43 protein-coding genes are annotated in these 106,199 nt (G+C 70.8%); 26 read left to right on the top strand and 17 right to left on the bottom strand.

Annotation, left to right across the window (positions count from 1 at the left end; genetic code table 11):
* The first annotated feature begins 72 nt into the window (after window positions 1-72).
* Window positions 73-1,266: an aminotransferase class I/II-fold pyridoxal phosphate-dependent enzyme gene (locus HG543_RS01945; RefSeq protein ID WP_169342908.1), complete on the top strand. Its 1,194-nt coding sequence runs from the start codon at window positions 73-75 to the stop codon at window positions 1,264-1,266.
* A 135-nt stretch (window positions 1,267-1,401) separates the two neighbouring features.
* Here the strand turns inward: HG543_RS01945 and HG543_RS01940 are convergent, their stop codons facing one another.
* The 4 genes from HG543_RS01940 to HG543_RS01925 all read right to left on the bottom strand — a co-directional run bounded on the left by HG543_RS01940 (window position 1,402) and on the right by HG543_RS01925 (window position 9,994).
* Window positions 1,402-4,869, bottom strand: coding sequence for a methylmalonyl-CoA mutase family protein (locus HG543_RS01940; protein ID WP_169342907.1), 3,468 nt, complete (start codon window positions 4,867-4,869; stop codon window positions 1,402-1,404).
* 75 nt (window positions 4,870-4,944) lie between these two features.
* Window positions 4,945-5,928: a methylmalonyl Co-A mutase-associated GTPase MeaB gene (meaB, locus tag HG543_RS01935; protein WP_169342906.1), complete on the bottom strand. Its 984-nt coding sequence runs from the start codon at window positions 5,926-5,928 to the stop codon at window positions 4,945-4,947.
* Window positions 5,925-8,111, bottom strand: a complete 2,187-nt coding sequence (gene scpA / locus HG543_RS01930; RefSeq protein ID WP_169342905.1) for a methylmalonyl-CoA mutase — start codon at window positions 8,109-8,111, stop codon at window positions 5,925-5,927. Before scpA ends, meaB begins: the two co-directional genes overlap by 4 nt.
* Window positions 8,111-9,994 carry a methylmalonyl-CoA mutase family protein gene (locus HG543_RS01925; protein ID WP_169342904.1) on the bottom strand — a complete coding sequence of 628 codons (1,884 nt, stop codon included), beginning with the start codon at window positions 9,992-9,994 and terminating at the stop codon, window positions 8,111-8,113. The genes scpA and HG543_RS01925 overlap by 1 nt, the downstream gene beginning before the upstream one ends.
* Before the next feature lie 83 nt (window positions 9,995-10,077).
* Here HG543_RS01925 and HG543_RS01920 point away from each other — a divergent pair, with 83 nt between their 5' ends.
* The 3 genes from HG543_RS01920 (at window position 10,078) to HG543_RS01910 (ending at window position 12,266) form a co-directional block, all read left to right on the top strand.
* Complete coding sequence (locus HG543_RS01920) at window positions 10,078-10,806, top strand: methyltransferase domain-containing protein (protein WP_169342903.1); 729 nt, start codon at window positions 10,078-10,080, stop codon at window positions 10,804-10,806.
* A gap of 8 nt (window positions 10,807-10,814) precedes the next feature.
* Window positions 10,815-11,789 carry a hydroxymethylglutaryl-CoA lyase gene (locus tag HG543_RS01915; RefSeq protein ID WP_169342902.1) on the top strand — a complete coding sequence of 325 codons (975 nt, stop codon included), beginning with the start codon at window positions 10,815-10,817 and terminating at the stop codon, window positions 11,787-11,789.
* A 237-nt stretch (window positions 11,790-12,026) separates the two neighbouring features.
* On the top strand, window positions 12,027-12,266 hold the full coding sequence (locus HG543_RS01910) for a hypothetical protein (RefSeq protein WP_246356687.1): 240 nt from the start codon (window positions 12,027-12,029) through the stop codon (window positions 12,264-12,266).
* 42 nt (window positions 12,267-12,308) lie between these two features.
* Here HG543_RS01910 and HG543_RS01905 read toward each other — a convergent pair whose 3' ends face one another.
* A complete protein-coding gene (locus HG543_RS01905; RefSeq protein WP_169342900.1) occupies window positions 12,309-14,240 on the bottom strand; it encodes a TIM44-like domain-containing protein in 1,932 nt (643 codons plus the stop codon).
* 103 nt (window positions 14,241-14,343) lie between these two features.
* Here HG543_RS01905 and HG543_RS01900 point away from each other — a divergent pair, with 103 nt between their 5' ends.
* Window positions 14,344-15,120, top strand: a complete 777-nt coding sequence (locus HG543_RS01900; RefSeq protein WP_169342899.1) for an enoyl-CoA hydratase-related protein — start codon at window positions 14,344-14,346, stop codon at window positions 15,118-15,120.
* An 85-nt stretch (window positions 15,121-15,205) separates the two neighbouring features.
* Here the strand turns inward: HG543_RS01900 and HG543_RS01895 are convergent, their stop codons facing one another.
* The gene (locus HG543_RS01895; protein WP_169342898.1) at window positions 15,206-15,565 is read right to left on the bottom strand and encodes a YtxH domain-containing protein; all 360 of its coding nucleotides are present in this window, start codon (window positions 15,563-15,565) and stop codon (window positions 15,206-15,208) included.
* Between the two features lie 210 nt (window positions 15,566-15,775).
* Here HG543_RS01895 and HG543_RS01890 point away from each other — a divergent pair, with 210 nt between their 5' ends.
* From HG543_RS01890 to HG543_RS01825, 14 genes are all read left to right on the top strand, one after another.
* The gene (locus tag HG543_RS01890; protein WP_169342897.1) at window positions 15,776-17,305 is read left to right on the top strand and encodes an acyl-CoA carboxylase subunit beta; all 1,530 of its coding nucleotides are present in this window, start codon (window positions 15,776-15,778) and stop codon (window positions 17,303-17,305) included.
* A gap of 69 nt (window positions 17,306-17,374) precedes the next feature.
* Complete coding sequence (locus tag HG543_RS01885; RefSeq protein WP_169342896.1) at window positions 17,375-18,520, top strand: acyl-CoA dehydrogenase family protein; 1,146 nt, start codon at window positions 17,375-17,377, stop codon at window positions 18,518-18,520.
* Entirely contained in the window at window positions 18,520-19,383 is an 864-nt protein-coding gene (locus HG543_RS01880) for a hypothetical protein (RefSeq protein ID WP_171817802.1), read from the top strand. The genes HG543_RS01885 and HG543_RS01880 overlap by 1 nt, the downstream gene beginning before the upstream one ends.
* Window positions 19,384-20,175 carry a ribonuclease III gene (gene rnc / locus HG543_RS01875; RefSeq protein ID WP_171817801.1) on the top strand — a complete coding sequence of 264 codons (792 nt, stop codon included), beginning with the start codon at window positions 19,384-19,386 and terminating at the stop codon, window positions 20,173-20,175.
* Between the two features lie 44 nt (window positions 20,176-20,219).
* Entirely contained in the window at window positions 20,220-20,954 is a 735-nt protein-coding gene (locus tag HG543_RS01870; RefSeq protein ID WP_169342894.1) for a peptidylprolyl isomerase, read from the top strand.
* 80 nt (window positions 20,955-21,034) lie between these two features.
* Window positions 21,035-21,580 (top strand): peptidylprolyl isomerase, encoded by a 546-nt coding sequence (locus HG543_RS01865; RefSeq protein WP_371876491.1) that lies wholly within the window; start codon window positions 21,035-21,037, stop codon window positions 21,578-21,580.
* A 120-nt stretch (window positions 21,581-21,700) separates the two neighbouring features.
* The gene (era, locus tag HG543_RS01860; RefSeq protein ID WP_169342892.1) at window positions 21,701-22,645 is read left to right on the top strand and encodes a GTPase Era; all 945 of its coding nucleotides are present in this window, start codon (window positions 21,701-21,703) and stop codon (window positions 22,643-22,645) included.
* 1 nt (window position 22,646) lies between these two features.
* Window positions 22,647-24,026, top strand: a complete 1,380-nt coding sequence (gene der, locus HG543_RS01855; RefSeq protein ID WP_169342891.1) for a ribosome biogenesis GTPase Der — start codon at window positions 22,647-22,649, stop codon at window positions 24,024-24,026.
* Window positions 24,027-24,129: 103 nt separating this feature from the next.
* Window positions 24,130-24,936 carry a tetratricopeptide repeat protein gene (locus tag HG543_RS01850; protein WP_169342890.1) on the top strand — a complete coding sequence of 269 codons (807 nt, stop codon included), beginning with the start codon at window positions 24,130-24,132 and terminating at the stop codon, window positions 24,934-24,936.
* A gap of 25 nt (window positions 24,937-24,961) precedes the next feature.
* Window positions 24,962-26,110 carry an outer membrane protein assembly factor BamB family protein gene (locus HG543_RS01845; protein ID WP_500690499.1) on the top strand — a complete coding sequence of 383 codons (1,149 nt, stop codon included), beginning with the start codon at window positions 24,962-24,964 and terminating at the stop codon, window positions 26,108-26,110.
* A complete protein-coding gene (locus HG543_RS01840; RefSeq protein WP_169342888.1) occupies window positions 26,107-26,535 on the top strand; it encodes an NUDIX domain-containing protein in 429 nt (142 codons plus the stop codon). Before HG543_RS01845 ends, HG543_RS01840 begins: the two co-directional genes overlap by 4 nt.
* Window positions 26,535-27,416: a ribonuclease H-like domain-containing protein gene (locus HG543_RS01835; RefSeq protein ID WP_169342887.1), complete on the top strand. Its 882-nt coding sequence runs from the start codon at window positions 26,535-26,537 to the stop codon at window positions 27,414-27,416. Before HG543_RS01840 ends, HG543_RS01835 begins: the two co-directional genes overlap by 1 nt.
* Before the next feature lie 11 nt (window positions 27,417-27,427).
* Window positions 27,428-27,961 (top strand): tetratricopeptide repeat protein, encoded by a 534-nt coding sequence (locus HG543_RS01830; RefSeq protein ID WP_169342886.1) that lies wholly within the window; start codon window positions 27,428-27,430, stop codon window positions 27,959-27,961.
* 210 nt (window positions 27,962-28,171) lie between these two features.
* Window positions 28,172-28,912 (top strand): DUF3014 domain-containing protein, encoded by a 741-nt coding sequence (locus HG543_RS01825; RefSeq protein WP_343073247.1) that lies wholly within the window; start codon window positions 28,172-28,174, stop codon window positions 28,910-28,912.
* Between the two features lie 603 nt (window positions 28,913-29,515).
* On the opposite strand, the gene HG543_RS01820 is transcribed toward HG543_RS01825, so the two are convergent.
* Complete coding sequence (locus tag HG543_RS01820) at window positions 29,516-30,142, bottom strand: hypothetical protein (protein WP_439332596.1); 627 nt, start codon at window positions 30,140-30,142, stop codon at window positions 29,516-29,518.
* Window positions 30,143-30,527: 385 nt separating this feature from the next.
* Here HG543_RS01820 and HG543_RS01815 point away from each other — a divergent pair, with 385 nt between their 5' ends.
* A complete protein-coding gene (locus tag HG543_RS01815; protein WP_169342884.1) occupies window positions 30,528-31,340 on the top strand; it encodes a sulfotransferase domain-containing protein in 813 nt (270 codons plus the stop codon).
* Between the two features lie 162 nt (window positions 31,341-31,502).
* Window positions 31,503-45,377 carry a non-ribosomal peptide synthetase gene (locus HG543_RS01810; protein ID WP_169342883.1) on the top strand — a complete coding sequence of 4,625 codons (13,875 nt, stop codon included), beginning with the start codon at window positions 31,503-31,505 and terminating at the stop codon, window positions 45,375-45,377.
* Between the two features lie 49 nt (window positions 45,378-45,426).
* Here the strand turns inward: HG543_RS01810 and HG543_RS01805 are convergent, their stop codons facing one another.
* Window positions 45,427-46,302, bottom strand: a complete 876-nt coding sequence (locus HG543_RS01805; protein WP_169342882.1) for a sulfotransferase domain-containing protein — start codon at window positions 46,300-46,302, stop codon at window positions 45,427-45,429.
* Between the two features lie 445 nt (window positions 46,303-46,747).
* Here HG543_RS01805 and HG543_RS01800 point away from each other — a divergent pair, with 445 nt between their 5' ends.
* Window positions 46,748-48,844 carry a S46 family peptidase gene (locus tag HG543_RS01800; protein ID WP_169342881.1) on the top strand — a complete coding sequence of 699 codons (2,097 nt, stop codon included), beginning with the start codon at window positions 46,748-46,750 and terminating at the stop codon, window positions 48,842-48,844.
* A 114-nt stretch (window positions 48,845-48,958) separates the two neighbouring features.
* Here the strand turns inward: HG543_RS01800 and guaA are convergent, their stop codons facing one another.
* A complete protein-coding gene (guaA, locus tag HG543_RS01795) occupies window positions 48,959-50,512 on the bottom strand; it encodes a glutamine-hydrolyzing GMP synthase (protein WP_169342880.1) in 1,554 nt (517 codons plus the stop codon).
* A gap of 103 nt (window positions 50,513-50,615) precedes the next feature.
* Here guaA and HG543_RS01790 point away from each other — a divergent pair, with 103 nt between their 5' ends.
* Entirely contained in the window at window positions 50,616-51,242 is a 627-nt protein-coding gene (locus tag HG543_RS01790; protein WP_246356686.1) for a hypothetical protein, read from the top strand.
* A gap of 189 nt (window positions 51,243-51,431) precedes the next feature.
* Here HG543_RS01790 and guaB read toward each other — a convergent pair whose 3' ends face one another.
* Window positions 51,432-52,889 carry an IMP dehydrogenase gene (gene guaB, locus HG543_RS01785; RefSeq protein WP_169342878.1) on the bottom strand — a complete coding sequence of 486 codons (1,458 nt, stop codon included), beginning with the start codon at window positions 52,887-52,889 and terminating at the stop codon, window positions 51,432-51,434.
* A gap of 174 nt (window positions 52,890-53,063) precedes the next feature.
* On the opposite strand from guaB, the gene HG543_RS01780 reads away from it, so the two are divergent.
* A complete protein-coding gene (locus HG543_RS01780) occupies window positions 53,064-55,415 on the top strand; it encodes a TIGR02266 family protein (protein WP_169342877.1) in 2,352 nt (783 codons plus the stop codon).
* 151 nt (window positions 55,416-55,566) lie between these two features.
* Window positions 55,567-98,967, top strand: a complete 43,401-nt coding sequence (locus tag HG543_RS01775; RefSeq protein ID WP_169342868.1) for a non-ribosomal peptide synthase/polyketide synthase — start codon at window positions 55,567-55,569, stop codon at window positions 98,965-98,967.
* Window positions 98,968-99,172: 205 nt separating this feature from the next.
* On the opposite strand, the gene HG543_RS01770 is transcribed toward HG543_RS01775, so the two are convergent.
* Window positions 99,173-100,810 carry an SGNH/GDSL hydrolase family protein gene (locus HG543_RS01770; protein ID WP_169342876.1) on the bottom strand — a complete coding sequence of 546 codons (1,638 nt, stop codon included), beginning with the start codon at window positions 100,808-100,810 and terminating at the stop codon, window positions 99,173-99,175.
* Window positions 100,811-101,075: 265 nt separating this feature from the next.
* Here HG543_RS01770 and HG543_RS01765 point away from each other — a divergent pair, with 265 nt between their 5' ends.
* Entirely contained in the window at window positions 101,076-101,393 is a 318-nt protein-coding gene (locus HG543_RS01765; RefSeq protein ID WP_169342875.1) for a hypothetical protein, read from the top strand.
* Window positions 101,394-101,424: 31 nt separating this feature from the next.
* Here the strand turns inward: HG543_RS01765 and HG543_RS01760 are convergent, their stop codons facing one another.
* The 6 genes from HG543_RS01760 to HG543_RS01735 form a co-directional block, all read right to left on the bottom strand.
* On the bottom strand, window positions 101,425-102,408 hold the full coding sequence (locus HG543_RS01760; RefSeq protein ID WP_169342874.1) for a hypothetical protein: 984 nt from the start codon (window positions 102,406-102,408) through the stop codon (window positions 101,425-101,427).
* 19 nt (window positions 102,409-102,427) lie between these two features.
* On the bottom strand, window positions 102,428-103,867 hold the full coding sequence (locus HG543_RS01755; RefSeq protein WP_169342873.1) for a hypothetical protein: 1,440 nt from the start codon (window positions 103,865-103,867) through the stop codon (window positions 102,428-102,430).
* A complete protein-coding gene (locus tag HG543_RS01750; RefSeq protein WP_169342872.1) occupies window positions 103,867-104,208 on the bottom strand; it encodes a hypothetical protein in 342 nt (113 codons plus the stop codon). Before HG543_RS01750 ends, HG543_RS01755 begins: the two co-directional genes overlap by 1 nt.
* Entirely contained in the window at window positions 104,201-104,596 is a 396-nt protein-coding gene (locus HG543_RS01745) for a hypothetical protein (protein ID WP_169342871.1), read from the bottom strand. The genes HG543_RS01750 and HG543_RS01745 overlap by 8 nt, the downstream gene beginning before the upstream one ends.
* An 88-nt stretch (window positions 104,597-104,684) precedes the next feature.
* Window positions 104,685-105,446, bottom strand: a complete 762-nt coding sequence (locus tag HG543_RS01740) for a hypothetical protein (protein WP_169342870.1) — start codon at window positions 105,444-105,446, stop codon at window positions 104,685-104,687.
* A 56-nt stretch (window positions 105,447-105,502) separates the two neighbouring features.
* On the bottom strand, window positions 105,503-106,135 hold the full coding sequence (locus HG543_RS01735) for a glutathione S-transferase family protein (RefSeq protein ID WP_169342869.1): 633 nt from the start codon (window positions 106,133-106,135) through the stop codon (window positions 105,503-105,505).
* Between the last annotated feature and the right edge of the window lie 64 nt (window positions 106,136-106,199).

Below are 106,199 nucleotides of genomic sequence, written 5' to 3'. Positions count from 1 at the left end.
AACGTCTCGTGGGCTCGGCGATGTGTATAAGAGCCAGCCCCCACCGGGCCCGGCCATGAGGAGCGTTCCGCCATGTCCAGGCCCGTGTTCGCGCAGCGAGTCTCCCGGTTCGGCACCACCGTCTTCTCCGAGTTCAGCGCGCTCGCCGCGAAGCACGGCGCCGTGAATCTGGGGCAGGGGTTCCCGGACTTCGACGGGCCGGACGCCGTCAAGGAGGCCGCCCAGCGCGCCATCCGCGATGGGGTGAACCAGTACGCCATGGGCATGGGCGCCAAGGACTTGCGCCTCGCCATCGCCGAGCACTCGCAGCGCTTCTACGGCCAGCAGGTGGACCCGGACTCCATGGTGACCGTCACGAGCGGCGCCACCGAGGCCATCTTCGACGTGCTGCTGGGGCTGGTGGACCCGGGTGACGAAGTCGTCGCGTTCGAGCCGTTCTACGACTCGTACGACGCCAACATCACCTTCATCGGCGCCACCGCGCGCTACGTGCCGCTGCGGCCGCCGGACGCGACGCATGCCGAGTGGTGGTTCGACCGGGACGAGGTGCGCGCCGCCTTCGGCCCGCGCACGCGGCTGCTCATCCTCAACTCGCCGCACAACCCCACGGGCAAGGTGTTCACCCGCGAGGAGCTGGAGTTCCTCGGCGGCCTGTGCGCCGAGTTCGACGTGAAGGTGCTGTCCGACGAGGTGTACGAGCACATCGTCTTCGCGCCGGCGCGTCACCTGCGGCCGGCCACGCTGCCCGGGCTGGCGGAGCGCACCGTCACGGTGAGCAGCGGCGGGAAGACGTTCAGCCTCACGGGGTGGAAGGTGGGGTGGATCATCGCGCCGCCTCCGCTACGGGACGCGGTGCAGCGGGCGCACCAGTTCGTGACGTTCGCCACGGCGTCGCCGCTGCAGGCGGCCATGGCGGCGGCGCTGCGGCTGCCGGACGCGTACTACGCGGAGCTGGCGGCGATGTACGCGGCGAAGCGGGAGCGGCTGCTGGGCGGGCTGCGGGACGCGGGGCTGACGGCCTTCGCGCCGCAGGGGAGCTACTTCATCCTCGCGGACATCGCGAAGTACGGCTTCCCGGATGACATCGCCTTCTGCCGGCACCTCGTGTCCGAGGTGGGCGTGGCCGCCATTCCGCCGAGCGTCTTCTACGGCCCCGAGCACCGCCACCTGGGCCAGAAGCTCGCGCGCTTCGCCTTCTGCAAGACGGACGCGGTGCTGGACGAGGCGGTGCGGCGCCTGCGCGCGAAGCTGGCACCGAGCCGCTGAGCGCTCGCGGAGGGCGCCTGCGCGACGCGGTGCTGGGAGAAGCGGCACCGCGCCGCTGAGTGTCCTTCGCGACGCGATACCGCGGGCGCGGAGGGCGCCTGCATTTCGCGCAGGCGCCGCTGACCTCAACCTTCGCTACATGTTGCGCCGGTACTGCCCGCCCACCTCGTACAGCGCGCGGGAGAGCTGGCCCAGCGTGCACACCTTGCACGCCTCCATCAGCGCGGCGAACACGTTGCCGTTGTCCAGCGCCGCGCGGCGCACCGCCTCCAGGGCCTTGGGTGCCGTCGCCTCGTTGCGCTTCCAGAAGGCGTCACGCGAGGTGATGGCGTAGTCTTTCTCCTCCTTCGTCGCGCGGATGACCTCGGGCGGAATCGTGGTGGGCGAGCCCTTCGGGTCCAGGAACGTGTTGACGCCGATGATGGGCAGCGTCCCATCGTGCTTCAGCGTCTCGTAGTACAGCGACTCCTCCTGGATCTTCGAGCGCTGGTACATGCGCTCCATCGCGCCCAGCACGCCGCCGCGCTCGGAGATGGCGCGGAACTCGGTGAGCACCGCCGCCTCCACCAGGTCGGTCAGCTCCTCGACGATGAACGAGCCCTGGTTGGGGTTCTCGTTCTTCGACAGCCCGAACTCCTTGTTGATGATGAGCTGGATGGCCAGCGCGCGCCGCACGCTCTCCTCGGTGGGCGTGGTGATGGCCTCGTCGTAGGCGTTGGTGTGCAACGAGTTGCAGTTGTCATTGAGCGCCAGCAACGCCTGCAGCGTGGTGCGGATGTCGTTGAAGGCGATCTCCTGCGCGTGCAGGGAACGGCCGGACGTCTGGATGTGGTACTTCAGCTTCTGCGAGCGGTCATTGCCGCCGTACTTGTCCCGGATGGCCTTGGCCCAGATGCGGCGCGCCACGCGGCCCATCACCGTGTACTCGGGGTCCATGCCGTTCGAGAAGAAGAACGACAGGTTGGGCGCGAAGTCGTCGATGTGCATCCCGCGCGACAGGTAGTACTCGACGAAGGTGAAGCCGTTGGCCAGCGTGAAGGCCAGCTGGGAGATGGGGTTCGCCCCGGCCTCCGCGATGTGGTACCCGGAGATGGACACCGAGTAGAAGTTCCGCACCTTCTGGTCGATGAAGTACTGCTGGATGTCGCCCATCATCCGCAGCGCGAACTCGGTGGAGAAGATGCAGGTGTTCTGCGCCTGGTCCTCCTTGAGGATGTCCGCCTGCACGGTGCCGCGCACCTGCTGGAGCGTCTTCGCGCGGATCTTCTCGTACACCTCGCGCGGCAGCACCTCGTCACCGGACACGCCCAGCAGCAGCAGGCCGAGGCCGTCGTTGCCCTGGGGCAGGTCGCCCTGGTAGCGCGGGCGGGGCACGCCGCGCTCGCGGTAGAGCGCGTCGATCTTCTTCTCCACCGCCTCCACCTGGCCGTTCTCGCGGATCCACTTCTCGCACTGCTGATCCACGGCGGCGTTGAGGAAGAAGCCCAGCAGCATGGGCGCCGGGCCGTTGATGGTCATCGACACGGACGTGGACGGGTCCGCCAGGTCGAAGCCCGAGTAGAGCTTCTTCGCGTCGTCCACGTTGGCGATGGACACGCCCGAGTTGCCCACCTTGCCGTAGATGTCCGGCCGGTGGTCCGGGTCCTCGCCGTACAGCGTCACCGAGTCGAACGCGGTGGACAGGCGCTTGGCGGGCAGGCCGCGCGACACGTAGTGGAAGCGCTTGTTGGTGCGCTCCGGGCCGCCCTCGCCGGCGAACATGCGGGCGGGGTCCTCCCCCTCGCGCTTGAGCGGGAAGACGCCCGCGGTGAAGGGGAAGGCGCCCGGCGCGTTCTCGCGCAGGAGCCACGTGAGGATGTCACCCCAGTCCTCGTAGCGGGGCAGGGCGATCTTGGGGATGCGCAGGTGCGAGAGGGACTCGGTGTAGAGGTCCAGCTCGATGACCTTGTCGCGCACCTGGAACTGGTACTTGGACGCGGCGTAGCGGCGCTTCGTCGCCGGCCACTCCTCCAGCAGGCGGCGGCAGTCCGGGTGCAGGCGCGACTCCAGGTCCTGGTACAGCGCCACCAGCTCGCCGAGGTACGCGGGCTCGCCCTCCACGCGCTCCGTCACCTTCACCACGTCGGCGGTGTCCTTCGGCTCGACGACCTCCAGGCGCTTCTTGCCCACGTTGGCGCGCAGGGCCTGGATGGTGCCGTGCAGCTGGTACATGCGCCGGGCGATGGCGGCCTGGGCGCGCACGAAGGCGTCGTAGCCCTCGCACGTCTCGACAATCTCCGCGAGGTAGCGCGTGCGCTCCGGCGGGATGATCCACTTCTTCTCGCTCATGCCCGGGGTGAGGTCGAAGTGGGACTGGAGCGGCGCCTCGGTCTTCTTCACCACCGCGTCGAGGATGGCGCGGTAGAGGTGGTTCATCCCCGGGTCGTTGAACTGCGACGCGATGGTGCCGTACACGGGCACCGCGTCATCCGCGAGGGTGAAGGCGTTGTGGTTGCGCTTCCACTGCTTGCGCACGTCGCGCAGCGCGTCCAGCGAGCCGCGCTTGTCGAACTTGTTGATGGCGATGACGTCCGCGAAGTCGAGCATGTCGATCTTCTCGAGCTGCGTCGCCGCGCCGTACTCGGCCGTCATCACGTAGAGCGACACGTCCGAGTGCTCGGTGATTTCCGTGTCCGACTGGCCGATGCCGGACGTCTCCACGATGATGAGGTCGAAGCCCGCCGCCTTGCAGACCTCGATGGAGTGGGCCACGTGCCGCGACAGGGCCAGGTTGCTCTGCCGCGTGGCCATCGAGCGCATGTACACGCGCGGGTTGTCGATGGCGTTCATGCGGATGCGGTCGCCGAGGAGCGCGCCGCCGGACTTGCGCTTGGACGGGTCCACGGAGAGCACCGCGAGCGTCTTGTCCGGGAAGTCCGCGAGGAAGCGGCGCACCAGCTCGTCCACGAGGCTGGACTTGCCGGCGCCGCCGGTGCCGGTGATGCCGAGCACGGGCACCCGGGGGGCGTCCACGCGGGCCTGCGCCAGCGCGGTGCGCAGGGCCTCGCCCGCGTCCGCGAAGTTCTCCGCGATGGTGATGAGCGAGGCGAGGCGCTCGGGCTCTCGGGGCAGGGGGTTGGCGAGCAGCGGCTGGAACTCCGGCTCGCGCTTCTCGAAGTCACACTGGGAGATGAGGTCGTCGATCATCCCCTGCAGGCCCATGGCCCGTCCGTCGTCGGGCGAGTAGATGCGCGCGACGCCGTACTTGTGCAGTTCCTCGATTTCCGAGGGGAGGATGGTGCCGCCGCCGCCGCCGAACACCTTGATGTTCGCGCCGCGCTCGCGCAGCAGGTCGATCATGTACTTGAAGAACTCGACGTGTCCGCCCTGGTAGGAGGTGATCGCGATACCCTGGGCGTCCTCCTGGATGGCGCAGTCGACGATCTCCGCCACCGAGCGGTTGTGGCCCAGGTGGATGATCTCCGCGCCGGAGGCCTGCATCAGGCGGCGCATCACGTTGATGGCCGCGTCATGGCCGTCGAAGAGGCTGGCGGCGGTGACGATGCGGACGTGGTGACGAGGCTTGTAGGGTTGGGGAGGAGTGGTGGGCTGAGCGTGTCGCACGCGCGAACACTAGGAGTGTGGAGCGGGCCCGGCAAGGGATTGAGACAGGCCGTGCCCGCACTTCAACTCGGGCTGTCAGGCAGGCGTCTGGGGTAGGAAGGCGCCCAGCACCCGCAGTGCGGCGGAGGTGGGCGTCGCGCGTCCTTCGCGTACGTCCCGCTCCAACGTGGGCACGAGGGAGGCCACCTCGGGGTGCGCCCGCAGGGCCGCTCGGAGCCCGTCATGCACCATGGCCCACATCCATCCCACCTGCTGCTCCGTGCGGCGGCGCGCCAATTCGCCCGACGCGGCGCGGCGTGCCACCTGGGTCTCCACGGCGTCCCACAGCGTGTCGATGCCCTGGCCTTCCAGCGCGCTGCACGTCGTGATGACCGGCTCCGCGCCCGGCCGCATGAGGTGCAGGGCGGCGCGGTACTCGGCGCGGGCGCGCTCGGCGCGCGGGGCGTTGTCGCCGTCCGCCTTGTTGATGGCGATGAGGTCGGCCACTTCGAGGATGCCGCGCTTGATGCCCTGCAGCTCATCGCCCGCGCCCGCGAGCATCAGCACCACGTAGAAGTCCACCATCTCCTGGACCACCGTCTCCGACTGGCCCACGCCCACCGTCTCCACCAGCACCACGTCGAAGCCCGCGGCCTCGCACAGGAGCAGCGTTTCGCGCGTCTTGCGCGCCACACCGCCCAGCGTGCCGCTGGAGGGGCTGGGGCGGATGTACGCGTTGTCCGCGCGGGACAGCCGCGCCATGCGCGTCTTGTCGCCGAGGATGCTGCCGCCGGAGACGGAGGAGGACGGGTCGATGGCGAGCACCGCCACCCGCTTCCCCGCGCCCACCAGGTGCATTCCGAGCGCGTCGATGAAGGTGCTCTTGCCCACGCCCGGCACGCCGCTGATGCCCACGCGCCGGCTGTTGCCCGTGTGGGGCAGCAGGCGCGTGAGCACCTCCTGCGCGAGCGCCGCATGGCGCGGGTGCTCGCTCTCCACCAGGGTGATGGCGCGAGCGAGCACCGTGCGGTCACCGGCGCGGACGCCCTCGACATAGGCATCCGCGGACAGCGGCTTCACGCCTCCTCCTGCATGGCGGAGAGCTTGTCCAGCAGCTCCACGGCGGCCTTCGAGATGACGGTGCCCGGGCCGAAGATGGCGGCGGCGCCCGCGGCCCGGAGGGCATCGTAGTCCTGGGGCGGGATGACGCCGCCCACCACGACCATGATGTCCTCGCGGCCCAGCTTCTGGAGGGCCTGCTTCAGCTCTGGCACCAGCGTGAGGTGGCCGGCGGCGAGCGAGCTGGCGCCCACGATGTGCACGTCGTTCTCCACCGCCTGACGCGCGGACTCCTCGGGCGTCTGGAAGAGGGGACCGATGTCCACGTCGAAGCCCAGGTCCGCGAACGCGGTGGCGATGACCTTCTGGCCACGGTCATGGCCGTCCTGGCCCATCTTCGCGATGAGGATGCGCGGCCGGCGGCCGAAGCGCGCGAGGAAGGCATCCGCCTTCGCCCGGGCATCGGCGACGCCGCCAGCGGAACCGGCTTCGGCGGAGTACACCCCGGAGATGCTTCGCACGGTGGCCTCGTAACGCCCGAAGACCTTCTCGAGCGCGTCGCTGATTTCTCCCACGGTGGCCTTGGCGCGCGCCGCGTCGATGGCGAGCGCCAGCAGGTTGCCCTCCTTGCGGCTGGCGGCCTCGGTGAGCGCGTCCAAGCGGCGGCGGACCTCGGCGGCGTCGCGCTCGGCGCGCAGCTCGCGCAGGCGGGCAATCTGCGCCTCGCGCACCGCGGTGTTGTCCACCTTGAGGATGTCGATGCGGTCCTCGCGCTCGGGCGGGTACTTGTTCACGCCGATGATGGCCTGACGCCCGGAGTCGATGCGCGCCTGGGTGCGCGCGGCGGCCTCCTCGATGCGCAGCTTGGGCAGGCCGGCTTCAATCGCCTTCGTCATGCCGCCCAGCGCTTCCACTTCCTGGATGTGGGCCCAGGCACGGTGCGCCAGCTCGTGGGTGAGGCGCTCCACGTAGTAGCTGCCGCCCCACGGGTCGATGACGCGCGTGGTGCCGCTCTCCATCTGGAGGTAGAGCTGCGTGTTGCGGGCGATGCGCGCGCTGAAGTCGGTGGGCAGGGCAATCGCCTCGTCCAGCGAGTTGGTGTGGAGGCTCTGCGTGTGGCCCTGGGTGGCGGCCATGGCCTCCACGCAGGTGCGCACGACGTTGTTGAAGACGTCCTGCGCGGTGAGGCTCCAGCCGGATGTCTGGCAGTGGGTGCGCAGCGCGAGGCTCTTGTCGCTCTTGGGCGAGAAGCCCTTGATGAGGTGGGCCCACAGGAGGCGGGCCGCGCGCAGCTTGGCCACCTCCATGAAGAAGTTCATCCCGATGGCCCAGAAGAACGACAGGCGAGGCGCGAACGCATCGACGCTCAGGCCGGCCGCGAGCCCCGTGCGCACGTACTCCACGCCGTCCGCGAGCGTGTAGCCCAGCTCCAGGTCCTGCGACGCGCCGGCCTCCTGCATGTGGTAGCCGCTGATGCTGATGCTGTTGAAGCGCGGCATCTTCTCCGCCGTGAAGCGGAAGATGTCGCCGATGATGCGCATCGAGGGGGCGGGCGGATAGATGTACGTGTTGCGGACCATGAACTCCTTGAGGATGTCGTTCTGGATGGTCCCGCTGAGCTGCTCGGGGCGAACGCCCTGTTCCTCGGCCGCGACGACGTAGAGCGCGAGCACCGGAAGGACGGCGCCGTTCATCGTCATGGACACACTCATCTGGTCGAGCGGAATCCGGTCGAACAGGATGCGCATGTCCTTGATGGAGTCGATGGCCACGCCCGCCATGCCCACGTCGCCCGCGACGCGCGGGTGGTCGCTGTCGTAGCCGCGGTGCGTGGCGAGGTCGAAGGCGATGGACAGCCCCTTCTGACCGGCCGCGAGGTTGCGGCGGTAGAAGGCATTGGACGCCTCGGCCGTGGAGAAGCCCGCGTACTGGCGCACCGTCCACGGCTGCTGCACGTACATGGTGGAGTAGGGGCCACGCACGAAGGGAGGCAGGCCGGGCAGCGAGCCCAGGTGCGCCACGCCGTCGAGGTCCTCGGGCGTGTAGAGCGGCTTGACGGGGATGCCCTCGGGCGTGTCCCAGCGCTCGGCGGCGCGGGTGGACTCGCTGGCGCGGCGCCGCTGGGCATCACGCACTTCGGGGGAGGGCTGCGTCTCAGGGGCGTCGAAGGCGACGCGGGAGAAGTCCGGGACGGTGGGGCGCATCAGGCCACTCCGAGCTGCTGGTGCAGGGTCTTCAGGAGCTGGACCAGGTCCGCTCCCGCGTAGATGAACAGGTCCACGCCGGCCGCGCGGAAGGCGGCCTCGTGGTCACCGGGACGGCCCGCCACTGCGACGAAGCGCGCGCCCCGGGCCTTGAGTGCCTGGGTGAGCGCGGGCACCTGCTCCGGGTACATCGCGTCCGGACCGGAGATGACGGCGACGGGCGAGCCCGTCTTCGCGAAGGACTCGGCCACCTGGGCCGCGTCCTTGAGGTCGCGGTGCTCGTCGGCCTCGATGCCGCCCACGGACAGCGCGTTGACGATCCACGTGGAGCGCGTGGTGTGCTCGGCCACCGTGCCCAGGCTCACCATGAAGGCGCGCGGGCGAACGCCGAGCGTGGCGAGATGCCGGTCGCTCGCGTCGCGCAGGGACTCGAAGGCTTCCGCCAGGCGGACGGGGCGCAGCGGCAGGGAGCCGCCCTCGGTGGTGGACACCGGAGTGGGGTGGGGCTCGCGCCGGACGGGGGCCTCGCCCAGGTGGGGGAACTCGCTGACGCCGACGATGGGCAGGCGCCGGGTGCGCACGGCCTTGTCGCGCGCGGCGACGGACTCGGCGATGGCGCGGGCCACGTCACCCTGCGTGAGCGCCTTCGACATGCCGCCGAGGGACTCGATGCGCTGCAGCTCCGCCCAGGCCGCTCGGGCCACCTCGGTGGTGAGCTCTTCGAGGTAGTAGCTGCCGCCCGCGGGGTCCGCGACGCGGTTGAGGCTGGACTCGTCGCGCAGGATGAGCTGCGTGTTGCGCGCGAGCCTGCGGCCCTGCTCGTCCGGCGTGCCCAGCGGCTCGTCGAAGGGGGTGGTGCTGACGCTGTCCGCGCCCGCGACGACGGCGGCGAAGGACTCCGACGTCGCGCGCAGGATGTTCACCCACGGGTCGTGCTTCGTCTTCGTGGCGCTCGCGGTGCGGGCGTGCAGCGTCATGGCCTGCGCCTCGGGCGAGCCACCCGAGGCCGCGACGACCTTGGCCCACAGCAGCCGCGCCGCGCGCAGGCGGGCAATCTCCGGGAAGAAGTGCGCGCCCACGGACAGCGCGAACTGCACCGAGCGCGCCGCGTCGTTGGGGGACACGCCCGCGCGCTCCAGTTCACGCAGGTACTCCACGCCCGTGGCGATGGCCCACGCCAGCTCCTGCACGGGCGTGGCGCCCGCGTCCGCCCAGGCGCGCGACGACACCAGCAGCGCGCGCAGGCCCGGTGCCTCCTTCAGCAGCGACGTCACGAGCGGCGCGGCCTCGCGCAGCGTCGCGGCGACATCCGCCTTCGTCGCGCCCGAGCGCGCCAGCGCGCCGATGGGGTCGATGCCGAGGCTGCCCTTGAGCGCCGCGCGCTGGATGCCCAGGCCATCCGCGACCTGGAGCAGGAGCGACGCGGGAGCGAGCACGTCACGCGCCGGCTCGAGGTGCACGGGCGTGCGCTCCAGCGGGACATGCGCGAGCAGTCGCTTCAACGTGGCCGCGTCCTTCACGTCGACGCCGTACGGAGCGTCCAGGAGCAGCCAGACGCCCATGGCGCCGCGCTCCAGGTCGGTGCGCAGGCTCTCGGCGGTGGAGTCCACGTCGGGGCCGGCGTATTCCTGGCACACCGTCCATCCGCCCTCGGTGTGCCCCAGGGGCTGGGTGCCTCGCACGTAGGGCGCCACTCCCGGGGGCTCCACGGGGGAGGGGACGTCCTCGGAGGTATAGAGGGGCTTGAGGGACAGGCCGCCTTCCAGCGGCGACTGGAGCGACGAGAAGGGCTTGCCCTTCAGGTCCTTCTCCACGAGCTTGCGCCACGCGTCCAGCGACGGAGGCGGGAACTCGGCGGCGATGGGGAGAGGCTCTCGCGACATGCCCCTCCCATAGGCGCAATGCCTGCCGGGGGCAATGACTTCATGGGCTTGCACGGAGGCGGTGTGTCCGTACCCTCCCACCCGTGTCCTTCTTCGGCGAACTCTATCTGCGCAGCACGCTGCCCTTCCTCTCCGAGGCCGTGACGGAGAAGGAGGCCGAGTACCTCGCGCGCGCCTTCGCGGACGTGCCCGGCCCGGAGCCCATCATCGACCTCGGATGTGGGCACGGACGCCATGCCTCACGACTCAATGCGTCAGGTCCGCTGGCCGGGCGCATCATCGGACTGGAGTTGGACGCGCTGTCGTTGGCGATGCGGCGGCCGGGCTTCCCGGCGGTGCAGGGCGACTTGAAGGCACTGCCGTTTCGCCCCGAGTCACTCGCGGGGGCATACGCCTGGTACTCGACACTCTTCGCCTTCACGGACGCCGAGCACGTGCACATCCTCCGCGAGGTGGCGAGGGTGCTGCGGCCGGGAGGGCGGTTGGTGTTCCAGACGGTGCCGTACGAGCGATTGGCGGAATCGCCCGGCGCGTCATTCCGACAGACGTTGCCGGACGGAAGCGTGCTGGAGGAGCAAAGCCGCTTCGACGCCGTTACAGGCAGGGACATGGGCCAGCGAACGCTGTCCCTACCGACTGGTCGGCGGCTCACCGCGTCGTATTCCATTCGCTACTACCCGCTTGCGGAACTGCAACGACTGTTGGAAAGCACGGGCTTCTCAACGGAGTGGGTGCATGGTGGGCTGGCTGGTGAGCCGCCCGCGCCGCATGCGGCCGACCTGATTATCGCGGCACAGCGCCGACGAGGCTGAGGCGTCCAGTGGATACGAAAGAAAATCCCAGAGCGCGTCCAGGCTGGCTGGGCCAGCTCCCGAAGCGGGTGGATGTGTATGAAGTCGGCCCGCGGGATGGCTTGCAGAACGAGCTGCGCACCCTGCCGACGCGGGACAAGGCACGGTTGATCGACGCGCTGGTCGCCGCGGGCGAGAAGCGCATCGAGGTGACGTCCTTCGTCTCTCCGAAGTGGATTCCGCAGCTCGCGGACGCGGAGGAGCTGCTGCGCCTGGTGGGCCGGCGGGAGGGCGTGGTGTTCTCCGCGCTGGTGCCCAACCTGAAGGGCCTGCAGCGGGCGCGCGAGGCGGGGCTGGAGGAGGCGGCGGTCTTCATCTCCGCGTCCGAGGCGCACTCGAAGAAGAACATCAACAAGAGCATCGCCGAGGCACTGGCGGGAGCGCGCGAGGTGACGGTGGCGGCCCTGCATGCTGGCATGCGCGTGCGCGGCTACCTGTCCACGGTGTGGGGCTGCCCGTACGAGGGCGAGGTGCCGGTGGCGCGGGTGGTGGACATCTGCCGCCAGCTCGTGGACGCGGGCATCTACCAGCTCAGCCTGGGGGACACGATTGGCGTGGGGACTCCGCGCCAGACGGAGGAGATCCTCGAGGCGCTGCTGAAGCACATCCCGGTGGAGAAGCTGGCGCTGCACATGCACGACACGCGCGGCACGGCGTTGGCGAACGCGCTGGTGGGATTGTCCGCGGGAGTGACGACGCTGGACGCGAGCATCGGCGGACTGGGCGGGTGTCCCTACGCGCCGGGCGCGGCGGGCAACCTGGCCACGGAGGATGCCGTGTTCATGCTGCACGGCATGGGCGTGGAGACGGGCATCAACCTCGACAAGCTGGTGGAGGCCGGGGAGATTGCCCAGGAGCTGATCGGCCGGAAGCTGGCCGGCAAGTACCTGCAGGCCGCGCTCGGTGAGCGGGAGAAGAAGGCTTCGCGCAGCGCGCGGACGTGACGCGGGGTTGAACAGGTTCGAGGCGGTTGGACGGGCGGCACTGGAGACACTCCGGGCCGCCCGTTGCGTTGACGCGAGTGTCTGGCCCGCCGCGTGCTTTGGGCCCGGCTCACCATGTCGGGACCGCATGACCTCTTCCTCGTTCGCTACCTCCTGCTGGTCGGGAACAAGGCCTCGCATACGGCGGCCAGACGGGAGTTACATTCGGTGCTGGGTCAGCAACGAACGGAGGAAGTCATGCGTGGCTGGGGCGAGGAACTCATCGAGCAGGGACGCCAGCAAGGGCTTGCGCAGGGGGTGAGTCGCGGGCGTGCCGAGGACATCCTGCGGATACTCGCCAAGAGGAGGGTGTACGTGCATGAGGAGGCCCGGCAGCGCATCCTCAACTGCACCGACGTGGACACTCTCGACCTCTGGTTCGACCGGTCCTTGAGCGCCACCAGCCTCTCCGCGGTGTTCGACGACCTGTCTCAGTAGCCCCAATGGCCGGGGAATGCCCCCGGCCCCTTCGAACCCCAGCTACTGCCGCGAAATCATCGCGTCCAGCCGCTCCCGCAGGCCGAGGTGCTCGGCGGCGGACTCCAGCATGCGCCGCTCCTTCCGGTCGATGCGGCCATCCACCATCGCCATCTCCACGATGTTGCGGAGGAAGAGCTCGGCCTCGGGAGTCCCGCGCGGTACCAGCCGCTCGAAGAGCTGCGGCCCGGCACCCAGCGCCATCTCCACGTTGGCCCACTCCACGCCCCAGCGCTCCGAGCACAGCTTGAGCAGCTTGCGCTCGGCGCCGCTGACCTCTCCGTCCGCGGCGGCGATGGCGGCCATCATGTAGAGCAGCCGCTGGCGCTCCTGCACGTCCATCACCGCATCGGTGGCGGGAGCGGCGGCCTTCTCCACCGCCACGGCCTCGCGAAGCACGTTGGCCTGGTGCCGCTGGTCCTGCGACACGCCCCACGCCTCGTAGGGGAGGGCGGACACGAGAACCCAGTCCCGCTCACCACTCGCCAGCTGCGTGCCGCAGAAGTCACAGGTGCTCGCCGCGCTGTCCGTGAGCGGCGCGTTGCACTGCGGACACCGGTCCGTGGACATGCCGTTGGCCGTGTTCGTCTGCGCCCCATGCCGGCGCGTCAGCGTGAAGACGAAGCGCTGCGGCACCGTGGGCAGCTGCGGCGGCCGCTCGTTGGCGGGCCCCACGCCCATCCGCGCGCTCCAGCGGATCTCCACGTGCGCCAGGTCATGGCCCGCCGGGTCCACCTCGAAGCAGTGCGCGTCCACCGAGCCCACGGCGCACTCCAGGAACACGCGCCTGCGGCCCCTGCCGCGCAGCTCCTCCACCTCGGCGCCCAGCCGCTGCAGCGCCACCGGGCTGGCCACCTTGGTCAGGGGCTTCATGTCCCCACGGCTCTGCGCGTCGATCCACCGCCAGAACAGCAGCGAGGCGCGGTCCTCCAGGATCTCCAGGTTGAGCGCGGGGTCCGCCTGACGCGCCTGCGCCAGTCCGCCCACCGGCCTGTGGCCGTGCTCGTGCTCCACGCCCTGCGTGATCTCCGACAGTGTCCAGTCGTAGTTGCCGGAGTTCACCACCGCGCCGCAGTACTCGCAGCGGTTGGCCGCGCCGCCCGCGTACGGAGCACCGCAGTTGGGGCACTTGCCCTGGTACAGGTCCGCGCCCACGCGCGTCTGCGCGCCCGGCTTGCGCACGAAGGTCCATACCTCCGTGAAGGACTCCTGCGGCGCCTTGCGAGCCGCCTCCGTGGCCTGCGCGTCACTGAACGACGCGGGCACGTCGGTGTCGCGCATCCGCGCCTGGATGCGGACGTGGATGCTGTCGAACCACTGACTCTGCTCCAGCCCGATGAGCTGGACGTCGAGCACCTCGAAGTCGGTGATGGCGTCGCGCACGCCCTGCGCCGCGAGGAGCTGCAACTGCACGTTGAACCGCTGCCACGTGGCGTCGGACAGGAAGGGCCGCACCGGCGTCATGTCTCGCTGGAACCACGCCTTCTGCAGCTCCAGGAAGAGCCAGCGCGTCTTGTCCAATACCGGTGGGAGCTCGAACGCAGAGTCCTTGAGCTTCAGCGCATTCACCCAGCCGCTCACGTCCTGCTGGGAGACGCGGGTGCGCCGGTCCGCCTCGCGCTGCTCCAGGGCGCGGCGCGTGGTGGCGTCCGGGTGCAGGTTGCGCCGGTAGAGCCAGTACGCCACCCCGCCGATGAGAATCAGCGGAATCATCACCTTCGGGTAGCGGATGACGAGGAAGAGAATCTCGTTGATGAACCAGGCGGGGAGGCCACCGCCGCCGTCTCTGTCATCGGACGAGGGGCGGGTGTAGTGCTCGCCTCCGCCTCCTCGCGCCAGGGCCTCCAGGGGAGCGGCCAGGGCCAGCAGGACGAGGGCGGTGGGCAGCCAGGGAGCCCACCCGAGAAGTCGAACGTGCGCGGTACGCCAGGACATGAGTCCAATCGTAACCGTTTCCGTCTTGCCAGACCGGGCTTCCCGCCGCACTCTGCCGCGTCCCAGGGCGGCCCGCCGGACGGGCCCGGGGAGGGGAGTGCACATGCCGGAATTCAAGGTCGACGCACGGGGTGCCATCGAAATCTGGACCATCGACGGCGAGGGCCGCCGCAACGCCATCAGTCGCGCCATGCTCAAGGAACTGGGCGAAATGGTCGCGCGCGTGTCCTCGGGCCGCCAGGTGCGCGCCGTCATCCTCACCGGCGCGGGCGACAAGGCCTTCTGCGCGGGCGCGGACCTGAAGGAGCGCTCCGGCATGGCCGAGGACGAGGTCCGCGCCTTCCTCGACGGCCTGCGCCGCACCTTTCGCGCCATCGAGAAGAGCGACTGCATCTTCATCGCCGCCATCAACGGCGCGGCCTTCGGCGGCGGCACGGAGCTGGCGCTGTCGTGCGACTTGCGCGTCGCGGCCCCGGCGGCGGAGCTTGGCCTCACCGAGGTGAAGCTGGGCATCATCCCTGGCGGCGGAGGGACGCAGCGGCTGGCGCGCCTCATCGGCCCGGGCCGGGCCAAGGACCTCATCCTCACCGCCCGCCGCATCAACGCGGCCGAGGCCTTCAGCGTGGGACTGGTCAACCGGCTGGCGCCCGAGGGGCACCTGCTGGAGGTGGCCTACAGCCTCGCCGAGTCGGTGGTGGAGAACGCCCCCATCGCCGTGGCCACCGCCAAGCACGCCATCGACGAGGGCACCGGCCTGGAGCTGGACGACGCGCTCGCGCTGGAGCTGCGCAAGTACGAGGAGGTCCTCAAGACGGAGGACCGGCTCGAGGGCCTGCGCGCCTTCGCCGAGAAGCGGCCGCCCGTCTACAAGGGCCGGTAGGTCTCAAATGCCAGGGGCGGTGGCCCGATGACCCGGGCCCCGCCCCCGCGCACTCACGTCAGGTGTGTCGAAAAGACCCCGCGCCTCAGGCGCTGGCGGTCTTCTCGCTGCCCATGTTGACGTTCTGCTTGTTCATGTAGCCCATCGCCTTGTCCTTGACGGTGGTGCGCAGCTCGGTGCCCGTCTTCGGGGCCAGGAGCAGCGCGGCCACGCCACCGGCGGCCACGCCGATGAGGAAGGCGCCCAGGCCACCCGCACCCGTGCGGGCGGGCTTGTAGGTGGTGAGCCCCACCAGACGCAGCACGTCATCCGGGTCGAAGTCGTCCCAGGTGTCCTTCGCCGCGCGGGGAAGGTCATTGATGAGCTTCTGGGCCACCAACTTCCGGACGAGGTCGCTCTTGGCCAACCCCTTCGCCATCCACTTGGTCTTCTTCGCTGCGAACATGCGTCCCTCCCAGGGCCAGATGATTGTCGGAGGCGTTTCTTTGCTCGCGTGGTCGCCCCCGTGAGGCTCCAAGGTAGGCAGGGAAGCCCTCAGCGGCACCCCCCGCGCCCCCTCGTTCACACGGTGCGTCGTAAGCTGGACGTCACGACGCAACGCACCCTCGGCGAGAAGGCAGCCAGCCGAGGACCTTTCTGCTATGTGGCCCGGGCCATGTCCCAAGACTCGAAGCTGCTGGAGAAGATCGCGCAGGTGGAGAAGGGCGGCGCGGAGAAGTACCACGCCAAGAACAAGGAGTCGGGCAAGCTGTTCGCCCGTGAGCGCATCCGCCTGCTGGTGGATGAGGGCTCCTTCGTCGAGGACGCCAAGCTCGCCAACAACCTGGACCCCGAGCTGCCCTCGGACGGCGTCATCATCGGCCTGGGCAAGGTGGCCGGTCGCACCGTGGCCATCATGGCCAACGACTCCACGGTGAAGGCCGGCAGCTGGGGCGCCCGCACGGTGGAGAAGATCCTCCGCATCCAGGAGACCGCCCGCTCGCTCCGCTGCCCGCTCTTCTACCTGGTGGACTCCGCCGGAGCCCGCATCACCGACCAGGTGGAGATGTTCCCCGGTCGCCGGGGCGCCGGCCGCATCTTCTACAACGAAGTGCACATGTCCGGCTTCGTGCCCCAGGTGTGTCTGCTCTTCGGGCCCTCCGCCGCCGGTGGCGCGTACATCCCCGCCTTCTGTGACCTGGTCATCATGGTGGACGGCAACGCCTCCATGTACCTGGGCAGCCCCCGCATGGCCGAGATGGTCATTGGCGAGAAGGTGACGCTCGAGGAGATGGGCGGCGCGAAGATGCACTGCTCCATCTCCGGCGTCGGCGACGTGCTGGTGAAGACGGAGGAGGAGGCCATCGCCGCGGCGAAGAAGTACATCGGCTACTTCCCGGAGAACTTCAGCCAGCGGCCTCCCGAGGCGCCCGCGCTCGCGCCCAAGGGCAGCGGCAAGCGCGTGGACGAAATCGTCCCCGCCGACCAGAACAAGCCCTTCGACATGCATGCCCTCATCAAGGAGCTCATCGACGAGGACAGCTGGTTCGAGGTGAAGAAGCTCTTCGCCCAGGAGCTCATCACCGGTCTGGCGCGCATCAACGGCATGCCCGTGGGCATCGTCGCCAACCAGCCCAAGTACAAGGGCGGCGTGCTGTTCGTGGACAGCGCGGACAAGGCGGCGCGCTTCATCTGGCTGTGTGACGCATTCAACATCCCGCTGCTCTACCTGGCGGACGTGCCGGGCTTCATGATCGGCACCAAGGTGGAGCGGGCCGGCATCATCCGCGCCGGCGCGAAGATGATCTCCGCCGTGTCCGAGGCCAGCGTCCCGAAGATCTGCGTGGTGGTCCGCAAGGCCTACGGCGCCGGCCTCTACGCCATGAGCGGCCCCGGCTTCGCCCCGGACGCCACCCTGGCCCTGCCGGGCGCGATGATCGCCGTCATGGGTCCCGAGGCGGCCGTGAATGCCGTCTACTACAACAAGATCCAGGACCTGCCGGAGGCCGAGCGGCCGGCCTACGTCCAGAAGCTGCGCGACGAGTACAAGGCCGACGTGGACATCTACAAGCTGGCCAGCGAGCTCGTCATCGACGAGATCATCCCGGGTGACAGCCTGCGTCAGGAGCTGGCCCAGCGTTACAAGCTGTACTCCCAGCGCCACGCGCCCCGTGCCGAGAAGAAGCACGGTGTCTATCCCGTCTGAGTAGGAAAACTTCCTCCCTTCGCGAGCCCCGGCCTGCGCCGGGGCGCTTTGCTATAGATCCTGCCGACCATGGATTTCGAACTTCCTGAAAGCCACCGCGCCCTCCAGTCCTCCCTCCGAGACTTCTGCGAAAGCCGGGTGAAGCCGTACGCCCGGGAGTGGGACAAGGAGGAGAAGTTCCCGCTGGAGGTGGTGAGGGAGCTGGGGCAGCTGGGTGTGATGGGCATGTTGGTCGCCGAGGAGTACGGGGGCGCCGCCATGGACTCACTCGCAGTGGCGGTCGCCGTGGAGGAGATCGCCCGCTATGACGGCTCGCTCGCGCTGACGGTGGCCAGCCACAACGGCCTGGGCACCAGCCACCTGCGCGTGTTCGGCACGGACGCCCAGCGCAAGAAGTACCTGCCCAAGCTGGCCACCGGCGAGTACCTCGGCGCCTGGGGCCTCACCGAGCCGGGCTCCGGCTCGGACGCCTCCGGCATGAAGACCACGGCCGTGCGCCACGGCAACAACTGGGTGCTCAACGGCGCCAAGATGTTCATCACCCAGGGCACCGTCGGCGACGTCTTCGTCGTGCTGGCGGTGACGTCCCCCGAGAAGCGGCAGAAGGGCATCACCGCCTTCCTGCTGGAGAAGGGGATGCCGGGCTTCAGCCAGCGCGCCATCCACGGCAAGCTGGGCATGCGCTCGTCGGACACGGCCGAGCTGGTGATGGAGAACGTGGAGGTCCCCGACTCCAACCGCGTCGGTGAGGTGGACCACGGCTTCATCGACACGATGAAGATCCTCGACAAGGGCCGCATCACCATCGGCGCGCTGGCGGTGGGCCTGGGCCGCGGCGCCCTGGAGGAGTCCATCCGCTACTCGCGCGAGCGCACCGCGTTCGGCCAGCCCATCAGCGAGTTCCAGGGCCTGCGCTGGATGATGGCGGACATGAAGACGGAGATGGACGCGGCCCGGCTGCTGGTGCACCGCGCGGCGCGGCTGGCGGACGAGGGCAAGCCGTACTCGAAGGAGGCCTCCATGGCGAAGCTCTTCGCCTCCGAGGCGGCCATGCGCGCCTGCAACAAGGCGGTGCAGATCCACGGCGGCTACGGCTACACCCGCGAGTTCCCCGTCGAGCGCTACCTGCGCGACGCCAAGCTCTGTGAGATTGGAGAGGGCACGAGCGAGATCCAGCGCACCATCATCGCCCGCGAGATCTTCAAAGGGGCGTGATGGACACCGCCAGGCTGGAGGGACTCGGGCTGCAGGTGAGGGAGGACGCGGCTGGCACCGAAGCGGTGCTGGACCTGGAGGCGTCTCCCCTGGTGAATCCCGTCACCCGGGCCTTCATCCCCGAGGTGACCTTCCAGGTGATGGGGGACCGCCTCATCCCCATCGCCCCCGCGGCGGTGGTGGGGCTGGCCCCCATCCTGGTGGGCGCGCTCAGTGACGCCTCGGACATCGAGGCGCTGCTGTCGGACGCGTTCAACGAGCACATCTTCCACGTGCAGCGGCGGTCGGCCGAGCTGCAGGTCCTCGGCCTGACTCCCCGCGTGGACGAGCAGACGCTGGAGCTGACCACCGAGGTGGTGGACGGCGAGCTGGCCGTCACGCTCGTGGCGGACCGGCTGGGCAACTTCCGGGTGGCCCGCGTGCAGCGGGGCGGCGAGGAGCTGCCCACTGGTGGCGGGCACACGCTGGAGCTGTCCGAGTTCCGCGAGCGGGCGGCCCTGACGGGCTACCTGGCGGCGCTGTTCGGTGAGCCGGCCGCCCGGCCGCAGCCCTCGCCCGTCGGGGCGGGGTTGGTGCGCTTCGCGGACATCGTGGAGAAGTTCGGGGCGGAGGCCCTGGTGCCTCCCCGCAGCGCCCTGGAGTTGCTGGCGCAGCTCCAGGTAGAGGGCAAGCCGTATCGCTTCGCCGCCGCGAGGGTCGCGGGGCGCACGTTCCGGGGGCTGCTGGCGGGGCCCCGGGGAAAGGTGTGGGCGGGGCGGTTCGAGCTGGATGAATTTCCCGGCATCGTCCGGATGGTGGCGGACCTGCTGAAGGTTGCCCCCGAGGCCGTGAGGCTCGTGGGTCCGGACGCGCCACAGGAGTGAATGGGTTTGGAGAAACTCACCCTCGCCGAGCGTGTGCAGCTCCTCGAGTCTCGCCTGGGAGTCACCATCTCCCGCCAGGACCTGGCGATTGAGGCGCTCACCCACAAGACGTACGTCAACGAGAACCCGGACCTGCGCCTCAAGGACAACCAGCGCCTGGAGTTCTTCGGCGACTCGGTGGTGAACCTGGCCGTCGCGGACCGGCTGTGGCGCCGCTTCCCGGACGTGCCCGAGGGCTTCCTCACCAAGGTCCGCGCCCGCCTCGTCCACGAGGAGGGGCTTGCCCTGGTGGCCCGGCGCATCCCGCTGGGGGACCTGCTGCTGCTGGGCCGCGGCGAGGACAAGTACAAGGGGCGCGAGAAGAACTCGCTCCTGGCGGACGCGCTGGAGGCCGTCTTCGGCGCGGTGTACCTCAGCTCGGGCATGGAGCCGGTGCTCCAGCTGGTGGACCGCTTCTTCGTGGAGCTCATCGACGAGGCGGCCTCCAGCCTCGACAAGGACTACAAGACGGCCCTGGGCCAGCTCGTCCACGAGCGGCTGAAGATGCCGCCGCGCTACCGGGTGGTGTCGGAGTCCGGCCCGGAGCACTCCAAGATCTTCGAGGTGGAGGTCATCATCGGCGAGGAGGCCTTCGCGCGCGCCACCGGCCGCAGCAAGAAGGAGGCGGAGCAGGCCGCGGCCCGGATGACGCTGGACATGCTCCCGCAGCGGCTCGGCCAGGGCGCCGCGTCTGCTCCGGCGTCCGACACACCCGCCACGGCGGAAACGTCCCGGGACGACACCTCGGCGTGAAACCCCTTGGAGGGCGGAGGGGTGGCGCATAAGGTGCCCGCCTCATGCGACACTCCACCCTCCGAATGACGTTCGCGCTGGTGGCCTGCCTCCTGGCGGGCACCGCCTCCGCCGCCTCTTCCGGCAAGTGGACCCAGAAGGTCGAGGCCGGCAAGGACCTCTACGCCACCTTCAAGACGAGCGAGGGCGACATCGTCGTCCGCCTCTTCCCCAAGGAGGCCCCCAAGACGGTGGCCAACTTCGTGGGGCTGGCCACGGGCGAGAAGGAGTGGACGGACCCCACCTCGGGGAAGAAGTCGAAGAAGCCGCTGTACGCCGGCACCGTCTTCCACCGCGTGATTCCGAACTTCATGATTCAGGGCGGCGACCCCACCGGCACCGGCATGGGCGACCCGGGCTACCGCTTCGAGGACGAGTTCCAGAGCGGCCGCACCTTCGACAAGCCGGGCCTGCTGGCCATGGCCAACGCCGGGCCCAACACCAACGGCAGCCAGTTCTTCATCACCACGTCCACGCCGGCGCACCTCACCGGCCGGCACACCATCTTCGGTGAGGTCGTGAAGGGCTATGAGGTCGTGGAGAAGATTTCCAACCTGCCCACCGACAACCGGGACCGGCCGCGCACCGCCGTGGTCATCAACCAGGTGGTGCTGAGCGACAAGGCTCCGGCGGGTGTCGCGGCCGCGGGCGCGAAGCCGGGCGACAAGGGCAAGGCCCCGGCGGCCCCGGCCCCCAAGAAGGACACGGGCGCCAAGGCCCCGGCCGCGCCGAAGCAGTGAGCCCCGCGAGGGTGGGGCAGAGGACCTGACACGGGCCCGTCCCTCCGGCGGGCCCCCACAGACGGGAGGGCAGCATGGGAATGATGGACGAGGTTCAGGCGGGCAAGGACCTGTATGCCACCTTCGACACCACGCAGGGCACCATCGTGGTGCGCCTGTTCTCGAAGGATGCGCCGAAGACGGTGTCGAGCTTCGTCGGTCTGGCCACCGGCGAGCTGGAGTTCACGGACCCCTCGACGGGCCAGAAGACGAAGCGGCCGTACTACGACGGCATCATCTTCCACCGCGTGATTCCGGGCTTCATGATTCAGGGCGGTGACCCGACGGGCTCCGGCCGCGGTGGCCCGGGCTTCAACGTGCCGGACGAGTACCAGAGCGGCCGCACCTTCGACAAAGTGGGCCTGCTGGCCACGGCGAACATCGGCCGCCCCAACACCAACGGCAGCCAGTTCTTCATCACCACGTCCAAGCCGACGTACCTCAACAACAAGCACACCATCTTCGGCGAGGTGGTGACGGGCTATGACGTGGTGGAGAAGATCGCCGGCGTGGCCCGCGACGCCAGCGACCGGCCGCGCCAGGACGTGCGCATCAACAAGCTGACCATCTCGACGACCCAGCCGTAGCCCGTTCGCCCGCCGCCCGGCCATGCGAAATGGCGGGGTGGCGGGTTGTTAAACGGCGTTTCCAGACGTTCTTCCTACGGGGCTCCTACTTTCAGGGGCTCCCAGACCACCTCCGAAGCAATGGCCTCCCCCAAGACACACCGCAGCGGCTTCGCCGCGCTCATCGGGCGCCCCAACGTGGGCAAGAGCACGCTGCTCAATGCGCTGACAGGCGAGAAGATCGCCATCGTCTCGCCCAAGCCGCAGACCACCCGCAACCGCATCCTCGGCGTCGTCACCCGCCCGGAGGGGCAGGTGGCGTTCATCGACACGCCGGGCATCCACCAGGCCAAGGGCGAGCTCAACCGCTACATGGTCGAGGTCGCCCTCCATGCCGCCGAAGAGGTGGACCTGGTCCTCTTCCTCATCGAGCCGCCCTCGGGCGAGAAGCTCGAGGTGAGCCCGGGCAACCGCACCATCCTCGAGCGGCTGCAGAGGATCGGCAAGCCGACCTTCCTCGTCATCAACAAGATCGACACCCTGCCGAAGGCGGCGCTGCTGCCGCTCATCGACCTGTACCGCAAGGAGTTCCCCTTCGCGGAGGTGGTCCCCATCTCCGCGCGGGAGAAGGACGGGGTGGAGCGGCTGTTCCACGCGGTGCTCGGGCACATGCCGGAAGGGGAGAACGTCTTCGACGAGGACATGCTCACCGACCAGCAGGAGCGCGCGCTGGTGGCCGAGTACATCCGCGAGCAGGTGCTGCGCCACTGCCGCCAGGAAATCCCCTATTCCACCGCGGTGCTGGTGGACATCTTCGACGAGTCCGAGCGGGAGCCCCGGCCGGGCACGCCGCCGAACCAGCTGGGCGGACTCATCCGCATCGCGGCATCCATCTACGTGGAGCGCGACAGCCAGAAGGCCATCATCATTGGCAAGCAGGGGCAGATGCTGAAGACCATTGGCACGGACGCGCGCAAGTCCGTGCAACGCCTCCTGGGCGCGCACGTGTACCTGGACCTCCGGGTGCGCGTGGAGCCTCGCTGGAGCGAGCGCCCCGAAGGCCTCAAGAAGCTGGGATACGACTGAGATGAAGCCCCTGGTTGCCATTGTCGGACGCCCCAACGTGGGCAAGAGCACGCTGTTCAACCGCCTCGTCGGCAAGCGCCTCGCGCTGGTCGAGGACATGCCCGGCGTCACGCGGGACCGCCACTACGCGGACGCGCAGTGGGAGGGCCGCACCTTCACGTTCATCGACACCGGCGGCTTCGTCCCCGGTGAGAAGGACACGCTGCTGCAGCAGGTGCGCGAGCAGGCGCAGCTGGCCGTGGAGGAGTGCGACGTCATCATCTTCGTCGTCGACGGGCGCGAGGGCATCACCCCCGCGGACGACGCGGTGGCGACCTACCTGCGCAAGAGCGGCAAGCCGGTGGTGGTGGCCGCCAACAAGCTCGACAACACGTCCGGGCAGATGCAGGCCCTGGCCGCCGAGTTCTACAAGATGGGCCTGGGCGAGGTGCAGCCCCTGTCCGCCGAGCACGGCCTGGGCGTGCCGGGCCTCTTCGACGAGGTGGTGGCGAAGCTGCCGCCCCGGGAAGAGGACGAGGGCGCCGAGGCGCCTCCGGACGACGGCGTCATCCGCGTGGCCATCATCGGCCGGCCCAACGTGGGCAAGAGCACCCTGGTCAACGCCATCCTCAAGGAGAAGCGGGTGGTGGCCAGCGAGATTGCCGGCACCACGAGAGACCCGGTGGACTCGCCGCTGACGTACAAGGACCACAAGCTCATCCTCACGGACACCGCGGGCATCCGGCGCAAGAAGACCATTGCCCACCGCGTAGAGAAGTTCTCCGTGGTGGCGGCGCTGAAGGTGATGGAGCGCAGCGACGTGGCCGTGCTGCTGATGGACGCCACGGAGCCGGCGGTGGACCAGGACGCCAAGCTGGCGGGGCTCGCGGAGGAGCGCGGCCGGGCCCTGGTCATCGTCGTCAACAAGTGGGACCTGATTGGGGCGGACCAGCGCCGGCAGGAGACGTACCGCGAGTCCCTGAAGTACGCGCTGAAGTTCGTGGGCTACGCGCCCATCCTCTTCACGTCCGCGCTGACGGGCTCCAAGGTGGAGAAGGTGGTGGACGTGGCGGTGGAGCTGGCCCAGCAGTTCCGCTTCCGGGCGCCCACCCCCCAGCTCAACCGGCTGCTGGAGCACATGGTGGACAACCACCCGGCCCCCATCGTCCGGGGCAAGCCCCTGCGCCTGTACTACATCTCCCAGGTGGCGGCGGCGCCCCCCACCTTCACGCTCATGTGCAACCATCCGGAAGAAGTCCCGGACATGTACAAGCGGTACATCACCAACCAGATCCGCAAGACGTTCGACCTGCGAGTCCCCATCCGCCTCCACTTCCGGGAGCGCCCCGGCAAGGCGAAGCGGGAGGCGCGAAAGAAACCGCACCTCCAGGGGAAGCGCTGAAGCGTCCGTGCGTTGACACTCGCGGCGCGCGCTCCGTACAGTGCGCCGCTCTTTTCCCCTTTGTCGGGGTACAGCACCGCAGCGACGAGAGAGGTTGCCAGACGTGGCCGGAACCACCAAGACCGAGAAGATTCGCCAGCAGGAGCTCCGCGCTCCGGACAGCTTCCAGAAGGTCGGCGCTGAAGCGGGAGACTGGCTGGCCCAGCGGCAGAAGCTCATCGGCATCGGCGCCGCCGTGCTGCTCGTCGGCGGCCTGGGCGTGGGCATCGCCAACGAGGTGTCCAAGCGCAATGAGGAGACGGCCTCCCAGGCGCTGGGCCAGGCACTCGCCGTCCTGGAACGGCCGGTGGAGGGCGTGGAGCCCGCGCAGCCCGGTGACACCGAGCCCCCCTTCAAGACGCTGCAGGAGCGGGACGAGGCGCTGGTGAAGGCGCTCACCGACTTCCTCAAGGAGCACGGCGGCACCCGCTCGGCGACGACGGCGGCGCTGTCCCTGGGCAAGGCGCAGTTCCGGCTGGGCAACTACCCGGCCGCCCAGGAGGCCTTCTCGGCCTTCCTGAAGGACGCGCCCCAGAACGAGCCGCTGCGCGCCGGTGCGCTGGAGGGCCAGGGCTACTCGCTCGAGGCCGAGAAGAAGTACGACGACGCCATCAAGTCCTTCGAGCAGATGGACTCGGCCGGCGGCGGCGAGTACCTGGCCGGCATGGGCGCCTACCACAAGGGCCGCATGCTCATCCTCCAGAACAAGAAGGAGGAGGCGGCGCAGGTGCTGTCGAAGATCTCCGCCGACCACCCGAACACCGCGGCGGCGCGGCAGGCCAGCGAGCGGCTGGCGGTGCTCGCCTCCGAGGGCGTGAAGGTTCCGGCCCCGGCGCAGCCCGCGGCGGCCACCGGCCAGGACGCGGGGTAGTCACCACACCATGAAGAAGGGCCTCGTGAGCTGGAAGCGTTGGCTGGTGGGTGCCGCGGCGGTGGGGCTTCTGGGCGGCTGCGGCAGGACGCAGTACTACACGAACCCGGAGATTCCCCGGGGCCCCTCGCACCCGCCGGTGGACTACTTCTCGGTGGACTGGTGGGCGCCCCTGGCTCCGCCCCAGACGCTGGAGTACGCGCCGCGCGAGGTGGCGTCTCCGGCGTACGACCCGGACAACAAGCACGTCATCGCGCTCACGCGGGACGGCTACGTCCGCGCCGTGGGACCGGATGGCAAGGTGAAGTGGTCCTTCCGCACGGCCATCCGCTTCAACGCGGGTGCCCGGGTGAGCGAGGGCATCGTCTACGTGCCCGGCGGTGACGGCGTGCTGTACGCGCTGGACTCGGCCACGGGTGAGGTGAAGTGGAAGTACACGGCCGGCGAGTCGCTGGCGACGGTGCCCGTGCTGGCCAATGGCCTGGTGCTGGTGGCCTCGGAGAGTGACACGCTCTTCGCGGTGAAGGCCGCGGACGGCGTCTGGGCCTGGCAGTACCGGAGGGACCCGCCGGCGGGCTTCACCGTCCGGGGTGCCTCCACGCCGCTGGTGCACGAGGACTCGGCCTACGTCGGCTTCTCCGACGGCTTCGTCGTGGCGCTGAGCCTGGCGGATGGCAGCGCCACCTGGGAGAAGTCGCTGTCCGGCTCCGGCTCCGAGTTCCTGGACGTGGACACGCAGCCCGTCATCGACGACGCCGGGCGGCTGTACGTGGCCTCGTACAAGAGCGGCATCTTCGCCCTCGAGGCGGAGAGCGGCGACATGGTGTGGAACACCACCGTGGGCGGCGTAACGGCGCTGGTGTCCCGGGGGCAGCTGCTCTTCGCCACCGGTGATGGCCGGGTGGACGCCTACCTGAGCGACAGCGGGCGGCTCCTCTGGTCGCTCCCCCTGGGGGAACGGGCGGCCTTCGCTCCCGTGTTCGCCCAGGGAATGCTGCTCGTGCCCATCCAGCGCTCGCTGCTGTTCCTGGACCCGAAGACGGGCAAGTCGCGGGTGGCGTGGAACCCGGGCGACGGCATCAGCGCCACGCCTTTCGTGCGGGGCTCGCAGGTGTTCGTGCTGAGCAACAACGGCTACCTGTACGCCCTGGACGTGAACGGGATTCGCGGGTGACGGTGGCGGCGACCAGGACCGTCCGCGTCGTCGCGGCGCTGATTCCGAAGCCCGAGGACGGCCGCCGGTTCCTGGTGCAGCAGCGGCTCCCCGGTGGCAGCCGGGCCCTGCTGTGGGAGTTCCCCGGCGGCAAGGTGGAGAAGGGCGAGACCGACGAGGCCGCCCTGGCCCGCGAGTGCCGCGAGGAGCTGGACGTGGAGCTCGCCGTGGGCCGGCGGCTGTGGGAAGGCCGGCACACGTACCCGGACCTCACGGTGGAGCTGGTGCTGTACCTGGCCCGGCTGGTGTCCGGTGAGCCCAGGCCCCTGGGTGCCCATGCGCTGGCGTTCCACACGCCGGCGGAGATGCAGGCCCTGCCGTTCTGCGAGGCGGACATCCCGCTGCTGAACGACCTGGTGGCGGGAAGGCTGGGCTCGCTCGATTGATGCTGCAGCGCACGTTCCAGCACATCCCCGGCGTGGGCCCCTGGCGTGAGAAGGACCTGTGGTCCCGGGGCTTCAAGACGTGGGACGACTTCCCGGCGGCCGGTACCGGGGTGGCCATCAGCAAGAAGACGGACGACATCGCCCGTGAGCGCATCGCCCAGGCGCGGGACGCGCTGGCGCGGAAGGATTTGCGCAAGCTGGCGGAGCTGCTGCCGCCGCGCGAGCACTGGCGGCTGTACCCCGAGTTCCAGAACGACGCCGTCTACTTCGACATCGAGACGGACGGGAGGGACGCGCAGGCGCCCACGGTGGTGAGCCTGTTCGACTCGACGGGGCTGCACGTCTTCATCCAGGGCCGGAACATGGACGCGCTGCCGGAGGCGATGGCGGAGCGGCGGCTGTGGGTGACGTTCAACGGCTCGTGCTTCGACGTGCCGGTGCTGCGCGACTACTTCGGGCCGGCGCGCTTCCCGGTGCCGGACGCGCACATTGATTTGCGCTTCGTGACGCGGCGGCTGGGGATTGGCGGCGGGCTGAAGGAGATTGAAGCGAAGATTGGCGCCGAGCGGCCGCAGCACCTGAAGGGCGTCAACGGGTACGACGCGGTGCTGCTGTGGCGCGCGTACCAGCGCCGCGGGGACGTGGAGGCGCTGCGGTTCCTCGTGGAGTACAACCTCTACGACTCCTTCCAGCTCCGGACGCTGATGGACGTCTCGTACAATCGGGGCGCGGACGACCTGAACCAGGACGTCCCCCGGCTGCCCGTGTTCGAGCGCGGGGACGTGCTGTACGACGTGAGCCGCATCATCCTGGAGCTGGGCCCCACCGAGCGCGACCTGCAGACGCTCGCGAGGGTACGGGCCATGGAGCAGGACGGGTAGGGGACTTGGTGATGACACCCGATACGGAGTGGGAGCGGCGTATCTCCGAGCTGTGGCGCGGCTTCGACACCTACGCTCCCGCCGAGTTCATCGAGAAGGTCCGGGCCCTGGCCTCCGAGCTTCCGGCGGGTCATCCGATTGGGCTGTTCGAGCTGGCCTCGGCCCATGACTCCATCGGGCAGGAGCCGCAGGCGGCGCCGTTGTACCGGCAGGCGCTCGCCGCCGGGTTGCCGGGTGAGCGACGCCGCCAGGCCGTGATTCAATTGGCCAGCACGCTGCGCAACCTGGGCGCGGTCGAGGAGAGCGTGGCGCTGCTGACCGCCGAACGGGCGGCCGGGTCCGACGCACTCGATGACGCGGTGGCCGCGTTCCTCGCGTTGGCGCTCGTCGACTCCGGGCGGGAACGGGAGGCCGTGGCGCTCGCGCTCACCGCGCTGTCCCGTCATCTGCCGATGTACAACCGGTCGCTCGCGAACTACGCCCGGGCGCTCACCGCGCGGGGGCGGACGGGCTCCGGCCCCTCCGGCGGCGGCTCCGGCGGGTGACAGCGGCCGGTGGCCGGCCGCCCGGGCGGACGCGAGTTCCCGACGTTGAACATCCGTGAGGCGGAATCGACAGGGGCCCCATGGAATGCGCCGAGGGTCCGTTTGTAGCTTGGGGCGTTCACGACGGAGGAACGCATGAGCGACCCGATGCACCCGACGCCCGCAGGTGTCCCGCCAACGCCGTCTTCGCCATCCCCGGGTGGCAATCGCGTGAAGACGCTGGTCGTGGTCCTCGGCCTCGCGGGAGTGGCCGTGATTGCCTCGTACTTCGGCCTTCGGCGGCACGAGGAGCGCCCGCCCGAGGTCGCCGCCACGCCCGTGGTGGACGCGGGAGTGGCCGCGGCGCCGCCGGAAGAGTCGCTGCCGGAGAGTGATGGCCGGGTACGGGATGCGATGGGCCGGCTGTCGACCGAGCCCGAGTTCGCGAAGTGGCTGCAGGAGAAGGACCTGGTCCGGCGCTTCACCGCGGCGGTGAACAACGTCGCGGAGGGCGCCAGCCCGCGCATGGTCCTCGGATTCCTGGCTCCGGCCGGAGGCTTCGAGGTCGCCGGGGCCCAGGGAAAGACGACCATCGAGCCGCGGAGCTACGCGCGGTACGACACGGTGGCGCGGGTGTTCGGGTCGCTGGATGCCCAGGCGGCGGGCAGCGTGTACCGGGAGCTGAAGTCACTCATCGACCAGGCGCACCGTGAGCTTGCTCCGCCGGGTCAGGCGTTCGATGGAACCTTCAGCCGGGCCATCCAGCACCTGCTGACCGTTCCCATTCCAGAGGGGCCGGTGGAGGTCCAGCCCCAGGGGGCGCTGTACGTCTATGCCTCGCCGGAGTTGGAGGGCCTGAGCGCCGCGCAGAAGCACCTGCTGCGCATGGGTCCGCAGAACATGCGCATCATCCAGGGGAAGCTCCGGGAGCTGCAGAGCTCCCTGGGGCTGCCGCCCGTGGCGGAGCGCTGAAGGCGGCGGTCGAGCCGGTAGCCGTGAGCCCCGGAGCGTACCGGGGCTGCCGTCAGTGAGGGGCTCCGACGACGTCTCAGGCTCTGTCGTCGGGCCGAGGCTCCGATGCTCCAGTGCGCGCCAGGGCTGCTGCCCGTGGCGGAGCGCCGGAGACGACGTGGTGGTTGTCGTCGAGTCGGACGCCGGGAGCAATGGAGCCTGATGGGGTTGCTGCCCGCGGCGGAGCGCGGAAGAAGACGGCGACGGGGCTGTCATCGAGCCGGGAATCTGGCGGCGGTGGAGCCTGCCGGGGGCGGCTGCCTGAGGTCGAGCACCGCAGACGCTTCCGAGGACGTGGGTCGACAATCTCTGAAAGGGCGCCCAGAAACATTCTTTTTGCCCAGAAGGGCGCCAAGAACATTCTTTTTCCTCTCGACAAACGGCCCGAACATTCTTCGGCATCAAAAGAATGTTCCTGGACGCAAAAGAACATTCTTTCGCGGGCGCGAATATTTCCTCGGCTTCACGAACATTCCTGGAGGCAGGTAGCCGTTGTCGTTTGGGTCGCCCAGCGGGCGCCGATGCCCGGCATCGGCCCGCGAAGGTGCCGCGGCGCTCCTGGGGCTACTTCTTGCGCTTCTTGGCGGGTGGCGGAGGAGCCGGTTTTTCCTTCTCACCGGCGATCTGGAACGTCGTCCGGAGCTCCTCGACCTCGCGGCCCAGCGAATCCGTGAAGGCCGAGCCGGTCTGGGCATCGACGACCAGGGTGTACTCGAAGCCGGTCTTCAGGGGTTGAGGCAGGTTGATGCGGTAGACGAGCCCGGAATCGGATTCCTCGACGTCGTCGTCGGAGACCATGGCGCGCTCGGCCTCGTCGAAGAGCCGGACCCGGTAGTTCCGGAGCCCGATGGAGCTGCGGAGCTCGAGCACGGACGTGGCCTCGATGGCGGGCTTTTCATCGGGGGCGAGGGAGATCTCGGCCAGGCCGGCATCGGGGGCCTGGTAGCTGAGCGAGAACCGGGCCGGCGGAGGCGTCGTGGGAGCCTGGGCGGTGGTACCGGGCGCGCCGGCATCGGTCGTGGCCGCCGGCTTGTCGGGGCAGCCGGTCAGGACGAGGGCTCCAAAGCAGGCGACCGCGGCGAATCCGAAGCGAACGAAGCGCATGGGGCGACCACGGTATGCGCCGGAAGGGATGCCGGAAAGCACGGACTGCCATGCAGGCAGCCGAGCCTCCGGCGAAGTGCCCAGCATGGAACGCGAGCAGTCGCCAGCGGTCGCCAACGCGGTTCCAGCATCAGGAGTCCGAGCACCGGAGCCGGGGACCGGGGACGGTCGCCAACGGGCCCGGAGGCCGGCCGGGAATGGCCCCGGAAACGGGCCTGGAGCAGCCCAGAACGCCCCGGGTCTCCCTCTATGGGAACGTCCGATAACATGCGTTATGTAAACTAAGCGGGAACGAAACCTGGGGGGGCGATTTCGAGGTCTCCAGGTCCGGCTTCCACGGCGGTTCCCCCGCCGCTTCCGCGTCCCTGTCCGCCGGGAACCCAGGCCCTTTTTCCCCCGACATTCCGGTAAGACTGGATGCATGGACTGGTTCTCGAGATTTCTCGTCAGAAGCCTCGCCCTGCCGGTGGGCATGGCTGATCGCTTTTCCAAGTGGGGCCGCAAGATGCTGGACCCTCTTCACTGGCGCATGGAGTTCCGGCCCCGGCCTGGGGACATCTTCATCGCGACGTACCCGAAGTCCGGGACGACCTGGGTGCAGATGATCCTCGTGCAGCTGCTCAACGAGGGACGCGGCGAGTTCGACCACATCCTCCAGGTGTCGCCCTATCTGGAGGAACTCCTCATGCGAAACCGCATCCGCCATCTGGAGAGCCTGCCGTCGCCGCGGCTCATGAAGACGCACATGCTCTATGAGCATCTGCGGCCGGCGAAGGACTCGCGCATCATCCTGGTGACGCGCGACGTCCGCGACTCCATCATCTCGTTCTACTACCACAACGAGATGGCATCGCGGTTCCGCCTGGACTTCAACGCCTTCGTGGAGCGCGCGCTGCGGTCTCGCGACAACAACTGGTTCACGTACATGCGCTCGTGGCTGCCGCACCGCCATGACGACAACGTGTTGTGGGTTCGCTACGAAGATCTGCGCGAGAACCTGGAGGCCCAGGTGCGCCGCATCGCCGCCTTCTGTGGCATTCCCCTTCAGGAAGAGCGCATGGGCGACATCCTCCACAAGTGCAGCTTCGCGTACATGAAGGAGCGCGAGACGAAGTTCGACTTCCGCCTGTCCATGTATGAGCCCCTCGAGGGCAGCTTCATCCGCAAGGGAGGCTCCGGCGGCAGCGAGCGCCAGCGCATCCGCGAGGAGCACGCCGCCGAGCTGGCGCGGCAGCTGGAGCAGCTCCGCGCCGAGCTGCGCCTGGAGGACTCGGAACGCATCTAGAGTGCGCCAGCAGCTTGGGCGAGTTCGCCCAGCAGCAGAATCTGGCAGCAACAGTCGCTCCAGTAGGATAGTCTCACTGAGAATTATTCATGGAGGTGGACGCGGCTGGAACGCGTCGCCTCCAGGCCTGAGCCCCGCGGCTCCAGTGAACTTTCATCCAACATGGCACTGACCCCTGAGCAGAAGCGCGCACGGCTTGCAGAGCTGCTGCGCGAGAAGGCCCGTTCCACCCGCCGCGCCCCCGCCTCCTTCGCGCAGGAACGCATGTGGCTCCAGGAGAAGCTGGAGCCCGGGAGCTCCGCCTTCAACATCCCCATCGCCGTGCGCCTGTCCGGCCAGCTGGAGGTGGAAGTGCTTCGCCGGGCCCTCCAGGAGCTGGTGCGGCGCCACGAGCCGCTGCGCACCACCTTCGTCGAGCAGGACGGGCAGCTCTTCCAGCACATCTCCCCCTCCCTGGACGTGGCGCTGGACAGGGTGGAGGTCCAGGCCGGGGGCCAGGAGGAGGCGTGGCGCAGGCTGCATGCCGACGCGCAGCGTCCCTTCGCGCTGGACAAGGGCCCGCTGCTGCGGGCGGCGCTGTACCACTGGGCCGCCAGCGAGCACCTGCTGCTGCTCAACCTGCACCACGTCGTCTCCGACGCGTGGACGCTGGGCGTGCTGGTGAAGGAGCTGGGCACGCTCTATCCGGCCTTCGCCGCGGGTCGGGCCTCACCGCTGCCGCCGCTGCCCATGCAGTACTCCGACTTCGCCGCCTGGCAGCGCGATTACCTCCGAGGGCAGGTGCTGGACGCGCAGCTGTCGTACTGGCGCCAGCGGCTGGACCCGGATGCCCTGCTGGAGCTGCCCGCCGACAAGCCTCGTCCCGCGGTGCCCACCCGCCGCGGCGCACGCCAGACGCGCCTGCTTCCCCCTCGGCTGCTCCACTCCCTCCAGGCCCTGGCCCGCCAGGAGGGCCGAACCCTCTTCTCCCTCCTGCTGGCCGCATATCAGCTGCTGCTCTCCCGCTACTGCGGCCAGGACGACGTGGTGGTCGGCACGCCTGTCGCCGGCCGCAACCGCGCCGAGCTCGAGGGCCTCGTCGGCCTCTTCGTCAACACCCTCGCGCTTCGCGTCGACCTGACCGGCGACCCCACCTTCCTGGAGCTGATGGGGCGTGTCCATGACTCGGCCCTGGGCGCCTTCGCCCACCAGGACCTGCCCTTCGAGAAGCTGGTGGAGGCGCTCCAGCCGGAACGCCGGCTGGACATCTCCCCGCTCTTCCAGGTGACCTTCACCCTGCAGAACGCGCCGCTGCCCCCGCTCGAGGTACCCGGCCTGGTGCTGGAGGCACAGCCGGTGGATACCGGCACCAGCCAGCTCGACCTGTCCCTGCTGGCCACCGAGCTGCCCCAGGGGCTGCGTGTCGCCGTCGTCTACCGCACGGACCTCTTCGAGGACGCCACCGCCTCGCGGCTGCTGGGGCACTACCACCAACTGCTGGAGGCCATTGCCGCCGCTCCCGGACGGAGGGTGTCCCAGCTGTCGCTCCTGGATGCGACCGAGCGTGGACAGGTGCTGGGGGAGTGGAGTGGCCAGCCCGCGCCCTTCCCCGACGGAGCCCACATCCACGAGCTGTTCGCGGAGCAGGCCCGGCGCACCCCGGACGCGCTGGCGCTCCTGCACGGGGACGAGTCCCTCGACTACGCCGAGCTGGACTCCCGCGCCAACCAGCTCGCCCACCTGCTGCGGGCGCGTGGGGTCCAGGCGGAGGTGCGCGTCGCGCTCTGCCTGGAGCGCTCGATGGACCTGGTGGTGGCCGTGCTCGCCACCCTCAAGGCCGGCGGTGCCTTCGTCCCCATGGACCCGGCGTACCCATCCGAGCGCCTGGACTTCATGCTCGAGGACTGTTCCGCGTTCGTGCTGCTCACCACCTCCGAGCTGGACGTGCCGGTGCCCGTCGGCACCATGAAGGTGGAGCTGGACACGGTGGAGCCGTACCTGTCCCGCCAGCCCACGACCGCACCGGCCCCGCGAGTCTCTGCCGACAACGTCGCCTACATCATCTACACCTCGGGCAGCACCGGTCAGCCCAAGGGCGTCATGGTGACGCACCGGGGTGTGCCCAACCTGGTTCAGGCGCAGGGCCAGGCCATGGAGCTGCGGCCCGGCACGCGGGTGCTGCAGTTCGCCTCGCCTGGCTTCGACGCCGCCGTCTCCGAGGTCTTCGTCACCCTGCTGTCCGGCGCCACGCTGTGCCTGGCCTCCTCGCGGGAGGAGCTGCTGCCGGGGCCCGGCCTGGTGCAGTGGCTCCAGCGGCAGCGCATCGACGTGGCCACCCTGCCCCCTTCCGCCCTGGGCGTGCTGCCCGCGGAAGGGCTGGAGGGGCTGCGCACGCTGCTGTCGGCCGGCGAGGCCTGCCCGCCCGAGGTCGTGGCCCGCTGGGCACCGGGCCGGCGCTTCCTCAACGCGTACGGGCCCACCGAGGCCACCGTGTGCGCCACCATGGCGCCCTGCGTGCCCGAAGGGCGCAAGCCGCCCATCGGCACCCCGTTGCCCAACGTGCGCGTCTACGTGCTGGACGCGCACCTGCAGCCGGTGCCCGTGGGTGTGCCCGGAGAGCTCTTCCTGGGCGGAGTCGGCCTGGCGCGCGGCTACCTGGAGCGGCCCGCCCTCACCGCCGAGCGCTTCATTCCCGATGGCTTCAGCGGCGTGCCCGGTGCACGGCTGTACCGCACCGGCGACAGGGTGCGCTGGCGGGAAGACGGCGCGCTGGAGTACCTGGGCCGCACCGACTTCCAGGTGAAGCTGCGCGGCTTCCGCATCGAGCTGGGCGAAGTCGAGTCCACCCTGCGCGCCCACCCGGACGTGCGCGAGGCCGTGGCGCTGGTGCGCGAGGACGGCGCCGGCGGCCCGAAGCTCGTGGCCTACGTGGTGCCCGGTGAAGGCGCCGCCCCCGAGGAGCTGGACACCCGCGCCCTGCGCACCTTCCTCTCCGACAGGCTGCCCGAGTACATGGTGCCCTCGGCCCTGGTGGCGCTGTCCGTCCTGCCGCTGACTCCCCATGGGAAGCTGGACAGGAAGGCCCTGCCTTCCGCGGACCCGGCGGCCGGCAAGGCCACCGAGTACCTCGCTCCGAGCACGCCCACCGAGACGCTGCTGGCCGACATCTGGGCCCAGGTGCTGGGCGTGTCCCGCGTGGGCGTGGAGGACAACTTCTTCGAGCTGGGCGGCCACTCGCTGCTGGCCACCCAGGTCGCCGCCCGCATCCAGGCCTTCTTCGGCGTCGAGCTCCCGCTGCGCGAGCTGTTCGCGGCGCCGACCGTGGCGCGGCTCGCCACGCGGCTGGAGGCCCTGACCGGGGCAGTGGTCGACTCGGCGGGGCAGCTCCCCGCGCCGACCCCGGTACCCCGCACCGGCGCACTGCCGCTGTCCTACGCCCAGCAGCGCCTGTGGTTCATCGACCAGCTCGAGCCCGGCAGCCCCGCCTTCAACATGCTGGGCCACATGGCGCTGTCCGGCCAGCTTCACGTCGAGCCACTGCGACGCAGCCTGGAAGCCCTCGTGCACCGCCACGAGGCCCTGCGCACGGTCTTCCGTGAGGGCGCGGACGGCCCCACGCAGGTCATCTCCGCGCCCGGCCCCCTGACGCTGCCCCTCATCGACCTGAGCTCCCTGCCCGCCGAGCAGCGCCACGCCGAGGCCCGGCGCCTCGCCTCCGAGGAGTCCCTGCGGCCCTTCGTTCTCGCCACCGGGCCCCTGGTGCGCATGACGCTCCTGAAGCTGGAAGAGCAGGAGCACGTGCTTCTGCTCACCATGCACCACATCATCTCCGACGGCTGGTCCATCAGCGTCCTGGTGCGGGAGCTGGGCACCCTCTACGCCTCCTTCGTCGAAGGCAGCCTCGCGTTCCTGCCTCCGCTGTCCCTCCAGTACGCCGACTACGCCGCCTGGCAGCGCGGGTGGCTGGACGAAGCGGAGCTGGAGAAGCAGCTCGCCTGGTGGCGCCAGCAGCTCGACGGCGCGCCGCAGGACCTGGAGCTGCCTGTCGACAGGCCGCGCGCGTACACCGCCATGCCTCGGGGGGGGCTGACCGCCTTCTGCCTGCCGCGCGAGCTGTCCGACGCCCTCGAGGACTTCTGCGTCCGCGAGGGCATCACCCCCTTCATGTTCCTGCTGGCGGCCTTCCAGGTGCTGCTGTCCCGCTACTCGGGCCAGGAGGACATCTGCGTCGGCACCCCCGTGGCCGGCCGCAACCAGGCCGAGCTGGAGAAGCTGGTCGGCTTCTTCCTCAACACCCTGGTGCTGCGCACCCGTCTGGACGGCGCCCCCACCGTGCGACAGCTGCTCGGCCGCGTGCGCGACACCGCCCTGGGCGCCTTCGCCCACCAGCACATCCCCTTCGAGCAGCTCCAGCCCCTGCGTGATTTGCGTCAGGCCCCGCTGTTCCGGGCCATGTTCATCCTCCAGAACTACCCCCAGTCGGAGCTGCGCCTGCCGGGGCTGACGCTCCGCCCGATGCGCCGCGAGGGCCATGTCGCCAAGACGGACCTGCTGCTGGAGCTGACCCGCACCCAGGAAGGCTTCCAGGGCTGGCTGGACTACAGCGCCGACCTCTTCGACGCCTCCACCGTCGAGCGCATGGCAGGCCACCTGCGCACGCTGGTGGAAGCCATGCTGGTCGCTCCCGAGGGTCGCGTCTCCTCCTTGTCCCTGCTGGCTTCCGACGAGCGGCACCAGCTGCTGGTGGACTGGAATGCCACTCGCGCGGACTTCCCGGACGCGTGCGTCCATTCGCTCTTCGAGGCCCGGACCCGCGAGACGCCGGACGCGCTGGCCGCCAGCTTCGAGGGGCGGCACCTCACGTACGCGCAGCTGGACGCGCGCGCCAACCAGCTCGCTCACGCCCTGCGCCGCCGGGGCGTGGGGCCCGAGGTGCGCGTGGCCCTGTGCGTGGAGCGCTCGCTGGACGTCGTGGTGGGCCTGCTCGGCATCCTCAAGGCCGGCGGCGCCTGGGTGCCGGTGGATCCGCTGCTGCCGCGCGAGCGACTGGCCTTCCTGCTGGAGGACAGCGGCGCGGCGGTGCTGGTGACGCAGGCCGCGCTGCTGGAGCGCTACCCGGAAGGCCACCGTGCCCGTGCGCTCTGCCTCGACTCCGAGCGGGACGCGCTGTCGCGCGAGAGCACCGAGGCGCCCGTTACGGGCGTGGCCCCGTACCACCTGGCCTACCTGCTCTACACCTCCGGCAGCACCGGCCTGCCCAAGGGCACGGCGGTGGAACACCGGAGCGTCGCCAACCTCGTCACCCACGAGGCGGCGGCCTACGGCATCGGCCCGGGCAGCCGCGTGCTCCAGTTCGCCAACCTGGCCTTCGATTTGTCGGTGGAAGAGGTCTTCACCACGCTGTGCTCCGGGGCCGCGCTGGTGCTGGCGCCCCTGGAGAAGCTCATGCCGGGCGCGCCACTCCAGAAGCTGCTGCGGGAGGAGGCGCTCACCGTCATCAGCCTCACTCCGGCGGCCCTCGCGGCCACGTCCGCCGATGGGCTGATGGGGATTCGCACCGTCATCTCCGGCGGCGAGTCACTGCCCTCGGAGGTGGTGGCGCGCTGGGCCCCGGGCCGGCGCTTGCTCAACACCTACGGCCCCACGGAGGCCACGGTGGTGGCCACCCTGACCGAAGTGGTGGCGGATGGGCGGGTGCCTTCCATCGGCCGGCCACTGGCCAACGTGCGCGTCTACGTGCTGGACGCACGCGGAGAGCCGGTGCCCATGGGCGTCAAGGGAGAGCTGTACCTGGGCGGCGTGGGCGTGGCGCGCGGCTACCCCGGGCGCCCGGCCCTCACCGCCGAGCGCTTCGTGCCGGACCCTTTCTCCGGCGAGGCGGGCGCGCGGTTGTACCGCACCGGCGACGTGGTGCGCTGGCGCGAGGACGGCACGCTGGACTTCGTCGGCCGCGCGGACGCGCAGGTGAAGGTGCGCGGCTTCCGGATTGAGTTGGGCGAAGTCGAAGCGGCGCTGGCCCGGCTGCCGGGCGTGCGCGAGGCGGTGGTGGTGGCGCGCGAGGACGGGCCCGGCGGCAAGCGGCTGGTGGGCTACGTGGTGCCACGCGAGGGCGTCCAGACGGATGGCGCCGTGCTGCGCGCGGCACTCAAGGAGGCGTTGCCCGAGTACATGGTGCCCTCGGCCGTGGTGGTGCTGCCGGCGTTGCCGCTCACCCCCAACGGTAAGGTGGACCGCCGGGCGCTGCCGGCGCCGGACTTCGACGGTGAGGCCCGCGAGCACGTCGCGCCCCGCACGCCCACCGAGGTGCGCCTCGCGGAGCTGTGGGGCCAGCTGCTCGGCGTCCAGCGAGTGGGCGCCAGCGACAGCTTCTTCGACCTGGGCGGTCACTCCCTGCTGGCCACCCAGGCCGTCAGCCGCGTCCGCCAGGCCTTCGGCGTGGAGCTGCCCCTGCGCGCGCTGTTCGAGTCCCCCACCGTCGAGGGCGTGGCACGCCTGATTGACGCCGCCCTCGCGGGCCAGGGGGCGCCGGCCACCGCCAGGCCTCGGGACACCCACGCGCCGCCGCTGCCCATCACCCCGCTGGAGGAAGCCGCCGCGCGCGAGCCAGCGCGGCCCGCCGTCCCCGAGGAGCGCCAGCAGGTCCTCCGCGCGTGGAATGACACCGCCCGCGCCTACGACGCCGCCTGCATCCACCAGCAATTCGAGGCCCAGGTGATCCGCACGCCGGACGCCACCGCCCTCAGCTTCGGTGACACGCACCTCACCTACCGCCAGCTCCACCAGCGCGTGCTGAGCCTGTCCCTGCGCCTCCAGGCTCTCGGCGTGCGCCCGGATGCACCCGTCGGCCTGTGCCTCCAGCGCTCGCCCGACATGGTCGCCGCCATGCTCGCCGTCCTCCATGCAGGCGGCGCCTACCTCCCGCTCGACCCTGACTACCCCGCGGAGCGTCTGGTGTGGATGCTCCAGGACTCCGGCGCCTCCGTCCTGCTCACCTCGCGCCACCTGCTGGGGACCCTCCCCACCGAGCGCGTTCAGGTGCTGCTGCTCGAGGAGGCCGTGGAAGGCGAGGCCGCTCCTTGCGCGGGGGCCTCGAAAGCGGAGCACCTCGCCTACGTCATCTACACCTCGGGAAGCACCGGGCGTCCCAAGGGCGTCATGGTGCCCCACCGCACCGCCGCCAACTTCTTCGGCGCCATGGACTCGCTGCTGGGCCCCTCGTCGCCCGGCACGTGGCTGGCCGTCACCAGCATCTCCTTCGACATCTCCGTGCTGGAGCTGCTGTGGACGCTGGCCCGTGGCTACCACGTGGTGCTGCATGACGAGCGGGCCGCCGCGCGCCAGGGCACCGCGCTGACGCTGCCCGAGGTGCTGCGCCGCCACGAGGTGACGCACCTGCAGTGCACGCCCGCCTTCGTCCGCGGCCTGGTGCTGGCCCCCGAGTCCGTCTCCGCCCTCGGAGCCCTGCGCCACCTGCTCGTCGGCGGAGAAGCCCTGCCAGGGCCCCTGGCCACCGAGGTGCGCGAGGCCCTGCCCTCCACCACCCTCACCAACATGTACGGCCCGACGGAGACCACCGTCTGGTCGTCCACCCACACCGTCTCCGCCGCCGATGCTGGCGCCGCCACCATCTCCATCGGCGCGCCCATCGCCAACACCCGCCTCTACGTGCTGGATGCCCACGGGCAGCCGGTGCCCGTGGGTGTCCCCGGCGAGCTGTTCATCGCCGGTGACGGCGTGGTGCGCGGCTACCTCGGCCGGCCGGAGCTCACCGCCGAGCGCTTCGTCCCCGACGCCTTCTCCGGAGTGCCCGGCGGCCGCATGTACCGCACGGGCGACCTGGCGCGCTGGCGTCATGACGGCACGCTGGACTTCCTGGGCCGCACCGACTTCCAGGTGAAGGTGCGCGGCTTCCGCATCGAGCTGGGCGAAGTCGAGGCCGTCCTCTCACGTCACCCGTCCGTCCGCCAGGCGGTGGCCAGCGTGCACCGCGACGCCTCCGGTGATGGGCGGCTGGTGGCCTACGTGGTGCCCGCCTCCGCGGCGGCCGGTGGCACCCCGCTGGACACCGCCGCCCTGCGTGACTTCCTCCGAGGGCACCTGCCCGAGCACATGGTGCCCTCCCTCTTCATGGCGCTGGAGTCCTTCCCCCTGACGCCCAACGGCAAGGTGGACAGGAAGGCCCTGCCGGCCCCGGAGGCCAGCACCTCTTCCGAGTACGTCGCTCCAAGGACTCCCACCGAGCAGACCCTCGCCGGGCTCTGGGCCTCGGTGCTCCACGTGCCTCGCGTGGGGGTGAGGGACAGCTTCTTCGAGCTGGGAGGCCACTCGCTGAGCGCCATGCAGGTGCTCACGCATGTGCGTCAGCACTTCCAGGTGGACCTCGCGCCGGCCGACTTCTTCGCCGACGCCACGCTGGAGGCCTTCGCTCGGCGCGTCGAGGCGCTGGCGGCGGAGCACCCCGCGCGGGTCCGCCCACCGCTGCGTCCGCGGCCGGAGGGTGTCGCCACGCCGCTCTCCTTCGCGCAGCAGCGCCTGTGGTTCTTCGCGAAGCTGGACCCGGACGGCGCCACCTATCACCTCCCCGCCGCGGTGCGCTTGCATGGCCCACTCGACGTCCCCGCGCTCACGCGCGCCCTGCGTGACGTGCTCCAGCGTCACGAGTCGCTGCGCACCACCTTCCAGGAGCGGGAGCACACCCCCGTCCAGGTGATTGTCCCGGAGGCCGCGCTGCCCGCGGGCTGGGTGGACCTGAGCGACCTGCCCGAGGCGGAGCGCGAGGCCACGCTCGCGCGCTTCGCCGAGCACGTGGCCTGGACACCATTCGACCTGGAGGCGGGCCCGCTCTGGCGCGCCCTCGTCGTACGCCTGTCCGCACGGGAGCACGCGTTGCTCGTCACCCTGCACCACGCCATCTCCGACGGCTGGTCCTCGAGCGTGCTCCTCCAGGAGCTGGCGACGCTGTACACGGCCCACGCCACCGGCCAGCCCGCGCTCCTCGCGCCGCTGCCAGTGCAGCCCGCCGACCACGCCCTGTGGCAGCGAGACTGGCTGCGCGACGAGGTGCTGGAGGCGCAGCTGGGCTGGTGGCGCCAGCAGCTCCAGGGCGCGCCCCGGGCGCTGGAGCTGCCCACGGACAGGCCCCGCCCCGCCGTGCAGACCTTCCGCGGCGCCGCGCACGCCTTCCAGTTCCCGCCCGCGCTGTCGGGCGCACTCCACGGGCTCTGTCGGCGGGAGGGCGTCACGCCCGCCATGGTGGTGCTCGCCGCCTTCCAGGCGCTGCTGTCGCTCTACTCCGGTCAGGAGGACATCAGCGTGGGCATGCCCACCGCCGGCCGCACCCACGTGGAGCTGGAGGGGCTCATCGGCTTCTTCGTCAACACGCTGGTGCTGCGCACCCGGCTGGACGGCAACCCCAGCTTCCGCGCGCTGCTCTCGCGCGTGCGCGACGTGGCGCTCGGTGCCTACGCCCACCAGGACGTCCCCTTCGACAAGGTGGTGGAGGCGCTGCGGCCCGAGCGTGTCGCGGGCCGCACGCCCCTGTTCCAGGTGATGCTCGCCTTCCAGAACGTCCCCATGCCCCAGGTGATGGGGCCCGGGCTGCGGATGGAGACCGTGCCCCTCGCCAGCCACTCGGCGAAGTTCGACCTCACCCTGGTCATCTCCGACCGGGGACAGGGGCTGCGGGGCCAGCTCGAGTACAGCACCGACCTGTTCGACGCCTCGACGGCGGCGAGGATGGTGGACCACCTGCGCGTGCTGCTGGAGGCGGCGCTCGCGGCCCCGGAGCGGCCCCTGTCCGCCCTGTCCTTCCTGACGGCGGGGGAGCGGCACCTGCTGTCGCGCGCCTGGCGCGAGCCGTCCGCCGCAACAGTGGGAGACGCCTGCCTGCACCGGCTCTTCCAGGCCCAGGCCCGTCTCACGCCGGACGCGGTGGCCGCGGAGCTGGACGGCCAGACGCTCACCTGGGGCGAGCTGTACCAGCGCGCCCGCCAGGTGCACCGCTCGCTGCTCGCGCGGGGGCTGGTGGAGCTGCCCGAGCCGCCACCGCTGGTGCCGGTGCCACGCACGGACGCCCTGCCCCTGTCCTTCGCCCAGCAGCGGCTGTGGTTCCTTGCCCAGCTGACGCCCGGCAGCTCCACCTACAACATCCCCACCGCCGTGCGGCTGGAGGGTGAGCTGCACGTCGAGGCCCTCCAGCGCGGCCTCACCGAGCTGGTGCGCCGCCACGAGTCGCTGCGCACCACCTTCCACGAGCAGCAGGGCCAGCCCGTCCAGTGCATCGCGCCTCCGGCGGAGCTGCCACTGCCGGTGGTGGACCTGAGCGGCCTGGGCGAGAACGCCCCCGAGGAGGCCCGGCGCCTCTTGGCCCGGGAGGGCCTCCACGGCTTCGACCTGGCCACCGGCCCACTGCTGCGCGCGGTGCTGCTGAAGCTCGCCCCGACCGAGCACGTGCTGGTGCTGTGCATGCACCACATCGTCTCCGACGGCTGGTCCATGGGCGTGCTGGTGCGCGAGGTCGCCGCGCTCTATGCCGCCTTCACCCAGGGCCAGCCCTCGCCCCTGCCCGAGCTGCCGGTGCAGTACGCCGACTATGCCGTCTGGCAGCGTTCCTGGCTGCACGGCGACAGCCTCGAGCAGCAGCTCTCCTGGTGGCGCCAGCACCTGGAGGGCGCGCCGCCCGCGTTGGAGCTGCCCACCGACTTTCCCCGCCCCGCCGTGCGGTCCTCCGCGGGTGCCATCCTCCACTTCCACCTGCCCGCGCAGCTGAGCCAGTCGCTCCAGTCACTCGCCCACCAGCACGGCGCCACCCTCTTCATGGGCCTGCTGGCCTCCACCTACGCGCTGCTGGCGCGCTACTGCGGCCAGGACGACATCACCCTCGGCTCCTCCATCGCCGGCCGCCGCTTCGCCCAGCTGGAGGGCCTCATCGGCTGCTTCATCAACACGCTGGCCCTCCGCGCGCGCCTGCACGACGACCCCACCTTCTCCCAGCTGCTGGCCCGGGTGCGGGAGACGACGCTGGGCGCCTACGCCCACCAGGACGTTCCCTTCGAGAAGCTGGTGGAGGAGCTGCAGCCCCAGCGCGACCTGAGCCGCTCGCCGTTCTTCCAGGTCATGCTCATCCTCCAGAACGCGCCCCGGCCGGCCGCCCCGGAGCACCCGGAGCCGCTGTCCATGCAGCCCGTGGAGACGGAGGCCGTGGGCTCCAAGTTCGACCTCACCTTCTCCTTCACCCACTCCTCCGAGGGGCTGGCGGGCTCGGTCACCTACAGCACGGCGCTCTTCCGTGAAGATACCGTGCGCCGTCTCGTCACCCACCTGTGCACGCTGCTGCACGGCGCGGTGGCACGCCCCGAGGCGCGCCTGTCCGAGCTGCCACTGCTGGACGACGCCGAGCGCCACCAGCTGCTGCGCGAGGAGCGTGGCGCCCGGGTGGACCTCCCGCCCGAGTCCTGTCTCCTCTCCCTCATCGAGGCACAAGCCGCGCTTCACCCGGCCCGGCCCGCCGTTGCCTGCGAGGGCCAGGTGCTCACCTACGCGGAGCTGGAGGCCCGCGCCAACCAGCTGGCCTGGCACCTGCGCTCGCTGGGTGTGGGCCCCGAGACATGCGTGGCCCTGTGCCTGGAGCGTTCCGTGGACACGGTGGTGGCGCTGCTCGGTGTCTGGAAGGCCGGCGGCGCCTACGTGCCGCTGGAGCCGTCGCAGCCCGCCGCGCGCCTGCGCACGCTCGTGGAAGAGGTGTCCGCGCCCGTGGTGGTGACGCTCTCGACGAGCGCGTCCTCCTTCACCTCCTCCGAGGCCCACCTCGTGCTGCTGGATACGGACGCCGGGCCGCTGGCGAGCCAGCGCACCGATGCGCCGCCGCGCGTGCTGTCCGGGGAGAACGTGGCCTACGTCCTCTTCACCTCGGGCAGCACCGGCCGGCCCAAGGGCGTGGCGGTGCCCCATGCGCAGCTCGCCCGCTACGTCCAGGCCGCCACCGAGCGCCTGGGGCTGACGGAGTGCGCCAGCTTCGCCCTGGTCTCCACCTTCGTGGCCGACCTGGGCAACACCGTGCTCTTCCCCGCGCTGTGCACGGGAGGCCTGCTGCACGTGATGCCGCGGGAGCTGGCCGCCAACCCGGCGGGCGTGGCCGCGTACTTCCAGCGTCACGCGGTGGATTGCGTGAAGATCGTCCCCTCGCACCTCGCGGCGCTCATGACGGCGCCCGAGCCCCGCCACGTCCTGCCTCGCAAGAAGCTGGTGCTCGGCGGCGAGTCCTCTTCCTGGGCCCTGCTGGAGCGGGTGCGCGCGCTGGCTCCCGACTGCGAGGTCTTCAACCACTACGGCCCCACCGAGACGACGGTGGGTGTGCTCGCCGGCCGGGTGGAGGTGCCCGCCTCGGCCTCCACTCCCGCCACCGTGCCCCTGGGCCGGCCCCTGGGCCACTCGCGGCTGTACGTGCTGGACGCGTGGCTGCAGCCCGTCCCCGTGGGCGTGCCCGGCGAGCTCTATATCGCCGGGCCCCAGGTGACGCGCGGCTACCTGGGCCGCCCGGAGCTGACGGCGGAGCGCTACCTGCCGGACCTCCACAGCCCCACTCCGGGCGCGCGCATGTACCGCAGTGGCGACAGGGTGCGCTGGCTGGCCGACGGGCGCGTGGAGTTCCTCGGCCGCGCCGACTTCCAGGTGAAGGTACGTGGCTTCCGCGTGGAGCCGGGCGAAATCTCCACCGTGCTGCGCGAGCACCCCGCCGTGCGCGAGGCGCTGGTGGTGGCCCGCGAGGACGTCCCCGGCGACACGCGTCTGGTGGCCTACGTCGTCCCGTTTTCCGGGCCGCTGGCCGTCGAGCCCCTGCGGACCTTCCTCCACGAGCGACTGCCGGCCCACATGGTGCCCTCCGCCTTCGTCACCTTGGAGGCCCTGCCGCTGACGCCCAACGGCAAGGTGGACAGGAAGGCGCTCCCCGCCCCGGATGTCTCGGAAGCCCGCGCGGAGTACGTCGCCCCACGCACCCCGCTGGAGGCGCGGCTCGCGGGGGTGTTCGCCGAGGTGCTGGGCCTGGAGCGTGTCGGGGTGGAGGACGACTTCTTCGCCCTGGGCGGCCACTCCCTGCTCGCCGTGCGCCTCCTGGCCCTCGTCCGCGAGCGCACCGGCCTGGCGCTGCCCCTGTCCGCGCTCTTCCAGGGCTCCACCGTCGAGCGGCTCGCCCGCCTCGCGTCACCGTCCCCGGAGCCCCGCCAGCGCACGCCCAACCTGATGCGACTCGACGGTGGCAGCTCCCGGCGCCGCCCCCTGTTCCTCGTCCACGGCGGCGGCGGGGCCCTGCTCAGCCATTCCGAGCTCGCTCGCAACCTCGGGGACGAGCGGCCCATCCAGGGCATCTTCGCCCCCGGCCTGAATGGCGGTGAGCTGCCTCCCGCCTCCATGGAGGCCCTGGCCCGCCTCTACGTGGAGCAGGTGCGCGAGGTGCAGCCCCACGGTCCCTACCAGCTGGCGGGCTGGTCCCTGGGCGGAGTGGTGGCGTACGAGATGGCGCGGCAGCTCGAGGCCCTGGGCGAGCGGGTGGGACTGCTGGCCCTCATCGACAGCTACGCGCCCGTGGGACAGGTCCAACCAGCGCCAGCGCCGCTGGAGCGGGTGGCCGTCTTCGCCTGGATGGTGGGACTGCCGCTGCAGGACCTCCCGCCGCTGGAGCCCGAGCAGCTGAACGGACTGGAAGGCGCGGAGCTGATGCTGCGGGTGATGGAAGGCCTGCGGGACCTGCCCGCCACCGAGGCCCTGGAGCCCTCCCACGTCAGCCAGCTCTTCGCCGTCCACGAGCGGCTCACCGCGGCGCAGCGTGGCTACGTGCCCGCGAGCCCCTTCATGGGCACGGCCGAGCTCCTCATGGCGGCCACGCCCCCCGACTTCCCTCGGGCCGAGGATGAAGGCTGGTCGGCCTGGGTCTCCGGTGGCGTCAGGGTGAGCGAGGTGCCGGGTGACCACGTCACCCTGATGCAGCCGCCGCACGTCGCCACCCTGGCGGAGAAGCTCAACGGGCTCCTGCGTGCACTGGAGGAGCCTGGGGACTCCTGACTCCACCTCCCCGCGAGCCAGGGGCGCGCTCCCATGCGCCCCTGGCGTCTCACACCTCCGTCTCGCCCATGCCAAGCTTCTTGCGCAGACGCGCCATCTTCTCGCTCAGCGCGGACTGGACCTCGGGCGTCAGCGCCTTGCGGCCATCACCCGCCACGCCCTTGCGGATGAAGCCCTCCCGGGGGGCGCTCTCCTGGAACACGCGGATCCGCACGTCGAAGCGGTCATGGTGCTGCTTCATGTAGGCGAAGCTGCACTTCTCCAGGATGGCGCCCATGCGGTCCTCCTCGATGGGGACCTCCAGGAAGCGGGCCACCTTCCGGATGCCGCCCTCCAGGTCGGAGATCAGGTCCTCGTAGCGGATGTGGAGGACGTTGGCGTCATTGCGGTGCGGCCACCAGGACTCCAGGTGCGAGAACCACTGTCCCACGATGGAGGACCCGCGTAGGAAGCGCACGTCGAGGTCGTCCCAGTAGCCCTCCTGCAGGCCGCAGTGGTGATGGAGCGACACCAGCGAGTCCGCCGCGTTGCGGGTGACGTAGATGACGCGGCTGTCCGGCGGCGGGGACAACATCCAGTAGGGCAGATGTGTCTTCAGGACGCGTGGGGAGGGAAGCGCGTCCAGCACGGACCGCGCGAAGGGCTTGATCGCGAGGAGCTCCACGTAGGGCGCCACCTGGTAGATGTGCGAGAACTCGCCCCGGCCGCCCGTGAGGATTTGATGGACGATCTGCTGCATCCACGTCGTGCCCGTCTTCGGCGCGGTGGCCACGTAGATGTCCCCGGGCCTCGGCGCGAGCAGCACGTAGCGCGTCCGGAACCACTGCAGCACCTTGACCAGCACGTCCGCGGGCATGGCCATGAGGCTCAAGGCCGTGATGAAGAAACCCAGCACCCCGTGAAGGGCGCGCTTCTGAAGCGTCATGCCGTGTCCACTCCGCGTCACGTGACGATGCGCCCCCTGCACACGGAGGGCTGCTCGGCCTTGATGGCCAGGTGCGGCAGTATCCCAGGATGGGCGAACGCCCGCGCCTTCTTCGGCTCGGGCACGCCCACCGCCCTGGCCCTCCGCGACGCACCGCGCCAGCCCCCCTGCCCGCCCTGGAATGTCCTCTCCGGGCCCCCTTTCCGGCCAACCTGTCGCGACATTTTCCGCCGGGGTCCGTTCCCTGTCTCCGCCCCGGAATTCGGGCTGGATCCCCGGCAATTACCGAGGAGACCCGCCGTGGCGGGTGATCGCCGCGGCGAGGAATCGGCGGGCCGCTCGCATGTTGTGGGCGCCGGGAATTATTCCCGGCTTTTTACCGGCTTGACCCAGGCAGGGGGTTCCCGCAGAAGGCGGCATCCCTGGGCCTGGAAAGGACCTGTTCATGAAGCGCTTGTTCCTGATTGCAACCTTGCTCGGCGCGGCGCCCGCGCTGGCCGACGAGGGGATGTGGACCTACAACAACTTCCCCTCCGCCAAGGTGAAGGAGAAGTACGGCTTCGAGCCGACCCAGCAGTGGCTGGACAAGGTGCGGCTGTCCTCGGCGCGCCTGGCGGGCGGTTGCTCGGCGAGCTTCGTGTCCCCCGAGGGCCTGGTGATGACCAACCACCACTGCGCCCGCGGCTGCATCCAGCAGCTGTCCACGGCGAAGAAGGACTACATCGCCAACGGCTTCTACGCGAAGGCCCAGGCCGAGGAGACGAAGTGCCCGGCCATGGAGATCAACCAGCTGGAGAGCATCACCGACGTCACCGCCGAGCTGAACAAGGCGACCCAGGGCCTGTCGGGCAAGCAGTACGCGGACACGCTCAAGGCGAAGATGTCCGAGCTGGAGCAGTCCTGCTCCGCCGGCAACGCCAAGGTGCGCTGTGACGTCGTCACCCTGTACCAGGGCGGCCAGTACAACCTGTACAAGTACCGCCGCTTCCAGGACGTGCGCCTGGTGATGGCCCCCGAGCACGCCATCGCCTTCTTCGGCGGCGACCCGGACAACTTCGAGTTCCCCCGCTACGACCTGGACGTGACGTTCCTGCGCGTCTACGAGGACGGCAAGCCGGCGGACACCTCGAAGAACTACTTCAAGTGGTCCGAGAAGGGCGCCAAGGAGGGTGAGCTCACCTTCATCTCCGGCCACCCCGGCCGCACCTCGCGCGGACTGACCATCGCGGAGCTGGAGTTCCACCGCGACGTGCAGCTGCCCAAGACGCTCATGCAGCTGTCCGAGCTGCGCGGCATGATCGCCGAGTTCCAGAAGCGCGGCCCCGAGCAGAAGCGCATCTCCAACAACCTCCTGTTCGGCGTGGAGAACAGCCTCAAGGCCTCCAAGGGTCGTCACGAGGCGCTGCTGGACAAGAAGTTCTTCGCGCAGAAGGTCGCCGCCGAGCAGGAGCTGCGCAAGAAGGTCGAGTCCAACCCGGAGATGAAGAAGAAGTACGGCGCGGCCTGGGATGAGATCGCCAAGGCCCAGGAGCAGTACCGGAACTTCCGCACCGAGCACCTGTTCAAGGAGCAGGGCCTGAACGGGGCCTCCGACCTCTTCTACATCGCCCGCACGCTGGTGCGCGGCGCCGAGGAGCTCCAGAAGGAGAACGGGCAGCGGCTGCGCGAGTTCAGCCAGGCCGGCATCCCCAACCTCGAGGCCCGCCTGTTCAGCCCCGCCCCCATCTACCCGGAGCTGGAGACGGCCCGCCTGGCCTTCACCCTCAGCAAGATGCGTGAGGAGCTCGGCGCGGACCACCCGTTCGTGAAGAAGGTCCTCGGCAAGGAGTCCCCGGAGAAGCTGGCCGCCCGCGTCGTCAAGGGCTCCAAGCTGGCGGACGTGAAGGTGCGTCAGGCCCTCTACAAGGGTGGCCAGGCCGCCGTGGACGCTTCCAAGGACCCGATGATCGAGCTGGCGAAGCTCGTGGATCCGGACGCCCGCGCCGTCCGCAAGCAGTTCGAGGAGAACGTCGAGGCCGTCATCCGCAAGAACAGCGAGCTCATCGCCAAGGCGAAGTTCGAGGTCTACGGCACCAACCAGTACCCGGACGCGACCTTCAGCCTGCGCCTGTCCTACGGCTCGGTGAAGGGCTACACGGAGGACGGCAAGCAGGTGGCCCCCATCACCCAGATGGCCAACACCTTCGACCGCCACACGGGTGAGGATCCGTTCGCCCTGCCCCAGTCCTGGCTGAAGTCCCAGAACGTCCTCACCGGCTCCACGCCGATGAACTTCGTCTCCACCAACGACATCATCGGCGGCAACTCCGGCTCGCCCGTCATCAACAAGGACGGTGAGATCGTCGGCCTCGTGTTCGACGGCAACATCCAGTCGCTCGGCGGCGAGTACGGCTTCGACGAGAGCGTGAACCGCGCCGTGTCCGTCCATAGCGAGGCCATCATCGAGTCGCTGAAGAAGATCTACGGCGCCACCCGCGTGCTCGAGGAGCTGCGCCCCGGCAGCACCAAGGTGCCGCCCGTGAAGGCCAACCCGGCGGGGTAGTCGCCTCCGCTGGAAAGGGAGCCCTCCCGACGGAGGGCCCCTGAAGCACGAAGAGGCTGCCCGGTTTCGCTCCGGGCAGCCTCTTTGCTTTCTACGTCACCCTGCCCTACCGCTTCACTCCCACTCGATGGTCGCGGGCGGCTTGGAGGAGATGTCGTAGACGACGCGGTTGATGCCGCGCACCTCGTTGGTGATGCGGCTGGAGATGCGCTCCAGCAAGGGAAACGGCAGGCGGGCCCAATCCGCCGTCATGCCGTCCACGCTGGTGACGGCGCGCAGCACGCAGGTGGACTCGTAGGTGCGCTCGTCGCCCATGACGCCCACGCTCTGCACGGGCAGCAGCACGGCGAAGGCCTGCCAGACCTCCTTGTAGAGGCCGGCGGCGCGAATCTCCTCCTGGACGATGGCGTCCGCGCGGCGCACCAGCTCCAGGCGGGCCTCCGTCACCTCGCCGAGCACGCGGATGGCGAGGCCGGGGCCGGGGAACGGCTGCCGGGACACCATCTCCTCCGGCAGGCCCAGCTCGCGGCCCAGCGCGCGGACCTCGTCCTTGAACAGCTCGCGCAGCGGCTCCACCAGCTTGAGCTTCATCGTCTCCGGCAGGCCGCCCACGTTGTGGTGGCTCTTGATGGTGACGGACGGGCCCTTGTACGAGACGGACTCGATGACGTCCGGGTAGAGCGTGCCCTGCGCGAGGAACTCCGCGTCCTGCACGTCGCGCGAGGCCTCCTCGAACACGGCGATGAACTCGCGGCCGATGATCTTCCGCTTCTTCTCCGGGTCCGTGACGCCGGCGAGCTTCTCCAGGAAGCGCGCCCGCGCGTCCACCGTCCGCAGCGGCACGTGGAAGCGGTCCACGAAGAGCGCCTCCACCTGGGCGCGCTCACCCTGCCGCAGCACGCCGTTGTCCACGAAGATGCACTGCAGGCGCGGGCCGATGGCCCGGTGCAGCAGCAGCGCCGCCACGGAGCTGTCCACGCCGCCCGACAGCGCGCAGATGACCCGGCCGTGCTCACCCACCTGGCGGCGGATGGTGGCCACCGCCTCGTCGATGAAGCCCTTCATCGTCCACGAGCCGCTCACCTTGCAGTCGTCGAAGAGGAAGGCGCGCAGCATCGCCTTGCCCTGCGCGGTGTGGACCACCTCCGGGTGGAACTGGAGGCCGTAGAAGGGCTTGCTCTCATGCGCGGCCGCCGCGAAGGGCGAGTTGCCGCTGCGGCCAATGGCCTTGAAGCCGGGCGGGAGGACGTCCACCCGGTCGCCGTGGCTCATCCACACCTGGAGGCGGTCGCCCGGGTTGAACTCGGCGAAGGGGCCGCGGCGCTCCAGCACCTCCACCTCGGCGTTGCCGAACTCGCGGTGCGCGCTCCGGTCGATGCGGCCACCGAGCAGCTTCGAGAGGAGCTGCAGGCCGTAGCAGATGCCCAGCACCGGCACGCCCGCCTCGAAGACGAACGGGTCGCACCGGGGCGAGTCCGGCGCCTCCACGGAGGCCGGGCCTCCGGAGAGGATGATGCCACGCGGGGCGAAGCGGCGGATGTCCTCCGCCGGGAGGTCCGGACGGTGGATTTCGCAATACACGCCCAGCTCGCGCACACGGCGGGCGATGAGCTGGGTGTACTGACTCCCGAAATCGAGGATCAGGATCTTCTCGGCGTGCAGGTCCACCGGGGGTCTCCAAAAGGGGGGGCGGCGTTGACGGCTGGGGGCCCTTATCGCTACAAACTTCCGGAAATCAACGCCCAAGTACCCTCAATTGTTCGAGGTATGGATGCTCCGCCGCCTGTCCGCCCCCACTGCCGCGACCCTGCTCCTGTTGTGCACCCCTGGCTGCGTAAAGGAGATCTCCTCGGATGAGCGGCTGGACCGGGAGACCCAGAACCTGTCGGTGAAGGACACGCCGGGGGCCGCGGAGCTCCAGAAGCTCAATTGCGACGACACCACCGACGCGCTCGGCAAGGCGCGCAACGTGAACCGGCCGGAGACGGACCGGCTCGTGGACTACATCGAGCTGTACTCCTCGCTCCGCAAGCGCACCGCCACCTTCGAGGAGGCGATGAACCGCAACCCGGACCTGAGCTACCGCGAGGGCAGCCAGCAGATCGTCAACGCCAAGGACACCTGCGTCCAGCAGACCGCCGACGTGCGCGTGGAGTTCGAGACCTACATCCGCGAGCTGGTGGAGGTGCCCACCGTCCAGGAAATCAAGGGCGGCAACACCGTCACCATCGCCCGGCTCGACTTCAACACCCTGCGCCAGGCCATCGAAACGCTGGAGCCGGATGACAAGGAGGCGCTCCTCAACCGCGTCGCCAACGCGGAGAAGAAGGTGGCGCCCGCTTCCGCGCCCGCCTCCGAGGAACCGGCCACCTCCGGCAAGAAGCGCGGCAGCCGGTAGTCCCCTGCTCGCTTCGAGGCCGTGACTTCGAAGGGCCCTCGCCGGAGATGGCGTGGGCCCTTTTTCATGCCGCCGGACTCGGAGCCGCGGCGGGCGCCCACCAGGACGCCCTGTCCGGGGCCGCTGGCTTCGGGCCAGCCCCCGCGAGGAGGGCCCGGCGACGCGGGCCTCGCTCGGGAGAGACGGCCGCTACTCCACGCGGTAGTTCGGCGCCTCCTCGGTGATGATGACGTCGTGCACGTGGCTCTCCTTGAGCCCGGCCGACGTGATCCGCACGAAGGTGGCCTTGTGACGGAGCTCGTCGATGGTGCGGCAGCCCACGTAGCCCATGCCGCTGCGGATGCCGCCGAGCATCTGGTGCACGTTCATGGCGAGCGTGCCCTTGTAGGGGACGCGGCCCTCGATGCCCTCGGGCACCAGCTTCACGGCGTCCACTTCCGACTGGAAGTAGCGGTCCTTGGCGCCCTGCTTCATGGCGCCCAGGCTGCCCATGCCGCGGTAGCTCTTGTAGCTGCGGCCCTGGTACAGGATGACGTCGCCGGGGGCCTCCTCGGTGCCCGCGAAGAGCGAGCCGATCATCACCGTGCTGGCACCCGCGGCGAGCGCCTTGACGATGTCGCCCGAGTACTTGATGCCGCCGTCGGAGATGATGGGGATGCCGGCCTTCTCCGCCTCGCGGACACAGTCGTCCACCGCGGTGATTTGAGGCACGCCCACGCCGGCCACCACGCGCGTGGTGCAGATGGAGCCGGGGCCGATGCCCACCTTCACCGCGTCCACGCCCGCCTCAATGAGCGCGCGCGTCGCCTCGGCGGTGGCCACGTTGCCGGCGATGAGGTCGAAGCCGCGGAAGTTCTTCCGCGTGTCACGCACGCCGTCCACCACGCCGCGCGAGTGGCCGTGCGCCGTGTCCACCACGATGACGTCCACGCCCGCGCGGATGAGCGCGTCGATGCGGGCCTCGCGGTCCGCGGACACGCCCACGGCGGCGGCGCACAGCAGGCGGCCCTTGGCGTCCTTCGCCGCGTTCGGGTGCGTCTTGCGCTTCTCGATGTCCTTGATGGTGATGAGGCCCTTGAGCTCGAACGCGTCGTTGACGATGAGGAGCTTCTCGATGCGGTGCTCGTGGAGCAGCTTCTGGGCCTCGTCCTGGCTGATGCCCTCGCGGCCGGTGACGAGCTTGCGCGTCATCACCGCCTCCACCTTCTGGGTGAAGTTGGTCTCGAAGCGCACGTCGCGGCTGGTGACGATGCCGACGAGGCGCCGCCCCTTCACCACGGGGATGCCGGACACGCCGTGCTGCCGCATCAGCTCCAGCACCCGACCCAACGGAGCGTCCGGGTCGATGGTGACGGGGTCCACCACCATTCCGCTCTCGAACTTCTTGACCTTGAGCACCTCGAGCGCCTGCTGCTCGGGCGTCATGTTCTTGTGGATGACGCCAATCCCACCTTCCTGGGCCATGGCGATGGCGGTACGGGCTTCCGTTACCGTGTCCATGGCGGCGGACAGCAGGGGGATGTTCAGGCGGATGTTACGGGTGAGCCGGGTCGTCAGGTCGACGTCCTTGGGGACGACCGAGCTCTCGGCCGGCAACAGCAGGACATCGTCAAAGGTGAGGGCGAGCCGGATATCGGGGTTCAGCATGAGCGGCGCTCCCGGGGCATGAATTACCCGCCGGGCACCAGCGCCTGCGGGTGCGGTTCCATACGAGGTACGCTGCCAGTGCGCAACGGAGAAGGGGTGTCTTTTTGACGCCCGTTCCCTCGGACTTCGGGCGATAATCCCGATGTCTCTACCCTCTCGTCTCGGGAACCGGCTTTGACGGAATCGAATCAGGCTGCGGTCGGGCTGGTCGTGAAGCTGCCCTTCGCGACGCCCGAGGAGTTCCTGGCGAAATACGGGGGCAACATCACCCGCGGCGGCATCTACCTGCGCGCCCGCGCGGTGAAGCCTCCTGGAACGGCTGTCACCCTGGACCTCCGGCTGGCGGGCGGCGAGCGGATCATCTACGCCTCCGCCGTCGTCCACTTCGTCACCGGACAGGGCGGCCAGGGCGTCGTGGGCATGGGCCTGCGCTTCCTGAACGTGGATCCGCAGACCCGGCGCTTCCTCGACTCCGCCGTCGTCACCCTGCCTCACGCCCAGTCGGACACCCCGCCGGTCCCCAACGGGGTGGGCCCGGCTGACTACACCGTCCCACCCACGGCGCCTCCGGTGGCGACCGTCTCCCCTGCCCCGGCGGCGGGCGCTCCGGCGGGCGGAGCCCCGGCCGCTGGGACTCCGGGCCGGGCTCCCGCGCAGGCGGCCCCCGCGGCGCCGGCCGGTCCGGTGATGATGACGGACGAGGCGCTGGGACTGACGACGGAGGAGCCCAAGCGCACGGGCCCCGTCATCGGCATCGACCTGGGGACGACGAACTCCTGCGCGGCGCTCGTGCGCAACGGGCGGCCCGGGGTGCTGCCCAGCCGCGAGGGCCACAACACCGTGCCCTCCATCATCGCCGTCAACACGCGCGGCAAGCTGGTGGTGGGCCACCCCGCCAAGGGGCAGATGCTCACCAACCCCCGGCAGACGGTGTACGGCGCCAAGCGGCTGGTGGGGCGGCCCTACGCGTCGCCCGTGGTGGAGCACATCAAGGACCGCTTCCACTACGAAATCATCCCCGGCGCCAACGGGGACGCGGGCGTGAAGCTGGGAGACCGCGTCTACACGCTGCAGCAGATCTCCGCGCTCATCCTGCGCGAGGTGCGCGAGGTGGCGCAGAACCAGCTCGGCCATCTGGTGTCCCGCGCGGTCGTCACCGTCCCCGCCTACTACAACGACAACCAGCGCCAGGCGGTGCGCGAGGCCGGGAAGCTGGCCGGCCTGTACGTGGAGCGCATCCTCAACGAGCCCACGGCGGCGGCGCTGGCGTACGGCTACGGCCGCAAGCTGAACCAGCGCGTGCTGGTGTACGACCTGGGCGGCGGCACGTTCGACGCGTCCGTGCTGGAGCTGAGCGACAACGTCTACGAGGTCATCTCCACCGGCGGTGACACGTTCCTCGGCGGTCTCGACTTCGACAACGCCATCGTCGCGTACCTCCTGGAGGAGTTCCAGAAGAAGACGGGCCGGCCCTTCCAGGGCGACCGCGTGGCCATGCAGCGCATCAACGACGCGGCGGAGCGCGCCAAGTGCGCGCTGTCCGAGCGCTCGGAGATGCGGGTGCACGTGGCCTTCGTGACGATGATCGACGACAAGCCGTACGACCTCGACGTCACGCTCACGCGCCAGAAGCTCATCGAGCTGACCGAGGGGCTCGTCGACCGCACCGTCCGCGTCTGTGAAGAGGTGCTGAAGACGAAGGGCCTGGGCCCCAAGGACGTGGACGAGGTCATCCTCGTCGGTGGCCAGAGCCGCTTCCCGCTGGTGCACGAGAAGATCACCCGGTTCTTCGGCAAGCCGCCCAGCAAGGGCGTCCACCCGGACGAGGCGGTGGCCCTGGGCGCGGCGCTCCTGGCGCACAGCCTGGGCCAGCTCGAGGGCGTGGTGCTCATCGACGTGCTGCCCATGGCCATTGGCGTGGGGCTGCCCGGTGGGCGCTTCAAGCCGGTGCTGGAGCGCAACCTCTCGCTGCCCTCCACCAAGAGCTACACCGTGGCCACGCACCGGGATGACCAGACGGAGCTGGAGCTGACGGTGTTGCAGGGCGACTCCGACAAGGCGGCGGACAACGAATTCCTCGGGACCATCAAGCTCACCGGCCTGCCCAGGAAGCCGCGCGGCGGCGTGCAGGTGGCCATCACCTTCGAGGTGAACAACGAGTCGCTCCTCAAGGTGACGGCGCGTGAGACGTCCACCGGACGCGAAGTGACGAGCACCTTCAACACGCGTGCGACTCCGGAGGTCGTGAAGGCGAAGTTGTCGCAGCTCGAAGCAGAAGGCGCGCACGCGCCAGCGGCTCACGCGGGGGCTGTGGCCACCGGCCCCGCGGCTCCGGTAAGGGCGCCCGCCACGAACGGAGCTCCATCCACCGCGACGAACGCACCCGCAGCGGCGCCGAAGCACACGCCCGCACGCGGGACCACCCAGGCACCACCGCCCGTACACCCTGTTCCCGCCGTTGCAGCAACGGCCCCGAAACAAAAGGGTTTCATGGGCTGGCTCAAAGGCTTGTTCGGAAGGGCCTAGGCCGCTCGCCTGCTAGCGAAACGGATTGCTCCGCTCTGAGCGCAAATCCAGAGCAGGGGTAACTCTGCGCCAGATATGTCCAGTCTTTAAACGTCGGCAGGGCCTGATATAGGCCGCCGCGTCTTTCAACTGGACCGACGAGCGCAGCTTCATGCGAGCCCACAACTTCCGAACCCTCAACGACGTCCTGTTCCACCGCGCCTCTGGAGCCAAGGCAGACGAACGGCAGTACACGTTCCTCGGCGATTCCGAAGGCGAGGAAGTGGCTTTCAGCGCTCGCGAGCTGCACGAGCGCGCGCAACGCATCGCGGCCGCGCTCCAGGCGCGAGGGGCGGTGGGGCAGCGCGTGCTGCTGCTGTACCCGCCGGGGTTGGACTACGTCGCGGGCTTCTTCGGCTGCCTCTACGCGGGAGCCATCGCGGTGCCCGCGTATCCGCCGGACCCGGTGCGGCTGGAGCGCACCCTGCCCCGCCTGCGCGCCATCATCCAGGACGCCGAGGCGACGGTGGTGCTCACCACGTCGGGCATCCTCTCGCTGGCGGACTTCGTCTTCGAGCAGGCGCCGGACTTCCGCGCGCTGCAGTGGCTGGCCACGGACGAGCTGCCCGCGGGCGGCGAGCGTGACTGGCGCGAGCCGGACGTGGGCCCGGACTCGCTGGCCTTCCTCCAGTACACCTCCGGCTCCACGGGCACGCCCAAGGGGGTGATGCTCAGCCACACCAACCTGCTGCACAACCTGGGGCTCATCGCCGGCGCGTTCCAGGTGCGCGACGACAGCGTGGGCGTCATCTGGCTGCCGCCGTACCACGACATGGGCCTCATCGGCGGCATCCTCCAGCCGCTGTACGCGGGCTTCCATGTGGCGCTGATGTCGCCCATGTCCTTCCTCCAGCGCCCCATGCGCTGGCTGGAGGCCGTGTCCCGCTTCAAGGGCACCGTCAGCGGCGGCCCCAACTTCGCGTACGAGCTGTGCGCGCGCCGGGCCACGCCCGAGGAAATCCAGTCGCTGGACCTGAGCGCGTGGGAGCTGGCCTTCACCGGCGCGGAGCCCATCCGCGCCGCCACGCTGGACCGCTTCGCGGAGGTGTTCGCGCCCGCGGGCTTCCGCCGCGAGGCCTTCTACCCGTGCTACGGGCTGGCCGAGGGCACCCTCATCGTCACCGGCGAGGAGAAGGGCCGCTTGCCGCGCGTGCACCTGCTGGATGACGCCGCGCTGTCGAAGGGCCGCGGCGTGCGCGCGGAGGCCGGCGCCGAGGGCGCGCGGACGCATGTCGGCTGCGGCGCGACGCTCCAGGAGCAGCGCCTGCTGGTGGTGAACCCCGAGTCGCGCGTGCCGTGCGAGCCCGGCCAGGTGGGCGAAATCTGGGTGTCCGGGCAGAGCGTCGCGAAGGGCTACTGGCGCAAGCCGGAGCAGAGCGCGGAGACGTTCCAGGCCGTCCCCGTGGGCGCGGAGGACGGGCCGAAGTACCTGCGCACGGGTGACCTGGGCCTGCTGCTGGAGGACGGGCAGCTCATCGTCACCGGCCGGCGCAAGGACCTCATCATCCTGCGCGGCCGCAACCTGTACCCGCAGGACGTGGAGGCCGTGGTGGAGCGCGCGCACAAGCGCGTGCGGCCCGGCAACGTGGCGGCGTTCTCCGTGGAGACGCCGGCGGGCGAGGCGCTCGCGGTGGTGGCGGAGGTGGGCCGCGAGCTGGCCGAGGCCGCGGATCCGGCGGCCCTGGAGGCCGTGGCGGACACCCTGCGGCAGGCCATCGCGCGCGAGCTGGAGGTGCAGCCCCACACCCTCGCGCTGCTGCCCCCGGGCGCCGTGCCCAAGACGTCGAGCGGGAAGATTCAGCGCTACGCCTGCCGCGCCGGACTCGCCTCGGGTGAGCTGCCCGTGCTGTGGCGCACCGATGCGACGGCCCCGGTGTCACAGCCGGCCGCGCCCGCGCCTATCCAGGCCATGCCGGAACCCTCGGCCGCGACGGAGGAGCTCCTCCAGGCCCTGCGCGAAGAGGTGGTGGCCGTGCTCGGCCCGGACGCCGCGCGCCAGGACGCGGACGCGCCGCTCACCCGGCTGGGCATGGACTCGCTCGGCGCCGCGGACCTCCAGGGACGCATCGAGAAGCGGCTCGGCGTGCGCGTCTCCGCCGCCGCGCTGCTGCAGGACCTGAGCCTGAAGGGGCTCGCGGAGTCGATTGCCCGCTCCGGCGGCGCCGGGGCTCCCGCGCTGCCTCCGCTGCGCCGCAGGCAGGACATGGCCGCGGCGATTCCCGCGTCCTTCGCCCAGCAGCGGCTGTGGTTCATCCAGCAGCTCGAGCCGACCTCCACCGCGTACCACATCCCCCTGGCGCTCTCGCTGAAGGGGGCGCTGGACGTGTCCGCGCTGGAGCGCGCCCTGGCGGAGCTGGTGCGGCGCCACGAGGTGCTGCGCACCACCTTCTCGTCGCACCACGGCGAGCTGCGGCAGCACGTCCAGGCCCCGGCCCCCGTGCCCCTGTCGCGCGTGGATGTGACGGGCACCTCGCCCGAGGCGCGCCAGTCCGTGCTGGACGCGCAGGCCGCGCTGGACGGCAAGACGCCCATGGACATGGGTACCGGCCCGCTGCTGCGCTGCACGCTGCTGCGCTTCGCGCCGGATGACCACGTGCTCGTCGTGTCCGTGCACCACCTCGTCGCGGACGGCTGGTCCGTGGGCCTCATGGTGCGCGAGCTGGCCACGCTGCATGCGGCCTTCGCGGAAGGGCGCCCCTCTCCCCTGCCGGAGCCGGAGCTCCAGTACGCGGACTTCTCCGCGTGGCAGCGCGCGCACCTCACCCCCAAGGCCCTGGGCAAGGAGCTGACGTGGTGGAAGCAGGCGCTCGCGGACGCGCCGTCGCTGCTGGCGCTGCCCACCGACCGGCCCCGGCCGCCCCGGCTGTCCTTCCACGGTGCCCGCCGCTCGCGCCTGCTGCCCGCGTCGCTGATGACGAAGCTGCACGCGCTCGGCCGCCGCGAGGGCGCCACGCCGTTCATGACCGTCGTGGCCGCGCTGTCCACCGTGCTTCACCGCTGGAGCGGACAGGCGGACTTCGTGCTCGGCTCGGCCATCTCCGGCCGCGACATTCCGGGCATCCAGACGCTGGTGGGTGATTGCAGCAACTTCGTCCCGCTGCGCGTGCGCGTGCCGGCCGAGGCCACGGTGACGGGCCTGCTCTCCGCGGTGAAGGCGAGCACGCTGGGCGCGCTGACGCACGGCCATGTGCCGTTCGACCACGTGCTCGCGACCGTGGCGCCCGGCTCGCAGCGGCGCGAGCTGTACAACGTCGTCTTCGTCCTCGACGACTACGACATCCCGCACGGGATGCCCGCGGGCGGCGGGGTGACGGTCGACGTGTCGCTGCTCGACAACCGCACCACCGAGCTGGACCTGACGTTCGAGGCGAAGCACGGCCCGGACGGCCTGCTCATCGGCTGCAAGTACGCCTCGGACCTCTTCGACGCGGAGACCATTGACCGGCTGCTGGGCCACCTGGAGGTGGTCATCGGCGGCATGGTGGAGGCCCCGACGCAGCGGCTCGCGGAGCTGCCGCTGATGCCCGAAGCCGAGCGCCAGCACGTCCTCCACGCGTGGAACCCGCGCATGGACGCCTCGCGCGACGGCACCCTGGTGGAGCGCTTCGAGGCGCAGGTGGACCGCTCGCCGGACGCCATCGCCGTCACCTATGAGGGACGGCACCTGACGTACCGGGAGCTGGACGGGCGCGCCAACAAGCTGGCGCACGTGCTGCTGCGCCATGGCGTGGGCCCGGACGTGCTCGTGGGCGTGTGCCTGGAGCGCAGCCTGGACCTCGTCGTCACCCTGCTGGGCATCCTCAAGGCCGGTGGCGCGTACCTGCCCATCGACCCGTCGTACCCGCGCGAGCAGCTCGCCTTCATGCTGGAGGACGCCCAGGCCCCCGTCCTGGTGACGCAGTCCTCGCTCGGTGACCGCGTGCCCGAGTCCGGCGCCGCCGCCGTGGTGCGCGTGGACGAGGTCTTCGCCTCGGCCGACAACGTCACCGCCCCGAGGCCGCCCCGGTGCAACGCGCCGACGGACCTCGCGTACGTCATCTACACGTCCGGCTCCACCGGCCGCCCCAAGGGCTGCATGGTGCAGCACGACAACGTGGTGCGCCTCTTCACCGCGACGGACCACTGGTTCCACTTCGGCCCGCGGGATGTCTGGACGCTGTTCCACTCGTACGCGTTCGACTTCTCCGTCTGGGAGCTGTGGGGCGCGCTGCTCTACGGCGGCCGGCTGGTGGTGGTGCCGTACTGGGTGAGCCGCTCGCCGGAGTCGTTCCACAAGCTGCTGGCCGACGAGGCCGTCACCGTCCTCAACCAGACGCCCACCGCGTTCCGCCAGCTCATCCACGCCGAGCAGCAGGCCGTGGCCCGCGGCAACGCGCCCGAGCTGGCGCTGCGCTACGTCATCTTCGGCGGCGAGGCGCTGGACCTGGCCGCCCTGCGCCCGTGGTTCGAGCGCCATGGCGACGAGCGCCCGACGCTCGTCAACATGTACGGCATCACCGAGACGACGGTCCACGTCACGTACCGCCCGGTGCGGATGGCGGACCTGGACCGGCCGTGGTCCAGCGTCATCGGCTGCCCCATCCCGGACCTGCAGATCTACCTGCTCGACTCCGCCGGCCAGCCCGTACCGGTGGGCGTGCCCGGTGAGATTCACGTCGGTGGTTACGGCGTGGCGCGCGGCTACCTGCGCCGCCCGGACCTGACGTCCGCCCGCTTCGTGGAGGACCGCTTCGGGCCGGTGCCGGGCCGCAAGCTGTACCGCGCCGGAGACCTGGCGCGGCGCCTGCCGAATGGAGATTTGGAGTACCTGGGCCGCATCGACAACCAGGTGAAGATCCGCGGCTTCCGCATCGAGCTGGGGGAGATTGAATCCACGCTCACCACGCACCCGTCCGTGCGCGAGGCGGTGGTGATGGCGCGCGAGGACTCGCCCGGCGACAAGCGGCTCGCGGCGTACCTCGTGCTGGGCGACCTGAAGGACTCGGGTCCGGTGGATCAGCTGTCCCAGTGGAAGGCCGTCTACGACGAGACCTACACGGAGGGCGAGCGCAGCGAGGACCCGACGTTCGACATCTCCGGATGGAATGACAGCTACACCGGGGGCGCGCTGCCCACCGCGCAGATGCGCGAGTGGGTAGACACCACCGTGCGGCAGATTCTGGCGCTGAAGCCCCGGCGCATCCTGGAGCTGGGGTGCGGCACGGGCCTCCTCCTGTACCGGCTGGCCCCGCGCTGCGAGGCGTACTGGGCGCTCGACTTCGCGAAGCCGGCGCTGGACCGCATCGAGCGCCAGCGTGAGCGGATGGGTGACGCGCTCGCCTCCGTGAAGCTGCTGCACCGGCCGGTGGACGACCTGTCCGGCATCGAGCCGGGCTCGTTCGACACCGTCATCTGCAACTCGGTGCTCCAGTACTTCCCGAGCGCGGACTACCTGTTCCAGGTGATTCGCGGCGCGGTGAAGATGGTGCGCCCCGGCGGCCGCATCTTCCTGGGCGACGTGCGCAACCTGGCGCTGCTGAACGCCTTCCGCGCGTCCATCCGCCTGCACCGCGCGCCGGGCAACCTGTCCTCCGCGCAGCTGCTGTACCGCGTGCAGCGCGACGTGCTGGCCGAGGAAGAGCTGGTCGTCTCGCCCACGTTCTACACCTCGCTGGTGGAGCACGTGCCCGGCATCACCCGGGTGGAGGTGCTGCCCAAGCACGGCCGCTACGACAACGAGCTGACCCGCTTCCGCTACGAGGTCATCCTCCACGTGGGGAACGCGGAGGGCGCGCCGAAGCCCGTCCAGCCCGAGTGGGTGGACGGCAGCGCGTTCACCCTGGAGACGCTGCGCGAACGGCTGGAGTCGAAGCCCGAGATGCTGGCCGTGCGGCGGCTGCCGAACGCGCGCGTGCTGGACGACGCGCGCCTCGTCGAGCTGCTCACCGGCACGGGCCGGCCGCCCACGGTGGTCGCCCTGCGCGAGGTGCTGCGCGACTGGCCGGGTTCCCGCGGCGTGGAGCCGGAGGACCTGTACGCGCTCGGTGGAGCCCTGGGCTACGAGACGCGCGTGAGCTGGGCGTCCGCGTACGCGGATGGCTCGGTGGACGTGGTCTTCACGCGTCCTGGCGAGGGCGCGGCCATCGACATGCTGCCGGAGGCCCGCGAGTCGATGCCGTTGGATCGGCTGGCGAATGACCCGCTGCGAGGCGCCCGGAGCGCTCGCGAGGTGTCGCGCATCCGTCAGGCGCTGATGGAGAAGCTGCCGCCGCACATGGTGCCGTCGGCCTTCGTGGTGCTGCCCTCGCTGCCGCTGACGCCCAGCGGGAAGGTGGCCCGGAGCGCGCTGCCCGCGCCCGAGGCGGACCGCATCGTCATCGAGGACGAGTACGTCGCGCCGCGCACGCCCGCCGAGGAGACGGTGGCCCGCATCTTCGCGGAGGTGCTCGGCCAGAACCGCGTGGGCGCGAATGACGACTTCTTCGCCCTGGGCGGACACTCACTGCTGGCCACGCAGGTCGTGACGCGGCTTCGCACGCAGTTCAAGGCGGAGCTGTCCCTGCGCGCCCTCTTCGAGTCCCCCACCGTGGCGCTCCTCGCCGAGCGCATCCAGGGGGCGTCGACTCCGGCCGCCGTCGCGGGCCCGCCGCTGGAGCGGCTGCCTCGCGGGGACGAGTCCTCGCTGGAGCTGTCCTTCGCGCAGCAGCGGCTGTGGTTCCTGGAGCAGCTCCAGCCGGGACAGCTCGCGTACAACATCCCCGTGGCCCTGCGGCTGACGGGGCCCCTGGACGTGGGCGTGCTGAGCCGCACCTTCGCGGAGGTGGTCCGCCGCCACGAGGCGCTGCGCACCACCTTCGTGTCCCGCGACGGCCGGCCCGTACAGCGCATCCAGCCGGCTCCGGCGGAGTGGCTGCTGCCCGTGGAGGACCTGAGCGCGCTGGAGATGTCCGCGCGTGAGGCCGCCGTGCAGCGGCGCTTCACCGAGGAGGCCCACCGCGTCTTCGACCTGGAGCACGGCCCCCTGCTTCGCACCGTGCTGCTGCGCACGGCCGCGGACGGGTACGTGCTGGTGCTGTGCATGCACCACATCGTCTCGGACGGCTGGTCCATGGGCGTGCTGGTGCGCGAGGTGGCCGCCGTCTACGAGGCCCTGGCCCAGGGCCGTGAGGCCACCCTGCCCGCCCTGCCGGTGCAATACGCGGACTACGCGGTGTGGCAGCGCCGCGCGCTGGAAAGCGAGGCGCTGACGGCGCAGGTCGAATGGTGGCGCTCGCGGCTCCAGGGGGCTCCCGCGCTGGAGCTGCCCACGGACTCGCCGCGCCCGGCGGCGCGCGGCCAGCACGGCGCCACGCACTACTTCACCCTGTCCCCGGCGCTGCGGTCGTCCCTGGAGAAGGTGGCGCAGGCCCAGGGCGCCACGCTGTTCATGGTGCTGATGGCCGGGTGGCAGGCGCTGCTGTCCCGGTACTCGGGGCAGAAGGACTTCTGCGTGGGCACCCCCGTGGCCCACCGCTCGCGTCCGGAGCTGGAAGGGCTCATCGGCGTCTTCGTCAACACGCTGGCCCTGCGCTCGCGGATGGACGGGGACCCGACCTTCACCACGCTGGTGGACCGCGTGCGTGAGGAGGCGCTCGGCGCCTTCGCGCACCAGGACGTGCCCTTCGACCGGCTGGTGGAGGCGCTCGGCGGTGAGCGCGACCTGTCCCGCACGCCGGTGTTCCAGGCCGCCTTCACGCTGCAGAACGCGCCCATGCAGCCGCCCTCGCTGCCGGGCGTGCGCGTGGAGCTCCTCCCGAGCGCCACGGCGACGGCGAAGTTCGACATCACCCTGACGCTCACGGAGCGCGACGGGGGGATGGACGGCCAGCTCGAATACAGCCTGGACCTGTTCACCGAGGACACCGTCCGCCGCATGGCGGAGCACCTCCAGCGCCTGTTCCAGGGCGCAGCGGAGAACGCGGCATGCCGGCTCAGCGAGCTGCCGCTGATGAGCGAGGCCGAGCGCAATCAGGTCCTCGTCACCTGGAACGACACTCGCGCCGACTACCCCGTCGACGCCACCATCGCCTCGCTGTTCACCGCGCAGGCGAGCCGTTCGCCTCAGTCCGTGGCGGTGGAGTTCGACGGGCGCACGCTCACGTATGCGGAGCTGGAGTCGCGCTCGAACCAGCTCGCGCACCACCTGCGCTCGATGGGCCTGGGCGCCGAGTCCCGCATCGGTGTCTTCCTCAACCGCGGCCTCGATCTGCCCGTCGCCCTGCTGGGTATCCTGAAGGCGGGTGGCTGCTACGTGCCGCTCGACCCGTCCTACCCCGCCCAGCGTCTGGCCTTCATGGTGCAGGACTCTGGCGTCGCCGCCGTCCTCACCCAGGAGGCCCTGGAGGACGAGCTGCCCGGCGGTGTCCAGCTCTTCGTCTCCCTCGACTCCGAGTGGGACCAGATTGCTCGTCAGCCGACGCACGCCGTGGAGGCGCGCGTCAGCCCGGAGAGCCTCGCGTACGTCACGTACACCTCCGGCTCCACGGGTACGCCCAAGGGCGTCGCCATTCCCCACCGGGGCGTGGTGCGTCTGCTCATCGGTTCGAGCTTCGTCCAGCTCGGACCCGATGAGGTCGTCCTCCAGCTCGCTCCCCTCGCCTTCGACGCCTCCACGCTCGAAATCTGGGGCGCACTGCTGCACGGCGGACGGCTGGTCCTCTTCCCTCAGTCCACTCCGGACCTCGCGGAGCTGGGTCAGGCGCTCACCCGCCACCAGATCTCCGTCCTGTGGCTGACCGCCGCCCTCTTCGACCAGATGCAGCAGCATCAGCCCGAGGCCCTGGCCCGGGTGCCGCGCCTGCTCGCGGGCGGCGACGTGCTGCCGGTGCCGCGCGTGCGCGAGCGTCTGACGCAGGGTCGCAGCCTCATCAACGGCTACGGCCCCACCGAGAGCACCACCTTCACCGCCACCCACCGGCTGTCTCCGGGTGACGAGCTGAAGGACTCGGTCTCCATCGGTCGGCCCATCAGCAACACCCAGGTGTACGTGCTGGACGAGACGCTGCGTCCGGTGCCGGTGGGCGTGCCGGGTGAGCTGTTCATCGGCGGCGACGGTCTGGCCCGTGGCTACCTCGGCCGCCCGGAGCTGACGGCCGAGCGCTTCGTGCCCAACCCGTTCGCCTCCACTCCGGGGGCCCGCCTGTACCGCTCCGGCGACCGCGTGCGCTGGCTGGCGGATGGCACGCTCCAGTTCCTGGGCCGCGTGGACTTCCAGGTGAAGGTGCGTGGCTTCCGCATCGAACTCGGTGAGGTCGAGGCCGCCGTGCGCCTGCACCCCGCCGTGGCCGAAGCCGTGGCGGTGGTTCGCGAGGACGTGCCCGGCGACAAGCGGCTGGTGGCCTACGTGACGCCCGCGGACGTGGACTCCACGGAGCTGCGCACGTTCCTCAAGCAGCGACTGCCCGAGTACATGGTGCCCACCGCGTTCGTCGCGCTGGACACCCTGCCCCTGTCGCCCAACGGCAAGGTGGACCGCAAGGCCCTGCCGGCGCCGGACTTCTCGTCCTCCAGCACCGTGGAGGTGGGCGAGCTGACCCCGCTCCAGCAGCAGCTCGTGGCGCTGTTCCGCGAGGTGCTCAACGTGGAGCGCGTCGGTCCCCACGACGACTTCTTCGAGCTGGGCGGCCACTCGCTGCTGGCCACGCAGCTCGTCACCCGCGTGCGCGCGCAGTTCAAGGTGGAGCTGTCCCTGCGCGCCGTCTTCGAGGCGCCCACCGTCGTCCTGCTCGCGGAGCACCTGGAGGCACTCCTCCCGAACGCGCCGCGCACGAACCTGCCGCCGCTGGTGCCCGTGTCCCGCGAGGGCGCGCTGCCGCTGTCCTTCTCGCAGCAGCGCCTCTGGTTCCTGGAGCAGCTCCAGCCGGGCCAGGCCGTCTACAACGTGACGGTCGCCCTGCGGCTGACCGGCCCCATGAACGTGGACGTCCTGGGCCGCACCTTCGCGGAGATTGTCCGCCGCCACGAGGTGCTGCGCACCACGTTCGTCATCCGTGATGGCGAGCCCTCGCAGCACATCCACGCCGCGCCCTCGCACTGGCCCATGCCCGTCGAGGACCTGAGCACGCTGGACGCGTCCACGCGCGACGCCGCCCTGAAGAAGCGCATGTCCGAGGAGGCGCACCACGCGTTCGACCTCGTGAATGGCCCGCTGCTGCGCACGGTGCTCGTGCGCACCGGCGCCGAGGAGCACGCGCTGCTCTTGACGATGCACCACATCGTCTCGGACGGCTGGTCCATGGGCGTGCTGGTGCGTGAGGTGGCCGCCCTCTACGAGGCCCTGTCCGAGGGCCGTGAGGCCACGCTGTCCCCGCTGCCGGTGCAGTACGCCGACTACGCCGCGTGGCAGCGGCAGGTGCTGGAGGGCGAGTCCCTCAACGAGCAGGTCCAGTGGTGGCGCTCCCGGCTGCAGGGGGCTTCCGCGTTGGAGCTGCCCACCGACTCGCCGCGTCCGGCCGTGCGCACCCTGCGCGGGGCCACGCACTTCCTCATGCTCCCGGCCGAGCAGGTCCGCGAGCTGGAGAAGCTGGCCCAGGCCGAGGGCGCCACGCTCTACATGGTGCTGATGGCCGCGTGGCAGGCGCTGATGGCCCGCTACTCGGGCCAGACGGACTTCTGCGTGGGCACGCCCGTGGCCCACCGCTCGCGTCCGGAGCTGGAAGGCCTCATCGGCTTCTTCGTCAACACGCTGGCCCTGCGCTGCGACCTGTCGGGAGACCCGCGCTTCACCGAGCTGCTCGCTCGCGTGCGCGACGAGTCCCTGGGCGCCTTCGCCCACCAGGACGTGCCCTTCGACCGGCTGGTGGAGACGCTCGGCGGCGAGCGCGACCTGTCGCGCACGCCCATCTTCCAGTCGCTCTTCGTCCTCCAGAACGCGCCCATGCAGCCGCCGTCGCTGGCGGGCATGAAGGCGGAGCTGCTCCCGAGCGCCACGGCCACCTCGAAGTTCGACATCTCGCTGTCCCTGATGGACGCGGACGGCGGGCTGGAGGGCCGGCTCGAGTACAGCCTGGACCTGTTCACCGAGGACACCGCGCGCCGCATGGCGGAGCACTTCCAGCGGCTGCTGGGTGACATCGTCCAGGACGCGGGCCGCCGGCTCAGCGAGCTGTCGCTGATGAGCGAGGCCGAGCGTCACCAGGTCCTCGTGGCCTGGAACGACACGCGCGCCGACTACCCGTCCCACGCCACCGTGCACCAGCTCTTCACCGAGCAGGCCCGGATGCGCCCGGACGCCATCGCCGTGGAGTGCGAGGGCCGCACCCTCACCTACGCCGAGCTGGACACGCTCTCCAACCAGCTCGCCCGCCACCTGCTGTCGCTGAACCTGGGGGCGGAGCCTCGCGTCGGCGTGTGCCTCACGCGCGGCCTGGAGATGTACGTCGGCCTGCTGGGCATCCTGAAGGCGGGCGGCTGCTACGTGCCGCTCGACCCGGCGTACCCGACGCAGCGCCTCGCGTTCCTGTTCGAGGACGCGGGCCTCGCCGCGGTGCTCACGCAGCAGGCCCTGGTGCCCGTGCTGCCCGTGAGCTCGCGGCCCGTGGTGAGCCTGGACTCCGGCTGGGCGCCCGTCGCGCGTCAGTCCGGGGCCCCCGTCGTGGCGCCCGCCGTGACGGACAGCCTCGCGTACGTCACGTACACCTCGGGCTCCACGGGCACGCCGAAGGGCGTGGCCGTGCCGCACCGGGGCGTGCTGCGCCTGCTGTTCGGCTCGCCCTGCATGAAGGTGGGGCCGGAGGACACCGTCCTCCAGCTCACCGCGCTGACCTTCGACCCGTCCACGCTCGAAATCTGGAGCGCGCTGCTGAACGGCGCGCGACTGGTCGTCTACCCGCCGCAGGCGATGGACGTGGAGGTGCTGGCGCGCCTCATCGTCGACCGCCAGGTCACGGCGATGGTCAACGCCACCGCCGTCTTCGACCTGATGCAGCAGCACCAGCCCGAGGCCATGGCCCGGGTCGCGGAGCTCGTGGTCGGCGGCGACGTGATGCCCGCGCCCCGCGCGCGCGAGCGTCTGGCGCAGGGCCGCTCCGTGGTCAACGGCTACGGCCCCACGGAGGTCACCACCGTCACCACGGCGCACCGGCTGTCGCCCGGCGACACCGTGGGCGAGTCCGTCTCCATCGGCCGGCCCATCAGCAACACCCAGGTGTACGTGCTGGACGCGGCGCTGCGCCCGGTGCCGGTGGGCGTGCCCGGGGAGCTGTTCATCGGCGGCGACGGTCTGGCCCGCGGCTACCTCGGCCGCCCGGACCTCACCGCCGAGCGCTTCGTCCCCAACCCGTTCTCCTCCACCCCGGGCACCCGGCTGTACCGCTCCGGTGACCGGGTGCGCTGGAAGGCGGACGGCACGCTGGACTTCCTCGGCCGCATCGACTTCCAGGTCAAGGTGCGCGGCTTCCGCATCGAGCTCGGTGAAGTCGAAGCCGCCCTGCGCGCCGTGCCCTCCATCAGCGAGGTGGTGGCCGTGGTGCGCGAGGACGTGCCCGGCGACAAGCGCCTCGTGGCGTACGTCACGCCCGCGGAGGTGGACACCGCCGCGCTGCGCGAGCACCTGCGCCGGAACCTGCCGGAGCACATGGTGCCCTCGGCCTTCGTGGCGCTCGCGGCGCTGCCGCTGTCGTCCCACGGCAAGGTGGACCGCAAGGCCCTGCCCGTGCCGGACTTCGCGTCCACCGAGGCGGGCTTCGTGGAGCCCCAGACGCCTCGTCAGCAGCAGCTCGCGGCCGTGTTCCGCGAGGTGCTCAACGTGGAGCGCGTGGGCCTGCACGACGACTTCTTCCTCCTGGGCGGGCACTCGCTGCTGGCCACCCAGGTGGTGACGCGGCTGCGCGCGCAGCTCGGCGTGGAACTGCCCCTGCGCGCCTTCTTCGAGGCCCCCACCGTGGCCCGGCTCGCGGAGCGCATCGACGCGGCATCCGGCCCGAGCGCGACGCTGCCCCTGGAGCCCCTGCCCCGTCCGGAGGGCTCGGACGCGCTGCTGGAGGTGTCCTCCGCGCAGCAGCGGCTGTGGTTCATGGACCAGCTCCAGCCGGGGCAGTCCGTCTTCAACATGCCCGCCGCGCTCCGTCTGCGGGGCGCGCTCGACGTGGGCGTGCTGGGCCGCACCTTCGCGGAGGTGGTCCGCCGGCACGAGACGCTGCGCACCACGTTCGTCTCACGCGACGGGCGCCCCCTCCAGCACATCCACGCCGCTCCGGCGGAGTGGACGCTGCCGGTGGAGGACCTGAGCACGCTGGCCCCGTCCGCCCGTGAGGCCGCCGTCCAGCGGCGCATGAGCGAGGAGGCCCACCGGCCGTTCGACCTCGCCAATGGACCGATGCTGCGCACCATGCTGCTGCGCGTGGCCGCGGACGAGCACGTGCTGGTGCTGAACATGCACCACATCGTCTCGGACGGCTGGTCCATGGGCGTGCTGGTGCGCGAGGTGGCCGCCCTGTACGCGGCCCTCGCCGAGGGCCGTGAGCCCGCGCTGCCCGCCCTGCCGGTGCAGTACGCGGACTACGCGGTGTGGCAGCGCCGGGTGCAGGAGGACGCGTCCCAGGCGGCGCAGGTCGAATGGTGGCGCTCGCGGCTCGAAGGCGCTCCGGTGCTGGAGCTGCCCACCGACTCGCCGCGTCCGGCCGTGCGCGGCCAGCGCGGCGCCACGCACTTCTTCACCCTCCCGGCCGAGATTGTCTCCGGCCTGGAGAACGTCGGCCGCTCGCGGAACGCGACGCTGTTCATGGTGCTGATGGCCGGGTGGCAGGCGCTGCTGTCCCGCTACTCGGGGCAGAAGGACTTCTGCGTGGGCACCTCCGTGGGCCACCGCGACCGTCCCGAGCTGGAAGGCCTCATCGGCTTCTTCGTCAACACGCTGGCCCTGCGCTCGCGGCTGGACGGCGACCCGACCTTCGCCACGCTGGTGGACCGCGTGCGCGAGGAGTCCCTGGGCGCCTTCGCGCACCAGGACGTGCCGTTCGAGCGGCTCGTGGACGCGCTCGGCGGTGAGCGGGACATGTCCCGCACGCCGGTGTTCCAGACGCTGTTCGTGCTCCTCAACACGGAGCTGCGGGCGCTCACCCTGCCCGGGGTGTCCGTGGACGTGCTGCCGCTCGTGACGGAGACCTCCCGGTACGACCTGACGCTGGGAATGATGGAGCGCGACGGGGTGATGGAGGGCCGGCTGGAGTACAGCCTGGACCTGTTCACCGCCGATACCGCGCGGCGCATGGTGGAGCACCTGACCGTGCTGCTGAAGGCCGTGGCCCACGGCGCCCAGGAGCAGCGGCTCAGCGAGCTGCCGCTGATGAGCGAGGCGGAGCGCAACCAGGTCCTCGTCACCTGGAACGACACCCGCGCCGACTACCCCGCCGACGCCACCATCCCTTCGCTGTTCACCGCCCAGGCTCGGCGCACGCCGCAGGCCGTGGCGGTGGAGCTGGATGGCCGCACCCTGACCTATGCCGAGGTGGAGGCGCGCTCGAACCAGCTCGCGCACCACCTGCGCTCCATGGGCCTGGGTTCCGAGTCCCGCGTCGGTGTCTTCCTGCGCCGCGACCTCGACCTCGTCGTCGCGCTGCTGGGCATCCTGAAGTCCGGCGGCTGCTACGTGCCGCTCGACCCGAGCTACCCCGCCCAGCGTCTGGCCTTCATGGTGCAGGACTCCGGCGTCGCCGCCGTCCTCACCCAGGAGGCCCTGGAGGACGAGCTGCCCGGTGGCGTCCAGCTCATCGTCTCCCTCGACTCCGAGTGGGACCAGATTGGTCGCCAGCCGACGCACGCGCTCAACGTGCCGGTGAGCCCGGAGGGCCTCGCGTACGTCACGTACACGTCCGGCTCCACGGGCACTCCGAAGGGCGTGGCCATTCCCCACCGGGGCGTGGTGCGTCTGCTCATCGGCTCGCGCTTCGTCCAGCTCGGACCCGATGAGGTCGTCCTCCAGCTCGCTCCCCTCGCCTTCGACGCCTCCACGCTCGAAATCTGGGGCGCGCTGCTGCACGGCGGACGGCTGGTCCTCTTCCCTCAGGCCACTCCGGACCTGGAGGAGCTGGGGCAGGCGCTCACCCGTCACCAGATCTCCGTCCTGTGGCTGACCGCCGCACTCTTCGACCAGATGCAGCAGCAGCAGCCCCAGGCGCTCTCACGCGTGCCTCGGCTGCTGGCCGGCGGCGACGTGCTGCCGGTGCCGCGCGTGCGCGAGCGTCTGGCGCAAGGCCGCAGCCTCATCAACGGCTACGGCCCCACCGAGAGCACCACCTTCACCGCCACCCACCGGCTGTCTCCGGGTGACGAGCTGAAGGACTCGGTCTCCATCGGCCGGCCCATCAGCAACACCCAGGTGTACGTGCTGGACGAGACGCTGCGTCCGGTGCCCGTGGGCGTGCCCGGTGAGCTGTTCATCGGCGGCGACGGTCTGGCCCGTGGCTACCTGGGCCGCCCGGAGCTGACGGCCGAGCGCTTCGTGCCGAATCCGTTCGCCTCCACCCCGGGAGCCCGCCTGTACCGCTCCGGCGACCGCGTACGCTGGAAGCCGGACGGCACGCTGGAGTTCCTCGGCCGCGTGGACTTCCAGGTCAAGGTGCGTGGCTTCCGCATCGAGCTGGGCGAAATCGAGGCCGCCCTGCGCGCCGTGCCGTCCGTCAGCGAGACGGTGGTCGTGGTGCGCGAGGACGCGTCCGGCGACAAGCGGCTCGTCGCCTACGTCACGCCCTCCGACGTGGACAGCACCACGCTGCGCGAGCACCTGCGCCGGCACCTGCCGGAGTACATGGTGCCCGCCGCCTTCGTGGCGCTGGAGTCGCTGCCCCTGTCACCCAACGGCAAGGTGGACCGCAAGGCCCTGCCGGCGCCGGACTTCTCGTCCGCGTCTCCGGAGGCCATGGACATCGGCTCGCTGCCGCTGCCCCAGCAGCAGCTCGTGGCGCTGTTCCGCGAGGTGCTCGGAGTGGAGCGCGTCGGTCCCCACGACGACTTCTTCGAGCTGGGTGGCCACTCACTGCTGGCCACGCAGCTCATCACCCGCGTGCGCGCCCAGTTCGGCGTGGAGCTCCCGCTCCGGACGCTGTTCGAGGCCCCCACCGTCGCGCGGCTCGCGGAGCGCATCGAGGCGCTCCTGCTCCACGCGTCGCGCGCGGAGATGCCGCCGCTGCTGCCCGTGCCCCGTGAGGAGGCGCTGCCGCTGTCCTTCGCGCAGCAGCGCCTGTGGTTCCTGGAGCAGCTCCAGCCGGGACAGGCCGTCTACAACGTCCCCATCGCCCTGAAGCTGTCGGGCCCCCTGGACGTGGACGTCCTGGGCCGCACCTTCGCGGAGATCGTCCGCCGCCACGAGGCGCTGCGCACCACCTTCGTCACGCGTGACGACCAGCCCCAGCAGCGCATCCATGTCGCTCCCTCGCACTGGCCCATGCCCGTGGAGGACCTGCGCACGCTGGACGCGTCCGCGCGCGACGCCGCCCTGAGGAAGCGCCTGACGGAGGAGTCCAACCGTCCGTTCGACCTCGCCAACGGGCCGCTGCTGCGCACGCTGCTGCTGCGCACGGGGGACACCGAGCACGTGCTGATGCTGCTCATGCACCACATCGTCTCGGACGGCTGGTCCATGGGCGTGCTGGTGCGCGAGGTGGCCGCCCTGTACGCGGCTCTCGCCGAGGGCAAGCCCACTCCGCTGCCGGAGCTTCCGGTGCAGTACGCGGACTTCGCCAGCTGGCAGCGCAAGTGGGTCCAGTCCGAGGGCATGAAGGCGCAGCTCGACGCGCTCAAGTCGCGCCTCCAGGGCGTGCCTCCGCTGGAGCTGCCCGCCGAGAACGGCCGTCCCGTCACGCGGACCGTCCGCGGCGCCAGCCAGTTCTTCACCCTGCCGGAGACGCTGGTCCACGCACTGGAGAAGGTGGGCCGCGAACAGGGCTCCACGCTGTTCATGGTGCTGCTGGCCGCGTACGAGGCGGTGCTGTCGCGCTACTCGGGCCAGAAGGACTTCGCCATCGGCAGCCCGATTGCGCAGCGCACCCGGTCCGAGCTGGAGCCGCTCATCGGCTTCTTCGTCAACACCATGGTGCTGCGCACCCGCCTGGAGGGTGACCCGAGCTTCGCCGAGCTGGTGGGCCGCGTGCGCGAGGAGTCCCTCGCCGCGTACGTCCACCAGGACGTGCCGTTCGACCGGCTGGTCGAGGCCGTGGGTGGAGACCGCGCCGAGGGGAGCACTCCGCTCTTCAACGTCATCTTCGCCCTGCAGAACGCGCCCATGCAGCCGCCGTCGCTGCCGGGCGTCCAGGTGGAGCTGCTGCGGACCTTCACGGACACCGCCCGTCAGGACCTGAGCCTCGCGCTGATGGAGCGTGGCAAGGACCTGGAGGGACAGCTCGAGTACAGCCTGGACCTGTTCACCCCGGCCTCCGCCGAGCGGCTGGTCCGGCACTTCGTCGTCCTGCTGGAGGCCGTGGCTCGCGACCCGTCCGTCCGCGTCAGCCAGCTGCAGCTGATGGACGAGGCCGAGCGCGCCCAGGTGCTGGTGGCCTGGAATGACACCTCCGTGGACTACCCGCGTGACGTGCCGCTGCACGGGCTCTTCGCGCGGCAGGCGGTTCGTGCCCCCGGTGCCGTGGCCCTGGCTTCCGGCTCGCGCTCCCTCACGTACGGAGAGCTGGAGACCCGCGCCAATCAGGTTGCTCACTACCTGCGCACCCGCGGCGTGCGTCCGGGCGCCCGCGTCGGCCTGTGCGTCGAGCGTTCGCCGGAGCTCATCGTCGGCATGCTCGGCATCCTCAAGGCCGGTGCCGCCTACGTCCCCGTCGACGCCAAGCACCCCGCCGAGCGCATTGGCTGGATGCTGCGTGAGGCCGGTGTCTCCGTCGTCCTGACGCAGCAGTCCCTCGTGGATTCGCTGCGGCAGGCCGCCAGCGCTGCCCAGACGCAGCAGGGCTCGCCTGGCAGCGTCTCCCAGCAGCCGACGCTCGTGCTGCTCGACGCGGAGTGGAATGCCATCGCCACCCAGCCGGCCACCGCGCCCGGGGTGCGCGTGGACGCCGACGCGCTGGCGTACGTCATGTTCACCTCCGGCAGCACCGGCCGCCCCAAGGGCGTCTGCGTGCCTCACCGGGGCGTCGTACGTCTGGTGCAGGGCAGCCGCTTCATCCACTTCGGTCCCGAGGAAGTCGTCCTCCAGCTGGCTCCCGCCGCCTTCGATGCTTCCACCCTGGAAGTCTGGGGCGCGCTGCTGCACGGGGCGCGGTTGGTGCTGGCTCCGGCCGGCGCCCTCTCTCTGGAGGACCTCGCCTCGCTGCTGGTCAAGGAGCGCGTCAGCACCCTGTGGCTGACGGCCGCCCTCTTCGAGCAGATGGCCCTGCACCAGGGTGAGGCCCTGGCGAAGGTGCGGCAGGTGCTGGCTGGCGGCGACGTGCTGCCCGCCCAGCGCGTGCGCGAGCACCTGGCTCGCCTGCCCGCCGGTGCCGTCCTCGTCAACGGCTACGGCCCCACCGAGAACACCACCTTCTCCACCACGTACACGCTCAAGGCGGGTGACGAGGTGGGCCGCTCCGTCCCCATCGGCCGGCCCCTCTCCAACTCCACCGCATACGTGCTGGACTCGGCCCTGCAGCCGGTGCCTCCGGGAGTCCCCGGCGAGCTGTACGTCGGCGGCGACGGCCTGGCCTGGGGCTACCTCAACCGCGCCGACCTCACCGCCGAGCGCTTCATCCCCAATCCGTTCGCCTCGGCGCCCGGTGCCCGCCTGTACCGCACCGGAGACCAGGTGCGCTGGAAGCCGGACGGCACGCTGGAGTTCCTGGGCCGCACCGACTTCCAGGTGAAGGTGCGCGGCTTCCGCATCGAGCTGGGTGAAGTGGAAGCGGCGCTGCGTCAGGACACGGGCATTCAGGAGGCGGTGGTGGTGGCGCGCGAGGACGTGCCGGGCGACAAGCGCCTGGTGGCGTACTTCGTGCCGGCCACCCCGGGCGTGGACACCGAGGCGCTGCGCGCCTTCGTGCAGCACAAGCTGCCCGAGTACATGGTGCCCTCGGCCTTCGTGGAAATGGCCGCCCTGCCCCTCAATGCCAACGGCAAGGTGGACCGCAAGGCCCTCCCCGCCCCGGTGGCGCCGGCCGCGTCCGCGCCGGCCGTCCCGGAGCGCATGACGCCGTTCCAGCAGCGGGTCGCGGGCATCTTCCGCGAGCTGCTCCGCGTGGAGCACGTGGGCCTGCACGACGACTTCTTCCGCCTGGGTGGCCATTCGCTGCTGGCCACGCAGCTCGTCTCGCGTCTGCGGTCCACCTTCCAGGTGGAGCTGCCCCTGCGCGCGCTCTTCGGCGCCCCCACCGTGGCCCGCGTCACGGAGTTCGTGGAGGAGCAGTTCCTCGTCGCTCGCACCCCCGAGGCGTCCCGGATGCCGCCGCTGCGGCCCGTGCCTCGTGACGGCGACCTGCCCCTGTCCTTCGCCCAGCAGCGCCTGTGGGTGCTCGACCAGGTGCAGCCCGGCGGCACGAACTACAACATCGGCACCGCGCTCGCGCTGGAGGGCACGCTCGACGTCGAGGCGCTGCGCCGCTCGCTGGAGCACCTCGTGGCCCGCCACGAGTCCCTGCGCGCGACGTTCGCGATGAAGGACGGCCAGCCCGTCCAGGTCCTCCACCCGCTCACCGCCTGGACGCTGCCCGTCACCGACCTTGAGGCCACGCCCGCGGAGCAGCGCGAGGCCGAGGCCCGCCGGCTCGCCAACGAGGAGGCCAGCAAGCCCTTCGACCTGGGCGCCGGCCCCGTGCTGCGCACGCGGCTGCTGCGGATGGACGCGGAGCACCACGTCCTGGTGCTCGTCATGCACCACATCGTCTCCGACGGGTGGTCGCTCGCGGTCATGGTTCGCGAGGTGGCCGCGGCCTACGAGGCCTTCGCCGCCGGCAAGGCGCCCATGCTGCCGCAGCTGCCGGTGCAGTACGCGGACTACGCCGCGTGGCAGCGCCAGTGGCTCCAGGGCGACGTGCTCGCGCGCGAGCTGTCGTGGTGGAAGGAGCAGCTCGCCGGGGCCCCGCAGGTCCTGGAGCTGCCCACCGACAAGGCGCGGCCCGCCATCCGCACCCCGCGCGGGGCGATGCAGCCCGTCCACCTCCCCAAGGAGCTCGTCACCCGCCTGCTGTCGCTCGCGCGGAGCGAGGGCACCACGCCCTTCATGGCGCTGCTGGCCGCGTGGCAGGTGGTGCTGTCGCGCTACAGCCGTCAGGAGGAGCTGCTCGTCGGCTCGCCCATCGCCGGCCGCCGCCATGGCGAGCTGGAGGGCCTCGTCGGCTTCTTCGTCAACACGCTGGTGCTGCGTGGCCGCGTGCGTCCCCAGGACTCGTTCCGCGCGCTGCTGCGTCAGGTGCGTGAGACCACCCTGGCCGCCTTCGAACACCAGGACCTGCCCTTCGAGAAGCTCGTCGAGGAGCTGGGCGCCACGCGCGACCTGAGCCGCAACCCGGTGGTGCAGGTCATCTTCGCCCTGCAGAACACGCCCACCGAGGCGATGCGGGCGTCTGGCCTCACCCTGCGCCCGCTGGACGTGGACAACGCCACGGCCCGGTTCGACCTGGGCCTCAGCCTGAGCGAGGCGCCGGACGGACTGCGCGGCGTCATCGAGTACAGCACGGACCTGTTCGAGGCCCCCACCGTGGCCCGCCTCGCCGGTCACCTGCGCACCCTGCTGGAGGCGGCCGTCGCCACGCCGGACCGGCCGATGGCCACCCTGCCCCTCCTCACGCCCGAGGAGCACCAGCAGGTCCTGGTCGGATGGAACGGCGCCGTCCTCCCGTACCCGTCGCACCTCACCATCCACGAGGCCGTCTCGCGCCACGCCATCCACCGTCCGGACGCCATCGCGCTCGAGTGCGGCGAGGAGCGCGTCACGTTCGGTCAGCTGGAGAGCCGGGCCAACAAGCTCGCCCACCTGCTGCGCTCGCACGGCGTGGGCCCCGACACGCGCGTGGCGGTGAGCCTGGAGCGCGGCGTGGAGCTCATCGTCTCGCTGCTCGCCATCCTCAAGGCGGGCGGCGCGTACGTCCCGCTGGATGCGTCGTACCCCGCGCAGCGGCTGGCCGTCATGCTGGAGGACGCCCGCCCGAAGCTGCTCGTCACCACGCGCAACCTGCGCGGGCTGCTCACCCTCCCCGAGGCTGCGCCCCAGTGCCTCTTCGTGGAGGAGCTGGCGCTGGAGTCCCAGCCCACCACGCCGCCGGTGTCCGGCGCCGGGCCGCGCGACGTGGCCTACGTCATCTTCACGTCGGGCAGCACCGGCCGGCCCAAGGGCGTGGCCGTCGAGCACCGCGGCATCCTCCGCCTGATGCACTCCGAGCCGTATGCCAGCTTCGGCATTCGCGAGACGTGCATCCTCATGGCCCCCATCTCCTTCGACGGCTCGGTGATGGAGATGTGGATGCCGCTGATTCACGGCAGCCGTCTGGTCATCCTCCCCGCGCAGGTGGCGGCGGGAGACCTGGATGCGCTGGGCCAGGTGGTGGAGCGCCACGGCGTCTCCTTCATCCACCTGTCCGCGGGCCTCTTCGCGCAGCTGGTGGACTACCGGCCCGACATCCTGAGCCGCGTGCGGGAGATCCACGTCGGCGGCGATGTGCTCTCCGCGCCGCATGCCCGCCGCGCGCTGGAGTCGCTGCGCCTGCCCCTCACCAACGGCTATGGCCCCACCGAGGGCTCCATCGTCGCCTCGGCCTTCCGCATGGAGCGGCCCGAGCAGGTGGTGAGCAACATCCCCATCGGCGGACCGCTGGCCAACACGCGCACGTACGTGCTGGACGCGCGGCTCCAGCCCGTGCCCGTGGGCGTGCCCGGTGAGCTGTTCATCGGCGGCGACGGCGTGGCGCGCGGCTACGTGAACCGCCCGGACATCACCGCCGAGCGCTTCATCCCGAACCCGTTCGCCACCGAACCCGGTGAGCGCCTCTACCGCACCGGCGACCTCGCTCGCTGGCGCGCGGACGGCGTGCTGGAGTTCCTCGGCCGCATCGACAACCAGGTGAAGGTGCGCGGCTTCCGCATCGAGCTGCCCGAGGTGGAGGCCGCCCTGCGCGACCTGCCGGGCGTGCACGAGGCGGTGGCCGTGGTGCGCGAGGACGTGCCGGGCGACAAGCGCCTCGTGGCCTACGCCATGGCGCGCGAGGGCCAGACGCTCGACACCGCCACCCTGCGCGCCGGGCTCCGCCAGCGGCTGCCCGAGTACATGGTGCCGTCCGTCTTCGTGGTGCTGCCGACGCTGCCGCTGAACACCAGCGGCAAGGTGGACCGCAAGGCGCTGCCGGCCCCGGACGCCGCGTCCACCGGCCGCCAGGGCCGCTTCGTGGAGCCGGCCAATCCGCTGGAGCAGCAGCTCGCCGCCCTCTACGCGCGCGAGCTGGGCACCGACCGCGTCGGCGTGCACGACCACCTCTTCGAGGAGCTGGGCGGCACGTCCCTGTCCGTGGTCCGCATCGCGGCGCGCCTGCGCGAGGAACTCAAGCGCGACGTGCCCGTGGTGTGGCTGTTCGAGCACCCCACCATCCATGACCTCGCCCAGCGCCTGGAGCGCGAGGCGGGCACGGCCTCCGAGGCGACCGCGGCGAAGCCCGCTCCGGGCCACCAGCCGCGTCCGGTGACGGCCTCTCCGTCCAGCTCGGGTGCCATCGCCATCGTCGGCATGTCGGGCCGCTTCCCCGGCGCCGGCTCCGTCCAGGCGTTCTGGCGCAACCTGCGCGAGGGCATCGAGTCCATCTCCCAGTTCACCACCGAGGAGCTGGAGCACATGCCGGGCCTGCCCGACGGCCTGGAGCTGTGGCAGCACCCGGACTTCGTCCCCGCCGGCGGCGTGCTGGAAGGCATCGAGCGGTTCGACCATGCCTTCTTCGACATGTCCCTGCGCGAGGCGCAGTGGTTGGACCCGCAGCAGCGGCTCTTCCTCCAGTGCGCGTGGAGCGCGCTCGAGGACGCGGGCGTCGACCCCGACCGCTTCCCCGGAGCCATCTCGCTGTACGCGGGCGCCATCGAGTCCGGCTACACGGACGCGGTGCGCGCGACGATGCCGCTGGATGGCGCGACCCTGTTCGAGCTGTACGGCACCGCCACCCACGTGAGCCTGGCCACGAAGACGTCCTTCAAGCTGGGCCTCACGGGTGAGAGCACGCTCGTCTACACCGCGTGCTCCACGGGTCTGGTGGCCATCCACCTCGCCTGCCAGAACCTGCTGGCGGGTAACTCGGACGTGGCGCTCGCCGGCGCGACGCGCATCGCCGTGCCGCAGCGCACGGGCTACGTCTGGCAGGAGGGGATGATCTTCTCGCCGGACGGACACTGCCGCGCCTTCGACGCGAAGGCCCAGGGCACGGTGTCCGGCAACGGCGTGGCCGCCGTGGTCCTCAAGCGGCTGGAGGACGCGCAGCGCGACGGCGACTCCATCTACGCCGTCATCCGGGGCACCGCGACCAACAACGACGGCCGCAACAAGTCCGGCTACACCGCGCCCAGCGTGCAGGGGCAGACGGCCGTCATCGGCCAGGCGCTGGCCCGGGCCGGTGTGGAGCCGAAGGACATCGGCTACGTGGAGACCCACGGCACCGCGACGCCGCTGGGAGACCCCATCGAGGTGTCGGCGCTCCAGCGCGCGTACGGCCTCGGGGCCGAGCACCGGGGCACCATCGCCCTGGCCTCACTGAAGAGCAACGTCGGCCACATGGACACCGTGGCCGGCCTGGCGGGCGTCATCAAGGTCGCGCTGTCGCTGCACCACGGAGAGATTCCTCCGAGCCTGCACTTCGAGCGCCCCAACCCGCAGATCGACTTCGATTCCGGACCCTTCTTCGTCAACACATCCCTGCGGCAGTGGCCGAGGGGCGAGACGCCGCGGCGCGCGGCGGTCAGCTCCTTCGGCATCGGCGGCACCAACGCCCACGCCGTGCTCGAGGAATCACCCATGTCGTCCCAGAGCGGTTCCACCAGGCGCAACCATCAGGTCTTCACGCTCTCCGCCCGCTCGCCCGAGGCGCTGCAGGCCGCGTCGCAGCAGCTCGCCGCGCACGCGGAGGCGAACGCCGGGGACCTGTCCCTGGCGGACGTGGCCTTCACGCACGCCGTGGGCCGCAAGGCCTTCGAGCACCGCCGCGCCGTCGTGGCGGCGGACGCGGCGGACCTCGTGAAGCAGCTGCGCAAGCCGTACACGGCCACGAAGGTGAAGGAAGAGGCGCGTCGCCGCCGCATCGCCTTCGTGTTCCCGGGCCAGGGCGCCCAGCAGGTGGGCATGGGCCGCGAGCTGTACGAGGCCGAGCCGACCTTCCGGGCCCACATGGACGCGTGCCTCGCGCTGCTGGAGGAGTCGCTGCGGGCTCGCGTGAGCGCACTGCTCCAGGCGGCGCCGGGCGCGAAGGACGCGGAGACGGCCGCGCTGCTGGCCGACACCCGTGTCGCCCTGCCCGCCCTCTTCTCCGTGGAGTACTCGCTGGCGCGCACCTGGATGGACTGGGGTCTCAAACCCCACGCCATCCTGGGCCACAGCTTCGGTGAGTACGCCGCCGCCTGCCTCGCGGGCGTGCTGCCGCTGGAGGACGCGCTCAAGCTGGCCGTCGCCCGTGGCGAGCTGATGCACCGCATGCCTCCGGGCGCCATGCTCGCCGTGGCGATGTCCGAGTCCGTGGTGCTGCCCATGCTCACCGGACGCCTGGAGATGGCCGCCATCAACGCTCCGGACCGCTGCGTCGTCGCCGGCCCGGTGGACGAGGTGGAGCGCTTCCAGGAGGAACTCAAGCGCCGCGACATCGGCGCGGTGCGCATGCCCGCGCCGCACGCCTTCCACTCCGCCGACGTCGCGCCGCTGATGCCGGAGCTGGAGCGGGTGGTCGCCTCGCTGCGCCGCTCCGAGCCCACCGTGCGCTACGCCTCCAGCGTCACCGGCACCTGGGCGAAGCCGGGAGCGCTGGCCGAGCCGCGCTACTGGGCCGACCAGATGCGCCAGCCGGTGCGCTTCTCCGAGGCGGTGGGCGCGCTGCTGGAGGAAGGCTGCAGCCTCGTGCTGGAGGTGGGCCCGGGCCAGGACCTCACCCCGCTGGTGCGCTCGTGCCTGGGACAGGACCGAGAGCGCGTGAAGGCGCTGGCCACGCTGCGGCGCGGCGGCACCATCACCGAGCACGGCGGCTTCCTGCAGGCGGTGGGCGAGCTGTGGACGCTGGGCGTCGAGGTGGACTGGTCCGCCTTCTACGCCCACGAGCAGCGCCGCCGGCTGCACCTGCCGACGTACCCCTTCCAGGAGAAGCACTGCTGGGTGGAGGCGAAGCCCGCCGCGCCGGTGCCGCAGCACGTGCAGGCGGCGCAGGAGGTGACCCCGCCGCCAGGAGGGGCTCGCGTGGTCCAGGGCAGCATGGTGGTCACGCCCGCCGGACACGCGTCGGCGCCCGTGTTCACCCCGCCGGCGCAGCCCGGCCCGGTGGCTCCGACTCCGAGCCCGGCGCCCGCGCCCGTGTTCGCGCAGCCCGTGGCGCCCCCGGCCCGCGTGGCCGCCTCGCCGGGTGGACAGACCTCGGGAACTGGCTTCGCCGCGCCCGCGGTGATTGCGTCCCAGGGTGTTGGTGCTCCGTCGCTCGCTTCGGCGCCGGTTCAGTCCGCGTCGGGGCTTCCGCCGCACGGGGCCTCCGCCACCGTCGCGCCGACGCTGCCGCCCATCCAGGCGCCCGCGACGCTCCAGCCGCGCGTGGCCTCCGCGCCCGTGCCGCCGGTGCAGCCGTATGGGACGCCCGCGTCCCCGCCGGTCCAGTCGTCCGCGATGCATCCGTCGCATGGGGCGTCCGTACCGTCGGCCCAGTCCCCCGCGACACTCCAGTCGCGCGCGGGCGCCACGCCGGTGAACCCGGTGGTGCCTGTCGCGCCCGTGGAGCCCACCCCGGGCGTGCCCGTCCGTGAGGACGCGCCGCGCGGCGCCACCGAGGAGCGCGTGGCGGCGATGTGGCGTGAGCGCCTCGGCCTGGACTTCGTGGGCCGCGACGACAACTTCCTGGAGATTGGCGGCAACTCGCTGATGGCCGCGCAGCTGCTCAACCAGCTCCGCGACACCTTCGGCGTGCAGCTCCCGCTGGCGGCCCTCTTCGAGGCCCCCACGGTGGCCGGCATCGCCGAGCGCCTGGAGCCGCTGCTGCGTCAGGCCGCGCCGCGGGAGGAGACCCGCGAGCTGCCCCTCGTCCCGCTCGCGCGCACCCAGGAGCTGCCGCTGTCCTACGTCCAGGAGCGCGTATGGCGCCTGGAGCAGCACCTGCCCGGCCTCTCCGCGTACACGATTCCCTTCCTCCTCCGGCTGGAGGGCTTCGTGGACGTGGACCTCCTGCACCGGTGCGTCCAGGAGATCGTCCGCCGCCACGAGGCGCTGCGCACCACGTACGACGTGGTGGACGGCCGCCCCGTGCAGCGCTTCCACCCGGAGATGCACATCCCGCTGCGCGTGGTGGAGGTGAAGGGCTCCTCCCCCGAGCAGCGTGAGGAGGAGGCGCAGCGCGTCGCCCGCGAGGACGCCGCGCGGCCCTTCGACCTGGTGAACGGCCCCGTCATGCGGACCACGCTGGTCCGGCTGGACGCGCAGCTGCACATCCTGGTGGGCACCATCCACCACGTCGTCTGCGACACGCTGTCCATCGCCATCTTCGTCCACGAGCTGGGCCAGCTCTACGGCGCCTTCCGCCAGGGCCTGCCCTCCCCCCTGCCGCCCCTGCCCGTGCAGTACGCGGACTTCGGCGCGTGGCAGCGCCGCACCGTCCAGGAGCGCATGCTGCCCGAGCAGGAGCAGTGGTGGCGCAACCGCCTCGCCGGCATGCCGCGCCGGATCGACATGCCCACGGACCGGCCGCGCCCGGAGCGCTGCCCGCTCACGTCCGAGCGCATGACGATTGACCTGCCCTCCGCGCTGGCCCGCGAGCTGCTCGCGTTCGCCAAGCGCGAGAACTTCACCCCGTACATGACGGTGCTGGCCGCGTGGCAGACGCTGCTGCATCGCTACAGCGGGCAGACGGACATCATCGTCGGCACGCCCATCGCCAACCGCACCCGTCCGGAGCTGCTGCCCCTCATCGGCTACGTGGCCCACTCCGCCGCGTTCCGCACCAGCTTCGCGGGTGACCCGACCTTCCGCGAGCTGCTCGCCCGCGTGAAGCAGGAGGTCTCCGAGGTCCAGGTCCGCCCGGACGTGCCCTTCGAGTTCCTGGTGGAGGACCTCATCCCCGGCAAGGACATTGGCCGGGACCGGATGACGGACTCCGTGTTCGTGTACCACGCGGTGGGCGCGGGCGGCCCCGCGGCGCTGGAGCTGTCCGGTGTGCGCGGCTCGCTGATGGAGATGACCAACGCCCCCGTGCAGTGGGGCACCACGCTCTCCGAGCTGACGCTGGTGCTGTCCGAGGACAACGGCCGCATCGTCGGCGCGCTGGAGTACGCCACCGAGCTGTACGATGCGGCCACCGCCCGCCGCATGGTGGAGCACCTCCAGGTCCTGGTGGCCTCCGGCATGGCCCGGCCGGACGAGCGCGTCTCGCGCCTGAACATGGTCACCGAGCCCGAGCGCCGCGCGTGGCCCGCGCCGCGCCTCGCGGCCCCGAGCGCCGCCGTCCCCGCCCTGCTGGGCGAGCGCGCCCGCCGGAGCCCGGCCGCCGTGGCCACCACGCAGGGCGCTCAGTCGTGGACCTGGGCCGAGCTGTCCGCCCGCGCGCACGCCGTGGCCGCGCGCCTGCGGACGCTCGGCGTGGCGAACGGGCAGCCCGTCGCCGTGTGCCTGGAGCCCGCGCCCACGAAGCTCGCGGTGCTGTGGGGCGTGCTGGAGGCCGGCGGCGCCGTGGTGACGCTGGGGCCCACCGACCTGGGCAACCTCGCCACCTACGCGCCCGAGGGCGCCGCGACGCCGGTGCTCGTCACCTGGCGTGGCGTCACCACCGCGGCGAGGCTCGACGCGTCGCGCGTGCTGTACGTCGATGACCTCCGGGACGTGTCCGGCATGGAGGCCCCGTCTTCCGCGACGGCCGGCTCGCTCGCGTGGCTGCTGCCCGCGGGCGCCGGCCAGCCCGCGTGGACGGTGGACCACACCGCGCTGGCGGAGCTGTTCGGCGCGATGGACGCGCGGCTGCGCGCCACCGAGGGTGGCACGTGGCTGGCGGCCGTGGAGTCCACGACGGAGCGCGCGGAGCTGGAGTCGCTGTGGGCGCTCTCTCGCGGCCTGCGCGTGGTGTTCCCCTCCGAGCAGGTGCGTGCCCGGCTGGTGCGCCTGAGCGGCGGCGGCCCGCGCACGCGTGCGCTGGACCTCAGCCTGCTCTACTTCGCCAACGACGAGGACACCCTCACCGGCCCCAAGTACGAGCTGCTCGTGGAGGGCGCGAAGTTCGCGGACGCGCACGGCTTCTCCGCCGTGTGGACGCCGGAGCGTCACTTCCACGCGTTCGGCGGCCTCTACCCGCAGCCGGCCGTGGTGGCCGCAGGCCTGGCCACCGTGACGCGCAACCTGCGCCTGCGCTCGGGCAGCGTGGTGCTGCCGCTGCATGACCCGCTGCTCATCGCCGAGCAGTGGTCCGTGGTGGACAACCTCTCCCAGGGCCGCGTGGGCCTGTCGGTGGCCACGGGCTGGCACGTGCAGGACTTCACCTTCAACCCGCTCGCGTACGAGGACCGGCGCAACATCCTGCTGCGCAACCTGGAGACGCTGCGCGCCCTCTGGCGCGGCGAGAAGCAGCGCCGTCCGGGCGGCGCCGGCACCACCGTGGAGGTGGGCCTGCGTCCGAAGCCGGTGCAGAAGGAGCTGCCCGTGTGGCTCACCGCCACGTCCAGCCCGGAGACCTTCCGGATGGCGGGCGAGCTGGGCGCGGGCCTGCTCACGGGCCTGCTGGCGCACTCCCTGGAGGAGATGAAGCCCAAGGTGGCGCTGTACCGCGAGGCATGGCGGCGCAATGGCCACCCGGGCCGCGGCCACATCACCTGCATGGCCCACACCTTCATCGGTGACGAAGAGCAGGAGGTGCTGCGCACGGTGCGCAAGCCGCTGCTGACGTACTTCCGCGGCTCGGCGGACATCATCGCCAGCCTGCTGTCGGCGCAGGGCTACAAGGGCGAGGTCGACAAGCTCTCCGAGGACGACATCAACGCCATGCTCGAACACTCGTTCGAGAACTTCGCGCTGGCCACCGGCCTCATCGGCACGGTGGAGAGCGGCATGAAGCGGCTGCACGCCATGCGCGACGCGGACGTGGACGAGGTGGCCTGCCTCATCGACTTCGGCGTGGACACGCCGGTGGTGCTGGACAGCCTGCGCCGGCTCGCGAAGCTGCGCGAGCGCATGGAGGCCGAGTTCACCGTCCACCAGGAGCAGGTGCTGGTCGAGGGTGAGCAGGGCGTGGGTGAGCTGCTGGAGCTGGCGAGCGAGTCCCGCGCCGCCGTCCTGCACGTCTCCGCGCGTCTGGCCCGCACGCTGGTGGACCAGCCCGGCGCCCGCGAGAAGCTGGGCGCGGTGGGAGCCCTGGTGCTCGAAGGCGCCTCGGCGGAGCTGGCCACGGCGCTGCACAAGTCCTCGGGCGTGGAGGTGCTGCTCGCGGGCGGCGCCACCGAGGGAGCCCTGGTGCCGAAGGCCCCGGGTGAGCGCGTGCCCTCGGGCCTCCAGGCCTGGGTGTTGGATCCGGGCGGTCAGCCCGTTCCGGCGGGTGTCGTGGGCGAGCTGGCGCTGGAAGGCACCGGCCTGCCGCAGGGCCTCTGGCGCGCGCCCGACGAGGAGCGCCGCCGGCTGGTGCCCCACCCGCTCGGTGGCTCGCGGAAGCTCTACCGCACGGGCCGCTACGCCCGCCTCCGCACGGACGGCCGCGTGGAGCCCATGAATGCTCCGGCCGCCAAGGCGCCTCCGGCGTCCGCGCCGGCCGCGAAGCCCTCCGCGCCCCCGGCGCCGCGTCCGGCCACCCCGGCGGCTCCGGCGCCTCGCGCGGCCACCGTGCCGGGCGCGCCGCCGCCGATTCCGCGCGCGCCGAGGGACCGTCCCCTGCCGCTCTCCTTCGCGCAGCAGCGGCTCTGGTACCTCCAGCAGCTCGAGCCGAGCAACATTGCCTACAACAACCCGGCCAACTTCCGGCTCAAGGGCGCGCTGGACCCCGTCGCGCTCCAGGCCGCGCTGGACGAGCTGGTGCGCCGGCACGAGGTGCTGCGCACGACGTACACCGTCACGGACAACGGCCAGGCCGTGCAGCTCATCCACCCGGAGGCGCGCCTGCCCATGCCGGTGGTGGACGTGCCCGGCGCCACGCCCGAGGAGCGTGAGGCGGCGATGATGCGGATGTGCCACGAGCACACCGAGCTGCCCTTCGACCTGGCGAAGAGCCCGGTGCGCGCGAAGCTGCTGCGCGTGGGCCCCGAGGACCACGTCCTCAGTCTCATCCTCCACCACGCCATCTCCGACGCGTGGTGCAACATGGTGCTCGCTCAGGAGCTGACCGTCCTCTACGCCTGCGCCGGCGCGGGCATCCCCTCGCCGCTGCCGGAGCTGCCCATCCAGTACGCGGACTACGCCGTCTGGCAGCGCCAGTACCTGGAAGGCGCCGTGCTGGAGGAGCAGCTGCGCTGGTGGAAGGACCACCTCCTGGGCGTCCCGGTGCTGGAGCTGCCCACGGACCGGCCGCGTCCCGCCGTGCAGTCGTACGCGGGCGACCGCCTCACCGCCGAGTGGCCGAAGGAGCTGTTCGAGCCGCTGCTGGCGCTCGGCCGCAAGGAGGGCGCCACGCCCTTCATGGTGATGCTGGCGCTCTACCAGCTCCTGCTGGGCCGGCACTCGGGCCAGGAGGACTTCGCCATCGGCACGCCCATCGCCGGCCGCACGCGTCCGGAGATGGAGGGGCTCATCGGCTGCTTCGTCAACACGCTCGCCTTCCGCGCGCGGCTGTCCGGCGGCCCCAGCTTCCGTGAGCTGCTGGCCCGCGTGAAGCAGCAGGCCCTGGGCGCCTACGCGCGCCAGGACGCGCCCTTCGAGCGGCTGATGGACCTGCTCCAGCTGCCGCGCGACCTGAGCCGCACGCCGGTGTTCCAGGTCAGCCTCAACGTCATCAACACGCCGGACATCAGCGCCACCCCGCAGGCGCTCCAGCTCACCTCCGTGGAGGTGCCCGCCACCACGTCCAAGTTCGACCTGGGCCTGGAGATGTGGGAGCACGGCGGCGGAATGACGGTGCGCTTCGAGTACTCCACGAGCCTGTTCGACCGGGCCACCGTGGAGCGCATGGCGGAGCACCTCGCCGGGCTGGCCCGCGCCGTCGTCGCCTCGCCGGACCTGCCGGTGCCCTTCCTGCCGCTGCTGACGCGGGACGAGCGCCAGCAGGTACTGCTGGACTGGAACGACACCGCCTCGGACTACCCGCGCGAGGCGTGCATCCACCACCTGTTCGAGCAGCAGGTCGCCCTGCGCCCGGACGCCATCGCCCTGGAGTTCGGCGAGCAGCGCCTGACGTACGCGCAGCTCGACGCGCGCGCCAACCAGCTCGCGAACCTGCTGCGCCTGCACGGCGTGGGTCCGGATGCGCTGGTGGCCGTGTGCCTGGAGCGCTCCGTCGAGCTCATCGTCTCGCTGCTGGCCATCCTCAAGGCCGGCGGCGCGTACCTGCCGCTGGATGCCTCGTACCCGGCGCAGCGGCTGGCCTTCATGCTGGAGGACGCGCCGCCCCGGATGCTCATCACCTCGCGCGCGCTGCGCACGGGACTGCCCGTCTCGGAGTCCGTGCCGTGCCTGCTGGTGGAGGACCTGCACCTGGACATGCTGCCGCGCTCGCGGCCCGTGTCCGGCGTCACGGCCCGGCACCTGGCGTACGTGGACTTCACGTCGGGCAGCACCGGCCGGCCCAAGGGCGTGGCCGTCGAGCACCGCGGCGTCATGCGCCTGCTGCACGGCGCGAAGTACGCGCACCTGGGGCCCGAGGAGACCTTCCTCCTCATCGCCCCCATCTCCTTCGACGCTTCGACGCTGGAGGTCTGGGGTCCCCTGCTCTTCGGCGGCCGCCTCGTCGTCTTCCCGCCGCAGTCGCCCAGCGACCTGGAGCTGCTCGACAGCGTGCTCCAGCGGCACCGCATCACCACGCTGCACCTGACCTCGGGTCTGTTCTCCCAGGTGGTGGACTTCAAGCCCGAGGCGCTGCGCGGCGTGCGCCAGCTGCTCACGGGTGGCGACGTCGTCTCCGCGCCGCACGTCCGGCGCGTGGTGGAGGAGCTGGGGATTCCGGTGACGGCCTGCTACGGCCCCACCGAGTCCACCCTCTTCACCTCCACGTACCGCATGACGTACGCGGCCCACGTGGGCACCTCCATCCCCATCGGCACGCCCATCGCGAACACGCAGGTGTACGTGCTGGACGCGTACCTCCAGCCGGTGCCCGCGGGCATCCCCGGTGAGCTGTTCATCGGCGGCGACGGCCTGGCGCGCGGCTACCTCTCCCGTCCGGACCTGACGGCGGAGCGCTTCATCCCCAACCCCTTCAGCGCCATCCCCGGCGAGCGCCTGTACCGCACCGGTGACAAGGCGCGCTGGCGGAACGACGGCGTGCTGGAGTTCCTCGGCCGCATCGACAACCAGGTGAAGGTGCGCGGCTACCGCATCGAGCTGGCCGAGGTCGAAGCGGTGCTGCTGACGCACCCCGGCGTGCGCGAGGCCGTGGCCGTCGTGCGCCAGGACACCCCGGGCGACAAGCGGCTGGTGGCCTACGTCACCGGCGACGCGGGCCCGCTCGACCCCACCGAGCTGCGCGCCTACGTGCAGTCCAAGCTGCCCGAGTACATGGTGCCCTCCGCCGTGGTGCACCTGGGCGTGCTGCCGCTGACGACCAACGGCAAGGTGGACCGCAAGGCTCTGCCCGCGCCGGACGCCTCGGTGGCCCAGCGCGGCCGGTACGTCGCCCCGAGCACTCCCACCGAGCAGGCGCTGGCGGACCTCTTCGCCCAGCTGCTGGGCGTCAGCCGCGTGGGCACGCAGGACAGCTTCTTCGAGCTGGGCGGCCACTCGCTGCTGGCCACGCAGCTGGTGGCGCGCATCCGCGCCACGTTCGGCACGGAGCTGCCGCTGCGCGCCCTCTTCGAGGCGCCCACCGTGGCCGCGCTCGCCGAGCGTCTGGATTCGCGCAAGGGGCAGGCCGCCGCGACCTCGCGGGCGGTGCCGCCGCTGACCCGGGCGGACCGGAGCATGGCGCTGCCCCTCTCGTTCGCCCAGCAGCGGCTGTGGTTCATCGGCCAGCTCGGCGCGGGGGCCAGCGCGTACAACATCCCCATGGCCATGACGCTGGAGGGCACGCTGGATGTCGGCGCGCTCCAGCGCAGCTTCGACGAGCTGGTGCGCCGCCACGAGGCGCTGCGCACCACGTTCCGCGCGGAGGATGGTGAGCCGTTCCAGGTCATCCACCCCGCCACGTCCCTGCGCATCGAGTCCGTGGACCTGACGCGCCTGGACTCCTCGCTGCGTCAGCCGGAGGCCGTGCGGCTGGCCACCGAGGAGGCCCGCCGCCCGTTCGACCTCGTCACGGGTCCGCTGGTGCGGGCGCTCCTGCTGAAGGTGGAGGAGCAGCGTCACGTGCTGGTGCTGAACCTGCACCACATCATCTCGGACGGCTGGTCCACCGGCGTGCTGGTGCGCGAGATGGCGGCCCTGTACGCGGCCTTCAGCCAGGGTCAGCCCTCGCCGCTGCGCGAGCTGCCCGTGCAGTACGCGGACCACGCCGTCTGGCAGCGCGACTGGCTCCAGGGCGAGGTGCTGGAGGAGCAGCTCGGCTACTGGCGCAAGCAGCTCGCGGGCGCTCCGTCCCACCTGGAGCTGCCGACGGACAAGCCGCGTCCGCCGCGCCAGTCCTTCCAGGGCGCGCCCCTGCTGCTGAACCTGTCGCGCGAGCTGAGCGAGGCGGTGGAGGCCCTGGCGAAGCGCGAGGGCGCCACGCCCTTCATGCTGCTCTTGGCCGCCTACCAGGTGCTGCTGCACCGCTACTCCGGGCAGGACGACATCTCGGTCGGCTCGCCCATCGCGGGCCGCCGCCACGCGGAGGCCGAGGCGATGATCGGCTTCTTCGCGAACACCCTCGTGCTGCGCACGCGCGTGGATGAGACCGTGTCGTTCCGCGAGCTGCTGGCCCAGGTGCGCGACACCACCCTGGGCGCCTACGAGCACCAGGACCTGCCGTTCGAGAAGCTGGTGGAGGACCTGCAGCCGGCGCGCGACCTGAGCCGCACGCCGCTCGTCCAGGCCATCTTCGCGTTGCAGAACGCGCCGATGCCCGCGCTGTCCCTGCCCGGGCTGACGATGCGCGCCCAGGAGCCGGACAGCGGCGTCACCCGCTTCGACCTGGAGCTGACCTTCCAGCGCACCGCGGAGGGCTTCCACGGCGGCTTCAACTACGACACCGCGCTGTTCGAGCGCGCCACCATCGCTGGCATGGCCGAGCACCTCCGCACGCTGTTGGAGGCCGCCGTCACATCGCCGGAGCTGCCGCTGTCCCGGCTGTCCATGCTCACTCGCGAGGAGCGGGTCCAGGTGCTCTCCACCTGGAACGACACCGCGGTGGACTACCCGCGTGACACGCCCGTGCACACGCTGTTCGCCTGGCAGGCGGCGCGTGCCCCTGGTGCCGTGGCCCTGGCTTCCGGCTCGCACTCCGTCACCTACGGGGAGCTGGAGACGCGCGCCAATCAGGTCGCGCACTACCTGCGCACTCGTGGCGTGCGTCCGGGTGCCCGTGTCGGTCTGTGCGTGGAGCGCTCGCCGGAGCTCATCGTCGGCATGCTCGGCATCCTCAAGGCCGGTGCCGCCTACGTCCCCGTTGACGCGAACCACCCCGCCGAGCGCATCGGCTGGATGCTGAGCGAGGCCGGTGTCTCCGTCGTCCTCACCCAGCAGTCGCTCACCGGCTCGCTGAAGGAGGCCGGCGGCTCACTCGTGCTGCTCGACGCGGAGTGGAGCGCCATCGCCACCCAGCCGGCCACCGCGCCTGAGGTGCGCGTGGACGCCAACGCGCTGGCGTACGTCATGTTCACCTCCGGCAGCACCGGCCGCCCCAAGGGCGTCTGCGTGCCTCACCGGGGCGTCGTGCGCTTGGTGCAGGGCAGCCGCTTCATCCACTTCGGCCCGGAGGAAGTCGTCCTCCAGCTGGCCCCCGCCGCCTTCGATGCTTCCACCCTGGAAGTCTGGGGCGCGCTGCTGCACGGGGCGCGGTTGGTGCTGGCTCCGGCCGGCGCCCTCTCTCTGGAGGACCTCGCCTCGCTGCTGGTCAAGGAGCGCGTCAGCACCCTGTGGCTGACGGCCGCCCTCTTCGAGCAGATGGCCCTGCACCAGGGTGAGGCGCTGGCGAAGGTGCGGCAGGTGCTGGCTGGCGGCGACGTGCTGCCCGTCCAGCGCGTGCGCGAGCACCTGGCCCGCCTGCCCGCCGGTGCCGTCCTCGTCAACGGCTACGGCCCCACCGAGAACACCACCTTCTCCGCCACGCACACCCTCACGTCGAGCGACGACGTGGGCCGCTCCGTCCCCATCGGCCGGCCCCTCTCCAACTCCACCGCGTACGTGCTGGACTCGGCACTGCAGCCGGTGCCCCCGGGAGTCCCCGGCGAGCTGTACGTCGGCGGCGACGGCCTGGCCTGGGGCTACCTCAACCGCGCCGACCTCACCGCCGAGCGCTTCATCCCCAATCCCTTCGCCTCGGCGCCCGGTGCCCGCCTGTACCGCACCGGAGACCAGGTGCGCTGGAAGCCGGACGGCACGCTGGAGTTCCTGGGCCGCACCGACTTCCAGGTGAAGGTGCGCGGCTTCCGCATCGAGCTGGGTGAAGTCGAAGCGGCGCTGCGCCAGGACACGGGCATTCAGGAGGCGGTGGTGGTGGCGCGCGAGGACGTGCCGGGCGACAAGCGCCTGGTGGCGTACTTCGTGCCGGCCACGCCGGGCGTGGACACCGAGGCGCTGCGCGCCTTCGTGCAGCAGAAGCTGCCCGAGTACATGGTGCCCTCGGCCTTCGTGGAAATGGCCGCCCTGCCCCTCAACGCCAACGGCAAGGTGGACCGCAAGGCCCTCCCCGCCCCGTCGGCTCCGGCGGCTTCCGAGAACCAGTACGTCGCGCCTCGCAACGAGCTGGAGACGCGCCTGTCCGGAATCTTCGCGGAGGTGCTGCACCTGGAGAAGGTGGGCGTCCACGACGACTTCTTCCGGCTGGGCGGCCACTCACTGCTGGCCACCCAGGTCGTCTCCCGCATCCGCGCCGCGCTGGACGTGGAGCTGCCGCTCAGCGAGCTGTTCACCGCGCCCACCGTGGCCGGCCTCGCCGTGCGCCTCGCCTCCGCTCGCGGCACCCGCGCCCCGGCCCTCACCCAGGCCTCGCGCGACCGCGACCTCCCGCTGTCCTTCGCCCAGCTCCGCCTCTGGTTCATCGACCAGCTGCAGCCGGGTAGCTCGCTCTACAACGTCCCGCTCGCCCTGACGCTGGAGGGCTCGCTGGATGAGTCCGCGCTCCAGCGGAGCTTCGACGAGCTGGTGCGCCGCCACGAGTCGCTGCGCACCTTCTTCCGCTCCGTGGAGGGAGAGCCCGTCCAGTTCATCGTCCCGACGCTGTCCGTGCCGCTTCGCAAGGTGGACCTGACGAAGATTGTCGAGGCCGACCTGAAGAAGGCGGAGGCGGTGCGCCTGGCGACGGAGGAGTCGCGTCAGCCCTTCGACCTGTCGCGGGGCCCGCTGCTGCGCACCCTGCTCCTGAAGCTGAATGCGCGCGAGCACGTGCTGGTGCTCCACCTGCACCACATCGTCTCCGACGGCTGGTCCATGGGCGTGCTGGTGCGCGAGCTGACGGCGCTCTACGAGGCCTTCCGCCGCGGCCAGCCCTCGCCGCTGCCGGAGCTGCCGCTGCAGTACGCCGACTACGCCGTCTGGCAGCGCGACTGGCTGCGGGACGAGACGCTGGAGGCGCAGCTCGGCTGGTGGAAGGAGCAGCTCGCCGGCGCGCCGCACGCGCTGGACATCCCCACCGACAAGCCGCGCCCGGCCGTCTTCACGCACAAGGGCGCGACGCTGCACGTGAGCCTGCAGCTGTCGCTCACGCAGCAGGTGGAGGCCCTGGCGCAGCGCGAGGGCGTGACGCCCTTCATGCTGCTGATGGCCGTGTTCCAGACGCTGCTGCACCGCTACTCGGGGCAGGACGACCTGCTGGTGGGCTCGCCCATCGCCAACCGCAACCAGGGTGCCACGGAGGGCCTCATCGGCTTCTTCGTGAACACGCTGGTGCTGCGCGCCCGCTTCTCTCCGGCGCTCACCTTCCGCGAGCTGCTCGCGCAGGTGCGTGACATCACCCTGGGCGCCTTCGAGCACCAGGCCGTGCCCTTCGAGAAGCTGGTGGAGGAGCTGCAGCCCACGCGCGACGCGAGCCGCACGCCACTGTTCCAGGCGATGTTCGCCATGCAGAACGCCCCGGTGCCGGAGCTGGTGCTGCCGGACCTGTCCGTGCGCCCGGCGGAAGTCGAGGACACCGGCGTGGCCCTGTACGAGTGGAGCCTGGACCTGTTCCGGCCTCCGGAGGGCTTCGTCGGAACGCTCAACTACAGCACCGACCTGTTCGACGCCTCCACGGCCACGCGCTTCTTCGAGCACTTCCGCCAGCTGCTGGAGGGCGTGCTCGCCCGGCCGGATGCCCGGGTGGACGCGCTGCCCCTGCTCGCGTCCGACGAGCGCCAGCGGCTGCTGGTGGAGTGGAACGGCGCGCGCGAGGCGCTGCCCTCCGACGTCCGCATCCACGCGCTGTTCGAGGCGCAGGTGGCGAGGACGCCGGACGCCCCGGCCGTCATGGCCGGCGGAACGTCCGTCACGTACCGGGAGCTGGATGCCCGGGCCAACCGCCTGGCGCACCGGCTGCGGCAGCTGGGCGTGGGGCTGGAGACCCGCGTGGCCGTGTGCGTGGAGCGCTCGGTGGAGCTGATGGTGTCGCTGCTGGGAGTGCTCAAGGCGGGCGGCGCCTACGTGCCGCTGGACCCTGAGTACCCGGCGGACCGGCTGGCCTTCATGCTGGAGGACAGCGGCGCTCGCGTGGTGGTGGCGCGCGGAGCGTTCCACCAGAAGCTGGGAGACGCACCGGGACGCGTCTGGGTGGACGTGGACGCGCTGCCGGACGCGGGCGACCTGCCCGTCACCGGCATCGTGGTGCCTCCCGAGGCAGCGGCGTACGTGCTGTACACCTCCGGCTCGACGGGACGTCCCAAGGGCGTGGTGGTGCAGCACCGCTCGCTGGTGAACTTCACCCTGGCGGCGTGGCGGGCCTTCCCGGTGGCGCCGGGAGACCGCGTGCTCCAGTTCGCCTCCATCAGCTGGGACACCAGCGCGGAGGAGATCTACCCATGCCTCACGCGCGGCGGCACGCTGGTGCTGCGCACACCGGAAATGCTCGACGTGCCGGACGCCTTCCTCGCGAAGGTGGAGGCGGCGGGCATCACCCAGCTCAACCTGCCCACGGCCTTCTGGCACGAAGTCGTGGCCAGCCTGGACGAGGGCAAGGCGAAGCTGCCGGCGGGTCTGAAGTGGGTGGTCATCGGCGGTGAGCGCGCCATTCCCGAGCGCGTGGCGCAGTGGCGCCGCCGCGTGGGCAGCGCGGTGCCGCTGCTGAACACCTATGGCCTCACGGAGGTGACGGCGGTGGCCACGTCGGTGGACCTGGCCTGCGCGAACGAGCCCCTGTCGGACGGCCGCGAGGTCTCCATCGGCCGGCCGCTGACGAACGTGTCCCTGTACGTGCTGGACAAGGACCTGGCGCCGGTGCCCACGGGCGTCATCGGTGAGCTGTTCATCGGTGGCGAGGGTCTGGCGCGCGGCTACCTCGGCCGGCCGGACCTGACGGCGGAGCGCTTCGTCCCCAGTCCCTTCGGGAATGGCGAGCGGCTGTACCGCACGGGCGACCAGGCCCGCTGGAGGCGTGACGGCGGCCTGGAGTACCTCGGCCGCGGCGACAACCAGGTGAAGCTGCGGGGCATCCGCATCGAGCTGGGTGAAATCGAGGCCGCGCTGCGGGCACAGGCATCGGTGCACGACGCGGTGGTCCAGCTTCGCGAGGACGCTCCTGGCGACAAGCGCCTCGTGGCGTACGTGATTCCCAGCGAGGCCTCGGACGCGGCCACCGTGGACATCGCGGGCCTGCGGACCGCGCTGCGGCAGCACCTGCCCGAGTACATGGTGCCCTCGGTCTTCGTGGCGCTCACCGCCCTGCCACTGACGCCCAACGGCAAGGTGGACCGCAAGGCGCTGCCCGCGCCGGAGGCCTCCCAGCTCCAGTCCGCGGAGGCCCACGAGCCTCCCGCGACGCCGCTGGAGGGCCGCCTCGCGGAGCTGTGGCGTGAGCTCCTGCGCGTGCCCGCCGTGGGACGCCGGGAGAACTTCTTCGAGCTGGGAGGCCACTCGCTCCTGGCGACGAGGCTGGTCGCGCTCATCCGCTCCGCCTTCCAGGTGGAGCTGCCGCTGCGCACCCTCTTCGAGGCGCCCACCGTGGCCGCCCTCGCGGAGCGCATCCAGGCCGCCACCGCTGGCGCCCGCATGCCCGAGCTGACGAAGGCGCGCCGGGATGGCCCCATCCCGCTGTCCTTCGCCCAGCAGCGCCTGTGGTTCCTCGACCAGCTCCAGCCCGGCAGCGCGCTCTACAACATGCCCGCCGCCCTGCGCCTCACCGGCACCCTGGAGGTGTCCGCCTTCCAGCGCGCCTTCGATGCGCTGGTGCAGCGGCACGAGGCCCTGCGCACCACCTTCCACTCCGAAGGCGGTGAGCCCTTCCAGGTCATCCACCCGGCCCGCGACGGCGTGCTCCAGGTGGTGGACCTCCGCGGCCTGTCCGACGCGCAGCGCCAGTCCGAGGCCATGCGCATCGCCCTCGAGGACGCGCAGCGGCCCTTCGACCTGGCCGCGGGTCCGCTGATGCGGGCCCAGCTCCTCCGGCTGGAGGAGACCGAGTACGTGCTGCTGCTCAACACGCACCACAGCATCTCGGACGGCTGGTCCACGGGTGTGCTGGTGCGGGAGGTCGTCTCGCTGTACGAGGCCTTCCGTCGCGGGATGCCCTCGCCCCTGCCGGAGCTGCCGGTGCAGTACGCCGACTACTCCGTCTGGCAGCGCGACTGGCTCCAGGGCCAGACGCTGCGGGCGCAGCTCGACTGGTGGAAGCAGCTGCTCTCCGGCGCGCCCAATGCGTTGGAGCTGCCCACCGACAAGCCGAGGCCCGCGACGCTGACGCACGCGGGTGACAGCGTCTCCGTGCACCTGCCGGCGGCGCTCAGCCAGGCGTTGGACGCGCTGGCGCAGCGTGAGGGCGTCACGCCCTACATGCTGCTGCTGGCGGGCTTCCAGTCCCTGCTGCACCGCTACTCGGGTCAGGACGGCGTGCTGGTGGGCTCGCCCATCGCGGGCCGGCGCCACGCGCAGACGGAGGGCCTCATTGGCTTCTTCGTCAACACGCTGGTGATGCCCGCGCGGTTCACCCCGACGCTCACCTTCCGTGAGCTGCTCGCCCAGGTGCGCAACACCACCCTGGGCGCGTACGAGCACCAGGACGTCCCGTTCGAGCGGCTGGTGGAGGAGCTGCAGCCCACGCGTGACCTGGGCCGCACGCCGCTGTTCCAGGCCCTCTTCGTCCTGCAGAACACGCCGGACGCCGGGCTGACGCTGCCGGAGCTGACGATTCGGGGCGTGGAGGTGGAGCACACCACCGCGCGCTTCGAGCTGGAGCTCGGCCTGACGCGGACGCCGGACGGCTACCAGGGCGGCCTCGTCTTCAGCACCGAGCTGTTCGAGCGCACCACCGCCGAGCGCCTCATGGCCCACTTCCAGCTCCTGCTGGAGAAGGCCCTGGCCGCGCCCGAGGTTCCGCTGTCCGCCCTGCCCCTGCAGACGGCCACGGAGCGCCAGCGGATGCTGGTCGAGTGGAACGGCACCGCCGCGGACTTCCAGGGCGACGCCTGCCTCCACACGCTCTTCGAGCAGCAGGTGCGCCGCACGCCGGATGCTCCCGCCGTGCAGTTCGGCACCACGGTGCTCAGCTACGCGCTGCTCAACACGCGCGCCAACCAGCTCGCGCATCACCTGCGCACGCTGGGGGTGGGGCCGGACGTCACCGTCGGCCTGTGCCTGGAGCGCACGCCCGAGGCCCTCATCGCCCTACTGGCGGTGCTGAAGGCCGGGGGCGCGTACGTGCCCGTCGACCCGGCGGCTCCGGCGCAGCGCAAGTCCTTCGTCCTCCAGGACAGCGGCGCGGCCGTGCTGCTCACCGTCCAGCACCTCGCTGACGCGTGGCAGCCGGAGGTCCGCCACCTGCTCCTGCTCGACACCGACGCGGCGCGACTGGCGGCCCTGCCCGAGCACGACGTGCCGTCCTCCGCCCGCGCGGAGAACCTGGCGTACGTCATCTACACGTCGGGAAGCACGGGCACGCCCAAGGGCGTCATGGTGCAGCACCGCTCGGTGCTCCACCTGCACGCGGCCACTGCTCGCTCTCTCTACGCCGGCCTGCCCTCCGGCCTGCGCCTGAGCCTCAACGCGCCGCTCTACTTCGACGTCTCCGTCGAGCAGCTCCTCCATCTCGCCGACGGCCACTGCCTGTGCCTCCTGTCGGAGAACACGCGCAAGGACCCGGAGGCCCTGCTGGCCTGGGTGCAGCAGCAGCGCATCGACGTGCTCGACTGCACTCCCGCCCAGCTCACCCTGCTGCTTCAGGCGGGACTGCTGGAAGCCCCGCACGTGCCGCAGATGGTGGTCTGCGCCGGTGAGGCCATGGACCTCTCCCTCTGGAAGGCCCTGTCCCGCACCCAGCGCACGCGAGCGGTCAACGCCTACGGCCCCACCGAAGCCACGGTGTACGCGACTACGTGGAGCGTGCAGGACTCGTCCGTCACCACGCCCGTCATCGGCCAGCCGCTGCCCAACACCCAGGCCTACGTCCTGGATGAGGGGCTGCGGATGGCGCCGCTGGGCGTGCCCGGAGAGCTGTACCTCGCGGGTGAAGGTCTGGCCCGGGGCTACCTCGGACGCCCGGCCCTTACGGCCGAGCGCTTCGTGCCCAACCCCTTCAGCACCGAGCCGGGTGCGCGCATGTACCGCACGGGCGACAAGGCGCGCTGGAGGGCGGACGGCACGCTGGAGTACCTGGGCCGACTGGACTTCCAGGTGAAGGTGCGCGGCTTCCGCATCGAGCTGGGTGAAATCGAAACGGTGCTGCGCGCGCATCCGGCGGTGAAGGACGCGGTGGTGCTGGCGCGCGAGGACGTGCCCGGCGACAAGCGCCTCGTCGCGTACGTGGTGACGGCGCCTGGGGCGACTCCGGAGTCCGAGGAGCTGGCCACCACGCTGCGCACCCACGCCCGGCAGCACCTGCCCGAGTACATGGTGCCCTCGGCCTTCGTCTCCCTCGCCGCCCTGCCCCTCAACGCCAACGGCAAGGTGGACCGGAAGGCCCTGCCCGCGCCCCAGGCCCAGGAAACGCCGGCCTCGACCTACGTCGCCCCCAGGGACTCTCTGGAGCTGACGCTGGTGCGCGTCTGGGAGCAGGTGCTCGGCGTGCAGCCAGTGGGTGTGCGCTCCAGCTTCTTCGAGCTGGGCGGCCACTCGCTGCTGGCCGTGCGCCTGATGGCGGCCATGCGTCAGGCCACCGGCCGGCACCTCCCGCTGGCCGCCCTCTTCCAGGCGCCCACGGTGGAGCAGCTCGCCACGCTGCTGCGCCGCGAGGACTCCGGGACGCACTCGCCCCTGGTGCCCTTCGGCACGGCCTCCACCTCCACCGCCGCGCCCTTCTTCTGCGTGCACGCGGTGGGCGGCAACGTCCTCAGCTACGCGGAACTGGCGCGCCTGCTGGGCACGGAGCGGCCCTTCTACGGCCTGCAGGCCCGCGGCCTGGACGGCACCACGCCTCCGCTGGGCACCGTGGAGGAGATGGCCGCCGAGTACGTGAAGGCCATTCGCACCGTGCAGCCCTCCGGGCCCTACTTCCTGGGCGGCTGGTCCATGGGCGGCGTCATCGCCTACGAGATGGCGCGGCAGCTGCGCGCCATGGGTGAAGAAGTGGCGAAGCTGGTCCTCATCGACTCGTACGTCCCGGCGGTGTCCGTGGCGGCGCAGCCGGAGCCGGACCGCTTGCAGCTGGCGCTGATGTTCGCGAGGGACTTGATGGGCGCGTCGCTGACGGAGCTGCCCATCGACCTGGAGCAGCTGGCGGGCATGACGCCGGAAGCGATGCTGGAGGAGCTGCTGCGCGCGGCGGCCATCAGCGGAGCCCTGCCGCCGGGAACGGACACCGAGCACGTGCGTGCCCTGTTCCGGGTGTTCGAGGCGAACCTGCTGGCCTCGCGGCGCTACGATGCGAAGGCCACGCAGCAGCACGTGATGCTCTTCAAGGCCACGGACGACGCGGAGGAACTGCCGGAGGACGGCGGCTGGAAGGCGCTGGTGGGCGACGGGCTGGAGCGGCACCTGCTGCCGGGTGACCACTACAGCCTGCTGCGCCAGCCCACTGTCCGTGACCTGGCCGAGCGCCTCCGCGAGGTGTTGAAGTCCTCGCGGTAGCAGTCCGGGCCGCCTGTCTCACCCCGCCGCCCGGAAGGCAATCCCGGGCGGCGGGTTCGACTCCCGCCGCCTTCATATTCAGAAAGCCTGGCAGGTAGAGGAATTCGGCCAGGGCGACGTGCGTCCATTTGGCACGCTTCAGGCCGCACGCCCTGGGGCCTTCGGGTCCTCGCTGCAATTCACGCTGAGGTTCTGGACGTCGGTATTAATCAGGGAATGGCTCACTCGCCGGTAGCGGCTCCGCATCCGGCGCGAAGCCCGGCAGCTCCGCGTGCCAGGAAGTCCCCTGGCACAGCTTCCCGTACACGGGGTCGCCTTCCGGGATTCGCTTTGCGTCACATTCGGTGTCCCGGATGTGCTCGAAGAGGTGTCTCGCGATCGACGCCTGCCCGCGGATGTTCGGATGCATCGCGCCGATCTTCTGTCCCATCATCCGAGCCGAGTCGCGTACGGTGTTGATCCACCGCACGATGCCCTTCGGAGTGTAGAGCCCGGGCGCACAATACCCATGGCGCCTGAACTCCGCGTCGATGCCCTCCACCTGGACCGCCCCCAAGGCACCGGCGAAACGGCCTGTCATCTCCTTCAGGGGGGCGGCGACCTCGGCGTTGATCTTCTCGAGTTCGGGCTTGTCGATCTGCCAGACCCTCCCGATGATCCAGGCCGAAGGCAGGAACGTAATCTTGCCCTTGCCCGGGGCGCAGTCGTCCTTGAAGTCCTCCTCGGAGGAGCCCTCGGTGCCAGGGGGCAGCCGCCAGAGGTTCGTCGGATTGGGGTACTCGGAGAGGAGAATCTTCGTCTGCTCGGGGGAAATTCCGGACGCGTCGAGCTTCTCCCTCAGGTTCCGGGAGTACTGATCCACCGTTGCCAGGCCGGGCCTCACCCTGACATCGATGACCTCCGCCACCTTCTTGACGCTTCCGAGGGCGGCGGCCTCCACGATGTCTGCGAAGCCGATGTCATTCCCCCCCGCCGACACCGTCAGGAAGTCGGGGGTGCGCTTCGCCTTCGCGAGAGCGTCCTTGAGTTCCTCGACCTGCGGGCGGAGGTCTGGCTTGGACTTGGGAGGGATGGCTCCCGCGTACCCTTCGACGATACCTTCCTTCAGCCTCGCTCCGGAGCACGCGAAGGTCAGGTGGGTGACCGAGACATGAGGATTGACTCGCGCGTACATCAACGCCGCGAGGCCGGGGGCCGAGAACAGTGAACGGTGGCATCGCTTGTCCATCCACTTCGCGTTGGCCCACCGCCAGATGTACCAGCCGCGGTACTGGCGTAGGTCGGGTACCCCTTCACCCGCGGCGTAGGAATCTCCCAACGAGGCGATGAGCACATCTCGCGGGTGCACCTTCGTCTGGCGAGTCGTCCCGTCGCCGAGGCGCACTTCCACCGCTGTTTCGCCACGGGACACCTCGACGATGTGAGCCGAACAGGGGCCCTGGACGGCGTCGTGTCCGCCGACCCGCCACTCACACGTGCCCGCGCCTGGGTAGCTGAGCTTCACCTTCCACGACTCAACGTCGAGGTAGCCGTCCCGATACCTGGCCGCCGACTCATCCCAGTACGTGCCCAGCATTCCTTCGTTATTGATCTGCCTGCTGACGTTGTTGAAGTAGAACGCGAAGCGCCTGAAGAGCGCGTCGGAACCTCCCGGGTCCGAGACCAGCCGGAACCGATCGACGATTTCCCAGGCAATTCCACTCGCGTCCGCGACGGGGGCAGGTGGTGCCTCGAATGCGGATACGGTTTCCCGTTGGGTGGGTGCATGCGCCCGACAACCGAGCATCAGCGTGAGAGGAAGAAGGAGGATGACGTTGATGGCGCGGTGCGTGGCATTCGTCATGGATGCCAGTTTAGCCAAGCCATTCACTGTGAGTGAATAGACGCCCGCGTCTGGACTTCCTTGTGTCCGGTTCTTTGCTCACAACAGGAGCGCACCGCCTCCACCACGTGAGCGGCGGACCGTTCCACCTCGCGCAGGGGCGCGCAGCTCCCCCGGCGCGCCGGCCTCCAGGAGCAGGCGAATAGGTCCCCTCCGTGCGGAGGCCGTGGCGCGGGGTGACGGGAAACAACGGCCCCGCCGGTCAGGTGCGGATATGCTGCGGCGTATGGCCCCCGTCGCCCCGCTTGGCAAGGACCGTGTGCTCGCGTTGCTGCGCGCGGGCAGGCTGCCATTCTCCTTCGGCTCCCCGCACCCCAGCGTCGCCGTCCTCGAGCAGGACGGAGTCTTCCGGCTGCGGGAACTGGTGGTCGACCCCGGTGAAGCCGACGCGGCCGCGAAGGTCTCCATGGCCGAGCGCGGTTGTTGGATGCCTGAGCAGTACTACGCCCTGGGCAGGCCGACGGGGCGCGTGTTCATCGAAGCGCCAACGCTCGACGCGCTCGCCGAGAAGGTCGAGGCGTATCCATGGCCGCGGGAGTGGTGACCGTACACGAAAGCGCCTTCCCACCCCGGATTCAGGGCACCACCCGCTGCACGCGGGCCACGGATGGGCCGACGAGGCAATGGATGTGGTGCGTGCCCGGACCGAGCGAGGGCTTCGTGCCCGCGAACGGATCGAGCGTGAAATGCGCCTCCACCTCATTGCCGGGAGCAAGCTTCGCGGGGGTGTAGACCGGGACCAGCACGACGGACTCGCGAGGCTGTTGCCAGCCGCTCTTGAACATCAGGAACGTGACAGGGATGGAGGCGGCGGGCGCGGGCATGCCGGCCTCCCTGCTTTCGGGAATCGTCCGCAATTGCTCCGCCGAGACCGCGACCCGGAGCGTGCCGTGGAGCGGGTGACTGTCCGGTCCGAGCGGACTCGCGGCCATCGCGATGGCCACCCCCCGCCCCGCGAGCGCGGGCGAATCGGGTGTTCTTGCCCAGGCAGACGGATCGCTCGGAGTGGCGCGCGTCGTCCCGACCGTGCTCGGGGCCGGCTCATCGCCGCCGTCGCCGTCGAGCTCGACGACCACCGTGTTCGAGGACTGGTCACCCCAGAGAAGCGTCAGCGCCCACGTCCCCCGGCGCCACGGCAGCGTCAACACGGCGCGAGCGTCGATCGGATCGACTCGGGTGCGCACGGCCGTGGCATGGGTACCCTCTGGCGCGGGCGGCCGTCCCGGCGGGGGCGGGTCGAACACCTTGCCCGCTGGCGGGGCGAACGCCGCTCCGACGAGCGCGTGGCCCGTCTCGAGGTGCACCGCGGCCAGGGTCGCCTCCTCGAGCGGGAACTCCCAGTCACGAAGCGCGGTACGCGAGCCGATGACGATCACGGGGAGCTTGCCGCGATCGAGCCCCACCTTCGCGGGCGCGGCAATCGCAATCCCCCTGAAGCCCAGCGGGCGCAGTCCGCGCATCACGCGCAGGACCGCCTCTTCGTCGAAGTCGAACAACACCGGGTCGTCGGCCGATAGGAGGCTGCGAACGAGCTCGGAGGGAGTCGGGGGCACCGGCATCTTCGTGGCTCCTCGCGCTTCAGGCGGACTTCATCTTGGTCATGTCCTGCCCCAGGAGATAGGGCCGGCATGTCGCGCAGAAATCAATGTAGCCCGCCGAGTGGGCGCGGTGGAACATCACGCAGATGCCCGAATTCCAGGCGTACTCCTGCTGCCCGCTCACGTCCACGAGGACGCCGTCCGTGTCGCCCGCCGCGGTGTGGCAATGGGGGCCCTGCCCCCCTCTTCCCGTGTAATAGCGCGGGTGCGCGACCAGTCCCGCGGGCTGCTCGCCAGGAGCCGGCGTCTGTCCGAGCGAATGGCCGATTTCGTGGACGATGATTCCGTTGGCGTAGACGGCCGTCACGCCATTGCGAATGACCACGCTATGGGGACCGAAGCTCCAGCCTTTGAAAGGCCCCGTGGCGGAGCGCAGGGTGAATTGCACGCGCACCGGGGCCACCGTTGGGTCGGGTGCGCCCACCGGCAGCACGAGGCGGATGTAGCGGGTGCGCCTCTGTGGATCGGGCGCTCCGGCGCCGCGAGTCGGCTCCAGGACGAAATCGTCCGCGCTCAGGGCACCCGTCTGGCTGCCCACGCTCCAGGTCCCCTCCACGAAAAACGAGCGGTTGGTGACCGACGGGTTGATGATGGAGCGCTCCAGCAGGAGCTCGGTGGAGCGCTGAGTTACATCCTGCTCGTGTTCGATGAGCTCGGCCGCGTCGAAGTTCGCCCCGGCATAGATGATGTGGGCCTCACGGTCCCTCGGCGCGGAGCCTCGGGCGCTTTGCTGGAAGCGCGCGGCGAACGCGTCCTTGTTCTCGGTGGAGATGAGCAGGAGTTGCTCGTCGTTGAGGGAGCCCGGGTAGAGCATCCAGCCGGGATAACGGACCGCGCCAGCGACATCGCCGTCCTGGAAGGAGCGCGTCGCCGTGCGCTCCATCTCCACGAAGACCCTCTCGTAGGGCCCGTGGTCCGGCGTGGTCCCCTGTTCGGCCGCGGGGTGGGAGATCTGGTAGAAGATGCGCCGCCAGACTCTCAGCTCCCCGGAGTCGGTCGTCATGTCGTCCGCGGTCAGCCCCGCCGAGACGATGAAGCGGTCGCCACCGTATTGCGACACGCGGAACTTGATGGTGGCGACACCGAGCGAGTTCGTCGTGCTGACCGCGGTGTCGGTGACCTGGTAATTGAGCAGGGACCAGAAACGGTTCGTGGTGAATCCGGCCTTGATCGACTCGCCGAGCCCGTTCCGAAAGTGGCTTTTCGCCATGAAGGACCAGTGGACATCGACCCCGGCGGTCGCGGGCGTCACCTGGGCCTGCACTTCGACGACCCTGCCGAACGAGTCGTCCTGATCTGCCGGCAGGTTCACGTACTGGCGGCGAGGGATGTTCGGCGACGAGATTCTCACCCGGCGCCGGACCACGAGGACATGCTCCAAGCCCGACGCGAGGTCTTCGACTTCATCGGCATTACGCATCAGCCTGATTCCTCTGGTGGCTCGTTGGCGCGAGCGCTGCGTTCGATATCGGGGAAGCTCACCCGACAAGCGCCGGGCTCGAACCCCTGGACCCAGACACCGCCATCGACGTCGAGATCGCCCTCCTTGACCGACCCATCTGGCAACCGCAGTCGATAACGCTCCCCCTTGAGGGGCACACCCTGGTCGTCGCGCAGAACGATGCGAATCCAGTCCTTCTTCGCCTTGTCGATCACCGGCCTGGCGAAGGGACAGGGCTGCACGGCGGCGCCGACGGGTTGAGCTGGCAGGCCCTGCTCGGCGTCGTCGTGGGCAGCGAGAAGGCGGTCGGCGTCACCCATGTTCGGCCTCCGGTGGAAGCTTTCGGTCCGCCTCGCCCAGGTGCTCCATGGCGCGCACATAGAGCAGCCGGATCCGCTCCCGCTCGCTGATCCCGCTCTCCTCGCGGAGAATCTCGCCTGCCCAGGGGAGGCTCGGATCCATGTCGAAGTCGCGCCCGAGCACGAACATCAAGTCAATGTATTGACAGACCTGTCGCTCGGCCGTGATGCCATAGGCGCCGGCGCGCGCGATACCGTGGCGGATGTCGCCGCGAACCTGCGCCTCACCCGCTGCCTCACAGGCCTCCGGGAAATGTCGTTGCAGATGCGACTCCACCCAGGCCTCGAACCGGCGTATCTGCACCTTACGAAGAGCGCTCAACTGGGCGTCGCGAATGATGGGCGACATGGTCGCTCAAAGCGTACTGCTGGGCTCCGAGTGGAGGCAACTCGTGTCACGGATTGGGTGGATGGGGACAGGGGCACGCGGCGGGCCCTCAGGGCGCGAGCTCGAATTCCTTCTTCGTCCCCGTCTGCTCGAGGCCTCGCGGCGTGAGTTGGAAGACCTCTGCTTTGAAGCGGTGGTTGTCCGGGCCGGACCCGCGCCTCAGCGCCAGGAATCCCACACCGCCACGTTCGTTCAGGGCACCGAAGAGCGAATGGGTGAAGTCCGTCGCCCAGGTCTTGATGGGCGCGCGACGGAGCCTGCCCTTCGCATCGAGCGGGAAGATATAGAAGAAGCGAAGTCTCGACGCGGAGCCGGAGACCGAGCCCAGCCCATTGGCCAGCACGAGATAGCGCTCGTTGTCCCGCTTGAGCTCGAATGCCTGGTGCCCGTCTTCGAGCCACCCACCGAAGGGGTCGTCGGGCGCCTCCACGCGAAAGACCTTCCCTCCAACGGTGAAGGTCTCCCGCTGTTCGTCCGTGCCCTGATGGCGGACGTCATACCGGTAGGAATGGGGTCCCGCCTTGACGACCAGGGCCCGGCGCTCGTCAGGCGTGTCATAGCGGAGGGCTTCCCCCGTCGTGGGCAGGCAGGTGATGGTGAGGCCCGCTCTGCTGAGCAGCGTATCGGTGGCCTTGCGCATCGCGGCTTCCCAGTCCGAGCTTTGAGCGCAGTCGGCCGGGTACTCGAAGCGGCTGCCCGACACCGCGTGGTGGGGCGCGGATTGCGCGTCGGCGGCCGTGTGCGAGAGGCCCGTGCATACCGCCAGCAGGGCTGCGGCGCGTATTACCCACAATGACGGACGAAGTCTCATGTGCATGGGTCCAGCATGGAGGCGGAAAATGTCCGCATGCCGCGCGACTACAGCGCTCAGTCCGCCGCGGCGAAGTGGGCGAGCTGGTCCGCGTGCGCCTTCCGGAATGCGGGGCGGGCGGTGGCGCGGCCGACGTAGGCGCGGCAGGCCGGGTGCGCCGACAGCCCGTCGAACCGGTCCACCAGCCGCAGCACGTCGGCCATCAGGATGTCGGCGACGGAGAAGCCGCCCGCCAGCCACTCGCGCCTGGCCAGCACCGGCTCCATGCGGTCGAGGCGGAGCTTCAGGAAGTCGTCGAACGGCTTCGACGCCGCCTTGTCCGCCATGCCGAACTGGAAAAACGACCAGGGCAGGCTCGCCATCTCCACCGAGTTGAGGGCGGCGAACAGCCATTCGATGGCCTCGGCCCGGCCGCGCGGCTCGGTCGGCATCAGTGCGGGGCTGAGCTCACCCAGATGCAGCAGGATGGCGCCGCTTTCGAAGAGGGAGATGTCGCCGTCCGTCAGCCACGGGACCTGGGCGAACGGCTGGTGCGCCAGGTGCTCGGCCTTGCGGTCGCGGAAGGGCGTGCTCTCCACCCGGTAGGGCAGCCCGGCCTCCTCCAGCGCCCAGCGCACGCGGAGGTCGCGCACATAGCCGCGCGGCGGATTGGGGACCCAGTCGTAGGTGGTGAGGACCAGCTCGGCCATGCGGCGCTCCCTGAGTGAAGGCTTGAGCATAACCACCGCGACGCCCCCCGGTCATCCGATACCC

It is taken from the genome of Pyxidicoccus fallax, assembly GCF_012933655.1.
GTDB lineage: Bacteria > Myxococcota > Myxococcia > Myxococcales > Myxococcaceae > Myxococcus > Myxococcus fallax.
This window is presented reverse-complemented; position numbering and strand designations above follow the sequence as displayed.

What these genes read in the sequence shown, in the direction of transcription:
- HG543_RS01945 (WP_169342908.1), top strand. Translation starts at nt 73, where the DNA reads ATGTCCAGGCCCGTGTTCGCGCAGCGAGTCTCCCGGTTCGGCACCACC.
- scpA (WP_169342905.1), bottom strand. Translation starts at nt 8,111, where the DNA reads ATGCGCCCCACCGTCCCGGACTTCTCCCGCGTCGCCTTCGACGCCCCT.
- HG543_RS01925 (WP_169342904.1), bottom strand. Translation starts at nt 9,994, where the DNA reads ATGTCGCGAGAGCCTCTCCCCATCGCCGCCGAGTTCCCGCCTCCGTCG.
- HG543_RS01910 (WP_246356687.1), top strand. Translation starts at nt 12,027, where the DNA reads ATGCGTGGCTGGGGCGAGGAACTCATCGAGCAGGGACGCCAGCAAGGG.
- HG543_RS01905 (WP_169342900.1), bottom strand. Translation starts at nt 14,240, where the DNA reads ATGTCCTGGCGTACCGCGCACGTTCGACTTCTCGGGTGGGCTCCCTGG.
- HG543_RS01900 (WP_169342899.1), top strand. Translation starts at nt 14,344, where the DNA reads ATGCCGGAATTCAAGGTCGACGCACGGGGTGCCATCGAAATCTGGACC.
- HG543_RS01895 (WP_169342898.1), bottom strand. Translation starts at nt 15,565, where the DNA reads ATGTTCGCAGCGAAGAAGACCAAGTGGATGGCGAAGGGGTTGGCCAAG.
- HG543_RS01890 (WP_169342897.1), top strand. Translation starts at nt 15,776, where the DNA reads ATGTCCCAAGACTCGAAGCTGCTGGAGAAGATCGCGCAGGTGGAGAAG.
- HG543_RS01885 (WP_169342896.1), top strand. Translation starts at nt 17,375, where the DNA reads ATGGATTTCGAACTTCCTGAAAGCCACCGCGCCCTCCAGTCCTCCCTC.
- HG543_RS01880 (WP_171817802.1), top strand. Translation starts at nt 18,520, where the DNA reads ATGGACACCGCCAGGCTGGAGGGACTCGGGCTGCAGGTGAGGGAGGAC.
- rnc (WP_171817801.1), top strand. Translation starts at nt 19,384, where the DNA reads ATGGGTTTGGAGAAACTCACCCTCGCCGAGCGTGTGCAGCTCCTCGAG.
- HG543_RS01870 (WP_169342894.1), top strand. Translation starts at nt 20,220, where the DNA reads ATGCGACACTCCACCCTCCGAATGACGTTCGCGCTGGTGGCCTGCCTC.
- HG543_RS01865 (WP_371876491.1), top strand. Translation starts at nt 21,035, where the DNA reads ATGATGGACGAGGTTCAGGCGGGCAAGGACCTGTATGCCACCTTCGAC.
- era (WP_169342892.1), top strand. Translation starts at nt 21,701, where the DNA reads ATGGCCTCCCCCAAGACACACCGCAGCGGCTTCGCCGCGCTCATCGGG.
- der (WP_169342891.1), top strand. Translation starts at nt 22,647, where the DNA reads ATGAAGCCCCTGGTTGCCATTGTCGGACGCCCCAACGTGGGCAAGAGC.
- HG543_RS01835 (WP_169342887.1), top strand. Translation starts at nt 26,535, where the DNA reads ATGCTGCAGCGCACGTTCCAGCACATCCCCGGCGTGGGCCCCTGGCGT.
- HG543_RS01830 (WP_169342886.1), top strand. Translation starts at nt 27,428, where the DNA reads ATGACACCCGATACGGAGTGGGAGCGGCGTATCTCCGAGCTGTGGCGC.
- HG543_RS01820 (WP_439332596.1), bottom strand. Translation starts at nt 30,142, where the DNA reads ATGCTGGGCACTTCGCCGGAGGCTCGGCTGCCTGCATGGCAGTCCGTG.
- HG543_RS01815 (WP_169342884.1), top strand. Translation starts at nt 30,528, where the DNA reads ATGGCTGATCGCTTTTCCAAGTGGGGCCGCAAGATGCTGGACCCTCTT.
- HG543_RS01810 (WP_169342883.1), top strand. Translation starts at nt 31,503, where the DNA reads ATGGCACTGACCCCTGAGCAGAAGCGCGCACGGCTTGCAGAGCTGCTG.
- HG543_RS01805 (WP_169342882.1), bottom strand. Translation starts at nt 46,302, where the DNA reads ATGACGCTTCAGAAGCGCGCCCTTCACGGGGTGCTGGGTTTCTTCATC.
- HG543_RS01800 (WP_169342881.1), top strand. Translation starts at nt 46,748, where the DNA reads ATGAAGCGCTTGTTCCTGATTGCAACCTTGCTCGGCGCGGCGCCCGCG.
- HG543_RS01790 (WP_246356686.1), top strand. Translation starts at nt 50,616, where the DNA reads ATGCTCCGCCGCCTGTCCGCCCCCACTGCCGCGACCCTGCTCCTGTTG.
- guaB (WP_169342878.1), bottom strand. Translation starts at nt 52,889, where the DNA reads ATGCTGAACCCCGATATCCGGCTCGCCCTCACCTTTGACGATGTCCTG.
- HG543_RS01775 (WP_169342868.1), top strand. Translation starts at nt 55,567, where the DNA reads ATGCGAGCCCACAACTTCCGAACCCTCAACGACGTCCTGTTCCACCGC.
- HG543_RS01770 (WP_169342876.1), bottom strand. Translation starts at nt 100,810, where the DNA reads ATGACGAATGCCACGCACCGCGCCATCAACGTCATCCTCCTTCTTCCT.
- HG543_RS01765 (WP_169342875.1), top strand. Translation starts at nt 101,076, where the DNA reads ATGGCCCCCGTCGCCCCGCTTGGCAAGGACCGTGTGCTCGCGTTGCTG.
- HG543_RS01760 (WP_169342874.1), bottom strand. Translation starts at nt 102,408, where the DNA reads ATGCCGGTGCCCCCGACTCCCTCCGAGCTCGTTCGCAGCCTCCTATCG.
- HG543_RS01755 (WP_169342873.1), bottom strand. Translation starts at nt 103,867, where the DNA reads ATGCGTAATGCCGATGAAGTCGAAGACCTCGCGTCGGGCTTGGAGCAT.
- HG543_RS01750 (WP_169342872.1), bottom strand. Translation starts at nt 104,208, where the DNA reads ATGGGTGACGCCGACCGCCTTCTCGCTGCCCACGACGACGCCGAGCAG.
- HG543_RS01745 (WP_169342871.1), bottom strand. Translation starts at nt 104,596, where the DNA reads ATGTCGCCCATCATTCGCGACGCCCAGTTGAGCGCTCTTCGTAAGGTG.
- HG543_RS01740 (WP_169342870.1), bottom strand. Translation starts at nt 105,446, where the DNA reads ATGAGACTTCGTCCGTCATTGTGGGTAATACGCGCCGCAGCCCTGCTG.
- HG543_RS01735 (WP_169342869.1), bottom strand. Translation starts at nt 106,135, where the DNA reads ATGGCCGAGCTGGTCCTCACCACCTACGACTGGGTCCCCAATCCGCCG.